74 protein-coding genes, 1 tRNA gene and 1 pseudogene are annotated in these 94831 nt (G+C 36.8%); 28 read left to right on the top strand and 48 right to left on the bottom strand.

Going from position 1 to position 94831, the window contains the following annotated elements:
- Nucleotides 1-329: 329 nt before the first annotated feature.
- The 14 genes and pseudogenes from IW15_RS19820 to IW15_RS19755 form a co-directional block, all read right to left on the bottom strand.
- Nucleotides 330-1943: a Na+/H+ antiporter gene (locus IW15_RS19820; protein ID WP_034714927.1), complete on the bottom strand. Its 1614-nt coding sequence runs from the start codon at nt 1941-1943 to the stop codon at nt 330-332.
- Between the two features lie 80 nt (nt 1944-2023).
- Nucleotides 2024-3028 carry a bestrophin family protein gene (locus IW15_RS19815; protein WP_034714926.1) on the bottom strand — a complete coding sequence of 335 codons (1005 nt, stop codon included), beginning with the start codon at nt 3026-3028 and terminating at the stop codon, nt 2024-2026.
- Between the two features lie 193 nt (nt 3029-3221).
- Nucleotides 3222-3702, bottom strand: a pseudogene (locus tag IW15_RS19810) (DUF2490 domain-containing protein); the annotation flags it as partial.
- Between the two features lie 214 nt (nt 3703-3916).
- Nucleotides 3917-4309, bottom strand: a complete 393-nt coding sequence (locus tag IW15_RS19805; RefSeq protein WP_034714925.1) for a DUF1398 domain-containing protein — start codon at nt 4307-4309, stop codon at nt 3917-3919.
- A 139-nt stretch (nt 4310-4448) separates the two neighbouring features.
- Nucleotides 4449-4898 carry a VOC family protein gene (locus IW15_RS19800; RefSeq protein ID WP_034714924.1) on the bottom strand — a complete coding sequence of 150 codons (450 nt, stop codon included), beginning with the start codon at nt 4896-4898 and terminating at the stop codon, nt 4449-4451.
- A 40-nt stretch (nt 4899-4938) separates the two neighbouring features.
- Nucleotides 4939-5481, bottom strand: coding sequence for an SRPBCC family protein (locus IW15_RS19795; RefSeq protein WP_034714923.1), 543 nt, complete (start codon nt 5479-5481; stop codon nt 4939-4941).
- A 15-nt stretch (nt 5482-5496) separates the two neighbouring features.
- Nucleotides 5497-5868: a VOC family protein gene (locus IW15_RS19790; RefSeq protein ID WP_034714922.1), complete on the bottom strand. Its 372-nt coding sequence runs from the start codon at nt 5866-5868 to the stop codon at nt 5497-5499.
- Nucleotides 5869-6276: 408 nt separating this feature from the next.
- Nucleotides 6277-6747 carry a hypothetical protein gene (locus IW15_RS19785; RefSeq protein WP_034714921.1) on the bottom strand — a complete coding sequence of 157 codons (471 nt, stop codon included), beginning with the start codon at nt 6745-6747 and terminating at the stop codon, nt 6277-6279.
- A gap of 11 nt (nt 6748-6758) precedes the next feature.
- Nucleotides 6759-7214, bottom strand: a complete 456-nt coding sequence (locus IW15_RS19780; protein WP_034714920.1) for a DUF1569 domain-containing protein — start codon at nt 7212-7214, stop codon at nt 6759-6761.
- A 211-nt stretch (nt 7215-7425) separates the two neighbouring features.
- Nucleotides 7426-8628 carry an ABC transporter permease gene (locus IW15_RS19775; RefSeq protein WP_034714919.1) on the bottom strand — a complete coding sequence of 401 codons (1203 nt, stop codon included), beginning with the start codon at nt 8626-8628 and terminating at the stop codon, nt 7426-7428.
- A 74-nt stretch (nt 8629-8702) separates the two neighbouring features.
- Entirely contained in the window at nt 8703-9659 is a 957-nt protein-coding gene (locus tag IW15_RS19770; RefSeq protein WP_034714918.1) for an HlyD family secretion protein, read from the bottom strand.
- 17 nt (nt 9660-9676) lie between these two features.
- Nucleotides 9677-11086, bottom strand: a complete 1410-nt coding sequence (locus tag IW15_RS19765) for a TolC family protein (protein ID WP_034714916.1) — start codon at nt 11084-11086, stop codon at nt 9677-9679.
- A gap of 245 nt (nt 11087-11331) precedes the next feature.
- A complete protein-coding gene (gene eco, locus IW15_RS19760) occupies nt 11332-11820 on the bottom strand; it encodes a serine protease inhibitor ecotin (RefSeq protein WP_034714913.1) in 489 nt (162 codons plus the stop codon).
- A 46-nt stretch (nt 11821-11866) separates the two neighbouring features.
- A complete protein-coding gene (locus IW15_RS19755) occupies nt 11867-17731 on the bottom strand; it encodes an alpha-2-macroglobulin family protein (protein ID WP_034714911.1) in 5865 nt (1954 codons plus the stop codon).
- 18 nt (nt 17732-17749) lie between these two features.
- Between IW15_RS19755 and IW15_RS19750 the strand changes: the two genes are divergently transcribed.
- From IW15_RS19750 to IW15_RS19740, 3 genes are all read left to right on the top strand, one after another.
- Complete coding sequence (locus IW15_RS19750) at nt 17750-18505, top strand: UbiA prenyltransferase family protein (RefSeq protein ID WP_034714908.1); 756 nt, start codon at nt 17750-17752, stop codon at nt 18503-18505.
- A gap of 3 nt (nt 18506-18508) precedes the next feature.
- On the top strand, nt 18509-19612 hold the full coding sequence (gene recF, locus IW15_RS19745) for a DNA replication/repair protein RecF (protein WP_034714905.1): 1104 nt from the start codon (nt 18509-18511) through the stop codon (nt 19610-19612).
- Between the two features lie 87 nt (nt 19613-19699).
- Nucleotides 19700-19996, top strand: a complete 297-nt coding sequence (locus tag IW15_RS19740) for a hypothetical protein (RefSeq protein WP_034714902.1) — start codon at nt 19700-19702, stop codon at nt 19994-19996.
- Here IW15_RS19740 and IW15_RS19735 read toward each other — a convergent pair.
- Genes IW15_RS19735 through IW15_RS19725 form a run of 3 tightly spaced genes read right to left on the bottom strand, consistent with a single transcriptional unit; the run spans nt 19974 to nt 23753 of the window.
- Entirely contained in the window at nt 19974-22004 is a 2031-nt protein-coding gene (locus IW15_RS19735; RefSeq protein ID WP_034714899.1) for a recombinase, read from the bottom strand. The genes IW15_RS19740 and IW15_RS19735 overlap by 23 nt on opposite strands.
- A 13-nt stretch (nt 22005-22017) precedes the next feature.
- On the bottom strand, nt 22018-22662 hold the full coding sequence (gene mtgA / locus IW15_RS19730; protein ID WP_034714897.1) for a monofunctional biosynthetic peptidoglycan transglycosylase: 645 nt from the start codon (nt 22660-22662) through the stop codon (nt 22018-22020).
- A 44-nt stretch (nt 22663-22706) separates the two neighbouring features.
- A complete protein-coding gene (locus IW15_RS19725) occupies nt 22707-23753 on the bottom strand; it encodes an ABC transporter substrate-binding protein (RefSeq protein WP_034714894.1) in 1047 nt (348 codons plus the stop codon).
- Nucleotides 23754-23812: 59 nt separating this feature from the next.
- Here IW15_RS19725 and IW15_RS19720 point away from each other — a divergent pair.
- From IW15_RS19720 to IW15_RS19680, 9 genes are all read left to right on the top strand, one after another.
- Nucleotides 23813-23886: transfer RNA gene (locus IW15_RS19720), tRNA-Arg, on the top strand.
- Nucleotides 23887-24524: 638 nt separating this feature from the next.
- The gene (locus IW15_RS19715; RefSeq protein ID WP_034714892.1) at nt 24525-25064 is read left to right on the top strand and encodes a hypothetical protein; all 540 of its coding nucleotides are present in this window, start codon (nt 24525-24527) and stop codon (nt 25062-25064) included.
- Nucleotides 25065-25265: 201 nt separating this feature from the next.
- Nucleotides 25266-25811, top strand: a complete 546-nt coding sequence (locus tag IW15_RS19710) for a hypothetical protein (RefSeq protein ID WP_034714889.1) — start codon at nt 25266-25268, stop codon at nt 25809-25811.
- A 200-nt stretch (nt 25812-26011) separates the two neighbouring features.
- Nucleotides 26012-26557: a hypothetical protein gene (locus tag IW15_RS19705; RefSeq protein WP_034714887.1), complete on the top strand. Its 546-nt coding sequence runs from the start codon at nt 26012-26014 to the stop codon at nt 26555-26557.
- A gap of 81 nt (nt 26558-26638) precedes the next feature.
- Nucleotides 26639-27439: a fimbrial biogenesis chaperone gene (locus IW15_RS19700; protein ID WP_228384405.1), complete on the top strand. Its 801-nt coding sequence runs from the start codon at nt 26639-26641 to the stop codon at nt 27437-27439.
- Nucleotides 27440-27449: 10 nt separating this feature from the next.
- Nucleotides 27450-30251 carry a hypothetical protein gene (locus IW15_RS19695; protein WP_228384404.1) on the top strand — a complete coding sequence of 934 codons (2802 nt, stop codon included), beginning with the start codon at nt 27450-27452 and terminating at the stop codon, nt 30249-30251.
- Nucleotides 30252-30261: 10 nt separating this feature from the next.
- Nucleotides 30262-31698 carry a hypothetical protein gene (locus IW15_RS19690; RefSeq protein ID WP_034714883.1) on the top strand — a complete coding sequence of 479 codons (1437 nt, stop codon included), beginning with the start codon at nt 30262-30264 and terminating at the stop codon, nt 31696-31698.
- Nucleotides 31699-32470: 772 nt separating this feature from the next.
- Entirely contained in the window at nt 32471-33205 is a 735-nt protein-coding gene (locus IW15_RS19685) for a sensor histidine kinase (RefSeq protein ID WP_034714881.1), read from the top strand.
- Nucleotides 33202-33849, top strand: coding sequence for a response regulator (locus tag IW15_RS19680; RefSeq protein WP_051882239.1), 648 nt, complete (start codon nt 33202-33204; stop codon nt 33847-33849). Before IW15_RS19685 ends, IW15_RS19680 begins: the two co-directional genes overlap by 4 nt.
- A 383-nt stretch (nt 33850-34232) precedes the next feature.
- Here the strand turns inward: IW15_RS19680 and IW15_RS19675 are convergent, their stop codons facing one another.
- The 4 genes from IW15_RS19675 to IW15_RS19660 all read right to left on the bottom strand — a co-directional run bounded on the left by IW15_RS19675 (nt 34233) and on the right by IW15_RS19660 (nt 43449).
- Complete coding sequence (locus IW15_RS19675) at nt 34233-38138, bottom strand: response regulator (protein ID WP_228384403.1); 3906 nt, start codon at nt 38136-38138, stop codon at nt 34233-34235.
- Between the two features lie 461 nt (nt 38139-38599).
- Entirely contained in the window at nt 38600-39118 is a 519-nt protein-coding gene (locus IW15_RS19670) for a DUF2911 domain-containing protein (RefSeq protein WP_034714877.1), read from the bottom strand.
- Between the two features lie 34 nt (nt 39119-39152).
- Entirely contained in the window at nt 39153-40844 is a 1692-nt protein-coding gene (locus IW15_RS19665) for a sodium:solute symporter (protein ID WP_034714875.1), read from the bottom strand.
- A gap of 100 nt (nt 40845-40944) precedes the next feature.
- Nucleotides 40945-43449, bottom strand: coding sequence for a PIG-L family deacetylase (locus IW15_RS19660; RefSeq protein ID WP_034714872.1), 2505 nt, complete (start codon nt 43447-43449; stop codon nt 40945-40947).
- Between the two features lie 557 nt (nt 43450-44006).
- Between IW15_RS19660 and IW15_RS19655 the strand changes: the two genes are divergently transcribed.
- Nucleotides 44007-45224 carry a hypothetical protein gene (locus IW15_RS19655; RefSeq protein WP_034714871.1) on the top strand — a complete coding sequence of 406 codons (1218 nt, stop codon included), beginning with the start codon at nt 44007-44009 and terminating at the stop codon, nt 45222-45224.
- Nucleotides 45225-45418: 194 nt separating this feature from the next.
- On the opposite strand, the gene IW15_RS19650 is transcribed toward IW15_RS19655, so the two are convergent.
- Complete coding sequence (locus IW15_RS19650) at nt 45419-45964, bottom strand: hypothetical protein (protein WP_034714870.1); 546 nt, start codon at nt 45962-45964, stop codon at nt 45419-45421.
- Nucleotides 45965-46055: 91 nt separating this feature from the next.
- On the opposite strand from IW15_RS19650, the gene IW15_RS19645 reads away from it, so the two are divergent.
- The 4 genes from IW15_RS19645 to IW15_RS19630 all read left to right on the top strand — a co-directional run bounded on the left by IW15_RS19645 (nt 46056) and on the right by IW15_RS19630 (nt 48847).
- Entirely contained in the window at nt 46056-46289 is a 234-nt protein-coding gene (locus IW15_RS19645; protein WP_002977873.1) for a helix-turn-helix domain-containing protein, read from the top strand.
- A 203-nt stretch (nt 46290-46492) separates the two neighbouring features.
- Nucleotides 46493-47074 (top strand): hypothetical protein, encoded by a 582-nt coding sequence (locus IW15_RS19640; RefSeq protein ID WP_034714868.1) that lies wholly within the window; start codon nt 46493-46495, stop codon nt 47072-47074.
- Between the two features lie 176 nt (nt 47075-47250).
- Nucleotides 47251-47790, top strand: coding sequence for a hypothetical protein (locus IW15_RS19635; RefSeq protein WP_034714866.1), 540 nt, complete (start codon nt 47251-47253; stop codon nt 47788-47790).
- A 115-nt stretch (nt 47791-47905) separates the two neighbouring features.
- On the top strand, nt 47906-48847 hold the full coding sequence (locus IW15_RS19630) for a DUF2806 domain-containing protein (RefSeq protein WP_034714863.1): 942 nt from the start codon (nt 47906-47908) through the stop codon (nt 48845-48847).
- A 308-nt stretch (nt 48848-49155) separates the two neighbouring features.
- Here IW15_RS19630 and IW15_RS19625 read toward each other — a convergent pair whose 3' ends face one another.
- Nucleotides 49156-50073, bottom strand: coding sequence for a hypothetical protein (locus IW15_RS19625; protein WP_034714861.1), 918 nt, complete (start codon nt 50071-50073; stop codon nt 49156-49158).
- A 66-nt stretch (nt 50074-50139) separates the two neighbouring features.
- On the opposite strand from IW15_RS19625, the gene IW15_RS22890 reads away from it, so the two are divergent.
- Nucleotides 50140-50298 (top strand): hypothetical protein, encoded by a 159-nt coding sequence (locus IW15_RS22890; protein WP_165585232.1) that lies wholly within the window; start codon nt 50140-50142, stop codon nt 50296-50298.
- 63 nt (nt 50299-50361) lie between these two features.
- On the opposite strand, the gene IW15_RS19615 is transcribed toward IW15_RS22890, so the two are convergent.
- Nucleotides 50362-51480 (bottom strand): serine hydrolase domain-containing protein, encoded by a 1119-nt coding sequence (locus tag IW15_RS19615; protein WP_034714857.1) that lies wholly within the window; start codon nt 51478-51480, stop codon nt 50362-50364.
- Nucleotides 51481-51835: 355 nt separating this feature from the next.
- On the opposite strand from IW15_RS19615, the gene IW15_RS19610 reads away from it, so the two are divergent.
- Complete coding sequence (locus IW15_RS19610) at nt 51836-52960, top strand: helix-turn-helix domain-containing protein (protein WP_034714855.1); 1125 nt, start codon at nt 51836-51838, stop codon at nt 52958-52960.
- 155 nt (nt 52961-53115) lie between these two features.
- Nucleotides 53116-54168, top strand: coding sequence for a serine hydrolase domain-containing protein (locus tag IW15_RS19605; RefSeq protein WP_228384402.1), 1053 nt, complete (start codon nt 53116-53118; stop codon nt 54166-54168).
- A 245-nt stretch (nt 54169-54413) separates the two neighbouring features.
- Here IW15_RS19605 and IW15_RS19600 read toward each other — a convergent pair whose 3' ends face one another.
- The 10 genes from IW15_RS19600 to IW15_RS19550 form a co-directional block, all read right to left on the bottom strand.
- A complete protein-coding gene (locus IW15_RS19600) occupies nt 54414-55325 on the bottom strand; it encodes a carbohydrate kinase family protein (protein ID WP_034714853.1) in 912 nt (303 codons plus the stop codon).
- Complete coding sequence (locus IW15_RS19595) at nt 55325-56866, bottom strand: glycoside hydrolase family 32 protein (protein ID WP_034714851.1); 1542 nt, start codon at nt 56864-56866, stop codon at nt 55325-55327. The genes IW15_RS19600 and IW15_RS19595 overlap by 1 nt, the downstream gene beginning before the upstream one ends.
- Before the next feature lie 11 nt (nt 56867-56877).
- On the bottom strand, nt 56878-58272 hold the full coding sequence (locus tag IW15_RS19590; protein WP_051882238.1) for a DUF4960 domain-containing protein: 1395 nt from the start codon (nt 58270-58272) through the stop codon (nt 56878-56880).
- 12 nt (nt 58273-58284) lie between these two features.
- Nucleotides 58285-59982 carry a RagB/SusD family nutrient uptake outer membrane protein gene (locus tag IW15_RS19585; protein ID WP_034714849.1) on the bottom strand — a complete coding sequence of 566 codons (1698 nt, stop codon included), beginning with the start codon at nt 59980-59982 and terminating at the stop codon, nt 58285-58287.
- Nucleotides 59983-59999: 17 nt separating this feature from the next.
- Nucleotides 60000-63101, bottom strand: coding sequence for a SusC/RagA family TonB-linked outer membrane protein (locus IW15_RS19580; RefSeq protein WP_084681501.1), 3102 nt, complete (start codon nt 63099-63101; stop codon nt 60000-60002).
- A 10-nt stretch (nt 63102-63111) separates the two neighbouring features.
- Nucleotides 63112-64674, bottom strand: coding sequence for a glycoside hydrolase family 32 protein (locus tag IW15_RS19575; RefSeq protein ID WP_034714845.1), 1563 nt, complete (start codon nt 64672-64674; stop codon nt 63112-63114).
- Nucleotides 64675-64768: 94 nt separating this feature from the next.
- Nucleotides 64769-66079 (bottom strand): sugar porter family MFS transporter, encoded by a 1311-nt coding sequence (locus tag IW15_RS19570; RefSeq protein WP_034714843.1) that lies wholly within the window; start codon nt 66077-66079, stop codon nt 64769-64771.
- Between the two features lie 548 nt (nt 66080-66627).
- Nucleotides 66628-69387 carry a substrate-binding domain-containing protein gene (locus IW15_RS19560; RefSeq protein WP_034714839.1) on the bottom strand — a complete coding sequence of 920 codons (2760 nt, stop codon included), beginning with the start codon at nt 69385-69387 and terminating at the stop codon, nt 66628-66630.
- Nucleotides 69388-69597: 210 nt separating this feature from the next.
- Nucleotides 69598-70011 (bottom strand): ester cyclase, encoded by a 414-nt coding sequence (locus IW15_RS19555; RefSeq protein WP_034714837.1) that lies wholly within the window; start codon nt 70009-70011, stop codon nt 69598-69600.
- Nucleotides 70012-70129: 118 nt separating this feature from the next.
- Entirely contained in the window at nt 70130-70711 is a 582-nt protein-coding gene (locus IW15_RS19550) for a Crp/Fnr family transcriptional regulator (RefSeq protein WP_034714835.1), read from the bottom strand.
- Between the two features lie 509 nt (nt 70712-71220).
- Between IW15_RS19550 and IW15_RS19545 the strand changes: the two genes are divergently transcribed.
- Nucleotides 71221-72519 (top strand): alpha/beta hydrolase family protein, encoded by a 1299-nt coding sequence (locus IW15_RS19545; protein ID WP_034714833.1) that lies wholly within the window; start codon nt 71221-71223, stop codon nt 72517-72519.
- Nucleotides 72520-72819: 300 nt separating this feature from the next.
- Here the strand turns inward: IW15_RS19545 and IW15_RS19540 are convergent, their stop codons facing one another.
- The 5 genes from IW15_RS19540 to IW15_RS19515 form a co-directional block, all read right to left on the bottom strand.
- Nucleotides 72820-76395, bottom strand: coding sequence for a hypothetical protein (locus tag IW15_RS19540; protein ID WP_034714831.1), 3576 nt, complete (start codon nt 76393-76395; stop codon nt 72820-72822).
- On the bottom strand, nt 76395-77414 hold the full coding sequence (locus IW15_RS19535) for a hypothetical protein (protein ID WP_034714828.1): 1020 nt from the start codon (nt 77412-77414) through the stop codon (nt 76395-76397). Before IW15_RS19535 ends, IW15_RS19540 begins: the two co-directional genes overlap by 1 nt.
- 14 nt (nt 77415-77428) lie before the next feature.
- Entirely contained in the window at nt 77429-78271 is an 843-nt protein-coding gene (locus tag IW15_RS19530; RefSeq protein WP_034714826.1) for a hypothetical protein, read from the bottom strand.
- Between the two features lie 762 nt (nt 78272-79033).
- Entirely contained in the window at nt 79034-79339 is a 306-nt protein-coding gene (locus IW15_RS22635) for a hypothetical protein (RefSeq protein WP_131368600.1), read from the bottom strand.
- 218 nt (nt 79340-79557) lie between these two features.
- Nucleotides 79558-80244 carry a hypothetical protein gene (locus IW15_RS19515; RefSeq protein ID WP_131368599.1) on the bottom strand — a complete coding sequence of 229 codons (687 nt, stop codon included), beginning with the start codon at nt 80242-80244 and terminating at the stop codon, nt 79558-79560.
- A 492-nt stretch (nt 80245-80736) separates the two neighbouring features.
- Between IW15_RS19515 and IW15_RS19505 the strand changes: the two genes are divergently transcribed.
- From IW15_RS19505 to IW15_RS19485, 5 genes are all read left to right on the top strand, one after another.
- Nucleotides 80737-80970: a helix-turn-helix domain-containing protein gene (locus IW15_RS19505; RefSeq protein ID WP_034714818.1), complete on the top strand. Its 234-nt coding sequence runs from the start codon at nt 80737-80739 to the stop codon at nt 80968-80970.
- A gap of 274 nt (nt 80971-81244) precedes the next feature.
- Nucleotides 81245-82075: a hypothetical protein gene (locus IW15_RS19500; protein WP_131368598.1), complete on the top strand. Its 831-nt coding sequence runs from the start codon at nt 81245-81247 to the stop codon at nt 82073-82075.
- 185 nt (nt 82076-82260) lie between these two features.
- Nucleotides 82261-83220: a hypothetical protein gene (locus tag IW15_RS19495; protein ID WP_034714816.1), complete on the top strand. Its 960-nt coding sequence runs from the start codon at nt 82261-82263 to the stop codon at nt 83218-83220.
- 208 nt (nt 83221-83428) lie between these two features.
- Nucleotides 83429-83980 (top strand): hypothetical protein, encoded by a 552-nt coding sequence (locus IW15_RS19490; RefSeq protein WP_034714814.1) that lies wholly within the window; start codon nt 83429-83431, stop codon nt 83978-83980.
- Nucleotides 83981-84132: 152 nt separating this feature from the next.
- Nucleotides 84133-84318 (top strand): DUF5808 domain-containing protein, encoded by a 186-nt coding sequence (locus tag IW15_RS19485; RefSeq protein ID WP_034714812.1) that lies wholly within the window; start codon nt 84133-84135, stop codon nt 84316-84318.
- 80 nt (nt 84319-84398) lie between these two features.
- On the opposite strand, the gene IW15_RS19480 is transcribed toward IW15_RS19485, so the two are convergent.
- The 4 genes from IW15_RS19480 to IW15_RS19465 all read right to left on the bottom strand — a co-directional run bounded on the left by IW15_RS19480 (nt 84399) and on the right by IW15_RS19465 (nt 88207).
- Nucleotides 84399-84863 carry a hypothetical protein gene (locus tag IW15_RS19480; protein WP_034714810.1) on the bottom strand — a complete coding sequence of 155 codons (465 nt, stop codon included), beginning with the start codon at nt 84861-84863 and terminating at the stop codon, nt 84399-84401.
- A gap of 65 nt (nt 84864-84928) precedes the next feature.
- Nucleotides 84929-85516, bottom strand: coding sequence for a hypothetical protein (locus IW15_RS19475; RefSeq protein WP_034714808.1), 588 nt, complete (start codon nt 85514-85516; stop codon nt 84929-84931).
- Nucleotides 85517-85604: 88 nt separating this feature from the next.
- Nucleotides 85605-87140, bottom strand: coding sequence for a hypothetical protein (locus IW15_RS19470; protein WP_051882237.1), 1536 nt, complete (start codon nt 87138-87140; stop codon nt 85605-85607).
- A 260-nt stretch (nt 87141-87400) separates the two neighbouring features.
- Nucleotides 87401-88207 (bottom strand): hypothetical protein, encoded by an 807-nt coding sequence (locus IW15_RS19465; RefSeq protein WP_051882236.1) that lies wholly within the window; start codon nt 88205-88207, stop codon nt 87401-87403.
- An 837-nt stretch (nt 88208-89044) separates the two neighbouring features.
- On the opposite strand from IW15_RS19465, the gene IW15_RS23065 reads away from it, so the two are divergent.
- Nucleotides 89045-89710, top strand: coding sequence for a helix-turn-helix domain-containing protein (locus IW15_RS23065; RefSeq protein ID WP_228384401.1), 666 nt, complete (start codon nt 89045-89047; stop codon nt 89708-89710).
- Nucleotides 89711-89798: 88 nt separating this feature from the next.
- Nucleotides 89799-90344, top strand: a complete 546-nt coding sequence (locus IW15_RS19455) for a DUF3575 domain-containing protein (RefSeq protein WP_034714804.1) — start codon at nt 89799-89801, stop codon at nt 90342-90344.
- A 199-nt stretch (nt 90345-90543) separates the two neighbouring features.
- Here IW15_RS19455 and IW15_RS22200 read toward each other — a convergent pair whose 3' ends face one another.
- The 5 genes from IW15_RS22200 to IW15_RS19430 all read right to left on the bottom strand — a co-directional run bounded on the left by IW15_RS22200 (nt 90544) and on the right by IW15_RS19430 (nt 94479).
- A complete protein-coding gene (locus IW15_RS22200) occupies nt 90544-91485 on the bottom strand; it encodes an alpha/beta fold hydrolase (RefSeq protein ID WP_084681499.1) in 942 nt (313 codons plus the stop codon).
- Nucleotides 91486-92007: 522 nt separating this feature from the next.
- The gene (locus tag IW15_RS19445) at nt 92008-92244 is read right to left on the bottom strand and encodes a hypothetical protein (RefSeq protein ID WP_034714802.1); all 237 of its coding nucleotides are present in this window, start codon (nt 92242-92244) and stop codon (nt 92008-92010) included.
- 85 nt (nt 92245-92329) lie between these two features.
- On the bottom strand, nt 92330-93004 hold the full coding sequence (locus IW15_RS22195) for a hypothetical protein (RefSeq protein WP_131368597.1): 675 nt from the start codon (nt 93002-93004) through the stop codon (nt 92330-92332).
- Nucleotides 93005-93060: 56 nt separating this feature from the next.
- Complete coding sequence (locus IW15_RS19435) at nt 93061-93702, bottom strand: hypothetical protein (protein WP_034714800.1); 642 nt, start codon at nt 93700-93702, stop codon at nt 93061-93063.
- 240 nt (nt 93703-93942) lie between these two features.
- Nucleotides 93943-94479 carry an STM3941 family protein gene (locus IW15_RS19430; RefSeq protein WP_034714798.1) on the bottom strand — a complete coding sequence of 179 codons (537 nt, stop codon included), beginning with the start codon at nt 94477-94479 and terminating at the stop codon, nt 93943-93945.
- Between the last annotated feature and the right edge of the window lie 352 nt (nt 94480-94831).

The raw sequence follows: 94831 nt of genomic DNA, 5'->3' as shown, positions 1-94831 counted from the left end.
CTCATCTATTATGTGTTTTAAAGTTAATAGTCGTTTTTATTATTATAATTCTGCAAATTTAACATTTTTTAGCAATTATTAAATTCACGTTAAAAAGATTTAATATGAATCTTATCACATGGTGTCTTTTCTTTCTTGGCATTTACTTTTATTACAAATCTATTTCTCCACCACGTCAAAACCCGTCGTATTAAAAAAGCTTCCAACACTTTTAATACTAGTATGCCCAAAGTTTTTCACGTTAAAAAAGTTATATCTGATCAAAAAAATACCCCGGACATTTTCATGTCCGGGGTATTTATATAATTATTTCTAGTTCAGTTTAAAAATTAACTATGTGAGAATCCTGTGATTTTGGCTTCATCAAAATCCAGCTGCATTTCAATCGTTCGCATTACATGGTCATCAAATATTTTTTCACGTTTCATACGGTGAAGTTCATTTCTCTGTGCCTGGATAACCTGGCGCAAAACATCTTTATTTTCATTCATTGCTGAAACATAATCTCCCGTTGAAGCCATGCACTGTGCTTTATCAGCCATCATCATCATTTCATTTTCCAGTTTATGTTTTTGATGGCGTACCAGGCTATTTTTTTCTGCAAGTTCGGAAAAATCCGTATCCAGTTTCTGTAAAGCAGTTTCTTTTAATTTACGCATAAGAATCACTTCCTGTTTTTCTTCAGGGAGTTCACTTCCGGCGTCACTGATTTTTAAGAATTTCAATATCGGGCTTAATAATAAACCTTGTCCTACTAATGTAATCAATATGATAACAAATGTGACGAACAAGATGATATTACGGTGCGGAAATGCATTACCATTCGGTAAAAATGCAGGAATTGAAAGAGCTGCAGCCAATGAAACCACTCCCCTCATTGCTGCAAAACTGATGATAAAAGGTTCACGCCAGTCAGGTTTCGGAACTTTTAACCTTAATTCTTTGGAACAGATCCTTGGAAAATACATCAAAGCGTAACTGTATATAATTCTTGTCAGAATAATGGCACCACCGATGACTACACTGTAAAAAATCCCTTCTGAAATCGTATAATCCTTCATGGCAGCGACTACTACCGGCAGTTCGAGTCCGATAAGGATAAAGATGATGGTATTCATGAGGAATATCAGAACACTCCACACATTTCCCGACTGTATTCTTGAGGTATGACTCAAATAACAATGTGAATTGTATGACATCAGCAGTCCTCCTGCTACTACCGACAGCACTCCTGAAAAATGAAAATGTTCTGCTCCCACATACATAATGTAAGGAACGATAAGTGTAATCACCGTATCAATATTAGAATTGGAGGGAATAATTCTTAGCAAAGCGCCAAATAACAAACCTACGCCCACTCCTACTGCTACCCCACCAATAGCCATCGTGACAAAATCCTGAACGGCATCCCGGAAAACAAACTGGCCGGAAATTACCGCTGCCAGGGCAAATTTAAATACAATTAAACTGGAAGCATCATTAATAAGGCTTTCCCCTTCCAAGATACTTGTAATTTTTTTCGGAATCTTCATATGTTTCAACACGGAGGTTGCTGCTACAGCATCCGGCGGAGAATTCACACCACCCAGCAAAAATCCCATGGCAACCGTAAGCCCCGGAATAATCGATGAAGAAAGATACGCCACCACTATTGAAGTTAAAAACACTAGTCCGAAGGCCATCGAAAAGATCTGTTTCCTCCATTTATGAAAATCCTGCCATGAGGTAAACCAGGCAGCCTCAAACAAGATCGGAGGCAGGAAAATAAGGAATACCAGATCGGGCTCTATTTCAATATGCGGCATTCCCGGAATAAAACTGATCAGCAGACCTGCTATCACCAGAAAAATGGGATAAGCAACCTTCAGTTTTTGTCCAATCATCACCAATATCATCACAGACAAAAGCACTGCAATTGATATTATAACATAACTGTGAATCATTTATTTAGTTTTTAATATTAATTGATTGTTTTTGAGTAAATCATTTTTAATTTCCTCTTTCTTTTTTCTACCTCTGCCTGTTAAAGAACAATATTATTCTTCGGGAGCACTGCGGAAGGAAGATCCGGCTCATCCAGCATATCTCTCATATCAATTTCAATGGTACGACTGATCTGAGTAATGGGAACATCATTTGGACTGCCTTCAAAAGGATTCATGGAAGACTCTCCTACCGTATCCAACGTATGGAAACACCAGGTAACCAAAAGTGAAAATGGAATATTAAACCACAATGTATATCCTTCCAGCATCGTTCCATCACCTAATTTATCAAGTTCTTTGATCAGTCCAAAAGGCACCGAAATAATAAATATCAGGAGAAGATAAGTTGCTATGGAAGAGAAATTTCTTGGATAAGGAAAATTCTTAATTCTTTCTGCTTTTCCCTGATTCTCAGTAAATTTCACCAGCTGCTGGTTGATTTGCGTCCATTGAAAATCGTTGATTTCTCCTTTTGCATAGGCTTCAGACAATGCTTTACTTTGAATTGCCGTGAGCTGTGTTGCTCTGTTTTTTTTACTCAGGATGTACTGGAGCTCCGATGCTGACAAATACTTTTTCAGCTCATCTTCCAATTTGGAAAGTCTCTCCGGGATCTCATATTTTTTTGAATACTCATCAAACTGTGCCGTATCCATATTCTCCCAAGCCCTGGATTCGCGGAGCTGAAACCTCAGCGCAGTAAGCCATGCATAATGACGAAGGAACATCTCTTTTACCTTATCTGCATTTTTTTCGGAAAGAGAATCTCTCAGAATGAATCCGAAACTTCTGCTCTCATTAATAATCGCGCCGTAGATTTGTCTCGCTTCCCAAAGTCTGCCATAACTTGCGTTATTTTTAAAGCCTACGATAAAGGCAACAGCAGTTCCCATAATAGCTATCGGCTGCCAGGGAATAGAAATAAATTTCCAGCCAAAAAAATACAATACGGTCGGAATAGCCGATAATACTGTCAAAATATAAATACTGCGCCTTGTCCATATCGCGAACTCAAGCGCTCCAAATTTTTTCCCTGAATGCATACTGTGTTCTATTTTGTTTTTGTGTATCTTTTATAACATCATGACCGTAATTAATATAGAGATGTGAAGCTGCTTCACTTTCTTATATTTAATTTTTGGTAAACGGAATATTATTATAAAAACCAACCTGAATCTGCCCGCGGTTTTTATTTTCCTGAATCTGATTCATATATCCTGCTTCAATTCTCATGTTCTTATTGATTACATATCCAAGTGCCCCATACACTCTGTTTCTGTCGAAGGTTGGACTGTTGAAATAAAAGAAATATCTCATTATACACTGAAGCATACAGCGCTTTTGGGAGCATTTCTTTTTGAGTGATCGGAATATTTACCCCAAGCATATACCGGAATCTCATTCTAAAATCATCCTGGAGAAAACGTTCCTCCAACCGATAGCGATGTTGCAGATTAAAACGTCCGAATTTCTGTTTTGTAATAAACTGCTGGAAAATACGGTGTTCAATATTTTCTTTTTTTTCTCCGTTTACATAAGGCCGGCTCAAAATGAATCCATATCCCAATAAAACATTGTTATTATTTTCCGTAAGATCGTAGCCAATTCCTGTACGGATCAACAGCTGTTCCAGATCTCCGATTGCATCAAAATTCCGGTACTGGATCTCATTATGCCAGTTCAGTTTTTTGTTGATCTTGTTATTTCCAAAATACATATACCAGGCGCCTACATCATTTTTCTGAGCAAATGAAAAGGTTGCTCCTAAACAAAATACAGTGAAAGCCAGCTTCGTAAAAATCTTTTTCATATCTTTTGATTACTATTATCTATCGTATTTAACAAAAATAATACTTTAAATCAATAATAGCAAACCCTATTTTCCGACCAAAAACCAGAAAACGACTGAAAACAAATCTCTTATTCTACTCTTAACCCGGAATCTGTTCTATCAAAATTTCATTTCCTTTTTGATCAAAATAAGTACATTTCATCATATCCAAATCCATTTTCCATCCTTCAACACCACTTTCTGCACAGTCGTTGCAAAAAGTAAGATAATCTGTACCACCTTGCTGATGAAGTTTTAATCTTAATTTGAAATGGCTAAGGTTTACTGTTTCGCTGACTGTCAACCGATCATATTTGCCTCCTGTATCTGCCGATTGGTTTTCGGTGTCTGTATATTCAATATTTCCGTCTGATACATAAGCCGTGTAATGGGAAACTCCTAATTTTTTTATGGCGTGAATGTATGCCGGAAAATCTGCACCGCTTTTTACTTTTTGGTGCTCTGCTTTAATTTCATCAATGGTAAACTTCATTTGTCTTTCTTTTTTTAATGTTTAATGTGTTCCTGTTCCAAATGTAAAAAATTCTGGACTGCAAATGTATTATAAAATAAAAACCGACAGATGATCTGCCGGTTTATTGTAACTATATGCTGTATACAAAATATGAATCTTACGGATGTTGCTGCACTTTTGCAGGATCATCATAGTTTACCATCCATCCGATGCCGAATTGATCGGTAAACATTCCAAAATAGGCGCCCCAGAAAGTATCTGCCAACGGCATAGTTACCTGCCCTCCCTCTGAAAGTCCATTAAACAATTTTTCTGCTTCTTCCTTAGAATCCGCATTGATAGAAATAGAGAAGTTATTTCCTGCCTGATAGCGGGAAGACCATTCTCCACCAGTATCACTTCCCATTAATATGGTTTCTTTGGAGATCGGAAGAGAAACGTGCATAATTTTGTCTTTGTCTTCTTCAGAAGTTTCTTTTCCTTCCATCGGAGGCATTTCTCCAAAAGTTCCGATGTAAGGGTATTCGCCACCGAAAACTGATTTATAAAAATCAAATGCCTGTCTGCAATTTCCATCGAACGTTAAATAAGCGTTTACTGTTGCCATAAAGTGTTTTTTTAAGTGTTTTTAATTATTTTTATCCTGATTAAGGTCTTTCCGCGATTTCTTTTAATTTCGAAAGCCCTTTCTGATAGTCTTTTCCAACAGAGCTTTCCAAGTCCATAAACACCTTCATTAAGGTAAAAGGATAAGGAATTTCTGATGTGAATCCCCATGTCACCTTACTTCCATTTTCTTCTGAAACAACCTTTACATACGCATTGGCAGAACTTTCATAAGGCGGTGCATAGGTAATGGATGTATCGATTCTTTTGTCTGCTGCATCTAATTTGGTGAGTTCCTGACAACCTTTCACGGATGTATTTTTACTGCTTATCCAGCACATTTTTTCACCCGGCTGCCCGGTTGTCCCTGACCAATCTTTTTTCATTTCGGGATCCGTAGAATTCTTAGGATTCCAGCCATCCATTGCTTTTAACGTATTGGTATACTGCCAGACTTTTTCTGCCGGAACATTGATAGTAATGGATTTCTCGTATTGACATTTTCCGGAAACAAAAGCGGCCATAACGAGCCAGAGAATAAGTAGGGAGCCAAGAACAATGATAATTCTTCTTAAAATTTTCATAAATATATATTGAAATTATCGGTGTTGGTCTATTAAAATCATATTTCCATCCGGATCTTTCAGGAAAATGTGTTCCGGACCTGAAGTTGTTTCATCTGCTTCTTTATCAAGTACAATCCCATGCTCTTTTATATGTTTCTGAATATTTCTTACATCATCAAAATCTTCCAGATTCTGAGCATTTTCATCCCATCCAGGATTGAAAGTAAGCATATTTCCATCGAACATGGCCTGAAACAGTCCAATCAGGGTACTTCCGTTTTTCATGATTAAATAATTCTGTGCTGCACTTCCAGCCATCACGCTGAAACCCAGCTTTTCATAAAAATCTTTAGATTTCTGAAGGTCTTTTACACTCAGGCTGAGTGAAAATGCTCCTAATTTCATATGTAATTTTATATATATAAATTAAAATTTAAACTACAAAAGTAGCCTGTTTGATTTAAACCACCCCGTCAAATCTTTGATTTGCCACCCCTCCGAAAGAGGGGAATGTGATCCTACCAATTAAGGTTAAATGAATTGATTTACTTACTATTTCTTAAAAACTTAGAGATTCTTAATGCTCATTATTTTTTAACTCTCGCAGATCATGCAAATTGAGCTGATTTTCTTTTATAATCATGTAAAATCTTTGATTTTTTTAACTCACGTGTACTTTTATACAGTAAATTTTGATTTATAAACTCCCTAAGCATTTAAAACTTTGTGACTTTTGTGGTTCAACATATAACCATAGATTTTTCAGATTGACACAGATGATTCTTTTAAACTCGCGCAGATTACTCAATATGATTATTGATTTTTCAGGCGCGTTGTGAAATCCAGAGTGGCATCATAGCTTTTCCAGTCACCGGTAAATTCAATATTCTGGGCTTCTATTTTTTCGGTTTTCTTATTCCATTTGAAGGTATAGGTGAATTTCCCTTTGAAAATACCGGAATGTTTTCCTTTATTTTCTTCTGCCAGTTCATAGTCTCCGAATACCACGCCTCTTTTCCCTGAATCTTTATATTTTGTGATGGCTAATTTGCCTTCAAACTTGGTGTAGGTTTTATCAACAAGAGAATATCCTGCAATAAAGTATTCCTGATCATTTTTTTTATTCTGTTCAGAAATATTGATTTTAAGTTTGAGTTCCTGCCCTTTATTGCCAATCGCTCCCGTATAAGGTTTGCTGTTATTAAGCCAGACATTGGAAATATCAGGCATTTGTGCACATACAAAGTTGGAGATCAGAATGAGGAATACAATAATTTTTTTCATAAGGTTTACCGTTATACGCCAAATTGCGACAGGTGATGATTCAGGTGTTTAGCAAACATATTACTCCATTCATTTGAGGTTAATTTTCCGAAGGAAAAAGATTCTTTGCCATCAAAAGCAGGGGCTCCCAGCTGCTGGGTTTTTTGGATAAAACCAATCAGTCTTTTCTTTTCTTCATTAAAATCTTTTCTTCCGTTAATGAGAAACTGAGGTGCCGTAGGGGAATTTCTTGGGTATGCTTTTTCGCTAACGACTTTAGGTTTCACGAAATTTTTTAGAATAAACTTGGCAATTGATCCCGGTTTTTTATGTTTTTCAGGCTCATATACCATTTCATAGGAAATACAGCAGTGTGCCAGCATCTGATCAACGGTCATTTTACCCCACAGGCCGTGCGTATCTTCAATAAGTTTATTTATTCTATCTATGTAATTCTGAGCATCTTTTGCTTCAAATACGTTTTCCATAATGTGTTAAATTGTCTACACACAAATATATTAGTTTTTTTCTTTTGATTTTCTAATCTTTTAAAAAAACGAGGTATTAATTGTAAATTTCCAAATGCACTAAGAGTTCCGAAGATTGGAAATAAAAGATAGAGAAAGGATACATAAATTATTTTACTGTTGACGTAAAAATTATGATAACCGTATCATATTAAAAGGAAACAAAAATGTTTTATATTTCCTCGAATTCTTCATCAGCATTTTCTTCTATGGACTTTACATACCTGAATACGAGCCAGAGTTTGATTTTAAGGGCAATCCATCCAATAATTGCATACACGACCAATAAAATACTCAAATGCCTCAGATACGGAAAGGTAAGTTCTACGGAACCTTTTTGAATCAGTAAAATTTTAAAAGCCTGTAAAAATGGGGTCAGAGGAATAATATTCGCAATAAACTGTACAAAAGCGGGCATCGCGCTCAAAGGCCATGTAAATCCGCTGATAATAAATGCAGGAGAAGCGATAACCATCAGTATCTGTGTTGCTTTCAGGGCATCCGAAATTAATATACTGATAAAAACGCCTAAAAAGGATACTGAACCTACAAAAACTGCGGTCAGAAGAATGAAATTAAAAATTCCTTCCGGCATAGGAACTCTGAATATCATGTGCATGAAATAGTAAATACTGACAATAAGAATAGAGAATACCCAAATTGGAATGACTTTGATGAGCATGGTTGGAAACGCCCACTTCTTCATTTTAAAATATTCTTTCACAAAAGATCCACCCTGGAATTCGGCAGCAAAACTTACCGCCATGGCGAGCAAAATTACCTGCTGCAGCACAACAGCGAGCATGGCAGGCCACATAAAGATAAGATAATTTCCTGTGGTATTAAAAAGGGTAATATAATTGGCTTTGAACGGTTCGTATTGGGTAGCGGCTTTTACAGCCGGCATTCCTGCTTTTTGCAGTGCTTTAATGGATACTCCGGCTGAAAACGTTCCTATGGTAAGCTGCAGTGCCTTGGAAGCAAAATTAGCGGTCAATACATTTCCGGTATTCACATATACATTAAGCTCGGGATATTTTTTCTGCAGTATTCCCGCTTCAAATTTTGAAGGAATGATCACTACCGCCGCTGCTTCATGTCTAATTACTTCATCTTTAATGCTGAAAGGCTCTTGGACATACCGGATAACTTTTACGCTTTTATTATCTTCCAGCATTTCTGTCAGCTGGCTGGAAAGAGGCGTATTGTCACGGTCTATGACCAGAATGGGTGTGTTTTCAACTTTTCCGGTTTTGTAGACGAAACCCAATAAGGTGGCATAAAATACCGGAGCCAGAAAGAATACGGTTCTTAAGGTAGAATTGCCGATAAACATCTTGAATTCACGTTTTAAAAGTCGGAAAAATTCTTTCATAAGTAGTTGAAATTAGGTAATGAAACGTCTGGAAAAAGTCTTATATCTGATGTCTGGAATCTGAAATCTCCTGTCTATTTAAGGATAACATTTGCATTGACCAGAATATTCTTAGCCTTATTCATATCGGCAGGTTTTACTTTAATTTCATATACAGCATCCTGCAGCTGATAATCGGGATAGGCAGTGGTAATATCAGCATATCTTGTCAGTTGTTTGATATAGACAATGTTTCCTTCCAGGTTTTCTTTATTATACACTACCTGCATATTCACAGTCTGTCCTTTTTTGTATTTTGAAATCCTGCTTTCGGGAACCGTAAATCTGAAATAGGTGCTGTCAGGGATATACCCATTAAATAAGGCAAAACCTGCTGTAGCCAGTTCACCGGTATTTAAACTGATGGTTTCTATTTCCATATCGTTGGTGGCAATGATATATCTTTCGGAATAGGCTACATTGGCTTCCTGCAAAGCTCCTTTGGCCTGGGACGCCTGCCCCGCTGCCATTTCCACTTTCTCTACACGCGTGCCTCTTTTTACATCATCAAGTTCTGCTACTACGGCATCATACTGTGCTTTTGCGCCCTGCATTTTAGCATATACCTCATCATAGGCCTGTGGAGACATTAAACTGTCGCGGTACATATTATTTGCTCTCCTAAAGGATTTTTGGGCAAATTCATATTGTTCTTTCAACCCTTTATATTTTGCCTGAAGCTGTCTCAACTGGTCTGCAGTAGCTCCGTTTTTAGCCATCTGTTCCTGTGCTGTCGCAGCACTTACTGCACCCTGGGCCTGTGCAATTTTTGCCGAAACTTCCGGTACATCCAGCTGTGCCAGTGTATCACCTTTTTTTACGGTCTGCCCTTCTGAAACATATATTTTCACAATCCTGCCGGTTACTTTCGGAGCAAAAGAGATAACGTCTTTTTTTGTTTTGCCTTCGGAATCATTGAGGTTTTCTTTTTTATCATTACAACTACCCAGCAACAACAGAACAGCAAATACGAAAGATATATTTTTGTGCATCATTTTAAATTTTAAGATTAATACAATTTGGCAATATTCAGTTCCTGAGTGGATCTCATCAGTTCTATTCCCGCTCTTCTCTGGTTGAAAATTGCATTTTGATATTCAAGTTCTACCATCTCCAGATCATTTTCCGCATCAATAAGCTGAGAAGATTTGCTGAGTCCGTATCTGAATTCTTTTTCCGCCTGAACCAGTGCATTTTTGGCGAGTTCTTTTTCTTTCGCCTTCAGTGTGATCTGTGCGCTTGCGATATCATAATTGGTTTGGTTATTAGCCAGATTCAAGGTGAGTTTTTTCAGGGCGTCTTCTTTCTGATTCTGCAGGATTTCCTTTCCGATTTTCGCCGTTTCTTCGGCGTGTTTTCCTTCTTTTCCGTCAAAGATTTCCCATTTAAAGCCTATTCCTGCGGTAAGTAGAGGGAGAATGTTGATATTGGTAGGTCTCCAGTCGAGTTTTGCACCGCCATACCCCAATGCGGGAACGGCCGGTATGATATTATCTGAAGTTTTAATTCTGCTTCCATACAGCCCAATATAATACGCGGATGCCATCAGCTGTACTTTGGGAATCATCCAGGTTCTTTCTGCTTTTATTTTATAATCGGCAGCGGTGATTCCGTGTTCCAATGCCCTGATCTCGGCTCTCTGTTCGATTCCTTTTTCTGCAGAAAGCAGTTCTACAGGGGACAACACCGGATCAATCATCCTGAGGCGCTCTTTATGGATGCCTGTTAAAATATAGAGTTGGGTCAGAAGCAGTTCTTTTTTACCTTCATATTCTACCATCTTGGCATCCAACGTTGCCTGGGCGAGTTCGATTTTTTTATGGTCGTAAGGCGTAATTAAGCCGTAGCCTAATGCTTTATCTGCTGTTTTACGGTTGATATCAAGCCTTTTTTTACTTTCATCCAATACTTTTTTAGACTGATGAACCAATGCAAGCTGATCATAAGCTTTGGAAATACTGGCTACCACCTCATCTCTTGTTTTTTCAAGAAGGATATCTTCAGACATTTTTTTCTCTTCAATGGCCTTTTTCAGATATTTCACTTTCCCGCCTGAATATACCAGCATTTTGGCATCTGCTTTTGCAATACCGGAAAAACCTGATACGTTCAGGTTATTGTTGAAACTTCCTTCGGGAATATTGATGAAAGGTCTGAGATTGATTTCCGGAGAGGTCAGCCGTACGGTACCATTTAGATAACCTGCCTGCCCACTGAGTTCCAGTGTGGGAAGAAAAATGTCTTTCAGTTTGTGTTCATCAAGATCGGTCAGCTTATTTTGGGTAATCTGCATTTTGAGGTCAGAATCCCGAACCATGGCACTGTCTAAAAGTTCTTTGAAGTCCGGCGCAGATTGTGCCCATCCGAAGAGAGGAAGCGCGATAAAACCAAGCGTAAAAATCAATAAATTGTTTTTCATGGTTCTTGTTTATAACAAATATAGTGCAAAAAGGGTTTATTTCATAGAAGAAAAGCCACGAAACAGTGAATTTAAAATACGTTTATCATACGTTTAACGTAAATCCTCTATTCATCGTTGTTTTAAAGGAATCGTTTAAGTTTTATTTAAATTAAAAAAAGTTGATTTTTTTCTTTACTTAAAGCTTTAACAACAAAAAAACTCCCCACAAATGCGGGGAGTTTCGTATATAAAAAAGGTCCTTACTATTTTTGAACGGCTTTCTTCATTGCTGTGTCGGGACGTAAAATTCTGTAACGAACTTCAAGGTCTTTAGGAACATAGAATACCAACGGCAGCTTGCTGTTGTATCTTACGATTTGTGGCTGCAGGGTTACAAACTTTTTGGTCTTTTTCTGATCGAGACAAGCCATAAGGGTACCCCCTGCTTCTCCTTTAGATTCTACTTCGTAATAATTGTATCCCCATCCCTGAAGATCCTGAGTTTTTACGTCTCCTATCAGAAAGTACTTATTACAGTCGAGCATTTTTTCTGCTCCTACAAAAAACTCAACCTTTAAATCGTCTTCATTTTTTGCTACCGGAAGCTGAATATACACCTGCTTGTATCCGTCTTTTGCCTTAGGAAACATTTCAATCTGTAGTTTTTCAAACTTTTCTGCTTTCTTTTGTGCGAAAGCATTTACTCCTACCAACATTACCAATCCAGTAATTAAAGTTTTTGAAAATTTCATTTTGTTTTATTTTTAAAAATTTTTACTACAACCCTATAGCCAAAAATCATTCCACAATCTGAATATTGGTGCCTTTTGTATGAGCATTCATCTGCGGTGCATAGTAGTTTTGTATCGTCGTAATCCCGTTAGAGAATTTTCCGGATGCATTAGCGATGTAATCATATTCAAATACATATTTGCCTTTTGGCATGGATTGAATATAGAAGTTGGTGGAAGCATCTTTGGTTGACTGATAGTAACCTAAATTATTTTTCCACTGGTACCCGGACAATACATCTACCGGTTCAAAACCTGCAGCACGCATATCTTTAATATGGATAAATTCCATCGCTCTGTCGGTATTAAGGATCATTCTTACGGTTACCTTATCTCCTACTTTTAACGGAGTTTCCGGTGAAATTTTCTGAAGTTCTTCCCCGTTTACGGTTTTCACTTTTTTATACAGCTCTTTGGTCACTGAGATGTAGTTTTCAGAAGATTTTATTTTATCCAGATCTTCATAATACTGCCAGAATAATCCACCCTGAACAATCCCAGGACCTGGTTTCGTAACGGTAACGGTTGCTAAGTTTTTATCAACGGTTTCTGTTTTTACCGTTGATTTTACATATCCTGTTGCCTGGGTTTGAGGATTCAGTTCTTTTCCTCCCCAAACGATGGTTGCTTTATCACTTTCGGCACCCGTCCATGATTTTCCTGAATTCAAGATCGTAAAGATCACTTCCGCAGTTCCTCTTGAACTTCCCCATGAGTTGACTTCTTTCTGAGTCACCAGCCAGATTTTCATATCCTCAATCATTTTCTGATCGTTTGGTTTCAGGGTATTGAACGCTTCCAATGCGCCGGCATGGTTTACCACTTTGGAACTGAACCAACCCCAGTCATCCAGGTTCTGCTTCCAGTATACTCCTTGTGTTTTGGTATCTGTGGAAGTTTCTTTCAGGTAGGTCATCAGTTTATCGGAGGTAGTTTTCAATCCATAATCGTTCATCAGTAAGGCTGCACGGTGTAGTCCAAAGAATGTAAAATCGGTAGTCTTAACAGTTTTAGCCTGTTCTTTTACCAAGGCTTTCAGGGTTGCACCTTTTCCTTGTAACGGATATTGCTTTTCCCAGTAATTTCGGGTGTTAAGATAATCCAGTGTCCAGTTGTTCCAGACATTCTTTTTCTTCACATCCCAATATGTATTAATCTCATTATCGACATATTGTATCAGCTTGGCCACCATTTCATTTTGTGCTGAACTCTGATAGTCTTTTGCATTGTCTTTTAACCAAAGGTTGATTTTCCCTAAATTCTTAAGAATATACAGTGAAACTCCATAAGAACTTGGATATCCGGAATACCACGAGAAGCCTCCATCAGGATTTTGCAGCTTTTTGAAATAATCCCAATCCTGGTTGATAGAATTTTTCATGGTATTGGCATCGAATAACAAGGCCAGTTTCTGCATCTGCTCGCCTTCATTTTTACTTTCCAGCACCCATGGTGTTTCTTCCAGTAATAATTGTTTCAGCTCCTGGTTTTTTTCAAGATTTGAATTCAGTAATCCTTTGCTTTGGTATTCTTCGAAAACCGTTTTCATTTTTGGATTGGCCTTAAATATTTCTGAAGCCAGAACATCTGCAAACCATTTATTAAAGATCACATCCGCAGAACTGTTCTGGTCGTTTTTCAGACTTGGAAGGGTAAACATGATTTCCCAGATCGGGTTGGTGGTCAGCTCTAGGGTATTGGAAACATTGGAAACCGTGGCAGAGTTTGTATTCTGAAGGTTATCCAGTACAAATGTTTTAGTTTCGCCTTCTTTTACAAATACCGGAACGGCATCGGTAACCAGCATACGGTTCGGCAGAATAGCAACGGCTTTTTGTTCTCCATCGGAATACGCTCCTGCTTTGGCAACGACTTTTAAAATAATTGATGAAACATTGTTTGGAACTTTCACCTTCCATGTTAGTGCAGAATTTCCGTTTTCATTAAGCTCAAAATTCTGCGTAGCTGCATTAAGCCCAAATTGAGAAGAAATATCTTCATTGGTGAATGCATCCAGAATCTGCAGGTTGGCAGAACCGTTTAATTTTTTACTGGTTAAGTTGGATAGTTTTGACTGTAAATTCAGCTCATCCCCTTCTCTTAAAAATCTTGGATAGTTTGGTGTTACTGAAAACTCTTTCTGGGTAACCACCTGTTTTTCCAAAGTGGCTGCACGAGCATCTTTTGTATGTGCCAGGAACAGTAATTTCCATTTTGTTAAGGCTTCCGGAGAAGTAAATTCAAAGCTTACATTTCCTTCCGCATCTGTTTTTAAATCCGGGTAGAAAAATGCTGTTTCATTGAGATTTTGGCGTATAGGTACATTGCTCAAAACAGTATCAGTTGGTGGCAGGCTTTCTACTTTAGGAGCCTTTAAAGGTTCTGGAACAACATTTTGAATAATTTCATATTTATCTTCGGCATAAACGGCTTCACTATTTCGAGCCATCTTAGCTTTGGCAACAGCCGGTGCTGGTTTTTGTAGGCCCGAAACTCTTCCTCTTATCAGCATTTCCGCACCTCCCAGACCGCCATCAAACCAATTAAACTGAGGTACCTCAACAGAAGTCCCGTCCAGATATTGTAATCTTTTCTGATAATATTTCTGAAGAAGATTCTGTCTGATATCATAAGAAGTCACGATTGCATATGGATAGTACAAGTTCTGCCAGTTGAAGCTGTTTGATGCAAACTGATCCAACGACATGTCATACATATTAGCCAATACTTCGGCGTTGATTTTTTCTTTATCATTACCGGCTACTTTTACGGTCCATTTTTCTTTCACATTCGGTTCAAGCTTATCTCTGAAAGTAACGGTTTCAATGGTCAGCGGCTGTTCTGCTGCTTTAATTTTCAAATTAACGGATTGTGTCTGTACATCATTGAATGCCACCACCTGAAACTGAATATTCAGAGTTGATACACTTTTATCTTTCGGAATATCTGCGGTATATTCCAACACTCCGTTTTTAAACTTCTGTACTGTTGAAACTGTTTTCCCGGATCCATCCTGTAAGAATACATTAACCAATGCATCAGGAATGGCAGAATACACATACACTTTAGCCTTTTCTCCTCTTGAAAATTCATTTTTAGGTTCTATCACTGTAAGGAATGGTTTCTGATAAGACGGTAAAACGTTTTTGTTCCAAACACTGAAATTCTGGGAAGATTTGATGGTGTCTTTTCCTTCGATATTATACAATTCCAACTGATAGTCTCCGGCGCTCAGTTTTCCAAGATCAAGGTTTTCTGACGGCTGCTGCACTTTGTCGAAAAGTACTTTTTCTACTTTCCAGTTTTTCAGTTCTTCATTTTTATCAAATATATCGTGCGGGAATTTACTGATGAACTCTTCTTTTGAATATTTCGGTAGATTCTGTACTTCAGATTTGAAGTTATCTCTGAAAATCCGATTAGGAGTTTTCAGTTTTGACAGTTTCGCCTGGTATGCTTTTTTCAGATCCTGTTCATTGTAATTCTTGGTTTCTACTTTTAATTTTACATTTTCATCAGCAAAAACAGTATTGATGGCATCTGCTTTTATGTAATGGGAAACCGAAGCTACTTTCAGCTGTGTATTTCCTGTTTGCGTTTCGCCATTGATATCAGTAACGGAAGCATTAATTTCGTAATTATCAATCTGAATACCGTCCAATTTTTCATCTTTCTTAAGGTCTAAACGGATAACGAATTCTCCTTTTTCATTGGTTTTAGCTTCTCCCAATATTGAGTTTTCATTATCATTACCTTGCGGATACCACCAGAAATATCTCCAGCGGATGTTGTGTTTCTTAATTTCATACTGTACGGTAGTGTTGCTCAATGCAACTCCGGAGAACATCATGGCTTTCCCTTTCAGTTCTATGGTTTGTCCGTATTTGTACTCGTCTTTTACCGGATCAAAAGTAACTTCGAATTTCGGTCTCTTGTACTCTTCTACCCTGACATCCTTATACCCTTCCCCATTATCGGTATGCAGATAGAAAATTCCGTTTAATTGACCTTTTGGCAGGATAAAACTTCCATGGTAAGATCCAAATTCATTGGTCGTGAAATTCTGAGAAGACACTTCCTGGCCATTGGCATCTATTAACGTTATTTTCTGGCTGATTCCTGATGCTACGGATTCTACCTCTTTATCAATTTTCGTATTGATCGTTTTAAAATAAACTGTCTGTCCCGGTCTGTAGATCGCACGATCTGTAAAGATCTGTGCTTTGGTTCTATTTTCCTTATTGGGATTGTAATCTTCTGCATTTCGGTCATTTCCATACACCTGCATGATCTGGAAATCATTGGATTTCGGCTGCTGAATCAGTAAAGTCCTGTAATAATCGGTGCTTTTGGTTGCCGGAAGTTTGAAAACCCCATTTTCATTGGCTTTTCCATCAACTTTATTTAAGGATTTTCCGGAAACAAATTCATAGAAGGTAATATTTTCGTTAGCAGCAGGCTTTCCGTTTTCGCTGTTCACCAGTTTCAACTCATTGGAAAGCTGGTTTCGGTCTGTTTTAGTTTGATAAATAATGGTATTTCCTGATACCAAAAAGTAAAAATTCTGTCGGGAATCCTGGTCTTTGAGATCTGCACCAGCTACAGAGTATTCTGCAAGATAGATCCCAGACGTAAGAGGCTTAATTTCCAAAGAGGTTTTATGAAGCTGATAATCTTTAGGATCAGAAAGCTGATACGTTTCTTTTCTTACCAGATTCTTTTTTATTTTACTGAAAGTGTCTCCATAAGAATTCTGGATGTATTGCATCGCTGAGGCATAATCTTCCTTTACTTCATAAATATTGATTGAAAATTCTGAAACATTTTTATATTCTGCCACCAAGTGAATCGGCAGATTGTTTTGGGTCTGCGGTTCATATTTAACGGTCAGATAAGGATTTAAGATTTGATTTTCCGTGTTTTTAATATTTCCAATAAAAGGAGATTTTGGATATTGCATTTTTGCCTGAGCAGCAACCGCCAACGCTTCTTTATCTTTCTTTTTTCCGGTAAGTTCATTCATGATTTCTTCCATGATTATTACCTTGTAGTCGCCTTCAACATTTGATTTCACAAGATTCTGAAGCTGTTCGATCTTATCTTTACACTGATTGAAATTACAGTTTTCGTTCAGCTTTTCGTTCATGAAAAACAGCTTGGAATTCCCACTGTTCATAGTGATCAGCTCATCGTATATCGCATTGATTTTACTTCTGTTTTCTGTAAGCTCATTTTTTGTGAAAAGATTATTATCTGATAAAAAGCTTACTTTTTTCAGGGAATACCAGTCAAGCAATGTTGGGAAATAAGCAACGTCTTTGATATTGGTAAAAACATCGCTGTATTTTTTCAGTGCCACATTTTTCATGTCCTGCTTCTGCTGATCAAGTTCCTGAAAGCTTTTGGTAAGATAATTTTTAAAATCAAGCTTACTCCAGGTCTCTAGCTGGGAAACATCCTGTGAATTAAGATTGTTTCTGCCATTGACTTTCCAGGAATTCTGATTGTAATAATCCATGAAAAAACCTTGCAGCAAAACACTGTACACCAATTTTTCTTCTCCTTTCAAATGGCTGTCTGCACTTTGAAGTTTAGTAAAAAACTGGGAAGCGGCATTATTCTGATCATCATCCTGGGTTTGGTTGACGATACTGAATTCTGCTTTCAGGGAACGGATGAGCTGCAGTGCATTATTTTCTTTCATAGCCTGTTTTTGTATGTCTAAAACAATGGGAAGATTAGATTTAAAGGTGCCTTTCTTACTGTTTTCTGCTATTTTTTTCCATTGGTCGTCGTAGTATTTCTGGGCGAAGACCGCTGAAAAGTTGAGCATTAACAGCAAAAGCATAAAAATCTTGGAAAATCTTTTCATATATGTTATTTTTGATAAATGAATTTCTTAAAAATACTCAAAAAATCCGTTATAGACAGTCAAGTTTACGTATCCTTAACGGGAACTCTTTTTGCAGTATTCTTCATGGAAGAGCAAAACACATTCCGTTTCCCTTCTGTAGCTTTGATTTTCATTACTTATTTCAGTGGTTATCTGTACACTAAATACCAGTATACACGGCACTTTTTTAAAATTCTGGTCTTAAATGCAATCGCCGGAATCATCTGTGCTTTTCTGATCATCCATAATCATAATGAGATACGGCTGCTGAAGTGGTTTATTATTGTGGTATTAGGACTCCTGTACAACAGTTTTTTTCTGGATGTGTATATCCGTAAAATACCTTTATTAAAAGTTTTTTACGTAGGATTGGTCTGGGCACTGGTGAACTGCTGGCTGACCTTACCGGAATTTGATCTTCCAATTTTCCTGATCAGTTTCTTTTTTATCACGGCGCTGGTCCTTCCTTTTGATATCCGGGATATGGAAAGTGATACAGTACAGACCTTTCCCAGGTTAATTGGGGTTCAAAATACAAAATACATTGCCTATCTGCTGGTTTTTGTGAGCAATATTCTGGCTGCACTTTATTTAAAACCATCGTATTCTCTGGCATTTTTTTTATCAGGGATTATCACTTATATTCTTATTTATTTCTCTGAAAATAAAAGAGATGACGCCTATTTTTCATTCGGCATTGAAACTTGTTCTGCACTTCCTTTTTTATTTCTACTAATAATGGAGTATTTTTGACGAATGATTATCAAGAAGCTTTCTTTATATAATTTCAAGAACCATTCAGAAAAGAAGTTCGAATTTTCTCCGCAGATCAATTGTTTTGTAGGAAATAACGGTGCCGGAAAAACCAATATCCTGGACGCGATGCATTATCTGTCCGTGGGAAAGAGCTTTTTGGGAAACCGAGATTTTAGCAACATCAAAAAAGATGAGGATTTTTTCACGATTGATGCCGAGATTCAAAATGAAGACAGCGAGGATATCATCAAAATTTCCCAGCCAAAAGAGGGAAAGAAACTTGTGAAGAAGAATGATAAAAGCTATGACCGTCTTTCTGATCACATCGGATATTTACCGAGTGTCATGATCTCGCCTTATGACTCCAATTTAATTTCAGATTCCGGGGAAAGCAGAAGGAAATTTCTGGATTCGATGATTTCACAGACTGATTCTGGTTACCTTTTTGATCTTATTCAGTATCAGAAAACGATTCAGCAGCGAAATGCATTGTTGAAATATTTTGCTAAAAACAGGGTTTGGGACAAAGATTCTCTGGATATTTACAATGATCCTATTACCCGTTTCGGAACGAAGATTTTTGAGAAAAGAAAAGAGTTTGTAGAGCAGCTGAATCCTATTGTTCAGAATTTCTATACCATTATTTCCGGCGGAAAAGAATCGGTTTCGGTTTATTATCAGGCAGATTTGGCGGAAGGTTATGATCCTACCTACCCTGAAACTGCTTTTCAGGAGCTGTTGGCGCAAAGTGTAGAAAGAGACCGGATGCTGACCTATACTTCAAAGGGAATCCATAAGGATGATCTTTTGTTTGAAATGGACCATACGCTCATCAAAAAAATAGGTTCACAAGGACAACAGAAATCGTTTCTGATCTCTTTAAAACTGGCCCAAATGAGCCTCATCAAAGAACTCACGCACAAAACTCCTATTCTTCTATTGGATGATATTTTTGATAAGCTGGATGACAGCCGTGTCTCTCAGCTCATCGAACTCGTTAATCAGGAGAATTTCGGACAGATATTTATTACGGACACGCATAAAGAACGTACTGAAAGTGTAGTAAAAAAAATTAATGAGGAAAGTATTATTTTTGAGGTGTAAGATAGATCCCAGATAGCAGATTCTAGATTTCAGACATCAGATTAGTCTTAAAATGATCATTACATTACTCCTTGTAAACCAAGCCCCATGAAGAAGAAAAAAAACCGTGAATATCAGTCATCAGATCTTGTGAAATCCTTTGCAAGAATCCATGGATTTGAAGATAAGCTTGTTGCTTTTGAAATTAAAGATTTCCTTGAAGACTATCTGGATGAAAGCCTTTTCAATGAGATCCAAAGTGTGAATATTGAACACCATATTGTGATCATCAGAATCAATTCTCCTTTGCTGAAGAATGATTTTAAGATGCGTAAAAGTTTTTATCTGAAAAAATTTCAGGACAAGTTCGGTATAGAAAAATTTAATGATCTTCAGATTTTGTAGAAATCGTACTGTTCATTAAGTCATCTGCTTTTTTATCAAGACCGGAGCGCAGCGGAAAGAAAAATTTAAACGGATGCTTCCTGAAGTATCTGAAAATTTCTTTATAAATCTCACTTACCTGTCCAAAGTTCATCTTTCTGGATCTGAAGGCCAAAAACATAGACAGTGAAAAACTTACCAGGAAGTTGAAAAATCCTATTAAGAACACGGTAAAGAAAGAAATCCAGAATGTATAAGAATCTACGGAAAAGTCTTTTCCATACAATCCTAATGCGAAATTCCCCGCAGCGAAAGTAATATGTCTGATATCCAGATCAAGCCCAAAAAACAGTCCTACAGGCGCCGTAGCTCCCAGGAAAACACCGAACCAGAAGTTGGAAACGATGCCCGGCCAGTTTTTAGCGTAATACTTAGACAAGCCTTTCGCAAATTTCTTTCCTAAGAAGTTTCTGATCGGAAGGTTTTTGGCAATCCTTTCCGGAATCTGATAAAACACAGAATTGTTTCCGATATTCCCTGAGATAATCCCTGATATAAAAAGATAAAATCCAGCAATACTTGCGTGGAGAATAGCTTTTGATTTAAAGGGATCTAAGTCCATCAGTAATTTATCGGATCTTTCTACCGCTAAGTTTTGGGAGAAAAATACATCCAGTCCATAAATAATTGCCAGAGCAATCGGAAAGGAAAGCAGCACATTTCCTACAAAGGCAATAAACTGGCTTCTAAAAAGCTTTGAAACAAGGTGAGCAAATTCTGTATTATTTCTTTTATTATTTCCTTCTTCGGCCAGGACTTTGGTCATAGTAGCCGCTGTCATGGCAGGCTGCTTGGTCGCCAGCGTGAATCCCATCAGGTAGATCATTACAAATCCCATTGCATAATTCATCGAATATAAAAACGCATGGGAAAAATCACTTCCGGGAATATAGCCGTACAACATTTTGAGCACACAGAGCGCTCCAACAATGATTCCGCCGCCACTGGCTTTGTAGAACATCGTCATGTATTCTTTCCGGGTTGAAGTAATGTAGTGGGTACCGGTTTCTGCGGTATGATTGGTGATCAGGTGGGAGATCAGACGTGTACTGTCGTTGATCAGATCTGCAATATTATTTTTATGGGATTTATACCTTACGATATTAAAAATCAACTGTTTAGATTTGACAATAATATCTTCTTCAGTATCAATAACCAGCAGCTGAACGATTTCATAAATCCTTTCGGTCTGTTGGCGGATCTTCAGCAGTGATTGATTAATTTTTCCTGAAATTCCATATTTGGCGGAATTTTTAAACGCTATATTTACAAATTCCTGACAGTGCTCTGCATAAATCTTGATCTGTTTATAGCGGCTGTCTTTGGAATGAAGCTGTAGATAAGGATTTTTCTCCAACTCTTCAGCCAGTGCTTCCAGCTCATTCTGGAGTGCCAGAAACGGATTATCAAAATTACGGTATTCGGGAGCCATTCTGACTACCTCAACTTCCATAGCCATCCCGGTTGCCCGCCAGGAAAGGATATTCATGGAAAAAATAAGTTCTTTCTTTACGGCAGGACTGGTGATAAAATCTGCAATTCCTAAAAGCGTAAGAAATTCATTTACTTCATTTTCCGGAAGATTGTGGAGGTATTTCAGATCTTTGTTAGGTCTTAAACTAACGTTATCGATCATGTACCACACTGTATTTTCATTTTCTACAGGTGGGAGAATTTTATTCAGTATTCTTTTTTTAAGCTCAGGAAAAAAGGCATTTTCCGAGAGAATATTGGCTTCCGTTAATGATAAATTAAAAGGTCTTCCGTCAAAAATATTCTGAAGATAGAGTTTAAAGTTTTCCGTGTACCCTGGATTACTTCTGAAAAAATTCAGAACATCCGTAAAATCGCTCCTTTTAATGCTTTCTATAAACTCTGCAAAGGGTTCCAAAGAGCGTGTTTCATTCTTAAAAGAGAAATATTTTTTAAGAACGGATTCAAAATTTGTACTTGAAGTAAAGAATTTCATTAGTACAAAGATACTATTTCAAACTTACATTCCTCATTTGTCTCATAATCCAGTTATGTTTCTTTCTTAAATAGGGCGATGGATTTTTAGGATCATACTTTTTAGGATTAGGCAGAACGGCCGCAATCCATGCTGCATCTGAAGCACTTAAGTCTTTGGAAGATTTCCCAAAATAATATTGGGAAGCCGCTTCCACTCCAAATACCCCTTTACCCATTTCAATGGAATTCAGGTATCTTTCAAGGATAATATCTTTAGTCCATACTTTTTCTATGATAAAGGTATACATGGCCTCCAGTCCTTTTCTGAGCCAGCTTCTGCCCTGCCAAAGGAAGACATTTTTCGCTGTCTGCTGAGAAATGGTGCTTCCGCCCCGAATTTTCTTTCCTTCTTCATTATGCTTCATGGCTTTTTCTATCGCTGTATAATCGAATCCGTTATGGATAAAAAACTTTTGGTCTTCGGAAGCAATGACGGCTTTTTTCACATTATTCCCCATATCATCATAGGAAATATAATCCCGTTTCAGCTTCCCGAATTCAAAAAGCGCTCCGATCTGCGTAATGGTAACCGGCGGATTGAAAAACCTGCCCCATATGATAAACACTACATTCAGAACAAGAACGATAAAGATGAACTGTTTAATTTTTTTCCACATAACTTTTCTAAAAAAGAAGTACAAAAATAAGCAAATAGTCTGAGTTATTGCAATTCCTTCATATAGGTTAGCTGATAATCCGGCAAAAGTTCCGGGTGAAAAATTTTAATATAATCTTTCAGAATCAGATCTGCCCGTACTACACCGCTCTCAAAAAAGTCATTGGCTTTCTGTTTTTCTTTTCCGGTGATCACATAGATATGTCCTTTATTGAAAACATCCAGCTTTCCATAAAATGGATTCATTCCCAGCATTTCCTTTTTGGAAGTATGGTTTCCTGCGTTTACCCAATATTGTACACCGCTGGATTTGGCATAAACTTCTTCAAAGCTCATCGTTAAAGCTTTTTCTTCGGTATTATCTTTTAGAATATAAGCTGCATTCGCATCGGAAATATAATTAGCCACAGAAGTTTTACCTCCCGGAAGATACCAGACATCGCCATACATTTCGTTTGCCAGTACTGCAGGTCTTTGTTTTGCTTTTGATGCCAGTTGCTTCAGACTGTTATAATTCTTTTCGATTTCCTGATATTTATCGGCTGCTTGTTTCTGCTTTCCTAACAATTCTCCAAAAAGTTTTATATAAGCTGTTTTTTCCAACGGTTTCTGTTCCATGTATTCATCTAGAAAAATCACCTGAATTCCGTTATTCTTCAATAGTTGATATGCATTATCAAAGCTGGCAATATAATTCGTGAAGATCGCATCAGGTTTCAGGGAAATAATTTTCTCAATATCATATTTCTGATCACTTCCTACATTCTGGATTTTTCCTTCTTTAATAAGCGATTGAATTTTTTCTGAATAAATATATTCCGGGCTTGATACTCCGATAATCAGATTTTCCGCACCAAGCTCTGAAATATAGCCCGCCATACTAGCATTTAACAGGATAATTTTCTTAAATGGAGTCTGATTTGATTTAAATTGATAGGTGAAATTCCCCGATTTTAGCTCCAGTACTCCGTTATTCTCTTTGTACTGTGTTCTATTTGATATTGATGACCCATCTGTGGATGAAATTTTTTGTTCTCTTTTACAGGAGATTAGCGCTATAACTGTAAATAAAAGTAAAATTCTCTGTTTCATCTTTCAAAGAAAGGAAAAAAGTGCTATATTTGCAAACCCTTAATCAACAAGGAAACAACGGCCTCGTGGCGCAACTGAATAGCGCATCTGATTACGGCTCAGAAGGTTACAGGTTTGAATCCTGTCGAGGTCACACACAGCCAAATGGCGCCAGCTTGAAAATAGCCGGCGCCATTTTCATTCACTTTCTAAACAAAATTTTCAGCATTAAACTTAGAAATATACAGAAGCAATTGTTGCATGTGGTCAGTTAGCAGCAAGTCCAGATGTATTTTTCTTTCTTAGTCAGATATAAGTCTCTCAATGCTTATTATTTCTTACAGTTCCTATTCTACATTTTGATAATTCCTGCAAACTCCTTGCTATGTAATACTTATATTAATCTCCTAATGGATTGATTCCGATTTCATAATCTGGTGTAATTTATTGTAATCATTATATGAAGCTCCAATTATCTATGTTCGATGAAATATATGCATACATTTTGAATTTGGTAATTGTATAGAAAGCTCTCCATTCAAGATCATTTCTTCTGCAATATCGTCACCAACGATTTCCCACTTTGTAATGCTTAAATGCTTCTGCAAATCTGCTGCTAAAGAGTAGGAAGAAATATCTGTAACGTCATAATAACAATTAGTTAATTAACAAAAAACGATAAAGGCCTTGGTCATATCAGATAATGTTCTTAGATTTAATCTTGATTATGTTTGTTAGTATAGCCATTGTAAATGACAATATTATCTTACGAATCTTCAAATTTACCCAATCATGAAAAAACGAATCTTTATCACTGCCCTATCTCTGGGAGCAATCGCTTCAGGAACAGACCTGGCCCTGGCACAAAATTCGGAACAGGTTAGTTCATCAGTAAATATTATTTTAGCAGATGTTATTGCAATGGATGTAGGAAGTGTTGCTTCAGGAGGCACCATAGATTTTAATTATGTGAATACAACAGATTATAATTCTTCAAAAAATGTGACGGTGCCCAATAGTTTAGTCATCATTTCCTCCAAAAATTTCGATGTAAAAGTAAAATCTGAGGGCGCAAACTTTGTAAGTGGCGCAAACGCAATTCCAGTAGATATATTACAGGTAAAAGCAATACCGGGAAGTTTAACTGGAACCCTGAATGAGGTCACCTTATCTACAACCAATCAAGCCCTGGTAAGTAATGCAAGTCCAGGGGCAAAACAATCTTTAAATATTGCCTATTCTATTTCAGCTGAAAAAGCATCAAACGTACTTCTGGGGAAACCTAAGGGAACCTATACGCAAACGATAACTTATACTGCCACTGCATTGTAAGTAAACACCAATTTAAAAAAAAGCCCTCAACACCTTCTACGTGTTGAGGGCTTTTTTTATTTAAACCAAATGAATAATCCTGTAGTTATTTTACTACATGAACTTCCATTTTCCACTACAAAGAAACTTTTTTTGCCGCTGTAGATTTGTAATGTTCAAAAGAGAACAATTAAACGAGAATAAAAATTAAATAATATTATCATGACAAAACAAATCGCAATCGCAGCCTTAACTATCGGAGCAATCATAGTAGGAACTAACAATGTTCAAGCTCAAAACACTACTGCAACCACAACTGTAAACATTACCCTGAATGATGTAATCTCCATCGACGCGGGAAGTACTGCAATTGGTAATACGGTTGACTTCAACTATGCTACTGCAGCAGACTATAACTCTGATCAAACGATTACCAAAGCCAACTCTTTAAAAGTGACTTCAACGAAGAACTTTAATGTAAAAGTAAAAGCAGGAGGTGCTAATTTCATGAATGGAACTAACCTGATCCCTGTAAATGTTTTGACTATCAAAGCAGCTACAGCTCCCGGAACTATGGGCGGAACAAAAAGCGCTGTCGTTTTATCTGCAACGGATCAAACTCTAGTATCAAACGCACCGCTTGGAAGCGCATTAACACTGAATTTGGACTACACCATTCCAGCGGCTAAATCATCTTCCTCTGATATTTTAGGTAAACCGGCCGGAACTTACACACAAACAGTAACTTATACTGCAACTGCTTTATAAAAAAACACGGAAATTTTATATATGCCCTCAACACTTTCTAAGTATTGAGGGCTTTTCTGTTTACACCAATGAATAATCCTGTAGTTATTTTACTACATGAACTTCCATTTTCCACTACAAAGAAACTTTTTTTGCTGCTGTAGATTTGTAGTGTTCAAAAGAGAACAATTAAACAAGAATAAAAATTAAATATTATTATCATGAAAAAACAAATCGCAATCGCAGCCTTAACTATCGGAGCAATCATAGTAGGAACTAACAATGTTCAAGCTCAAAATACTACTGCAACCACAACTGTAAACATTACCCTGAATGATGTAATCTCCATCGACGCGGGAAGTACTGCAATTGGTAATACAGTTGACTTCAACTATGTTACTGCAGCAGACTATAACTCTGATCAAACGATTACCAAAGCCAACTCTTTAAAAGTGACCTCAACGAAGAACTTTAATGTAAAAGTAAAAGCAGGAGGTGCTAATTTCATGAATGGAACCAACCTGATCCCTGTAAATGTTTTGACCATCAAAGCAGCTACAGCTGCCGGAACTATGGGAGGAACAAAAAGCGCTGTTGTTTTATCTGCAACAGATCAAACTCTGGTATCAAACGCTCCGCTTGGAAGCGCATTAACACTGAATTTGGACTACACCATTCCAGCAGCTAAATCATCTTCTTCTGATATTTTAGGTAAACCGGCCGGAACTTATACGCAAACAGTAACTTATACTGCAACTGCTTTATAAAAAAATTTTTTAGTTTGTAAAGGTTCCTTTTGTTACGTTTTCAGTAGTTTTGGGAATCTTTATTTTTAAATAATTTACACCATGCGCAAGTTTATTTACCTTTTCATTTTCTTTATCCTCACAGGATCTTCTTCAATTCTGGCACAAAGTATCTCTATGTCGCCTACACGCTTGTTTTTTACCGGCAATCCAGGAGAAAAAGTATCAAAGACAGTCACGCTTCAAAACACTTCGGATAAGGATTATGTTTTTAATCTCAACTATAAAGACTGGGTTAGAGAAGAAGATGGAAATAAGGTTTATCTTGATGCAGGCAGTTCAAAAACCTCCAATGCCAATTGGATATCCACCTTAGAAAACTCTGTAACAGTCCCTGCGAAAAGTACAAAGGAGATTGTGGTAACCATGCAGATTCCGGCAAACGCATCAAAGTCTGCCGTTACGAACAGCATGTTGTTTTTCACCCAACTTCCTCAGCAGGCAGATCAGGCACGTATTCAGAATGGTATTGGTATCATTACCCTATTTGAAGTGGGACTTCACATCTTTTATACTCCACCAGGAAATCATGTAAAAAGTTTGGATATTACTAATATTTCAGAGGTAAATAATGACAATGCAAGGAACAGAAAAGTTGCAGTAAACATCCATAATGATGGAAACACCATCAATGATGCCACCGTTGAGTTTGAACTAACCGACACAGACAGTGGTAAGGAAATAAAATTACCCGCAATTTCCATCTCCATGCTTCCCGATACCAATCAGGTTGTGCAATTTTCTTTACCAGAGAATATTTCAGGGAACTTCCTTGGCGTGGCTATTATCAAAATGGCAGAATCCAATGATATACGCGTAGGCGAAAAAAACTTTAAATTTTAAAAATTAAGTCTTGAAATCACAGAATGGAATATCGATATCAATCCTAAGAAGAACCATCTTATTTTTTGCATTGGCTCTTCTGCACTTTTCATTGGCCTTTGCGCAGGAAAAGAAGGATATCCAGATCCATTTTGAAAATGAGATTGTAGCTGTCGAGAAGGGTTCTACTTTTACTGATTTCCTGGTCATTGAGAATACAAGTTCTGAAGAGATTACCATTCAGAATATCATACCTGAGGAAAAATATCCGGGATTGCTTTTCTATCCCAAAAATGACTTTACTTTAGGTGCGGGCCAGTCTAAAAATCTTCCTGTAAAACTGATTGCCAATGTAGATTTTATGAAACTGAGATCCAATGAGATCAAATTCCAGGTTTCATATACAACCCCAACGGTCACCAAAACTGAAAACGCCTCGTTCTTCGTAAACAAAGGCGAAAATAAAAATATTGCAATTTATACAGAAGCATACGAAAATTTCATTAATCCTGCTTCGCCCGACTCCTCCATTCTACTGATTGTAGAAAACCAAGGCTATAGTAAACGAACCGTTAAGATTGATTTGCAATCTATTCCTGATGGTTTGGAAATGATGCCAAAACAACAAATCTTATCTCTTGAAGGTTTAGAAAAACAAACGGTTGAGATCAAAATTGCGGTAAGAAAACAGAATACGCTTTATCCAGAATTTAATATTAATGCAACCGCCACAGACCTGCTTGATAATAAAATCGTAGGAAGCAACACGCTCTATTTAGTTATTTTATCACACAATAGACAAATTACTCGTGGAAATGAAGCGGTAAGCGGAAGTAATTTTGCGGAAATTAGCTATAATGAAAACAGTTCAGGTCTCAATTATTTTCAATTGAGGGGAAATACAGCGTTCCGGGTGGCTGATAATTTGAAATCCCAATTCAATATTGGTGCGGATTATTATCTTGACGGCCGCTATAACCTGTATGATACCTGGCTGGAACTGGAAAGAAAAAATACGGCATTAAGGGTGGGAAATGTTAATAGTAATGATTACGATTATCCGGTTTTCGGGAGAGGTGGGAGACTTTCTACTAAATTTGGTGAAAATAATCAGATTGAAATTCTTGCGCTGGAAAATAATTATAATCTGTACGGTACTTATTTCCAACAAACACAAGGATCTACCATGGTGGGAGCAAAATATGGTTTTGGGAATGCTAAATCTTTCAATGGGAAAGTGTCCTATATATTCGACCATGATCCGCGCTTTAACGTAGATACACAGGTGGCAAACGCGGTATCATCATTTTTAATTAACGACAAACACATCATCCGCACGGAGGTGGGCCTGAGCCACGAAAAAGGGCTCTCAAACAAAGATGAAAACGAAGGAGCTTTAATAGGAGCCAATTACGAGGGAAAAATGGGGAAATGGGATATACAATCTGTTAATTCCTTTGCCTCCAAAAGGTATGCAGGGATCAAAAGGGGATCTTTTATCTCAAATCAGCGGATCGGCCTCCAATTTTCTGATTCTCAGCGCGCTTTCATACAATATCAGAATTCGCAGGTAGACCCCGAATTCCTGAGTTTCCAAAATGCGCCCATCCAACCTGGGAATACCGCTAATCTGCGTTATTATTTCAACAGTACAGAAGTGTTGGGATCAGGTTACCAGTTTTCTTTAAAGAAATGGAATTTTCTACTGGCTCCAAAGGTTGAAAGGCAAAAAACAGCCAATTTTTATACATCGCAGGAACTTTTTTCTTACCGGCTGGAAACCAATGTAAGTGCTACATTCGGTGTTCACGGATTGAATTGGACCGCGGAATATTCTTATTCAAAAGCGAACAATAGAGACGATTGGTTCAACAGTCTGAAAACAACCTTGTCTTACAGGTATAAATCTTTCTCCCTAAACGGAACCGCCCAATGGAATGCAACGAGTGTATTTGATTTAAATTCTTATTACAATGCAGACCGTAATTTCGCCAACTATAATGTATACGCTTCGTATAATTTCCAGATGATGAATAATACTCTGACTGGATCTTTTTCAGCAGGAACTTCCTATTCGGAACTTTATAAAAACTTAAACAGCAATGCAAGCGGTAATCTGGAATATAAGATCTCGCCCTCCTGGTCCACCACAGGTTATTTTAATATTTCTGGATATAAATCTACGGCTGAATATGCAAGCAGTGGCAGTTATTACCAGTTCAGAGTCGGGATTAAAAAATATTTTACCGGAGGTACCGCCCTTGGAAATTATAAAGTGACCTTCCAGCTATTTGAAGATAAAAATTTCAATGGACTTCTGGAGGCCGGTGAAACGGTACTTGCAAATGAAATAGTGAAACTGGACAATTTTGTTGCATTGACAGATAAGAACGGAAAAGTAGTGTTTCAGAATGTGCCTGAAGGTACTTACACACTGAAAGTGAACGAAAGTGCGGGTGCCCGATTGATGATGGATCCTGTCATTATGGTAAATAAAAATATTAACCGTAAAGTGGGCTTGGTAAAAAACATCAGGGTAAGTGGAAAATTAACAGAGATTAAGCAGGCCTACGATGTTTTGGAAACGGATGTAACTGGAATAGTAGTATATGCAAAAAGTGAAGATGGCGTGATCTATACTGCCGTGGTTAACCAAAAAAATGAGTTTGAGTTTTTCCTGAAAGATGGAAAATACAACCTCTATATTGAAAATGACAAATACAGCTATACACAACCGACCCAAACTATTCAGGTGACAAAAGAAGGGTATTCAAAAACCGTGGTTTTTGAATATAAGAAGAAAGACACTACCATTAAGGTGAAAAAGTTTTAAATTTAGATGCATGAAAAAGATAAAGGCTTTTTTTATAGGAATTTTTACCGTATTCTGCGGATCTACAGTCACGAAAGCTCAGGATGTATACCTGTCGATTCCTGAAAATAATATTTTTAACAGAAGTGAATTTACCTCAGTACCTACAAGGGTAATGATGAACCCCAACAGAACAAACTGGGATTATGCCTTTTTGGGATTAATCCCCACAGCTCCTACATTTACCTCTGTTTCCGGACCCACTTTTACGCATTCTTCTTCTTCCTCATTTACTTTACCCAGTTCCACTCTTCTGTGGCAGCTAGAAAGTATGGGCGGGCAGCTGCCTTCTACCGGATTTTCAGGTTCTTTACCCGGTTTTCAGTCGTTCAGTACAAGCGCTACAAAATGGTTTGAACCACCATCGACCAGTCTCGGAGGAGGATTCAACCGGGGAAATATCAATTTTACATTTAAAATTCCTGCCGCACAGTTTGCTGCCAATGCTTACCGAGCCGGAAATTACTCCATGGATATCACTCAAAATTATAATGATTTCACACCACGTAATTTTAAAACAATTTTAGTCATTCCTTCATCCATCAGATGGATCACAACATCTTTAACAAAATACATAGAGATATCTTCTTTAAATGACTACCGAATCACAGGGACGAGGGTGCTGAATTTGGATAATGCGGAAATCGCGCATACGGTTGATTTCAATGTATGGGCGAAAGCTGCTGCCACAAATATTCAGTTCACTTCTTCTAAAGGTGTTCCAGGAACCAGAAACATAGGAGCCATTAAATTGGGTAGTAATGGGTCTACGCTGACTACCAAAGCCTTATCTGCCGATTTTCAGAATTTTTCCGCGGCTAATTTCAGTGTTGTAGCGGGAAACAGAAACAACTTCAGTCCAGAGCTTTATGTGTCTGCGGAAGATTTTAAAACCCTTTTTTTTGAAGCCGGAACCTATACGTTTGAACTGAACTTTAATTCCAAAAGTACAGATAACTCAATTAATAGTTTGCAAAATACAGCTGTTCAGTTAAAGGTGCTTCCTCTGTCGGAGATCACCATCCCCAGTTCCGGGCGGAATGTAAACTTCAATTTTAATACAGCTGCCCAGTACACCAATGGCCAGTCACAAGTGATTCCAAACCAAATTGTATTGTCCAATAATGAGAGTTTTGAACTGTATGTGAAATCGGACGAAAATTATTTCAAGAAAGGCGGCCTGCAGACCGACATCAATTCCAACATATTACAAATTGGCGTGGATGGAAGTTCTGTAAATGCTCCCTTATCCAAAACTCCCCAAAAAATACTTTTTAACGGAACACCGGTTTTGGACCGGGGACTGAACATAAAATACACCATACCCCCTGCGGGTGCCCAAAGTTTGGTCGGTAAGGAAAATACCACCTACTCCATCAATGTTTATTATAGCTTTACGGCAATTTAACAATGCTTCCGCATAAAACTCTTCTTTATTATTCCCTTAATGGCAATAACCAATTGCCGGACCAGCACTATATTGATACATTACATGTATTCGAAAAAAATATGACGATGCTTTTTTGGTTTATTAATTTTCCCAGCTTCTAAGATAACGAACATGAAGCTTTGTACAATGAATATTCCTTCGAAAGGGTAAGTCTATGTTCTCACTTCCAGTGATCCATTCCTGAATGAGATTTATCCTCAGCATGGGCAAGTCTGAATTCGATGTGATCATTCTGTATCAGATGCCCGTTATGGATGGCATTGAAACCATTAGAAAAATGAAAATACAATTCGCGACGCCACTCATGTAGCGCCGTGCATTGTTGTGTACATCTCTTCCGATGACATTAATTGACAGGATGCATGTGACAAATTGGAAATAGAAAATCGGCTTGTAAAGCTTATTCGTATCACTGAAGTGGTTGAAAAATACCCAAAAGAGGGTCATTATCTATTAATATGGATATTTAGATGCCTCATCTAAAAAGCATTGAAACAACCAAAACAATAAGTCTTGGAAAAATGTATCGAAATACCTATTATTGCAGTGAGAGAAGGGATTCTTAGTAGAGAGAGATGTTTCTGCAAGCCGGAATGCCGGACTTTTAATCAATCCTTTATTAAAGTGGTATAATTCTAAAGGGCTTGGCATGGAAATCCAAAAAAATAAATAATAAAATATGCTTTAAAGAATACTGGATCAGATTTTTTAAAATATTAATACAGAATTTATGAATGACCTTATCAACGAACTGCAATTAAAAATCGAAAGACTGGAAAACGAAATCAGTTTTAAGAACGGACTTATCTCGATATTGTCTCATGATTCAAAAGAAATGTTTGGAAATTTTCTGTGGCTTATAGAAGCGCTGGAAGATAAGACCATAAATGAGGAAGATTTTTTTAACTTGTTGCCGCAGGTAAAAAGCGATGCAAAGAAGAATTTGCAAACCATTCAGGACAGCACCGCCTGGTTAAAAACACAATACGGTGACTTTAAGATTAAACCTGTAAAAATGCTGGTGATTGATCTTTTTCACCATTTCGAAGAAAAATATGCTGCTCAACTAAAAGAAAAAAACATTAAATTTTATTTTAAAGGGGATCCCAATGCATTTCTTACAACTGATCGCTTGTTAATCGAATATGTTTTAGACAGAATTCTTAATAATGCGGTGAAATACTCTTTCTCCGGGCAAGATATCTACCTGCAGGAAGCTACAGAAGGTGATCAGATCATACTTTCCGTCATCGATTGTGGAACGGGAATGGCTGAAAAATATGTATCTGCGATCTTCTCTTATGACAATCCGGTATTCCAGGGAACTTCTGGTGAGAAAGGAGTTGGATTAAGTTTGAAAATTGTTAAAAATTTTGTATCCTTGATGCATGGAAACATCGAAATCATTTCCGCTGAAAATAAAGGCACCACGGTTTCCCTTTTTTTACGTAAATTAATAGAATGATGGGTTTAAAAGTAAACGTTCGTATTATTGTAGCAGACGATCATGGGATTGTCCGGATGGGATTAGTACAAACCATCAAACGCCTCCGACCTGATGCTATAATTTCAGAAGTAGAGGATTATAAGTCGCTATACAAAGCAATTTTAAAAGAAGAACTGGATTTAGCGATTATGGACGTTAATATGCCTAATGGCTCGGTTCAGGAAGCGATCGATTACATAAAAATGCACCAACCCGACTTAAAAATTCTCATATTTTCTTCTCAGGATGAAGAGTTGTACGCAATGCGTTATTTAAAGATGGGTGCTGGAGGTTATCTAAGCAAACAAAGCTCTGCTGCAGTCATTGAAACTGCTTTAACGAGGATGCTTAGTACAGGTCGATATGTAAGTGAAGACTTAAAAGAAGCAATGTTTTTAGAATCATTGAATGGCGCAACAAAAAACTCACCCTTTGAAGCCCTATCAGACCGCGAACTGCAAATTGCCAATAAGATTGCAGAAGGTCTTCCCCTCAAAGAAATTTCTAATCAACTTAATCTCCATTCATCGACGGTCAGCACTTACAAAAACAGGCTGTTTGAGAAGCTGAAAATACGATCCGTACCCGAGTTGGTGGAGATTCTTAGGCTGTATCATCAGTAAACATTTTATTATTTCCCAATTTGTCCCCGAGAAATTGTGGGATCTTGTAGATTACAACCAGATTCTTCACTGGCTGCCTTCAGGGTATGTTCCGTGAAACCACTTTGTACTGACAGAAGCCAAGCTCACAAATTCCCTGTGCTGTCAGAAATACTTTTTTTCTGAATCGTCCCACCTTTAAAGAAAAAGTGTTCTAAAAGATCTTTAGCACCAAAATATTAAATTGTGAATCACCGGTGCTTTTCATGCGCATAAATGATAACCTTACATATTTTCTTATCAATAATACCGGACCAGATTATTGATAAGAAAATATGTAAGCTCACTTGTTTTGAAAATCAGATCATTATCTTCGGAGATCAAAATTAATATAGCTTTTGATTTTACTTTATTAAATTTTTTATTAGGTCTAATCCTATTGTTATTTCTTCTTTTATTTCTTTCTCCATCGCTGAAAAATCTATATTTTCATCAGCTTTTTGCTCCCATTTCAATGCACAATCTGAAAGCCTGAAAAGACCGGCAGTTCCGGCAGTACCTTTAAGCTTATGAAGAATCATTTTGACATCGCCCGCATTTTTTACTGCTGCTGTTTCAACAATATTATTCTCTGTCTGTATAAGCTCGTTAATCACAAGGTTTAAAAAAATATCTTTGAATTCTTCATCACCACCAATCTGCTCATTCAGCATATCCATGTTGATATATTTCTTGGTTAATATTTTAGCTTCTGTTTCAACATCTTTATCTTTTTTAATGGCAATATACTTTTTGAGCATTTCCAAAAGATCTGCCTGCCGCAAAGGTTTGGGCAGAAAATCGGTCATCCCAGATTCCATACATTTTTCTTTCTCTCCCAAAACGTTTCCTGCTGTTACACCAATAATGGGTACGTTTTGGTATCCGGGTAAGAGGCGAATCTGTTGTGTAGCTTCAATGCCGTTCATTACCGGCATCTGTACATCCATAAGAATAATAGAGAATTCTTTTTTCCTGCATTCTTCCAAAGCTTCGAGACCGTTTACCGCTTCTGTAAGGTGTGCGCCGGGAATAAGTAATTTCATCATTTTATTATTCAGAACCATATTCACCGGGTTATCGTCTACTAAAAGAACTTCTAGCTCTTTCATAAAAGAAAACTGGTCTTTTTCAAAATGTTTCGGAGCAGCAACTTCCGTCACGGTATTTTGTGCCACACGTCTAAGTGTTTTATAAAGATCATCAGACTTAATGGGCTTTAAGAGAAAATAAGAATTGTCTTCCTTACGGAAAGAATTAATGACATCATGCTCCTCCGAAGAAGTATGAAGAATTACCAATGGCGAGATCTCATTCCGTTCAATAAATAACTTTTTGATCTTATCAATTGTTTCCAAACCAGAAATTACCGGCATATGATAATCCATCAGTATCACATCGAAATGTTCACCTTTAAGCAATATCTGCAAAGCTTCCATTCCGTTGGCAGCCAGTGTAGATTCTATATTTTTATAGGTAAGCATGTGTTGAAGAATGATTCTGTTTGCTTCATTATCATCTACCACCAGCACTTTTTTTATGGTGAGATCATCTTCTTCCCTCAATTCGGATATTTCGTAAGGAATTTCAATATCGAAGTAAAAAACAGAACCTTTCTCAGGTGTACTGATCAGCGATAAATGACTTCCCATATATCCAAGAATATTGTTTGAAATGGTAAGGCCGAGACCAGTTCCTCCGTAACGCTTACTGATAGAGCTGTTTTCCTGTGTGAAAGCATCAAAAATATGTTTCTGCTTTTCCACAGGTATGCCAATCCCTGTATCTCTTACAGAAAACCGTAGAACAATGTTGCTATCATCCATGCGGAGTTTTTCTACTTTCAGCTCAATTTCACCTTGCCCCGTGAATTTTACCGCATTACCCAAGAGGTTAATAAGTATTTGCTTTAATCTGGATTCATCAAGTAATAAAGTTTTTGGAAGTCCCTGCTCAATATTAAGAAGAAGTTCAATATCTTTTTTCTGAGACTGATACAGAATCACATTAATAACCTGACTTACCATGTCATAAACATTACTTTTCTCTATCAGAAGCTCCATTTTACCGGATTCTATTTTAGAAAAATCCAGAATATCATTAATAATGTTCAAGAGGTTTTCCCCGGATTCATTAATGTAATTAAGATATTGAGTCTGAATATCGTTGAGAGGAGTGCGCAAAAGAAGATCAGAGAAACCGATCACTCCATTTAAAGGTGTTCGTATCTCATGACTCATATTAGCAAGAAACTCTGATTTTGCCTTGCTTGCGATATCAGCCATTTTTTTCGCATTTTTAAGTTCTTCATTGGTGTGTACAGAATTAGTTATATTTTGAACAGAAACAATCACCCCTCCAATTTCATTATCTGAAAGATACCATGGACCAACCTTAAGGTCGAAATGCTGAATTTCTTCTTTGCCCTCAATACTCATCGCAAAATCTTCATTTATATAAGTTTTACCTTGTAAAGCAGCGCGATAAATTTCTTTTCGTTCTTCAGGAATGTTTGGTGATATAACAAAAAGATTCTTTCCGATTATATCAGTCTCATTCATTTTGAATTCATCTTTCCATCTACTGCTTACAGAAATATAATTAAGATCTATATCAAACATCGCCACGGCAACCGGAACATAAGTTACGAACGATTGCATCATTGCTTCTTTTTTAGCAACATCAAGGAACATATTTTTGAATACATCAATATCCTGAATTATCCCGTAAACCCTGTTGCAAACGCCATTTTCAAATTCCGGAATTCCTTTTACCCTTACCCAGATCATAATCCCATCATTACGCACTAGCTGAAATTCATCATCATACGGAACTCCTTCTGTTACCGCTCTGTTGAATAAAAATTTAACTCTTTCTCTACTATCTTCTTTGTAAAAACCGATAGCGTTTTCTAAATTAGGCTGAAAATCATCACTTATCTTATGAATTTCTTTAGTACTTTGAGACCAAAATACGGTGTCTTTTTTCAAATTTACTTCCCAACCCCCAACTTGGGCTACAGAACTTGTCTGCTCCAGCATTTTTTTGGTATGAATCAGATCTTTCTCTAAAGTCATCCTTTCGGTGACGTTCAATGCTGTGCTTATTATATAAGGTTTCCCTTCTTTATCTATCTCAACCAGATTGTGGTACATCCAAATCTGCTCTACCCCATTCTTTGCCTTGAGAATCATGGTTCCGAAATCCTCCTTGTTTTTATTAATCCTATCAAGATACTGGTACAGAGAAGACCAATTATGCTCAGGAACAAGGTCTCTAAGGTTTAATTTTTTTACCTCATCTATAGAATAATGAAGTGTTTCTCTACCTTTTTCGTTAACAGCGATAATGTTGCCCTCCATGTCATGCATACTCATCAAACCGATGGCATTTTCAAAGAAACTCCTGAAACGTCTCTCTGAGCTTTCCAACTGACGTTTTTCTTCAGTCTGCGCAGTAATGTTGATTCCGAAGCAAAAAATTTCAGAAAGTTCCTGATTTGGCTTCAAAACCCATTCTACAATCACAGAACTTCCATCTTTAACTATGGTAGAAGTAGTAAAAGATACTTCCTGGTAACTCTTCGCAAGATTTTTAAGCTTTGAAATTTCCTTATTGCCTTCATCGAACACCTGATTGAAATCAAGCCCAATCATTTCTTCTTTCTTTAATGAAAAGACTTTTTCTACGACCGGATTGAAATCTTTAAACTTTAATTCGTCATCTAAAACACAGATCAGATTATTGGATATATTGAAGAGTTGCTGAAAATATTCTGCATAAATTGTCTTTCTCTTTACCATTAGAAGGTTAGAAATAACATCTGAAAGTTTTTTAAGTGCTGCAATCTGTCTGTCTGTTATAGTTCGGGGCTTATAATCAATCACACAGATTGTTCCTAATGCAAAACCTTCGTCGTCAATACATGGTATGCCTACATAAAATCGTATCCCTCCTTCCAAAATTAGTGGGTTGCTCCGGGATCTGTCATCTAAAAGCGTATCATTGATAATCACCACTTCTCCGCTTGCTATCGAATACTGGCAAACCGTATTTTCGCGTTGTACAGAGTCGATCTCAAGACCTATACAGCTTTGGATAGTCTGCGTTTCACTTTCCATGATTGCAATTAAAGAAGCAGGACAATCGGCAATGAGACATGCAGTCTCTGCAAAAACATCGAATTGAGGGTCTTTGCCTAAGTTCAGGAGATCAAAAAATTCTAATTTTTTCAATCTTCCTAACTCATTATCAGGAATGATATTTTTCATAATATTAGTCGCTAAATTATTTAAAAATTAATAAATATCATTATAATATTTACACAAATAACTTTTTATAAAAGTTTGAATTACAAATAGAATAATCCCTACTTATTCAGAAAGTATTATAACAAATTTATTAATCCATATACGTAAATATTATATAAAAATGTATGGAATATCTCTACTACATATACCATATTAAACAAAATGTGATGATAAAAAAACCTATCTTTCAATAAAACTATTCGATAAAAATAAACTTTGTAATTCTTGTTTAATCTGACTCAATCGAACTAAATCATCTATAAAAGTGTTTGAAAATACGCTCTTCCTCATCATTTAAAGAGACAACTATTTGATAGTTGTCTCTTTTTTTATGGCCATAAAAACCTCTTTATCAATAACAATCTTTCATACAATATCAAAAAAATCCCGAATGAACGGGATTTTAATTTTCATATTTACATTTATTTGATCTCTACAGGAACTGAGATCTTATCCCAATCCATTGTAAATCCATTATTGTTTATTTTATACACTAACGTTTCCTGTGTTGCCGGTAAAGCTTTTGTTTTAACATCAACACGTAAAGCATCTTTTGCTTGTTCGTATTTATAAGCACCCCACTGTTTTGGCTCTTTGTTAAAAATTGCAGTCCAGGTTCCGCTTTGTTTAGGAATTAAGAAAAAGCTGTATTTACCTGCAGGAAGTTTTTTGCCCTGAACGGTAATGTCTTTATCTGTTTCAAAAGTAGTTGCTTCATTGGCTCCCGCACGCCAAACTTTATCATAAGCTTCCAGACCGCCCCAGATGGTACGCCCTTTAACAGAAGGACTGCTATAGGCAATTGTAACAGTTGCATCTTTAATTTTTCCCGTAACAGTAGCCGGAGGGCTGGCAGGTTTTTTAGTGTCCTGTGCAAAGGCATTTAAGGAGATTGTCATTGTCGCAACAAGTACGGCAGCAGATTTAATGATGGTTTTCATACTATTTTTATTTGTTTGTTTTTGTTATTATTTGTTACGAATTTACTGCTTTCTGCTTATAAAACAGCAATCCGATTGCCGAAAATATAATGACTGCCGCTGCGCCGATTACATTAAGCCAAAGGAAAGAAACGATATCGAACTTATAAACGGCAATAACCGCAATTTCTGATAAAATGGCGGAAATAAATACATTCGCGCCATTGATTTTTTTATAGTAAAATGCGACCAGAAAAATCCCCAATATCGGGCCGTAGAAAAGAGAACCTAATACGTTAACCGCTTCAATAAGGGAGCCCATTTGAGTGGCAAACATGGCTACGCCGATTGAGAAGATTCCCCAGACTAAAGTGTGCAGACGACTGTACTTCAATTCGGTGGCTTCATCAGGAATTTCTTTTTTAAATATCAAATGAACATCTTTTAATGAGCAAGCGGCAAGGGAATTTAACGCTGCGGAAATGGAACCCCAGCTGGCCAGAAAAATGACAGCAAACAGTAAACCGATCATTCCTACCGGCAGGGTATTTTTTACGAAATACAGGAAAATGTAATTGGTATCCGTTTTCTCAGCATTATAGTTTGAATGATTGATCGCTTCCTCTACCCTGCCGTGAAGTGCTTTTACCTGAGTTTGTGTGTTTTTAAAATCCTGAATTGTTTTGTTAAGCTGAAGAGAATGAGTTTCTTTCAACCTTAGAATTTCTTTCGATTCTGCATTAAATTTTGTTTGCAAATCCTTATGCTCTTTTTCAAAAACCGCAGCCTGTTCAGGTTTTGTTTCCTTTAAATGTTGATAAGAGCGTTCGTTAAAATAAATCGGAGCCGGTTTTAGGGAAAAGAATGCGAAAAGCAAAGCACCGATCAGGAGAATAGCAAATTGCATCGGAATTTTAACCAATCCGTTCAACAGCAAACCCATTTTTGCATTGGTATTGTCTTTCGCTGTAATATACCTCCCGACCTGACTTTGGTCAGTACCGAAGTAAGAAAGTGCCAGAAAAAAACCACCAATCAGGCCGCTCCAAATATTGTATTTATCCTTCCAATCGAATTCTGTGGTGATGACATTGAGCTTTCCGGATTTCCCCGCCAGATAAAGTGCATCGTTAAAACCAATTCCATTCGGCATATTTTGAATAAGCAAATAACCTGCAAAAGCCATTGTTCCCAGAATAATGAGAAACTGTAATTTTTGGGTGTGAGCGATCGCTTTTGCACCGCCAACATAGGTATAAATCAACAGAATGCCACCTGTTAAAACATTCGTTAAATAAATATTCCAGTTTAAAACGCTTGATAAGATGATACTCGGAGCATAAATGCTGATTCCTGTTGATAAGCCTCTGGAAAAAAGAAAAAGCAGCGAAGTGAGTACCCTTGTTTTTTTATCAAAACGGTTTTCTAAATATTCATACGCCGTGTAAACATTTAAGCGCTGAAAAATCGGGATGAAAGTAATACAGATGACAATCATCGCCAAAGGCAGCCCAAAGTAATACTGAACGAAACGCATACCGTCTGTATAAGCCTGCCCCGGTGCTGAAAGAAATGTAATGGCACTTGCTTGGGTAGCCATAATACCTATAAGTACAATGTACCAGGGCATTTTATTATCTGCTTTCAGGTATGATTCGTTGCTTTTTTGGCCACGTCCGATAAATACGCCGTAAACTACCACTGCAACCAATGTAAAAATAAGAACGGTCCAATCTATACTACTCATGCCCAGAATTTAGTAAACAAATAATAAAATGCGATCTGCAATACTAATGCAGCTGCGAGTAATATGTACCAGGTATTCCAATTTTTAAGTTGCTTGTTCATCAGTTTTTCTGTGCAGATAAAAAGTTAAAAAATAAACGTGCTGCCCCCACATTTCCCGCAGGCAGCTGTCTGAAAAATGCCAACGGGGTATAAATAAAATTACCCTTCCCGTATTTAGCATATAAAGTTGATCCCTGAAGAACTTCTTCACCGGTATCGTGCATTTCAAAAAGCGGTTCATACGCTGCATCCCATTGAGCAGGGAAATAGGCACCACGCTCCTGTACCCAGCCTTTAAAATCATCCGCAGTAATTTTGTTCGGAAAATTCAGTAATTTATGATTTGGATTTAAAAACGTAACTGCAGCATTTTCTTCGGTAACCCGCTTATTGGCAATGCTGAAATTGTATATTCCCAATTGGTCAACGGTTGTATCCTGATTGGTGTTATACTGCATCACCAAATTACCTCCGGCTTTTACATAAGACCATAAAAAAGGCATCCAGCGGCCCAGTTTTTTCTCTGTGTTATTGGCGCGAACACCTAATACGATGGCATCATATTGCAATAGCTTATTTTGACTGCCGTTTCCGCCAGATTCATCTAAACTGCCATAAAAATCTTCGTCTTTCAAGACATCTACCTGAATACCTGCAATGCGTAGGAACTCAGGAATGAAATCGCCTGCTCCTTCTATGTACCCCACTTTTTTAACTTTCGCCTGAATATCACCTTTCATTACGGTTACCGTGGCAGACGAAAAATATTGTAAAGAGGGTAAATGCGGATACTGAATTAATACTTGTTTTTTATTATAAGTGACTCCATCTGCAACAAAATTGGCATCCAATTGCAAGCGGGATGAATGTATTGCGGCAAGCTTAGTTTTTGGAATAACGTAATTGATGGTCGTATCTTTTCCATTGAGCGAGCTTACATTAGCACCGCCTAATCGTTCTCCGTTATACATCAGATTTAGAATACCGTTACTGTACTGTTTGTTAGAATTAACCTTAACATTTAAACTCAAATGTAAATCTTCATTTTCTTTGACCACATAAAGGGGTTGTGTAAATTTCAGTTCCAATGCAGGAACGATACGCAGGGCTTCGACCACATCGCCACGCACCGGATCTAATTTCTTGAAAGATAAAGGAAGTTTAACCTGAAAATTTTCCGAACCGATTTTTAAACCAAGCAAAACATTCAGTGGTGATTCTGCCTCAGGCAAACCGATTAAAGTATCACTTGGAACAGAGAAAGTTCCCGCGTTCGAGGCTGGTTTTGCCAGCCAGTAAGGTTCTGTGAGTGCGGCATCTGCAGGAATCTGAATTTCGTGCTGAATTGTAATTAAAGAATCTTTTGATAGTTTTCTGTTGAAGCTTTCTGACTTGCTTAACCATTGTACATTTTCTAAAACGACAGGATTTTCAGCTCTTGAAATCAGATTTAACTTAAAATTGTAGTTATCCCCTGCAACAGCTTCAGCCTGATTAGTAACTACCTCGCCCATAAACCCTGCACAGCTTACAATGATATTGTCAAGAGATTTAATTTTATCATTTTTCAGGTCTGCATCTTTTAGAGCCATGATCTTTTTCCGCAAAACAAGCAAAGCAGGTAAGCTGAGATCAGGATTATTGAAATTGAAAGTGGAAATAATTTTATCTAATGATTCGTCAATATCAGCGTTTCCTTTTGCAGTCCAGGTCTTAGTTACTCCGTCAAAAAGTGTTGCTTTTGCAGGTTCACCAACAACATGGGCAAAATATTCAGTTCTGATGCCGGCTACAGACTGTGTTCCCGCACCCTGGCTTTTATGTAAACTTCTGCTTAATCCAGCTAATTCACCATAGCCCATTCCCAGTTGCGCATCATATTGCCCAACGGTAACTTTCAGTTGATTTTCAGCTGTCGTATTGACTCCACCAAAGCGGAAGGTATTCCACAATACACGTTTTGGCTGCCATACATTAACATATTTGAGTTGATCCTGGAAAGCCGTTTTATCGCCTGCCAGCTTAAAAGCTTTTTCCGCAACCACAGCCGAAGCCGCATGTTGCCCGTGACCAGCCGCAGCAGTAGGAGGAAAACGACAAATAATCACATCCGGACGGAATTTACGGATGACCCAAACTACATCTGCTATAATGCTATCCTCATCCCATTGTTTAAAGGTATCAGTTGTATTTTTAGAAAACCCGAAATCAATTGCCCGGGTAAAAAACTGTTGGGCACCGTCTAACTTTCTTGCCTCTAAAAGCTCATGCGTTCTGATTAGACCCAATGCAGCCCCTTGCTCTGTACCCAATAAATTCTGACCACCATCACCTCTGGTTAAAGACAAATAACCCGTTTCTACATTTTGGTCGTTGATTAACCAGGAGAGTAATCCTGTATTTTCATCATCGGGATGAGCCGCAAGGTATAAAACTTTAGGAAGCTGTTTAAGGGTTTTGATTTCACGGTAAATTTCAGATGATTTAGAGGGCCGAACCTGCTGGGCCGAACAAAAAACCGTATAAAAGCCAAGAATAAATACAGTGCTTACTTTTTTGAACATTTGAATTTGCTTTGCGAGCAAATATAAGTAAATCGTTTCTTTCAACCTTAAAAGAATTATACTCTGAATTTTGTGAAAAAAGCTGTTTAAACTTTTTTATTAAACTACAAAAGGCCGAAAAGCTTTTTAAACACTTAAGCTATTTAAGTTATATACTTTGTGTATAAGAAGTGTACTAAAGTTTTGTTGAAAATCAAAGATTTTAATCTTATATGAACTTAATGATGCGGTATTTCCTTACACTTTCTAAAGTGTTTCAAAGTGTATAAAAATAAAAACTTTTGTGACTTTTCTGGTTACGTTTAAACAGACTTATCTCTTCAGGATATTAGAACCGATTGGAAATAAAATAATGAGTAAAAATATCTATGTATTAAGCAAAAATTATCTTATTCCAGAGAAAAATACTGAAATTAAAAAACATTACAAATCAATTCAAAATTTTCACATTTTAATTGAATGTTAATAATTAATTATTTTTCCTCAAACATAAAGATGTTTTTTTTATTTTTTCATAAAAAAATTTTATATTTGACTTACCAAAAATCAACATTACCATGAAAACAAAATTTACACGATTCAGTGCTATTCTTATCTCTGGATTCTCATTTGCACAAGTAGGAATTAATACAGCTTTACCAAAAACAACGATGGATGTATCTGCTAAAAGAGATAATTCAGGAGTCATTACGGATAACACACAAATATTCGGATTACAGGCTCCGAGGCTTACAAGAGCTGAGCTTACAGTAAATACTGCTACCTATGGCAGCGATCAGAGAGGAGCATTAATTTATATTACGGATGTTACCGGTGGAGATGCTGCAGGACAACGTATCAATGTTACTGCTATCGGCTATTATTATTTTGATGGAACTGTATGGCAAAGAATTACACAGGCAACCAATACCATCGCTCCGGCGATTTCCGCATTGCAATGTACTACAGCTTATTTAAATCCTTCTACTTATACTGCCGGTACTCCTTACAGCGGCAACCTGAGAGTTACCTACAGCCAGGGAAACGGAGGTGCGTATAATTCAGGAGCTCCTTTTACCGTAAACGGATTAACCTTCCAGCTAAGACCCGGAACTCTAGCGTTTGGTGATGGCGAATTGGTGTTCTCAATAACCGGAACTCCTACCACTTCGAATACTATGAATCTTCCTCTGAGCAGCACTACAGTTCCTTTCTTAACAGCAGGACAAAACTGTACCGCTACAGTAGGAAATACCAGCCGTGCAGACATTACATCTGTCGCTGTGATGGGATATTCCACCCTAACAACCGATTCTAACGGGAAACAAGCCTATACTTTCCCTCTTGCTACCCCAGATGGTAATTATTCGATCAGGGTAATATTTGATACCACAAGTGGTACAACCGCTGCAATTCCTAATGTACAATTGTATAATAATACAGGGGCTACTGTTAATCTGTATTGGAATTATAATACAGAATATGGTGGTTATATTGGTGCAGCTGTAACAACAACTGCTATTACTTCAGGAGTATGGGGCGGTATGGCAGATTCATCAGCTACCTGGTATCCTCAAGGTACTGGGGCAGTGGGAAATTCTTACTGGGGGAATGTTGGGATTATAGATGGAGCCAGTGGCGGGCCTGAGCATAGAAGATATACCTGGATAGACAGTAATCCTTCTTTAAAAACCGCTTATACTGCAACCATTATGGCAGGAGCTCCCACTTCAGGCAGTGCCCAGCCCAACCTTACTAAAGTCTTCATAAAGATAGAGCAGGTAAAAGCACAATAATGTAATGCCCCTTTTTTAGGGGCATTTCTTATTCATCTACAAAGTTTACGGTACATGTACCGATGTAAAATTATAAGTGATGTTCTCATCACCTGCTCTCCGAAATCTTTTGATTTTGAAGCAAGTTTAAAGAGAGCTTTTGCGCTGCAGAAGCTGATCCACAACTTCCAACCTTTTATTTACGCTCAACCTTCTTATCTTAAATTGGCGTCAGCCAGCTCCTTTTCTCTCCTTCTTTGAAGAATAAGATGTGCGGCATCCAGCATTTTAACCGTATGGATGTAGGGCATAACGATATTCCTTTCCGGTAGATTTTCATAGACGCCCATTGAGAAATAGACGATTCCGGACATAAAATAATCAAATTCTTTGAGGGTGTATTCCCTGAATGCTTTTTTGAACACCAGCAGCGGATTCCGGTATTCCTTCTCTGAAAGCAGGCCAAGAACCCACGGGGAAATCTTTTCCGGCCGGGTATCGACAATCCATTTTCTTTCCTTCAGCATGATGAGATACCCTGCCCGGATCAACGACCTCATCGAATGGTAAAACTCAAAGATCACCGCCGGATCTTCATGGATCCAGCTATTCCTCTTTACCGCATAATTCATCAAATTGCTGAGCCTTTCTTTGGAAACATCCAGCTCATTGAGCTGAAAGAACGTTTCCATCAGCTGCAACCCGGAGTGCTTCTTGTCTGCCCGAAACCGGGGAGCAAAATCTGTTTTTATCTTTTTCATGAGTTTGTATTTTTTTATAAATGTAAGAAAAGAAATTTAATTACGGTCGATCGACCGTAATTTTTTATTATTTAATTATTTCATTTGTTCTATGACAGATATAAACGAAAAAATTTGTTCATACATTACAAAAAAATGGTTGATACCTTGGCTTCAAGAAGGCAAGTCACAAAATTCTTTTGCCAAAAATCATGGCGTAGAAGAAAGTACCATAAGAAAAATTAAAAGTGAAGAAACTTACAGAATACCTGTTGAAACACTTTTTAAAATATGCGAAGCAAGAAAAATTAGTTTATCTGATTTCTTTAAACTTATAAATGAATAATCCTGACGAAAGTTGGGATTTTTTTTGTGATGAAATTTTCAAAATCTTTAAGAAATTCCGTAAAAATACTGATTGAAAATTTCAAAGTGGTTTTTATTTTTGTTGTTTACGGAAAACCGTAAGATAATATAAGTATTCATTTATAAATTTGACTTAGTTAACAATAAAACTTTAATATTCGTATAATTAATTTATTAAAAACCATGAAACCAAGAACATCCTTACATGTAATCAATTATGATCTTCCTGGACATTTGTCAGACCTTCTTAATCAAGAAGTAAATAATATCAAATACCATGAAATCGATACCACAGAAAACAGAGAAGCTAAGCTAAAACAGATTCAAGAAAAATTGCTATGGCAAGAAGTAGAAATCAGTGATTTCAAAGTTATAAATCATAGATCTGAAAAAATTAAAATTAACCAATCGTGGGAGAATCCTTTTCCTGTGAATACAGAAGAAGAAGTATTTTTTATAACACTTGAAGCAGAAACGACAGGAAGCTCTGAATTATTTAATTATTCTCCGGTATCTTTTCAAATTGATTCTTCTATGGATCCCAATATATATGATCCAACTGATAATAAAATTGTTCTGGAACTGAAGTCAAAAACATTGGATAAAAAAGAAATTATTAACCAAGCAAATAAAACTTTAAAATTAACAAAATCTTTTATAGAAAGCAATAATCACTGGATTAATGATTATAATAGATCATTTATAAACACAATAATAGAACGTTTTAATAAAAAAGCTGACGAAATAGAAAGATTATATTCATAAATAATAAAATTCCCACTATACACAAATTCTTTCTTGCGGTTTCAATATTATTCTGCTCTCCGAAATTTCCTGACTTTCGAGTAAGTTTAAAGGAAATAACCTTATTTACTAGCTCAAAAGTTGGGAGACTTTGCGTAGCAGCTGTTTAATATACCTCTACTCATAATAATATAAAAATGAACAAACATTTAACTGATCTTTTTAAAGCTTCATTTAATCACTTTTTACAAAAAAATGTTAATAATATTCTCAATGATGTAGCAGAAAGAAATCTATGCTCGCGACTTGGATATGAATTTGAATTACTTTTCCCTGATTATGACATAGTAGGTTATTATGCGGATAGTGAATATAATAGAAAGCAAGAAGGTCAGGTTAAAACAATTCTTGATGATAAAATGGAAGTTATTCCAATTCAATGTGACCTAATCATTCACAGTCGTGGAAAAATTGTTTCAAATGATAACTTAATTGCCATAGAAATGAAAAAATCTACAAGACCAGATTCTGAAAAGATCAGTGATAGAAAAAGATTGAGAGCATTAACCAAAGAAAGTTATGATGATATATGGTCAAACGATGGAATAGCTCTTCCTGAGCATGTATGCGGTTATGATTTAGGAATATATTTAATATTAAATATTCAGAAAAGAAATTTTGAAATTGAATACTTCAGCGAAGGAAATTACATCAGGACAGAAAATATAACCTTTTAACTGTTGAATCCTACTTATTGTATTACAGAGTGCAAAATAAAAGATTAAAGTCTCCATATATTACACAACACATAAAGACAGAATTATTTATTTAATTAAAACTAGCACTAATATTATGAATGAACAAAATGATAAAGACACTAAATTTATTACATTTTTTGAAGAATTAAACAAAATCCCTCTTCCGGGATGGATCAAAAATAACATTCTCATCGCATTAGGAAAAGGAATCGGCAAATTAATTATTTCTGGCTTTGATTGGCCGACAGCCTACTTGGAATCTAAATCATTAAACATAAGAACAAAGGCAGAAGGAAATAGAATAATACAAATTGAAGCTGCTAAAAATGCTTCAGAACTATTTAAAGCGGATTCTGAACTTGCCACTAGAGCGTTACATTATTACGCTGAAAAAATTGTTAATTATCAAAATAATAGAGAAGATATAGCTACGAACTTTGTTAAACAAATGCAGACACAAAAAATTAATGAAGAAAATCAAAATATTATTGATGAAGATTGGCTTGACATTTTTTGGAGTATTGCAGAAACGAAAACAAATGAAAATTTGAAATTTATCTTTGGTAAAATCCTTGCTCAAGAAATTACTAACCCAAAAAGTATTAGTCCCATAACTCTCCAATTGATAGCTGCCATAAATAGTAATATAGGGGAAATATTTACAAAACTTTGTAACTTATCAATTGATACTGGAAACCTTACTTTTGTTGTTCACCCAAAAGCCAATACTTTATTTAGTAATTATGGAGAGTTATCCGAATATGGAATTAGTATCAATGAACAAATGGAATTAGAAGGTCTAGGACTTATTAGGTCAATCAATTCAGTAAGTGTTCAAATAAGAACACAGGAAGGACTTGTGGAAGCAAATTATGCAGGGCGTAAAGTTGAATTTAATTTTGACAAAGGTGTAAGTATAATAGATTTAACAAGAGCTGGAAGAGAAATTAGAAATCTACTTGATCTTACCCCTAATCAGAAATACACAGATTTTTTATTTAATATGCCTGACAACTTTATAAAATTCAAAGAGTAATCCCCTTTCTTCAAAATCTTCCGTCTTTCAATGGGGTTTCAAGGAAATAGAAAAAACTGCCTAACTCTCCAAAGCCTACTAAATTCAGAGCAAGTTTAAAGGAAACAATCTTATTTACTAGCTCAAGGTCCGGAGACTTTGCACAGCAGAAATTAAAACAAAAAAATATCTAATCCTGTATTCTTATAAGGTTTATATTATTTTTTCACCAGCTCTAGTCTATGGTTTTGCGCCTTTCCTTCTTCATAACTATCATCTGTATATCCGTTAGTAAATACCTGTAAAACGTACAATCAGCTGTGGCAATTTTATGCCTTCATATGTTTTAATATCCAGTTTAAACATTCTTTAGAATCCATGATACTCCAGGAATGAGGATGTCTTGTACCGTCCGGACGAATTCCACGATCATTGGTGATGACAAGATCAGCATTTTTGTGGCCTTTTAGTCGTAATAGATTAATCATAGCTGTAATATCTGCCACATTAAGGTCGTAAATATCCCTTCCTCTGTTTTCCATCTGCCATATAATCCCCGGTTCTGTATAAATCAGAATAGGGATATTCAGAAGATATTTTGCATTGCCACCATCTTTTTCACGATAAGAAAACATAGATTCTCTTACGTAATTGGCTCTGTTTTTATCCGGTGTACCCATAGCATCAACCATTTCAGCAGTCAAAAATTTAGCTTCATTAGTTCCAATATCAGAATAGTTTCTTTCCATCTCTCTCTGCAATCTGTAATACATATTCTCGTAATCTAACGGTGCGTCAAGAGCGAATACAGAATTGGGTATAAAATAAGTGTTTTTGTCCCTGATTGCCCTTTCAGCATAGGTAAAAGCCAGCATTCCTCCGCCGGAAAGTCCTCCCATTGATATTTTATCTTTGGAAATTTTATGCTTTTCCACTGTATCTTTTACCATTCTGTCTAAAAACTTCTGCTCTATATGAAATCCAAAATCCCCATCTTCCCAGGTTGGGAGTAATACGATAAGATTCTTCTCCAACGCCAGATCATCCAGATTAATCTGATTCATTACTTTTTCGCCATTTTCACCTCCACCCGGTAAAATAACAAGTATTCCTTCAGGTTTATCCTTCGGAAGTAATTTCAAATAATGGTTCTGCGTATCTTTAAATGTGATTTTTTCAGGAGTCTGTCCAAAAAGGTTAGTACAAAATAGGCCCAGGAGAAGGGTAAAGTATCTGATGTTCATCATTAAATAGGTTATTAGTGGTTATAACGCTGATTCCCAAAAAATATTTGATTCATAAAAAGAAAACACTTGCTCTCCAAAACCTCCAGACTTTGGAGCAAGTGTAAAGGAAATAATCTTATTGACTTGCCCCAAAAGGGAGACTTTGCACAGCAGACTGTTGACAGTATCGATGTTGAAGAGACAAGTGGCAATTTCTTTACCTCTCTTTCCACTACTGCTCACTGATGGCTCATCATTAGCTGATATCTTCATGCGTAAGGGACGCGATGCGGCGGCTTAAATTAGTTTTCACTCAAGCAATATCCCTATAATTTCCTCATACAATGCCCGTAACTGTTCCTCTTTTATAGCATCGAAAAGCGTTCCCGCGTTGGTACACAGGACGACGCTGGTATTTTTGGAAGGAAAATAAAAAGCATTGGCACCGGCTCCGATACCACTACCCTGGTGACCGATGGCCTGCAGGCCGCCATTGGTTTTATAAAAATGTAGCCCTAAGCCATATATCGGAGTACCCTGATCACTCACCGTCACCTTCATTTCTTCCAGCGATACGGGTGAAAGTACCGTTTTGTCATGAAGCAGCTTGTAATAAAATCCAGCTATATCCTGAACGGAAGCCACAATACCATCATCGCCAATGAAAGTACGTACTGTACCCAACTGCAACTCGCTCACATCGTTAAAGGTGCCGTCTATTTGCAGATAGTTAGCCGTCGTTCCTTCAGGAGCCGTAGGGCTTGCCGAGCCCGCTATATAATAGGTGTTGGAAAGTCCAATGGCATTAATTATTTTGTCTGTAATATACTTTCGATGTCCGTTTGGAGTCACACGATCAATAATAAGAGCCAGCAAGTGATAATTTATATTGCAGTACCCAAATGAGGTGCCAGGTGCAAATTTTGCAGGTTGATTGTATACATAGCTCAACACCTGTTCGCTCGTCATAGGCAGTGGCCCTGCAACAACATCGTTTAAAAACTGATCACTATCCAAATAATCAGGAAGGCCTGATGTCATCGTAAGCATTTGCCTTACCGTAATGATATTTCCGTTGGGCAGATGATTACAAATGTCAGGAAGATAGGTGTTTACTTTGGCATCGAGATTAATTTTGCCCTCCTCTTTCAGTTTCAGGACAGCCACTGCGGTAAAGGTTTTTGAAATACTCTGCATATAGTGAAGTGCAGAAGCAGCCATCGGCTTTTCATTCATGACCGCGTCTCCTGCAACCAGGGTATAACTCCCGGAAGCTGTTTTTACACTAAGGCTTAAGCCGGGAAAGTTGGACAAAGCTGTAGCAAGTTTTTGCTGCGCCTGCGCTTTTCTATCAGGTGATGGATTTGAATCGTCATGGCTACATGAGGTGATCAAAATAACAACAGCTATTAATAAAAACTTTTTCATAATAGGTAATTTGAATTATTTAAATGCAAAACTCAAATAATTCAAATTAGAACAGGTTTCAAAAGCTTAAAAGTGCATAAATCGGTACTTATTTGCTGGTATTTTTATATTCGTTGGGTGCCTGACCGGCATTACTAATCTGAATATCAATAGATCTATTAAAAACGGTAATTTAACTTAAAAGTCCTTTTCCCGCTCTTCGAAGTCTCCTGACTATGGAGCAAGTCTAAAGGAAATAATCTTACTTACAAGCACAAAGCCAGGAGACTTTCTACACCAGAGCACAATATTTAAAAAATGATGATTGCCAACCATTTCTCTTTATGACTTATATCCTATTTTTGTAAAAAAACTAATGGACAAATTAAGTTTTCTGGAAGTTATTGCTGCGATGGCCGTTTTTGTATCGCTGCTGCTTGCCGTATTTTTGTTGACGGTAAAAACAGAAAGGAAACTGGAAAACAGATTATTTGCAGCGTTCCTGATCATCAATGCCATTGATATCAGCGGAATTTTCATGCACCTTTTTGTGGATAGTTATAATCTGAAAGCTTTCAAAATATCTGCTTATTTATTGGTAATGCCTCTGTTCTATCTATATGTGAATGCCGTTTGTTACTCTGATTTCACTTTAAAAAGAAAGCATTTACTGCATCTTATTCCTTTTATTGTTGCCAACTTAATGTTGGTTCCAAGACTTTATCTGGCAGAAGGTGCTGCTAAAGAAGCTTTCTTTACAACGATGTGGCAATCTCCTGAAATGTTTATATATCAGCTCATCGGGGAACTGCAGTTTTTCTTTTATATCGTTGCCGTATTCATGATCCTCAAAAGATACAAGAAGATTTATCTTGAAAACTACACGAATCCCAACACTTTGCTGTACAAATGGCTGTTTCAGCTTACCCTCATTTTCTTATTCATCCATGTCTGTATTATTTTTAAAAATATCATACGGTATACCGCATACAACGATCTGTTTATCTGGCTGCATATTCTGGCAGGAACCTCCTTTTTATTGGCTGCGTGTTGGTTTATCTTAAAGGCATTACATTATCCTGAGCTTTTTCGCAGAATTGATTCTACCTTACAGCCTACAAAAGATTTTGCTGAAATGCTGGAAACGGAAAATACAACCGATGAAACAAAACGTTTTCAGATCGAACAGCTTAAAAAATTCATGGTTGAAAAAGAACCTTTCCTGGAACCTTCATTAACGATTCAGGAACTGGCAGATCAGGTGAATATTCCTGTTCGTGAGTTGTCTGTATTAATTAACCATCACCTCAATCAGCACTTTTTTGATTTTGTGAATGAATACCGCGTTAAAAAAGCAATGACTATGCTGAAAGATCCCACGAAAAAAGAATATACGGTGTTAGAAATTTTATATGAAGTGGGTTTTAATTCAAAATCTTCGTTTCACACCTCTTTTAAAAAATATACGAATACAACGCCAACCGCATTCATAAACAACTGATAATTAAACCATTGTAAACAATCGAACTTTGAATTGCAGATAATCGGACTTATTTTGTTGATTAAAATGAGTCCGACTTTTTTATACGGACTTTTTTCAGGATTCTCCACAGCATATTTGCATCAGATTATCAATATCAAATTAAAATTCTGACCATGAAATATGTAATCCCTATTTTATTTTTGGCCTTACTTGGGTGTAAAAGTGTTCATCCCATCCATACACAAAATGTTGAAAATGCCATCACTAAAAATGCGCTTCAGTTATTGGAGGACAAAAGATTTCATTCGGTTTCCATTGCCGTCCTTAAAGATAGAACATCCACCATCAAACATTTTGGAGAATTAACGATTGGAAAAAGAAACAAACCCAACGATTCTACCCTTTATGAACTTGCTTCTGTCACGAAAACCTTTACCGGTTACATCGCTGCTAAAACCGTACTTGATCAAAAAATACATTTAGAGGATGATATCAGAATTTATCTTGACGAACCTTATCCCAATTTAGAATATAAAGGTGAACCTATAACAATCAAACACCTGATCACCCATACCAGTGGATTTCCGAATTTCCCTATAAAAAGTGAAAATAAAAAGGCTTTTTTGGAAGGATTAAAGCTCATCAACATTGAGACAAAACCCGGAGAAGTCTATTCCTATTCAAACACGGCTCCGGAACTGACCGCGTATATCCTTGAAAAAGTGTATCAAAAATCTTTTGAGGAATTGGTCATTGAATTTGTCTTGAAACCCAATAGTATGAATCAAACCAAGTTTACACTCAATGAAAATGACAGAACAAGACTGGTAAAAGGTTATAACGATAAAAACGAGCTAATGCCCAACTTCAACAGAACGTTATGGGGCGGCATTTCAGGATTGCACTCTACGACTACGGATTTGGTGAAATATATGAAATTGCAACTTGACCCATCCAATCCTATTGTCAACGAGTCTCATAAAAAATTATATAAAGAAGGTTCTGATTTTTGGGAAGGTTATCATTGGTACATCATAGAAAATGGTAATCAATTACTATACAGACATCACGGAGGGATCTACGGAATGCAAAATTGGTTTGTGATTTATCCTAAACAAAATATAGGAATATCCATATTGACCAACACCAGCTTTAATGAAACAGGAGAAATTTTAGAAAAAGTAGTGGATAACTTGTTTGATGACATTATAAAAACTAAGAAATAAACAGCACATAATAGCAGCTTGTAAAATTTCATCATCTTCTTTTTCCCTTTCACATAAAGAATCTGGTGACATCTACTAGCGGATTACTTCTCTATGTTACGTTTATCTATTAATAATTGGGCTTAAACGAACGAAATCATCAATAAAAGAGTTTGAAGATCAATGCTGTAATAGAATCTAAATAAAAGAAAACTCCATTGTGTATGGAGTTTTCTTTTATTATCGAAATATTTAAAATTATCAAATCAGTAAGCATTCTGTTTTAAAAATTTCACGATTTCAGAACTTTCTATTTTAAGATTTGCACCTGAGTAACTCGCTACCAAAGCACCGACAGCACTTGCAAAATTAAGGGCTTCATCCGGATTTTGATCTGAAAGCAGTTTCGCAATCAGGCTTGCCAAGAAAGAATCTCCTGCCCCTACCGTATCTGCCACTTTCACAGGATAGCCTTCGTGTCTGTATAATTGATTATTCCATAGCAGGATAGACCCGTGTTTTCCTAAAGTTACACAGATTGCCTTAGTATTTGTTTTTTCTGATATAAACTTGATGTTTGACTCCAGATTATCGGACTCAAATCCCATTCCGGCAGCAATTTCCAGTATTTCCTCATCATTAAATTTGATAAAGTCTGCCCTGTTCATAAGCTTCTCCAGAAGCTGAATAGTGTAAAATGGCTTTCTTAAATTCACATCGAAAACTTTAAACATTGTATCATTGGAATCTAATAGAGAGAAAAGCGTCTTTTGAGAAACCTCATTTCTGCAGGCAAGACTTCCATAGAAAAAAACATCAGCCTCTTTTACGATATCCATTATTTTCTCATCAACACTAATAAAATCCCACGCAGAAGGAAATCTGATCTCGTACGTTGCAGAGCCGCGTTCACTTAAGGAGACCTGAACAATTCCTGTCTCGTATTCCGGAGAAACAATGATTCCGGCAGTTTCAAGAGCATTTTCTTTGGTGTAATCCAGGATTACTTTTCCGTCTTCATCATTTCCTACGGCACTGATCATTGCCACGGGAAAGCCATACGAAGCCGTTCTGAGAGCCAAGTTGAGAGGCGCTCCGCCAATTTTTTTCTCTTCTCCAAAAACATCGAAAAGTACTTCTCCAAAACTTATTACCTTAATTTTATTATTGATATACATTAATTGGGATTTTTGATATTGATATTACTGAACGAACTCTCTGCAGAACTAAAAATACTCCATTTTTTATTAACAATACTATAAATTCTGTTGGTGAAAGCGATCTTATCATTGATATAGATCACACAAACATCATTGCTTATGGAAGCCGTTACAGTATAGGATGTCCCTGAAACAGAACTTAATGAATAAGAATTCATAAGATCCTCCGAACCGGAATTCATGACATACGCTGCGATTCTGTTATTTCCAGGTTCAAGTGCAATCTTAACTCCGCTTCCGGCGTCGGTATCCTGTGCCAGAATCATTCCTGATTTTCCGGCAGATGCATTCAGTGTAAAGGTAATCTGATTGGCTTTCTGAAGCTTCGAAAAAGTAACCTGAGAATTGGCGGATAAAGTAAAGCTACTTCCATTTTGAGAGGCATTTCCAGTGATTTTATCAACGGTCAGTACAGCATTCTGACCAAATACAGAGGGTAATCCTGAAACCGGTTTCACAGCCAATGTTCCGTCTGAATTCTGAACCAGTCTGTGCGCAACAATATTTCCTGCCCAGTCTTTTCCACCAGTATTATTTTCAGGAGTTTTTCTTGCCGTCCATCCTACCAGATAACGGTTTATATTATCCGAAACAGTTTTGGCAGCATAGAAATAAGAGCCGTCAAGACGGTCATTCTGAGGTGTTGTCCAGGGCCCATTTGGTGAAGTCGAAATGCGGTAATGCGTTCCGGTATTGCTGCTCCAGTTTTCAGAAAAAACAAGATACCAATAATTGCCCATCTTGAAAAGATCGGGACATTCCAGCATAATATAATTTTCGGAAGAGCTGGTCGTATAAACCGGATTTTCTACAGTCCAGTTTCCGGTTGCCGGATTGGTGGTAGTAAATTTCAGTACGACTGCTTTTTTGTCAGAAGTCTGAGCAGAGACCAGCATCCAGTATTTTCCGTCTTCGGAATTAAAAAAAACGTGCGGGTCGCGGAATTCATAATCATAATATCCTGCCGGAGCAGTGATTTTAAAATTCCTGATCTTCGTCCAGTTTTTCATATCCGTACTTGTTGCCAGCAGAACACTCTCCCGTGGATTACCTGAAAGGAACGAAGCTACTTCATTATGCCCCGTATAATAGTAATAATAAGTATTCCCCACCTTTACAAGGCTTCCTGTTCCCACTCCAAAATCAGCTTCTGATGAAGTTCCGTAAGGAATCTGTCTTCCCTGATACGTAAAATCCGTAAAATTGCTGGTCTCAAAGCTATGAATATCGTGAAATCCTTCTCCTGCGGGTTTTGTTTTTGCATCGTGAAGAAAGAAAAGATGGAACTTCCCGTTTTCATAATAAGGCATTACATCGCCTGCATAGCCTTCTGTATAATAGGGATTGTTCTCTCCCATCCACTGGTTGGGCGGCTGCGGAAAGATATTGGTTTTGCTGTAAATATCTTCCGGATTCACCCCCATATCAGAATCGTGATTCTGACAGGAGAATGTTGCCAGCGCAAGTACAGTTGCTGCATATATTTTTTTAATTGACATGGGTTCTGATATTAATGGGTTACAAGATAATTGAGACTGTTCTCCGTCATCTTTTTGATGTTATCCTGAAACGAATTGGGCTGGCTAGCATTCCCGTTTACGGTTTCATTGTACCAGTCGTAAGCACCCGTACAGATAACCATACATTTTTTGTTGGCCGTCCCGCCAGGAAATTCTGCAATGGCTACACGTCCATCCAAAGTATTGTCCCAGGCTTCACTGGCAATGTTATTACCCCCTGTCTGGTTTCTCCACCCCGCACCATTTACGTAACCACCCCAATCCGGAAGGAACCACCAGGATGTATGATTCAGACGGAATGTACCTTTCTCAAGCAGATTGGCTTTCCCGGATTCGTACGTCTGAAGACCATCGAAAACAGGATGATTCTCATATCCTTTGAAAGAGATTCCCCAATCACTTCCTGTATCTATAAATCCGTTGGGAAGAAAATCTCCGAAAACATTATTCGGTCCTTTTCCTGCAGGAACTATTCCCAATGCGTCAACATATTGCGCCGCAAAGCTTGTAAGCAAAATATTTCCTCCGCCATTCAGATATGTCTTGATTTTAGAAATCATATTCTGGCTCATCGCATCTGCCGGTAAAGTGGTCGCAGAATCGAAATGCCACCAGATCACATCAATATTATTGAGGTTTGCCGCGCCGCTTACAACATCAGTAACCGAAACATACACTGCCCCTGAAAATTTCCCGAAAAGCCAGTCAGAAGCTGCAATCTCATCGGGATTTGTCAATCCTGTTCTTGTAGCAGCCGTTCCAAGGAATGCAACGGAAGGTCCGGAAACAGGCGTTGTTACCTTAGCCGTATACACTTCTGTAAGACTGCCATTAGAAACAGTAAACGAAACCGGGCTGGTAAAGTTAAGAGTTGTTCCCGATGGAGGATTGATGCTGACGCCATTTCCGGTTTCTATTACGGGCTGCAATGCGGTAAGATTGGTTCCTTCCGGCATTGTAAGAGAAATGGTTTTGCCCGAATTATTGATGGTAGCCGATAATCCGTTGATCTTAAAGCTGAGAATTGGATCCTGAGCTTTTACAGTTACCTGATAATCTTTGTAGATATTTCCATTTTTCACTTTGAATTTAACCGGCTGTGAAAAATCAATCATTGCTCCTGATGCCGGCGAAACTACGGCACCCTGAGGAATTTCAATAACCGGAGCTAAGGTCTTAACACTTGTTCCATAAGGAAGCGTAACTGTGATTTTATCATTTTTATGATCAATTTCCCCAGAAACACCGTTCACCCTGAAAGAAGAAATATTGACGGAAACATTCGTAACAAGGCCATCTTCCATCTGACTGTCGCAAGACCAGATAAAGGCCACAGACATCAGCAGAATGATGATAATATGAGTTTTTTTGAATATCGTTTTCATTCGTATCTTTTTTTAGTATCCGTTGTTTTGTTTGTACAGTCCCTGGCTGAAATTGATCTGTGCCAAAGGAATCGGACAGTATTCTTCAATTCCGTGGTCAAATCCCGCCTGCGAGTAGTAAGACCTTTTAGTTTTCTCAACAGAATAATAACTGTTCATCGTTCCTGCGGTAACGCCCCATCTCACGAGGTCAAAGAAACGGCTTCCTTCCATGGCAAACTCCATTCTTCTCTCCCATCGCAACGCTTTTCTTGCAAAATCCTGGTTCCAGGTACAGTTCACGCCCGGCTCATATTTGCTGATCAGATTGTTGGAGGTATAACTTCCTGTCAAAACCGTACTGTTCGCTGCTCGCTGTCTTACCTGATTAATTAATGGCAATGCTTCGTTGATTTGTCCGAGTTCAATTAAGGCTTCGGCTTTCATCAGCAAAACATCGGAATATCTTATGATGATTCTGTTTTTGGAATTACCGTAGAAAGGATCTACATTTACGGTACAGCCACATCCTACAGGTACATTTTCCTTTAATGAAGAATAATACCCATAAGTTCCCGGACTTCTGCTCCAGCTTTCCTGAAAAATTTTGTTTTCTTCATATTTCCAGGGCAGGCCGGGCAATGCAACAGTATGATACAATCTGGGATCTACTTTGTAACTGTTCAGTTGGTTGTAATTCAGATCCACATCGTTAAAAGTATCGAACATCGGTAATCCCTGCGCTGTCGTTTTGAATGCGTTCACCAGATTCTGGCTTGGCTTATGAAAATCACAGCATCCCAGACCTTGCGGCAGAGAAAGCATATCACCGTAATTGAGTCTTCCGAAAAGCGTTCCGTCATTGGCAGAATATTGAATGGAAAAAACTGCCTCCGGGCCGTTCTCATGTGCTCCCGGCAGGAAATTATATCCAAAATCCGGCTCCAACGTGTAATTTCCGATCACCTGATTGGCAGCGTCAATAGATTTCTGAAGCGTAACCGGATTTACCTGCGTTACCGTATAGTTGTCATCCTGCTCATACGCCTGATACAGCCTTACTTTAGCAAGATAGGCATAAGCAGCGCTTTTCTTTGGTCTTCCGACTTCCGACTGTGTTGCAGGCAGATTAGCGGCTGCGAATTCAAAATTAGAAGCAATAGCCTCCCATAACTGCTGGTCTGTCTTTGCCCTGTTAGAAATTTTCGGATAATCATCAATGGATGTATTTTCATCCACATAAGGCACGTATTTAAATAATGTTTTCAGTAAAAAGTAGTAATGTCCTCTTACGAAACTCATTTCAGCGATCCGCTTTTGCTTGTTCGGATATTCGGAATCTGAAAGCTGCTTAAGTGCGGCAATCGCTTTGTTACATCTGGAAATCCCTACATAATTGAGATACCATAATCTGTCTAATTCACCAAAATCCGAACGGATATTGTTTGAAATCTCAAAAAAGTGAAAGGTCTGAATATCATTGGTTCCGCTTCCTCCTTTGTACGCATCATCAGAACGCACGTTTCCGTAAGGCCAGAGACTGAAAGGAGTATCATAATGGTCGTTTCCGAGAGATGCGTAGGCTGCAACCACAAAACCATCCACATTCTGAGGGGTTACCACATCAGCTTCCGACAGGACACCTCTCGGCTCATTGTCCAGAAAATCATTGCAGGAAGTAGTTCCCAGCAAAAAAGCAAAAGCTATTGTTAAAAGTATATTCTTTTTCATTTTTTATTATTTAAAAATTATAGGGAAAAATTAACTCCAAAATTAAACGTCAGCGGTAGCGGGTAGCCGAATGCCGGCGTTTCAGGATCTATTCCTGTAAAGCTTTTCGATTTTATCGTCCAAAGATTCTGAACACTTGCATACATCCTGAAATTAGCAATGTTATAATGCTCCGTTAAAGATTTCGGAAAGGTATAGCCCAACTGTAAAACCCTCAGTTTCAAATAACTTCCGCTTTCTACATAATACGATGAGAATCTGGATTCTGCATTGCTGTCCACTGTCGTAAGCGCAGGAATATCCGAATTGGGATTCTGCGGAGACCACGCATTCAGAAGTCTTGTTCCTTTATTGGAACCTACATCATCCACGCTCCAGAAATCAGTCTGGTATTTTTTTGAATTGATGACATCTACATCACTGATCCCCTGCCAGAATGTTGAAAGATCAAAGTTTTTATAGGAAAAGTTGAGGTTGACACCATACATAAATCCCGGATTAGGATTGCCAATCCACGTTCTGTCTTTATCGTCAATTATTCCATCACCGTTTAAATCTGCATAGCGGATTCTTCCCAAGCCTTTACCTGACTGGCTTGCAGAATTATCCACCTCTGCCTGAGTCCTGAAAAGTCCGTCGGCAACATACCCGTACATTGAGTTCACCGGGCGTCCCAGGATATTATCTGTTGTTCCGTTTCCACCGTAATTGTTGATAACGGATTGAGGAAGTGCAGTAATTTTGTTGCGGTTCATCGAGATGTTCCCTGAAACTTCGTAGCGGAAACCACCTGCAGTTTCATTCTGATAGGACAATGCAACTTCAATCCCTTTATTCTCCATAGATGCACCATTGATCCATCGATTTCCTCCTTCTCCGATCACCCCCAGATAAGGCGGTAATACCAGGATGTCTTTTGTTGCTTTTTTATAAACATCAACACTACCCGTCAGTTTTTGATTAAAGAATCCGAAATCCAGACCAAGATTGGTTTGTGTGGTGGTTTCCCATCTCAGGTCGTCATTTTTTGTCTGAGTTGCAATAAATCCTGATGGCAGTAAGCCGCTTCCGACACCGGAAATATCGTAAGCCGTACCGTAAGATGTTGCCCACGTTGGGTTTCCTCCTGCATAGTTTGCTATATACAGCGAATAAACCGCCGAATTGCTGATTTCCTGGTTCCCGGTCTGTCCCCAACCTGCTCTTAATCGCAAATCTGAGAAGAATGGAATCAGATGTTCTGCAAAATGTTCTTTATTGATTCTCCATCCTGCCGAAAATGCTGGAAAGGTTCCGAAACGGTTATTCTTACCGAATCTTGAAGAACCGTCATAACGCATTGTTGCAGAGAAAAGATAACGGTTGTCATAGTCGTAAGAGAATTTTCCGAAGTAGGACAACAGGCTGTAATAGGTGGAACTTCCGCCGTTGAAAGCATCTCCTGTTCCCGCATCGGGATACATATAATCCGGTGTCTCTATCAGGAATCCTTCTTTTCTCAGCCAGGTATTTTTAAACGTATCCTTGTACATTTCCATTCCGCCCAACACATCAAAATGGTGTTTTCCTGCTTTTGCGGTGTATTGTGCGGTATTGGACCAGGTCCATTTCTCGGTGTCCGACTGGTCGATGTTCACTGCATTGGTTTTGTTTTGCAGATAACCCGAAACATAACTTCTTTGCAGCATTCTTTTGTAATAATTGGAAAGATCTATTCCGAAGCTGGATTTTAAGGTCAGATTTTTCACAGGCTGTAATTCTGCATAAACATTTCCAAAGAATCTTTGGTATTCGTAGCCGTTGTCTTTATTGTATTCCAAAAGCCGGACAGGGTTTTGCCTGTCATTCATTCCGCCAACTGGTCCGCCCCACCCGATTCCGTCTACAGTATGAACCGGAATGATGGGCAAAGCGCGTAAAGCAGGGTCTAGAACACCCGGATCCATCAGTTCGTTGGTTTTGTTGAAGGTGAAATTTTCCCCGATTTTCAGTTTTCCGTCGAAAAAGTTATACGAAGTATTGACCCGGGCAGAAAGTCTTTTGAAATTGGTAAGTTTTACAATTCCATCATTGTCGTAATATCCCAGAGAGAAGTAGTAAGAACCCTTTTCTGAAGCACTCGAAGCAGAAACATCCAGCGAATTGGCAACCCCGGTCTGCGAAACCTCATCGTACCAGTTGGTATTGGCTGACTTAATCGTTTTTCCCGCATCCAGATATTCCGGAACATAGCTGTTGTATAAAGTTGGAATGCCATTCTGCACCCCCCAGTCAAAACTGTAGCTCAGATTGTTACTATTCGGGTTCAGCCCGTCATTGATATTGGCCTGCCAAAGCACCTGTCCGAATTGTTTTGCATTCAGAACTTCTGTTTTCTTTGCATATTGTGAATATGCCGTATAATAATTGAGGTCGATTCTCATCTTCCCTTTTTTTCCTTTTTTGGTCGTAATAATGATCACACCATTGGCAGCCCTGGAACCGTAGATACTTGCTGAAGAAGCATCTTTCAGTACCTGCATCGTTTCGATGTCACTTGGGTTAAGCTCGTGCATTCCGGCTTTTGTAGGAACACCGTCTATTACATACAGTGGATCTGTATTGTTCAGCGTTCCAACCCCGCGAATCAGCACTTTTGTATTACTGCCGGAAGGAGATCCGTCGGCTGTAATATTAACTCCCGCTACCCTTCCCTGCAAAGATTTGATCGGATTGGGTTCGGCCTGCTTGTTCAGATCTTTCATATCTACCACAGAAACCGCACCGGTAATGTCTGCTTTTTTCTGCTTGGTATACCCGGTTACGATCACTTCATCTATGCTTTTTATTTTCTCTGCAGCTAAAACGATGTTAAGAACCGTCTTTTCATCCACCACCACTTCACGGGTGGAATAATCCGGATACGTGAAAACTAAAGTGTTTCCTTTTTGCAGGTCATTGATCTGAAATGCACCGCTGCTGTCTGTGGTGGTATTGGCTCCGGTTTCCGAAACGGTTACGATAACTCCGCTTAACGGTTTCTGATTTGAGGAAACTACTTTACCTTTAATGATTTCCTGCGCAAATACATACGAAAAAGGCAGAAGGCAAAAGGCGATGGCTATTTTGTATTTCTTCATACTATAGTTTTTATTTGATATTAATCTGATGAGCATTAATGTTCATAGTACTTCCTTTGGTATCTGTGGATAAGCTCAACTCCGAAAAGCTTTCATTAGGGAAGAAGATTTCGGTCATTACCTTTTCGCCGTCATTGAAGAAAATTTCGATGGAAGTTTTATCCAATACAATTTTGAATGTTGCGTTTTGGTAATTTTTTGCTAGTGGTGCTTTAGAAATCCTGTCTGCAAAATTGTTCTTAAAATCGGTTTTCCCGGATTGGGTACGATCAATAAAAAGTTCTTTCTTGTTATTATCAATTCCGAAAATCACACGTTCTCCCAATGAATTTTTCAAAGCAAAAGTGTAAATGCCTTTGGTCATTTTTTTGAGATCAACATCTAAAACTGCTTTGGAAAGATCTATTTCTTCTTTGCTGATGAGCTTTTTATTCGAAACAAGGTTAATTTCTTTTGTAACTGCCTTTCCTTCGTAATTTTTAAGTTGGGAAACAGGAATATTTTTCAGTATGTAACCTTCTTTGGTCCTTTTCAAAGTCACTTCACGAGGAATAGTAGAACTTCCTCTCCATTTTTCCGTAGGCACATCCGGTGAATAGTCCCAGTTTGACATCCAGCCTATTATTACTCTTTTGTTATCCGGAACGTTATCAAAAGAGACACTCGCATAATTATCGCGCCCCCAATCCAGCCAGACCACTTTTTCTTTTTCGAGCTGTTTTGTAAAAAGATCATCCATTTTAAAGGTTTTTCCGTCAAAATCACCAACAAAATACTGGGCAGCAGAACCTCCGTTCGGACCACCCGGATTGATGTTAACGATAAGCACCCATTTTTCTTCGTTGGTTCCTTCTACCTTTATCGGGAAGAGATCCGGACATTCCCAAACCCCACCGTGTCCGCCGAAATCTTTACCAAATTCTGAAAGGAAGGTCCAGTCTTTCAGGTTTTTTGAGGCATAAAAATGCTGCCTGTCCTGTACCGCCAATCCCATTACCCACTGTTTTCTTTTGGCATCCCAAAACACTTTCGGATCCCTAAAATCTTTTATTCCTGGATTTTTCAATACCGGATTGCTACTGTATTTGGTCCAGGTTTTTCCATTATCCAAAGAATAAGCGATTGCCTGAGACTGTGCGTCAATTTCTCCGGCTTTCTCTTTCTTCATATCGTGGTAGGTAAAAATTGCTACCAACGGAATATTTTTCCCATCGCCAAAACCTGATGTATTATCCTTATCCACAACTGCACTTCCTGAGAATATTGCTCCCTTCTCATCATAGGCAATAGCAGGATCCAGTTGTTCCCATTTTATAAGATCTTTACTGATGGCATGCCCCCAATGCATCTTACCAAAATCCGGCACGCTCTGAAACGGCGTATACTGGAAAAATAAATGATAAGTTCCGTTGAGATAAAACAGACCGTTCGGATCATTCATCCAGCCTTTTTGAGGCGTAAAGTGATAGTTGGGCCTGTAAAGCTGCTCTTCAGACGTTTTCGAATCCGACTGTGCGTTGAGCCCGGAATAAAACGTGGAAGCAATGATTAAAGTTGATATGATTTTCTTCATTATGATTATTTAATAGGAAATTTTTGAATTATTTAAAAACACATTATTCAATTTATTACGTTGTTCTCCGCCATGATTATATTGATTTGTACCTCTATTTCGTCAGTGTTTTGCTTAATTTTTCCAATGATATACCCTTTGTTTCCGGCATCATAAACATCACGAATAATAATTGGAATACCATTGCAACGGTAAAGACCAAAAAGACGGTCCCGGCTCCGATGGTGGAAAATAATGTAGGAATCAGTGATGGAATGATCGCTGCCAGAAGCCAGTGTGTAGAACTTCCAAAAGCCTGCCCCGATGCCCGCAGATGATTCGGAAAAATCTCCGAAATAAATACCCAAATCACGGTTCCCTGACCAATTGCGTGAGAAGCAATGAAGAGGAACAGGAAAATTGGAATCGCCAATCCCGACCAGTGGAAGTAAAACGCCATAGAAACCAGTCCTAAAGAAATGATATACCCTACGGAACCCAAATACATCAGTGTTCTTCTCCCCACTTTATCAATCAGATTGACTCCAACCAAAGTGAAAACCATATTCACAACACCAATCCCAATACTGCTGAGCAGTGCTGTTTTCTCGCCCAGACCTGCCTCACCAAAAATCCTTGGTGCGTAATACAAAAATGCGTTAATCCCCGACATCTGATTGAAGAAGGCTACGAGAAAAGCCAACATCAAAGGAAAACGGTATTTTCTCATAAAGATATTTTCCTTTGGCGATTCGGCGTGGTCATCTTCCATCTGAGTGATCAAGGTGTCAGAATCCTGATCCGGACTCAGGATTTTCATTACTTTTTTCGCTTCTTCTATTCTGGAATGGGAAACCAGCCATCTCGGACTTTCCGGAATGGTAAGCACACATAATGTATAAATAGCTGCGGGAATTGCCTGTACACCAAGCATCCATCTCCAGTCGTTGTCGCCAATACCGCTTAATAAATAATTTGATAAAAATGCAATCAGAATCCCCAGAACAATATTGAATTGATACAGGGAAACCATTCTGCCACGGTCTTTTGCAGGCGCAATCTCTGAAATATAGGCCGGTGCAGCAATCGTAGAAGCACCAACTCCTAAGCCTCCCATAAACCTGAAAAATGCAAACAGATAAGGATCATTGGAAAGTGCCGTTCCTATGGCAGAAAACGCATATAAGACACCAATGATCAAGAGTGTTTTTTTTCGTCCTAATGTATTGGTCGGGATTCCGCCGAAAATAGCCCCTATTACGGTACCCCATAATGCCATCCCCATCACGACCGCTCCGTGAAACGCATCTGAGCTGTTCCAGAGTGTCTGCAATTTTTTGTCTGCGCCTGAAATCACAACTACATCAAATCCGAAAAGAAATCCTGCCAAAGCTGCCGTGATAGACCACATAAGAATTTTATTCATCTGTTAAAATATTTATTTGTTTGTGGCTAATATATCCCGGGGCAGCAATCCGAAGGTTTAATTATGTAACTAAATATTTCAGCAAGGTTAATTATTTGTTAAATAAATTTAATTAACTGAAAATCAATAATTTATTGAAAATTAATTTTATTACTATTTTATCAGGTTACAAACATGTAACATGGTTTTATAAAAATGTTACGTGCATTTTGGAGTATTCAAAATTCAGGAACAAGTAGTGTTATGAAAATGTTAACCGAAAAACGGGTCAAGGTGTATGGTATTTGGCTCAGAAACTTTTAGGAATTTCATATAGGGTTAATACGTACTATGTACAAGTACGATCATCAATCATGCGGAAGCTCTTTACTCGTCCGAATGAAGGTGCATTGTTGAAAAAGTGCAATAAAAAAGCAGCAGCTTGATGTGCTGCTGCTGAATATGATACATAGCAGATGTGAAAATTAATCTTACCTATAGAATATGCTTCATATTTTTTTATTACATTATTACATTCAAATAGGTGATCATTTGATTGTATGTTTTTATTACTCTTTCCCTGCAGATTTTCTAAACACATTCGGGGATATGCCAAACTTATTTTTAAAAACAGTGGAGAAATAATTCGGGGAAGAAAACCCGGTTTTGTATGCAATCTCTGAAATCGTCAGCTCAGGATTTTGCAGCATTGATTTGGCCTGTTCCAGACGGAAATTGTTGATATAATCGCTCACGTTTACATCAAACATTGCTTTTATCTTTCTATAAAGCTGAATTCTGGAAATATTGAGCAGGTCTGCAAGATTTTCTACTGAAAAATCGGGATTGTCGATATTGGTTTTGATCAATTGATTCAGATTGTTCACAAAGGTTTGTTCTATGCTTCCAAACGACTTGCTGTCAGCAATTCTGCCGATATTGTTTGTATAGTAATAACGCAGTTTTTCGCGGTTGTAAAGCAGAGCACGCAGCGACTGTATCAGAATCGGGTAACTGAAAGGTTTTGTGAGATAGAGGTCAACGCCGGATTTCAGTCCCTGGAGATACGATTCTTTATTGTCCAAGGCAGTCAGAAGAATAACCGGAATATGTGATGTCCGAAGGTCGTTTTTTAGGATTTCACAGATTTCAAAACCATTTTTGTCCGGAAGATTGACGTCACAGACGATAATATCCGGAATTTCACTCAAAGCCTTATCGATTGCATCCGTACCGTCAGAAACCATCACCTCAAACTCATTTTTAAGCTTTTTGCTTAAAAAGAAGGACAAATCTGAATTATCTTCGACCAAAAGCAGCGAATAACGTTCCCTATCAGATTCATGCATTTGGGTAATAGTCTCATCTTCAAATCCAGTAAAAACAGCATCGTTTACAAAGCTTTCTGCATCTGCGAGACTGGGTTCTTTTACCATCTGGTCTTCGTTAAAGTGCTTATTTCCCTTGTAAAGACTGAGGATAAATTCCGTTCCCTGAAAAGAGCTCACTTCTATCTTCCCAAGATGAAGCTGAATGAACTGCTTGCTAAGATGAAGCCCGATTCCTGAACTGTTTTTTCGGTTGTTGGAACCTTTGAAATATGCTTCGAAGACATTGATAATCTCTTTTTCAGGGATTCCAATTCCATTATCTTTGAATCTGATGACCGCCTGATTGCCATTTTCCTGAATCGTAATTTCAATTTTTCCGTTATCCGGTGTAAATTTGAAAGCATTGGACAAAAGGTTGAAATAGACTTTATCCATAAGGTTTCGGTCGATATAAAGCTCAAGATTTTTATTCTGTGAATGAATTTCGAATTTGACATTTCTTTTCTTAGCTTCATTTTCAAAATCACGAAAAACGGCATAAGTAAAATCGTAAATATTCGTCCTGGAAACTCTTAGGTTAAAAGTCTGATTTTCTATTTTTCTAAAATCCAGCAAGTTATCCACCAGTCGTAATAATCGGTTGGAGTTTTTATTAATCAGCTCCAGTTCATAGGATGGTTTTGTACCTTTAGTTTTACCTGAATCCATCAAAGATTCCAATGAACTGAGAATAAGCGTAATGGGTGTTTTAAATTCGTGGGACAATCCCGTAAAAAAATTAACCCTAGCTTCATTGCTGTCTTTCAACTCATTAGCAATGGTTTCAATCTGATTTCTTTGGATTGTAATTCTCTCGTTGGTAAGTGTAAGCTGCTTATTTTTTATCTTAATCGCATAAATAAGGTAAATCGAATAGGCAACCAGACAAAACATCAATACCAACAATATGATAGACCATCGGAACAATTCTTTTTGTGAAGAGTAAAGCTCGATCTGCTTTTTAACCGCCTGTACCTGATTTTCTATAACACCCTGCTGTTCGATGATTTTATCAAACTGATTGCGCATAATTTCCGCATTCATCCGGTCAATGATCGTTGTGCTGAGCTTAATTCGTTTCGGCACAGCAACGCCGTTATGAATCTTAATCGCAGTCTCTATGGCTTCTGCTCCACCAGTCGGATACAATAAAGTGGCGCTCAGTTTTCCGTCCAGAACCATTTGTATTCCGCCGTCTTTTGTATTCAGTCCATCAACGCCAATAAATTTGATTTGTTTTTCCAAACCTATATTCCGTGCAACTTGCCACGCGTTGGTGGCAAGCTCGTCATTAAAAGCAAAAACGTACAGACTTTGATTTCCCAAGGAATCCAGCGTTCTCCTGAAAGCGTCTGCCGGAAGACCTTTAAATGTTTTTATCAGATCTGTGTTGGGATTGTTTTTGATAATTTCCTGAAAGCCCAGACTTCTTTCTATGGTTGGGGAAGATTGGTCATCACCTTTTATTTCGATTATTTTTTTATAATTTTTGGAATCTGAAAGAATATAATTGGCCGCTTCTTTACCAATCTCCAAGTTATCGGCACCTATGTAGGTCGTATATTTTTCTGAATTGATCTTCCTGTCGAGCAAAATAACCGGAATATGTTTGGCTGCCGCTTTTTCCACCACAGGAACCAAGGATTCGGGATCAATGGGTGAGATGATAATCACATCCACCTTACGATCGATCATTTTTTGTATATCTTTAACCTGTTTTTTAACAGAACTTTCTGCTTTCTGTATATTGAGATCTACTTCGGAATGAAGCGATGCCTGTATCTCCATAGAATGATTCATTGCCAGTCTCCATGGATGATTTCCCAGACCTTGTGAAAATCCGATACTAATTTTGTCAGAAGTTTTCTGAGATTCTTTACAAGAAAAAAAAACTAGGAAAAAAAGAAGAAATAACATTCTATAAGCCTTAGGAAAACCGAAAACTTTCAAAAATTTCATTGTTAACATATTAACACAATATTAATAAAGATGTTGCAGACAAGCAATTTTTAATGGTAATATTTTGCATTAAATCTGCTCTATTGATTATGTGCATATATTGTTAATAATTTACAGTTTATACCTGCTGGAACAATAAAAGCTGAAGTGGGTAACTTCAGCTCCTGTAATAAAAATTGTATTTAGTTATTACTCATTCTTTACCTATAATTATATTGCCGGTACAGCTCCGATTTGAGTCAGTAAACCAAGCAAATCAGGTTGTCCTACTTCTTCTATGATCTGGTTTTCATACAAACGGTAAAAATTCATTGCACTAACTGCGATCGGTTTTCCGGTTGCGGGTACGCCAAAAAAAGTTCCTTTATGAGTTCCTTTCATGGTAAACCTAACTGCTACTTTATCATTCTCAGCGATCATTTCTTCAATACTCCACTGAATATCCGGAAAGCCGCTACGCATCATTCCGATAATCGTCAGATAACCTTTAGGCCCCTGCAATGGGTCAGCCTGAAAAGGCACGTGGAACTTCGCTGCCGGGCTTATTAACTGTTGTGCCAGATCTTCGTCAGCAGTATTGATGAACTGTAAAAATTGATTAAAGAATTGTTTTGTTGCTTCCATTTCTATTTTTTTAGTTGATAATATCGATTGGTTTTACCATGCAAAGATGGTTCACAATTGTCTTTCCAGCCAATAAACAAGCTTAAGAAATAGTCTTAATATAGTTTAAGAATATCTATTATTTTAATGTCCTGTTTTTTCTGATCTTGCTGAGAAATTCAGGTGTGATGCCTAGATAGGAAGCTATCTGGGTGTTGGGTAATCTCGAAGCTAGCTCGGTATATTGTTCTAGGAAATCCAAATACCGCTGCTCTGCATTTGAACTGAAATTTTGTAACAAACGGCTTTGAAGCTCAATGAATTTTTCCTCCACGATCACCCGAAAGTTTCTGTCAAACTTTGGTGAATTCATAAAAAGATAGAGCAGGTCCTGCTTCTCAATTTGCAGAATGGTAGAAGGTTCAATTGCTTCTATGAAAAGTTTGCTTGGTTTTTCCGAATAGAAACTTCCCAAGTCAGCAACCCAATCATTTTCTGCTGCGAACATCAGATTATGTTCCGTCCCTTTTTCATCGATACCGTACATTTTAAAGCAGCCTTTTTCAACAAATGTATAATGTTTACAAACGAAGCCTTCCTGCAAGATCATTTGTCTTCGTTTTATGTTTCTAGGTTTTATTCTTTCGGCAAGCAAAACTATCTCCTCAGAGTTTAGAGGAAGGTACTTTTTAAAATATTCGATTAATGATTGTATCGTCAACTTTTGATATTGATTATGATGAGTATTTAAATAAATTACTGCTTTACAAATATGATAAAATTGAATTATAAAAGTTACATCAAATTATTAGAACTTTCATACAAATAATATATAGGAGAAGTAAATATCAGCAGATAAAATGCCCCAATAGATAAAGCGTTCTTTTAACTGTTTGGTGATAACAGTGTAAAAGTGTTGAGCATAAGCTCGTCCTGTTCATAAAAAGCCAAATGGTGTTATTTTTATATACTATACTATTATATTTACAAGCACTAAAAAAAGATCAGCTTCAAAAGTTGGGATAGTCTGAGGAGAAATAAAGTTTTCAATTAAAATTCTGGAAATAATGATCTAGAAATAAATGAGAGTTAGGGTTGTATAAAAAACTTGGTGATCAATATTTTTTTAAGGACAATGTAACTAATTAATCATCATCTTTGTCTTTCATATAATAGACTTTATCTAAGTGACACAATCAGTAACCTATACCAATATAAAACTATATAAATATGAAACCCTTATATATAATTCTTTTGCTTTTAATAGCACACATTGCGCACAGTCAAATACCACAAGGTCATTATGAAGGCGCTTTAACACGGAATGGATCTGTTCAGTTAATTTCATTTGATTTTAATAATGATAAAACAACTTACGACATCCCGGAAATTGGGTATATGGATGTGGCTACAGAAAAAATATCGCAGAATAAGGATACTTTGAATGTGAAAATATTCTATGGCGATTTCCATTGTTTTTCAGATCCTAAAACAGGAGATCTAACTGGGGTAAGCAAGAATATCAATCCTGAAATGAGGATCCATTTGAAAAAGACAGAGGCCAAAGACAAAAACTTTACCGAAGAAGAAATCAAATTTTCAAATGCAAACATCTCGCTTGCAGGCGTTTTGTACAAGCCCAAAAAATCTGATAGGCCTGTTCCATGTGTGATTTTGGTACATCGCTCCGGATGGGAAGACAGGGATACACCGTGGTATCATTCCCTGGCTTATATTCTGGCAAGCAAAGGAATAGGCGTTTTACTTTATGATAAACGGGGCACCGGTAAATCAGCAGGTAATTTTTCATTGGCTGATTTCAATGACTTTGCAGAAGATGCTGCTTCCGCCTTTAATTATCTGAAGGCCCGAAATGATCTGAATTATACAAAAATAGGCTTCATGGGCGCAAGCCAGGGCGGATGGGTCGTACCATTGGCGGCTAATAAAGTCTCTGATTGCGGCTTTGCCGTTTTGATTGTAGGTCCCGCAGTTTCTCTCTACGAACAGGATATTAACCGGGTTCAGTATACCCTGACCGAGCAAGGATACTCAAAGGAATCCATTAATTCTGCCCTTCATTATTCCGGACTTTTTTTTAAATATATTCAGAGTAATACTGCAAAAGACTGGGAAGCCCTTAATAAATATGCCTCTGAAATAAAAGGCGAGAAATGGATAGATCAGCTAGATATCCCGCAATCGCAAACCGGAGACGATGTCTTATGGTGGAGAAAAAACAAGTATGATCCTAAAGAAGCTTTAAGTACAATAAAATGCCCTGTATTAAGTATTTTGGGGGAGAAAGATGTATTGGTGCCACCTGCAGAGAACAAAAACAAAATGGATGCTTACCTCACAAAGGCAGGCGTGAAACACAAAATCATTACCATAAAAGATTGCGGGCACGACATGATCACACAAGGTAAAACGAATGGTGCAGAAGAAAACTGGCCCCATACCTATTGGCAATGGCAGAAACAGCCAGAGGAATTTGTCAATTCAATTTTTGAATTTATAAAAAAATAAAACCAATAAAAATACAGCAGGAAAACAGTTGTATCGGATCAGAAATTCCGGATCATTTTGGTGCATCAGAATAAAATAGTATATCATCTTTAAGCAAAATAATATTATAAGTAATTGTTTGATATAAGAAATTTGTTATTTTCTATTAATCTGACTTAAAGCGGAACAAATCATCTATAAAAGTGTTTGAAGAAATGCTTGTCTTGGTCGCACAAAGCAAAATGGCGCCACTTTAAATAAGTGGCGCCATTTTTATTAAATGATTTTTTAATGCATTAATATTCAGTAAAATATTTTTTACTATATAATCTTACCCGGTTGCTCTCTTTCTACAATCACTCTTAGAGAATTAGTCACATATAATCTAAGAATACAGCCCGGCTCAATATAGTATATGGCATTGCCATATACTTTAACTTCCATGACATTATTTTTCAGGTCAAAATTATAGATAACGATCTGTTGTTTTGGATAGATTTCCCTGAAATTAACCACCATTTTAACCTGCTCCCCAATAATATGAATGAGTCTGTTTCTATCGTTTACTTCAAGCTCACCAGAAGAATCGATCTCATATTCATGTGGATCCAATCTAATTGCATAATCAGATTTGTCATTGATAATCTCATCTCTGAGAGTCGCTAACTGTCCATCTGGAATGAACATTGTGTCAGCTTCTTCGTCTTTTGATTTAAAGTTCCCTATTGCTTTAACGCAACCTTCTACCCTCACTTTGTTATCAGAGTCGGCATCTCCGCCAATTCCCACATTCTTTATCTCACGATGATAATTGATTCCTTCTAATCCGTAAATACTGCTTCCATATTTATAATATCCATCAATCTTACCAGCTATCATTGCTTTTTGCTGATTATCGATCATTCCGGATTCTCCACCGAAATGATTATCATATATTCCTAAACCATATCCTGTATTATAACTAAATTCTTGGTTCAATATGATACCATTAGTCAAATTATTCCAAGCGTTAATATGAGATTGGCTGAAATCTTTTGAAGTCCATATTTTTCTTTCGGCCATCCACTCACCACTGTCTGATCTTGTCTGACTTAAATAAAAATCCTGTTCAGTATTATTATTGTCAGCGGGTCCCATTATTTTCCAGGCTTTGTAGGAATCAGTCCATCCTTTAAAAATTAAAGAAGAACTCCAGCCTAACTGAGACGTGGTATGAAATAATGGTAATGCTTTATGATTAAGTGCTGATATTCCTGAGTTTGGTAAATTAGCTGAACCATTTCCACCTAATCCGTTGCCCTGCACCCTGGAATCAATAATACCAGTACCCATTCTCAATTTATCAAATGAACTTCCATCATTTCGGTAATACCTCGTCCAATCTCCATTAATATCATTATAGTTTAGAACGTCTGATATCGTATGATTATAAGTAAGGTTCCATAGATTTATATTTCCCTGAGATAAGTTTGCTTTATCCCATACTTCTATCCAACCTGATTCTTTGCCATCCTCCATTTTTCTGTATTGAAGAGAATTACCTCCTGTCATCTGAACAGCAATCTCACCATTATAACCGGCTGAATTTTGGTGGAGCATTTTAAGCCTGTAATACCATTGAGAATCGGGGGCACCATTACCTGCCGTATTTATATACCCCAACATATTACCATAAGTGGCATCCATTAATGATGTGGCACCATTAGAATTAAAAGAACGCCCAAAATAACCTGGATTTGATCCTAAACCTAATGAGGAATTTAACCATGTATCTTTCGCATTTGAACCATCTCTTAAAGCAAAGCTAGTCATCATATTATTAATCCAATTTCTTGTAGCTACTACATCAGAAGGTAAAATAATGATATTAGTATTATACGAGTCAAAATTAGATTCTATAGCATGAGACCACCCTACATTCCAATCTAAATTATAGTTCCCATACTTAGCTTCCACCTTAGCGACTTCAAATGAAAAATATCCATTCCAGAATGTATCTGGTTCTCCTAATAGAATACTAACATATCCATCAGATCCAATTCCAACCCTTGCCATAGTTGTAGGAAAGTTATCTGTTATTTCCCATATAGCTTTTGAACCATTAGAAATCATAGCACCCGATACATATTTATAAAAAGCTACATTAATTTTTCCTAAGTATTGACTTTCATATCCATAAATATTAATATCAATACTAAACATAGCTTGATCTGGGGAGGCTTGTGGCATTTTAATAGCTAAAATACCTGTATGTCCTCCATAATCATAGTAGCCTTGATAAACTTTATTAAATATTCTTACACTATTTTGGTGTTTGCTTATAGCTCCTCCTCCCTCAAATTCTAGATCCTTTGCCCCAAGATTAACATCTTGTGTTGCACCATAATACGGAATATAATTATTTAAAGTTGATTGCTTAACAAAAGTTGACGGATCTAAATTATGAGAATCCCAAACCACTCCATTTACTCCATTTTTATAGTGTATTATATCATAGCTATTAGATTCTATTATAACATTAATAGTAGGATTTCCTATATATAATGTAGATGCACTAGTATAATTTAAAACCTGGCTATTTCCTGTAGTAAATGAAGTAGAATAAATACCTTGTTTAGAATAAATTTGACCTGATCGTCCCAGAAAATGGGTAGGATGATCTGTATCTCCAAAATGAAAACCTACCCCTTCATTCAAGCTATTAGCTTTTCCTTGATAATAAGAAAGTCCATACGCATCTGCGTTGGCAAATGACCAGATTCTATTTCTTTCATCTGCTTTGTAGAATCTGTTTTGAAAACCTTCATCTGTTTGCACGAAACCTTTTGCATGAAGACCGTTAACCGGGATATAATCCTTATCCATATAAGAATCTGATGCTAATAAGCCTCCGGACAACATTACTTGCGCGCCATTTCCATTGAGCCCAGCTATAGGTTTATCAGAATCTAATGCCCAATAACCGCCAACATCTTTCTTTTCCCAAAATAGATTTTCAGAAACAAGTTCTTCTTTAGTAAGTAAATGTTTTAGATTAATCTGTACTCTTTTTGTACCTACCGGATCTGGATTATCCGAAACTGAAGTAACTCGATTTTTACCTTGGTCTAGACCTCCATATCCTACAGTTACTTTTACATCAAACCCCTGCCAATAGGACAATTGAGTAAACCAAAAACAAAGCTTTCCGTTTAAGTTTAAAGCAGTAATTGAATTCCAATAATATAATGTAGAATAACCACTATGAGAAATAATAGTCCCATTATAGATATAACCTTGAATCTTACAATCTAGAGGTTGATCACCTCCGTACATATTACCTTTAATCTCTAAAAGAAATTGATCACCATAATCTACAGAATAGTCTACATCAGTTTCAATCAATGTCCCTTGTGGAAAATTTCTGCCAGAATGAAACCAAGAGTCTTCTTTTTTTCTTGAATCATAGTCACTACCTCCCCCTGTTAAGAAAAAGTTATCCGAAGAATTATTCTTTCTAAATCCCTCAGCCTTTACGGAGTCATAATGATTATTTGCTCCCACTCCAAAGTGAAAACCATCATTTCTTAAAGTAAGTGCAGATGAAATGTAACCCGTTTTCCAAAATGTTATTCCCGGTTCTGAACCATCTTCACTTCTTACCCATAGATTATTAGCATATTCATCAGGTGAACCTAAACTCATAAAAGACTTTTGACCATATACAAATTGATTTGTATGTAAAGTCATTACATCTAAATCGGAAATTATTTCCGCATGTGTTCTCGTTGATAATTTCTTTGTTGTTGGATTCCAAACGACTACAGAACCTGTGTCGTTTGGAACTCTTTTCACAATAATTTCGCCTTCTACGGCGATATGATTGTTAAAATATTCAGGAGCTATTAGTGATGCCATTAATCAAGTCTTACAGTTAAAGTAATTCTATATTCATTCGGAGTAAGAGGTGCCAAAACATCTATTTGTACATCATTTGCAGAGGTAGGCACGCAGCTTACATTTATTTTTCTATTATCAGCATTACGATAGCAGATAAAATCAACATTCAAGGTATTCCAGCCATGGGTGATTGGAAAAGTAACAGAAGAGCCATCTCCAATTTGCCATGTTTTAGATTTAATTTTTGCATCCAAAACAGCTTTTGTTGATTTTGGAGTCATTGCTTTAGTAGAATTGGTTCCCGTAATAGCTTCAACGTCTGTAGCTATTTGGATAAGTCCTTTCACTGTATCTGTAGCATCTACAATATCAGGAATTCCCTTTTCAATAATTTGATAATTGGCAGGAACATTGGAAGCATTATCGGTATTGGCAATAAGATGATCACCAACCGAAACGGGTTCATTACCCACCCAGCCGTTCGCTGTAATAACCCATACCATCCCTGTTTTAATGGTAGCAGATGTAACTGGGGCCGGAGCGGTCATTGAACCTTCAGCCGTAGACGGAATATAGCCTCCCGGCTGATAAATTAATGCTCCTGTAAGGCTTTGTCCTACTAAATTTTCAATATACGTTTTAATCTTATTCGATGACCATGTAAATGTACCTGACTGAGTGGTATCATTCAGGAAAATAGAGACAATATCTGCATTGGTAAGATTTCGGCCTGCTATTTTAATAACATGCCCAGAACTGTTAGTCAGAATCTGACTTAGCAAGAGAAGTCCACTTGTCTGATCTGTTTGAAATGGATTATTGGTCAGCGGATAATCCGGATGTACATAGTTTTGAGCCAAATTAACCCATTCAGTTCCGTTCCATTGATGCAACTGACTGTTATAATCAATTATCCAACCCGCAGGAACTCCATCCGTACTGGGAAGTGAAGTAAACTGTTGAAAGCGGGTACGTTTCAGCTCTCCAAAAAAATTATCCTGATGTGCGTTGTTACTTATTACTGCGTTATTATTCATAGTTTTATATTTTTTTATGGTTTAACTTTTAAAATGAGAATATTAATGGGATTAACGGTGTCGCCCAACATGTTAACCTCTATGGTTTGGTTGGTAGCATAATCGTCAATATTTATTTTTTTACCGGTAACACTATCCCGGGCCTGAATGATTACATTTTCCGTTTCAAGGGTATTGGGAAATACTGTACTTCCTGTGACCTGTACCACTGCACTGGTAGGAGTCTGTGAAATCAACAAAACCCTATCATAGATTTGCTTATTAAATTCCTGTTGATTTTTCGGACTGCTTAGCCCATCGTAGTCAAATATTAGCTTTACTTTATCTTCCCTTGATTCCCCTACCGGAATAGCCTTTAAAGCTTCAATATCCGCACGGCTTTTTTTAATGAAATCAACTATTTCCTGTAGTTCATCTAAAGACAGATCATTGGATAACAGTATTTTTTTAATATTTCCGATCTCCGATGCTAAGTTTTTATCTGCATCTTTCAATTCATCAACAAAACCATTTACCTGTATTTTAGTGTATACATTACCCGACTGATCAGAACTGTCAACCGTAGCCACATTGCTGATTCCAAGTTTACTTTTCCAGTCATTAACATGAGTTGTGGTTAGGTTACTGGCATTAAGTAAAGCCAAATATCCCGAGTGAGCCCTTGGGTCCGTTAAATGCGCTTGAAATGCTTCTGCACTGGCAAATAATTGAAAAATTTCTTCAAATCCTTCAATACTTTCCATAGGGATTAAGGAATCTTTATGATGAAAAGATGAAAATGTTTCTTTAAACTGCGTTTCTGTGGGAAAATCTCCAGTTTCAAACCAGCTGAAAATTATATGTAATGGTGTACTCATTGGATTATTGAAAATTAGTTTTGATAAAATTGATAATTGGGGAAAGGTCTATACTGTTCATAGGCTGACCGCCCTAAATGAAATTCTATATTTTGAGTGATTTTTGATTTATCCCTCTTTTATCATCCTATTTATTAGTGAATAGGGTATGCTCATCATCAGGAACAGCATGTATTGTGTATAAATGTTTTGTGATTTCATATCAACAACAAGACTTATATTATCCTGGTAGTATTTTTTGAATTCAATGACGATTCACATTCTTTAGAGCTCAAATTTCAGTTTTATTTGTCTTTTATAAAAGTTTTTTGGCCTCTCTGTTCTGTAGTTGCAGTAACCTTTATTTTTCTGAAATGGGATGATATTGCTTTGTAATTTCAATGTTCAAAATTCATTTTTTTTTTATTCCTGTGAAAGTTTTTTGGCCTCTCCATTCTGTAGTTGCAGTGGATGCAGAGTATTTCAAAAAAAATATAAATAAAATTCTCAGGCCTCATTTTAACACATTCAGGACCAGATTTTTTTCTGAAAAGTCCCTGCCAGCGGATGAAAAACCAATTTTTGTAAAGGCATTATTCTCCCCTATTTTCTGGATGAAATTTCAAAGATTCTGTCTTGGTTACTAAACACCAAACGGCGCCAATGAAATCATTTGGCGCCGTTTTTTATGCGTGATTAAAATATTTTATAGAATTTCCAACGATCAAACCCAGATTCATCAATTTAATAATTCACTGAATTTCAATGCGGAATTTTAGTCTTCTACAAGATTCCTCCTTCGTCGGAATGACAAGCTGGCATTTTGAAGCCGGAAGCTGGAAGAAGGAAGTTATGAAAGTCATACAGATTACTTATCCTGCTGTCATTCTGAATGCAACGAAGTGAAGTGAAATGAAGAATCTGATCTACAAACGAGATTCCTCCTTCGTCGGAATGACACAAGCTGGTGTTTTGAAAATTGCCTTGTTGGAAAATCGCAAAGGCGCAAGGGTTATGAGCTCTACGGATAGTGTAAGGCGCGAGAAAATCAAAGATTTTCAGACAGGCATTCATTATGAAATAAACCATATTTGATGGTATCAGAGATCATATTACGTTTTTTTAACGCAAAGGTTTTTATAAATCCTGATGATTGTTAGGAAAGCAAAGATGCCGGATTCTCCGCTGGTGAAGCAGACGGATAAACACTCGCTTCATCGAATCAATCAAAGATTGATTACTTCTTTGCCTCCTGCTACTCTATGCAAAATTATAGTAAATCTTTGCGTTAATGAAATTTCTATTCGTTAATGGTATTTCTTCCCTCTCCTTTCCAAAATAAGCTGCGCTGCATCCAGCATTTTAATCAGATGGATGTAGGGATTTACGATATTCCTTTCCGGGAGGTGATCGTAGATTCCCAGTGAGAAATAGACCATCCCGGACATGAAATAATCAAACTCCTTGATGCTGTATTCTCTGAATGCTTTTTTAAAGACCAACATCGGATTTTGGTATTCCTTCTCCGAAAGCAAGCCGAGAACCAACGGAGAAACTTCTTCCAACTGAGTATTGACAGCCCATTTCCTTTCCTTCAGCGTGATGAGATAACCTGCCCGGACAAACGACTGCATCGACTGCCGAAAGTGAAAAAGAACGGGCGGATCTTCTTTGATCCAGCTATTCTTTTTGACCGCATAATTCATAATGTTATGTAATGTCTTTTTAGTGGTGGCCAGGTCGTTGAGCTGAAAGAAGGTTTCCATTAGCTGGAGCCCGGAACGTTTTCTGCTGTCTGCCCAAAGACGGGTTTCAAAGTCTGTTTTAATTTTTTTCATGTGTGTGTATGTTTTTACAGCCTGTAAAGGAGGAAGTCCGGGCAATGCTGAACTTCCTGCCCATACAAGACAAAAAATAAAGGGTATTGTATACAATTTTACATCACCTGTCATTCCGACGAAGGAGGAATCTCGTTTATAGATTAGATTCTTCATTTCACTTCGTTACATTCTGAATGACAGTAAGTAGACCATACAGTCTGGTGCAGCATTGTATATTCTTACCAAAAAAATATGATAGAATTTGTGTTTTTATAAAAGCCCGAAAGCCGCAATGGATTGTACACCCCATTGTAACATCTCATGATACTGTATGTGGTAAAGCAGGCTTAGAAAAAGATAATTGTAGAAAAGCAGAACAGCATAAAATAAAAACGGCATGGGACTCTACAATATCCGCCCTGAGGTACTGGTATACCTTACACACAGATAAGAGAGCCCACGCCTAGGTCGTGAGCTTCCTGCTTATCGTCTCGTGTGTTAAAAATTACCAGTTTTCGGGCGAGATTCTAAGCAATAGCTTCTAATATTCTTTGAAGTATCGCAAAGTTATTTTTATTGTAACTTATTTTACAAATGTAATAAAAATATTTTAATTACGGTCGATCGACCGTGTTTTTTTATTTATTAATTATTTCATTTGTTTATATGACAGATATAAACGAAAAAATTTGTTCATACATTACAAAAAACTGGTTAATACCTTGGCTTAAAGAAGACAAGTCACAAACTTCTTTTGCTAAAAATCATGGTGTGGAAGAAAGTACCATTAGAAAGATTAAAAGTGGAGAACCTTACAGAATACCTGTTGAAACACTTTTTAAAATGTGTGAAACTAGAAAGATTAGTTTATCTGATTTTTTTAAACTTATAAATGAATAAATCCTGACGAGAGTTGGGATTTTTTTGTGGCCAAATTTTCGAGACTTTGAAGAATATCTTTTTAAATTTCCGTGAAAATACGGATTGAAAATTTTGAAAGACTTTTTATTTTTGTTGTTTATGGGAAACCATAAATGAGCTGGAAAAGTAATTTGTACTTTGGCGTTGTAAAACAATCGGATTCGTTTGATTGAATTTTGAGCCAAAGTTCGTCGAAAGTCTAACCTTAACAGTACTTTTTCGTATTGCAATTTCAAAAAATAATACTCTTAAAATGATTGACAAAATACACATTGGACAAAGAGCAAATATTAATGTCAAACACACACCAAATAGTGAAGTAATTATTTACGAAGATCATAGAACAATTCTAAATGTTTTATTTGCTAAGAAATTGAATAAAGAAATTGAGTTTCCTGTAAACATTATTTTATTTGATAATCATGATGATTTTTGCAAACCCAACGAATCTGCATTAGCAATTATTAATAGGTTCAATGAAAACGAGCCATCGATAAGAGACTTCTGGATATTTACAGAATTTGACCTTAGAGTTTTAGATGATGATTGGATAAAAGCAGGCATGGAATTAGACTTAATCAAAAATGTTTTTTTATTTAATGCAACCGAAACTTCTTTAGGATTTCTCAGCAGGTATGAAACCACTAAATTTGGAACAAAAAAATTATATAACTTAGGTTATATTTGGGATGCAATATCAAATAAAGGTTGTCTTAATGATATAATAAAAGATGACGAATTTGGAGAGTTTTGGGAAGATTTTGGTTGGGTTAACGAAAATGGTGAATTCTATTTCGACCCAAGTTCTAAATTTATAGTTGATTTCGACTTAGATTGTTTTTCAACCGAAATATTAGACAAAAGACTTGCAATTCCTGACGAAATTCTGGATGAAAAGTTGACATCCTCATATCCTCGAGATTCTCACTCATTTTATAGTAGTCAGGAGTTGATTAAAGAAATGATTGAAAAGTCTGAAATAACTACTATTTGCTTTGAAAATCAATTTTGTGGAGGTTTTACCGAAGTGTTTAAAATATTTAATTATATTAATAAGACTTTTTTTGAAAATAAAATTAAATAGAAAAAAGCAAATAACAAACATTGTATTGGTAAATATAGTGTTAAACGAAAATTAAAATTACGTGATTTCAGAATTATTACAGACAATTTTAAAATCTCAGTCCTACTGGGATTTCTTTACTTTTAAGGAAAACCATAAGACTTATAATAACTTGTTTAATATATTTGAGTTTTAACAATAGTTTTATGATAATCTATCTTGATTTAAATATTTTTGACAGAATAGAAAAAATTGATTTTCTAGAGGGAAGTGACAAAGATGAATATCTGCAATTATTAGACTTAATTTCCAACGATAATATTGATTTGCCTTATTCAAATGCACACTTAAATGACCTTTTAAGAGGCTGGAAGAAAAACCCTAATTACATTAATGGACATCTTACAAACATACAGAAATTAACAAAAGATTTATGCATTTGTCAATATTGGGGACAAAAGAATGTATGGTGGCATAAAAGAGATATTTTTGATTTTTTTAATTCAAAAAAGGATGATTTAGACATTTTTGATGAAACTTTGGATGAAATGTTTGATTTTGGCTTAGGTAACAACAGCCCCATCCATCTCACTAAAAAAGTTCCTCTTCCGTATGAATGGGTATCAAAAATTAAAAAGGATAAATTTGCACAACTAATGTTTCCAGCAACAATTCAACAAAGCTCATTATATAGCTTATTTGCAGACTTATACAGTTTTCAAATTAGGCTAAAATCAGACTATAGTTTTTATAAAGTTTTTAAAGCTCAATTATCAAAATATATTTCCTCTCTAAAAAATAATAAAGATGCTATAAACTATATAAGAAAAAATGATCAAGCTCCTAATCACTTAAAATTGGATTTTTTTTCAATCATTGATGCTTACAAACCTAAATCTGAAATTAAAGAAAACGACAATGAATTGTATTATATGGTAATTGAAACATTTTACAAGTTTGATTTACAAGGATATAAAACCGATGCCAATTTTAACAATATGTTTGATGATGGATTACATACTTTTTATGCTTCGCATTGTGATGTCTTTATAACAAATGATGAAAGGTGTAAGTATAAGGCGGAAAAAACATTCGAAAAATTAAACATTAATACCTTAGTAATAAAATCAAATGAAATTGACAAAATAAGTGACTTAATAACCTAACACTGATTGAAAATACAATGTGAATTTTATGCCAATAATAAATTTAACTCTCGACCTATTTTATTACCAAAGAAGAAACAAAAGGATCAGAAGCTTTTGTATAGTTTACAAAGTCTTTTATACTGGTTTAATATCTCGAACAATCCTATAAAAAAATTCATGTAATTTTTTTTCAACCATAATTTTCTTTAACATTGCAAAAAAAACCATGAAAAACTTAAAATTAGTATTGGCAGTTGTTGTTATGCTATTCTCGGCGGTGAAGGTAACGGCTCAAAAAAAGAAACCGGCGGCTCCGTCACAACGCGGGCCGATGGAAATGCCTAAAGATGCTGAAGTTCAGGTCATGGCCGGAGGCGAAAAAGGTATAAGCTACTATTATAAAACCAATGATCGGGTTACCTTTACCTATGATGCCAGCTCTAAAAATGCCGATGTATACATTACGGAAGACGGTACCAAAAAATTAATGTACAAAGCCACACTGGATGGTACAGGCGTAGATACCAAGCTAAAAGCACGAATCTATCATTATAAAATATACAGTTTAGATCGTAAAACCCTTTTATTCACCTACGAATCTGAAACAGCAGTAACCAGCTTAGTAAAAATGATCGCGGTATCTCCGGCAAAAACCTCTACCATTCTTGATTTCTCCGAGGCATTCGGGCCTGCCGAATATACGCTTGGTAAAACAGAAACGTTTGAGAAATTCCCTGTTTTCTTATATTATTCCATATTTGATGCACCCAAAAAGTAATTGCAGTATTGTACAGCATGCTTTTCTTTTTTCCAGGAATTTTATTTCATTTTAGTATATTTATACTCCCCTTTTATGTTTCCAATATAGGAGCATTACTACTATATTTAGATAACAATAACGATGTATTTAATTATTTAAAAGATTAGATCATGAATGAAGATAACTGGAAATTTGGCATTTTTTACTATAATAAAGATGACAAAAGGCTCTTTCCTCCTAAAAGAAATAAGTTTTTAGGGTGGACTGTTAATTTTGCTAATCCTTATTCTATTTTAGCAATGATTCTAGTAATTATATTGTTGGTATTAGTAGGAGAATCTTTAAAAAAAATGTAATCTTTTTTATACACATATTTTTCATGGTACGAAAGATGTTGATAATACATTTTGATCAAAAGATTATACAGACCATTTCTTTATTTCACCGCATTATTTGATCTTTTGCCCCAACATCTCCCCACCAGAAAACCAACCGACGGAAACAGAAAAGAACAGCACATCCCGATAAACAGAAAAGTAAAATCACTGCTGAACAAGGAGAGATCTAAATGACTTAAATAAGTCCATTGCATATTAAGCCCGGCAGACGCCAGGAAAAAACCTAATGCCTGGTTGTCACCGAAAAATGAAGCATCTCCGGTGCCTCCATTTGAAATAATATATCCCAATATCAACAGGATATTGACGAAGAATATCCAAAGAACAGACCGGTATTTCATGTGATGTTTTGCATTAAGAAATCCTCCGCAGATGGTAATTAATAAGGCCATAATGAAACATACGGTCCGTAAAACGGAAAGATCTCCGTCAGCAGACCAAAATGCATCATATCCCAAAGGAATGCACACAAGATACAGCAGTAGTGAATAATTGATTTTCAAGGTTGGTTGGTTTGTGAGTAAGAGTGGTTAAAAACCTGCTGGCCAGGCTGTACATCGAGGGAATTTTATTCCTGTTGTATCCATTCCGGTTTTCCATTTTTCCAATAGATGACACCGCCGCCGCAGGCTTCCTCCTGATGAATAAAAATCCCGTCATTGGGCAGTTTGATTTTATCGGATTCCGGTACATTTTCTTCGCCTATGATTTCGCCTTCATCATTCACGTTATTCCAGTAGATTTCGCCTTTGGGAGCTTTTTCAAAAACTCCTACCCAGTCTAAATCATCAAATCCCTGACCTAAAATATCTTTCCCCATCCCCAGATATTCCACTTTTTTATTGCCAAAAAGAATTTCCAGCCCGTATTTTTTATTTTCCGTATTCTGAACCAGGTTCACGGTATCCGGTACATGGTCTCCATCCAAATCGCAGGAAATAGAATTAACATGATGTTTTTTCGATAAAACTATGATGTCCTTTGTATTTTTTTTATTTGAATGCGTCAAATTACTTTCCTGCGGTTGGCTGGCTTTTGTATGGTGGGTTTGTTTTCTGGTTATTTCGTTTTTGGGTGGTTCTTTCTTTTCATTCTGACAGCTTAATTGGGTCAAAGCAGCAAAAAGAGATATGATTAAAAATCGGTTATTGATCATGGTGATAAGGATTTCAGGCTGGTTTTAAAAAATACAGAATCGTTGTGGCTAATGCTGCATTTTTAACGGTCGGTTATCAATATATATTTTATACAGATTCATAAAATTCATACTGAAGATCAGCTTCCGTGATCTGTGTATCTAATGAATTGTAAGCATCCGGCTCCTGTGTTTCTGCGAGTACTTTAGAATCCTGAATCAGCTTTCCTTCCGTATCATACATTTTTACGATAACCCATTTTCCACTGCGTTCCAGTTCTTTTACCCCGGATTCGGATTTGTATTTAAGTTTTCCGCTTTCAATAAAGCCATCTTTTACAACCGCTTTATTGGCAGGTTTTCCTTTGGTATACTGTACAATCTGTGCGGTGAAACCATCACCCCGCTCTACCGGATGGGTGTACGTGTACGCAACAGCTCCCTTCTCATCATAGATAGTAGAATTATATCCCGTTTGATCTGCATTAATTTTTGTTTCGGTTTTTAATGTTCCGTCCAGTCTTAATGACTTCGAGTACACTAAAACACTGTCTTTATAATGCTGTTCGACCAATCCCTCGTACAGCGTACCATTATAAGGCATATCATCTTTATACGTTACAGTTCCTTTGGGTTTTCCGTCCGGATAATAATATCTGATTTCCTGGGTTACCTCATCTTTTAACACCTGCTCGGAAGATAATTGCCCATTTTCATCGAAATATTTATTCAGAACCGCCAACCCGTTTTTATAAACATTAACAGCCGTGAATCCGGAAAACTCATAATTAAACTGATACTCTTCCCCGTCCTGCGGCATGTAATAGTCTGCTTCTTTATCATAGACGTAGGTAAGACTGCCTATCTGCTTACCCGTTTTGTCATATGTTTTCTGATAGCCGCCTTTTTTATTTTTCTTTTCTTCCTGCAAAATGCTTCCTTCCGGAGAATAGATGGTACTTTCTGTGACCTTTCCGTCTTTATTTTGCTTTTCGATTTTGGAAACCTTCATCGGATCCTGATAATACTCTACCGTCACCTTATCGCTGGAATCGCCGGAACGATTCGTACCGATATATTTTCCTTTTTCACCATAATATTTAGTTTCATACAGCTCTTTACCATCACTTACAATTTCATAGCGAATTCCTTTGATGTCTTCATCATACACCACCGATTTGAAACTCTCAGGAGTTTCATACGTTGTAATACTGTTATGATAAGACATTTCGTCCGGATTTTTATAGGTGTATATTTTACCTGTAAAAGTACCGTCCGCTCTATAAATTACATCTTCCAGAGGTCTTCCCTGCTCATCAAAAGTTTTAGCAGGCCCAATTTGCTGCCCTGCAGAATATGTTCCTGAGCCCACTACTTTACCATCAGCGTTGTACCAGGTAATTTTACCTTCATACACCTCACTGCCCGGCGTGGTATCCGAAACAAGACCTTCCATCTGAAGGGTTCCGTTTTTATAAAAGTCTCTGATTAAAGTAAGCTTGCCTTTGTTTTCCGTTTCACGGTAAAACTCCATTTTGTCCTGAGTGGTTTTCTCCCAGTTCTCATCAAAATAGATTTTTTCCTGCGCATTTACGTGGATGCTTATGATCAGGGCGAAAACCGCTGACGTAAATAATTTCTTCATGTTTTTAAAGATTTAGATAGATGCAAAAGCCACACAGAACAGCTTCTGTCATAATTTCATCATTGTGTTTTTTGGTGTTCTGAAATGACAGAAACAAAGATCTGTAAAATCATCATCGCATAAAATCCCTGCTTTCAGCTAATTTGTGTCATTATAGTTTCGAAATAATAATAGAACAGGAATGTATGCATTCGTTTTACAGATCATATTTTAAAAAATGAGTGTATCCAATCGTGTGGAATTGAAATATAACAGTGGTTTTAGCAATCAAACTGAATGGCAACTTCAGCTGATTTTTTAATGAGTTTTCCTTTTTTTGCCTGGGAAGAAAGGTATAAGATCACCCGTTCTTCTTCATAATCTCTGTTGGCGCCAAAAATAAAGTCAGGTTTTCCATCCCGGTCAATATCTCCTATGAAAAGCAGTTCGACAAAAGTATCATTAAACGATTCTTCCTCTAAAAATAAGGTTTCCGGAGCATTATTAGCTGACAGGTAGAGCTTATAATTTTTTACATTCTGATAAAGTTCTTCTCCATTATCGGTCTGTACTTTTTCGGATGAAAGGACTTTTCCTTCCGCACGCAATGTGTATTCTTCATTTCCAAAATGAAATTTTAATTTTTCCTTTGGCCAGATTTTATTTTTCTCAATCTTAACAGTCTTTACTTCACCCATTGACAATCGTGAATTCCCAATCAGTAAAATGGTGTTGTTTTTAGAATTAATAATCCTGGTAGAATCTCCTGAACATTCAGAATATCCTCTTGCAACGGTATAATCAGCTTTACCCACATAATATTTTCCGTTTTTCTGATACAAATCCAGCCAATTATTGGTGAGCTCATTTACTTCATTTTCCTTACCCGCGTCACGGTATTCTTTAGCTAAAAGAATTTTAACATGTTCAATAGTCTCTTTATCCGGATTCAGTCCCAGATCTGCTGTTTTTTTATTGGATTGAACTTCCTCCTGATGCTGTCCTGATTTTTTGGGTGTTTGTTGTACCTTATCTTTACAGGAAATGATCACCACGAAGGATAGAAAAATTAAAATTGTTTTCTTCATTGTTTTGCTCTTTTGGATTCCATCCATACAAAAGACAAATATGTGAAAAAATATCATTGTAAAACATCCCTGTTTTCAGCCAGTTTATTAAATCCTGTATTCAAAAGAAATTCACAGAAAGGTTTTCCTGTGAATACTGACTTAGCGGAATTCCACCGTATAAATCGGTTTTCTGTCAACTTATTTTAGGCCGAGACCATTTTTTGGACAAATGAATAAATCATTTTAGCAGTCATTTTCAATCCCTTAAAAAAGTCATCAGTATTAATATACATTCGTTTTATCAATCCGTATGAAAGAGCTATATTTAAAAAATAATTACCATGACTTGCCAAAGCAATTCTTTACAACAACTTTTATAAAAAATTGATTTATACAACACTTTTAAATATTGCAATTTTCCAGGGAATAATCTTAGGCTTAGTTATTTTAAAGTCTTCCCTATTCAATAGTAATTCAAATAAATATTTAGCATATTTACTATTTGCACTTTCCTTTGTTTTACTAAATTATGTTTTTGAACTTGAAGGTACATTTACGTCGTATCCTTTTCTACGTTTTATAGACGATATCGAGTGGATATTTTTATTGCCCGTCTTCATATTTCTGTTCATTATCAACCGGATTGACGATACTGTAAAGAACAGGCAGAAGCATTATTTGTATTATATCCCATTTGCGTATTCCTCTATTGTTAGTATTACATACGATCTTAGTAATGTTGCAGGACTTTATAAAATTCCAGATTCAAGCATTTTTCTAGTCAATATACTTAGACTAATTCAGGTTTTATTTGCCTTTATCATCATCCCGTTTCTACCTCTTTACTCTTATTTTATGATAAAGCATTTAAAAGACCCACAAGAGAAAAAATGGGTCATTACTTTATTAACCATTATCTATTTGTTGCTATTTATCTGGCTTACTACCTATATGACTGGTCTTTTTTTTGGATCAGACATTTCCTCTATCATGAGCGTCCTGGCTTTATGTGCAACATTTGTAATGCACTGGACAGCTTATATAGGTATTTACAAATACAAACTTGCCAAAAACAAAGACGCCATCTCCCATTTTCTAAATAATAATTCAGCTGCTTCCTATGCTCATCTGCAAGTTGCACAAAATAGTATACCACAAGATTATAAGGAATCTATCACGGCAGACAATCTTTATTTTCAAAAACTGGAACTTCTTTGCAAAGATGAGCACATTTATACCGACAGCACATTAAACAGAGAAAAAGTGGCTGAAAAACTGGGCATCAGCCCGGGATACGTTTCGCAAATTGTAAACACAATAACGGGTGACAACTTTGCCCATTATATCAATCAGTATCGGGTGGAAGCTGTGAAGGAAATGATATCAGATCCGGAATATGAAAACTACACTTTGCTGACGATGGGATTAGAATCCGGGTTTACTTCAAAAACCACTTTTTATAAAGCCTTTAAAAAAGTGACCGGCCAGACGCCCAATGAATACAAAAACACCAGCAAATAGGTGCCATTTTCTCCATTTTTAAGCTTTTGAAACCCGTTCTAATTTGATTTATTTGAGTTTTGCACTTAAATAATTCAAATTAATTTTTATGAAAAAAACCTTCTTATTATTCATCATGTTGTTTGCTTTTTATGCTGTAAAAGCTCAAAATGAAAATGGAACTGATGCAAATCCTTATCAGAAAAACAATGAAATTAAACTGAATCTTATCTCACCGTTACTCGGTGCTGTGGAAGCAGGTTTTGAACGGCACCTCAACAAAAATTCATCAGTGGGGATCTCTGCATTTATTGTGTACGATGACAAAAAAAATGAGGATATGAATTACTATATCTCCCCTTATTACAGATATTATTTTGGTAAAAAATATGCTTCCGGTTTTTTTGTCGAAGGATTTGGAGCGTTCACTTCCATTGATGGGAAAAAAATATATTCAGCAGACCGCCTGACATTCACTGAAAATAAAGATGTGTATGATGTTGCATTGGGTGCAGGTCTTGGATGGAAGCTAGTCACAAAAAAAGGATTAGTTTTTGAAGCCAACGCAGGCTATGGAAGACTTCTATTCAATGCAGATAAAACAGATCATGACGTGGTTGCAAAGTTTGGATTGAGCATTGGCTACAGATTTTAATAGCAGCCCGGTCTAAAAACTAAAGAATGAATACAATCCTGACGAGAGTTGGGATTGGTTTCTGTAATGCTACAAATACATAGAAAAAGTTAGCCAAACCTTAAGTCAAAAGTTCAATAGAAATAATATTAATTGGGATAGCTGTTTGTACTGTCAATAGCGTTTCTGATTTAAAAACTCTTGCAGGCAGTAGTTTTTTCTACTTGTTTTTTAAGGAAATCAGACAGTTTTTGTAGGTATCAATCAAAGCTTCTGCTACCATTTTGGGGTCTTGCTGATGTATTCCGTGGCTGTAACGCGGCAACAGGATAAGCCGGCTATTACTGTTATTTTTTATCATCTCTGCGTAATGGTTTATTCTTAATTGATCCAATTCTTTCCACCACGGGACTAAGTTGATCCCTAATTTCAGCTTTTCGTTCATTTCTGTTTCATAATGTTCAATATGCTTGTTGTATGAAATCATTACGGTTATGGGAACGTCTTTAAGAGGCTGTAGAGATTTATATTTTTTAAAGAAGTCTGGTGTGCTTTCATTCAGTTCTCTTTGTGCTTCATTTCGAAAACCGTTTGATGTGGAAGTGTCCTTAATAATGTTTTTAAGGTTTATCGCAAATAATTCCCTATACCCTGTAGCGCTTGATGTATTTATTTTCACTCTGTTGTCTTCCTCTTTTGTAAGCATAAAATCTGTCGGGTCTATGAAAAATAGGCCACAAACTTCATTGGGATACATTGAGGCATACAACCGTATAAACGGTCCGCCTATCGAGTGTCCTACTAACAGATAAGGCGGGCTTATTTTTAAAGCTGCCAACAAATCGTGAAGTCTTTTTATAATATCTTCATCTGTTTTTATCGAAGTGTCGATTTCTGATTCTCCAATTCCATTCCGATCATACACTATCCCTGCAAAGCTTTTTTGAACGAAAGGGAACAAACTTCCATAGCCTCCTCCCCCCGAACCAAGACCACTTTCAAAGACTACAATGGGCTCATCAGCTTTTCTTTCATCAAGTCCAAAAGTTTTATAGGCCATTTGCTTATCGTTAATGGATATAAATTTTCTTTCAGAAGTCTGCGAAAAAACTAATGTTATTGAAATAAAAGTAATACATACAGCTATTATGATAGATTTCATCTCTTTTTTTTGGTATAAATTTCAGGTCTTAACACCCAATGTGCATTCTGAACGTTTTAAACAATATTAATGAATTATCAAATTCAGATTTCATTAATTTAATAATTGGTTGAATTTCAATGCGGAATTTTAGTCTTCTACAAGATTCCTCCTTCATCGGAATGACAATAGATGTAAAATTGCACATAACAATCTTTGATTCATTAAACTTTATCGCTTAATATTCTGCTGTCATTCAGAATGCAACGAAGTGAAATGAAGAATCTGATCTATCAATGAGATTGCTACTTCGTGGGAATGACAAGAGAGGTAAAAGGGCATGTACTACCCCTTTTATTTTATAGTGACTGCCAGTAATTATAACTAAGAGTAACTTCCCGCTTCCTTCTTCCAACTCCCAGCCTTTTAAAACTGAATCCTCCCATTATTAAAAAAACATCAATACATCACAAAATATTATTGGGAAAAGGCATTATCATTCAGCTCAGCTATTTCCGCTTAAAAATGTATCCCTGTTTTTTATTACCTCCAGGAGTTCATTTCATAGTTTGAAAAATTCACGTTCATATCTTCTATCCTGTCTTTAAGGGCTTTAATTCCTGTATGTCCATATTTTTCCTTTTCAGATTCGTTCAAAATATAAATGACATCGAATCCTGGGGCTGGCCTGGAAATGGGAACTGATACTATAATATGGCGGTCCTCCTCAAAAATATAATATTCCCATTCTTTTTTTTCGAGTAATTTCTTTTCGTTCATCGTTTCAATTGATTTTTAGGATCCCTTCTTTTTATTTCTTCTGAGTAAATATGTACTTCCTTATTTCGGCAAAACCAGTATTTTATTACGTCGTGTAATGACAGATCCCTTCTAAAAACAACAGATACCTCCCCGACTGATATTCTCCGTAGGAAAACAGGTAGACTGCCTCAGCATTTTTATGATAATAAATTTCTAATCCATTTTCAGAGAGATACTTTTCAACAAAATTATTAACCAGATTGAATTTACTTTCTTTCATTAGGGTGTCAAAACTTTTATCCCTTATTTCTTTTTTTAATTCTCGTAATGGATTGTTGTAAAAATCACTGAGTTTGATTTTTTGATTTTCAATTTCAAAAACTTCTTTCAGACCTGCTTCTTCATCTCCATCAAATATTTTCCGCTTAACAATTTCAATGTTTTCAAACATAGCAGGATATAATGATATACCCCAAACGATATCTTGCAGCATCATTGCATACTCCGTATTGGCCTCTTCACCAAGAAAATTCCTTACGACCATTACAGCCATTGGATATTTTTGATATGCTTCATCTTCCGTATATACTTCATGATCATCAATGACTGTTTTTTTTATGTCCAGTAACTGATGATAAAAAGAAATGTTCATGCCATCATTGGGAAATTGCTCATATTCTTCTTTTGCCTGAGCTAAAGCTTTTCCCACTATTTCACGGTAATATTTTTTCGTAAACCGGTCTTCTAAATCGGTATACATCTTTCTGTTCTGATTCATTGAAATTTTGTTTGGGTAGATTAATTGGGTTGGCAACCATGCCAAGGTTTTGAACCTTAACATGGTCTACTTTTTTCTGCTTCTTCTATATTATACGTAATCCTGTTATCCTGATTGATCAACGTTTTAAAAATACCGATGTAGGTATTAAACAAATTTTGGTCATAATGAACAAGTACCGGAAATAACTGACTGGCTTGGTAATATCTTTTGTTTTGTAAAGCATTTTGCATGGCCTGTTCTATTTCCTTCAAAAGAGGCCGGCAATCTTTCTTTAAGAGAAAGTCCTTCAGGTTAGATTCAAAAGACCGTTCACCATATCGATGCAAAAACTGTTTGATATAAGGATATAATTCCTGTTCGGTTTTTCCATTGAATGTTGCAATGTACAATGCATTGGTGATGACATCATATACATTATCTTCACCATGGAATCTATGGGGTTCAAATTTTTCTTTTTCGTCCCATTTTTCAGCGATGAACCGATCAAGGAGTTTAAACCCTTCGGGTATAGACCATGCGAGTAAAATAAGCATTGCCTGATAAGCAACATACCGGTCTTCATTATGAAGAAGCTGTTTTAATTTTTCAACCCTGTCAAAATCTCTTTTTTCAAGGAGTTGTACTTCGTTTAAATCGCATCCTTCGTATCCTTCCTCATTATAGTAATAAAGAAGTTCATGGAGTTGGTTGTTCATTTCATTAGCTTTTATGAGTGGCTTGAATAGTGCATGAAATATTCAATTCAATATTTTAAAAATACTCCCGTTACCGGACGAATTCTTTCGTGTGGTTTTAGTATTATAAATTAAACATTTTAATAATATAATCTAAAAGCCAAAGCCACACGAAAGGCGGCAGCGAGGAATTGCGTTCGGGTTGGTTTCGAAGCACAAAGCTCCAAGTTTGCACGTCAGCCCGCCTGGCGCAAACCCATGTTACGCCTCGTTTTTATGGCTGTCATAATAGTTATTCAAAGTGTCGATTAGTTTGTGCGAAGTAATGTCAAGTCCAGAAGCCGCAATATTGAAAGGGGAGTTATAATTATTAATATTAAATTGCATTAATTTTCGTCTAAATCCGCTTGTCTCTTTGTCAAGCCAGTACTCAGGATTTTTCACTCCTACAATTACAATTTGTGTGTTCTGTATTTTGATTTCTTCAAAACCATTTATGTCACTCCATTTTATGAATTCGTTCAATGATTTCTTCGGATTCATATTTAGCCCTTTGGTGTCAATAATTAAAGCAATTTCTGATTTAATCAGTCTTTTTAGTCCTATAAAAACGCCGAGTCCGAAAAAAAGAATTGAAGCAATTCCAATTCCTCGAGTAAAAATTGGGCTTCTAGCTTTCCAACCAGTCAAGTTGTTCGCTTCTAAAAGTAACCAAAAACCTAAAACAACAAATACAATTGACACAATCAATAGCATCAATGATTTCTTTTTACTTGAATATATTTCAATTCTATCCATTTTGGTCTGTCTTTTTAAAATGAGGCATAACATCCAAATTTATGTATTGCACCAATATCCAATATATACAATTGCGCTAAAGTTGTTTTGATTTTAGCTATCTGTTTGTCAATCATTAAAAATATAAATATACTATTTCCTTATGGAAAAACAAAAAACCGCCCTATAAAACAGAGCTCCCCGCTACCGCATTCTATGATAAAAACCAATAAAAATTTGTTAAAATTATGTTGCAAATTTATAAGTATTTACAAAAGCTTCGTTTCTTCCTATAACGGCAAATGCACGACTTATAATTTTACACTTTACATTGTTTATAACCAGAAGGGAATGTTTTCCTTCCTGTTTTTTT

This window comes from Chryseobacterium soli (assembly GCF_000737705.1).
Classification (GTDB): domain Bacteria; phylum Bacteroidota; class Bacteroidia; order Flavobacteriales; family Weeksellaceae; genus Chryseobacterium; species Chryseobacterium soli.
The sequence above is the reverse complement of the archived record's forward strand: the minus strand, read 5'-3'. Positions and strand labels throughout refer to the sequence as shown.

Excerpts from the sequence above, each read along its gene's own strand:
- IW15_RS19795 (WP_034714923.1), bottom strand. The coding sequence starts at position 5,481 with ATGAAAATTTTAAGAAGAATTATCATTGTTCTTGGCTCCCTACTTATT.
- IW15_RS19595 (WP_034714851.1), bottom strand. The coding sequence starts at position 56,866 with ATGTCAATTAAAAAAATATATGCAGCAACTGTACTTGCGCTGGCAACA.
- eco (WP_034714913.1), bottom strand. The coding sequence starts at position 11,820 with ATGAAATTTTCAAAAACTTTAATTACTGGATTGGTAATGTTGGTAGGA.
- IW15_RS19820 (WP_034714927.1), bottom strand. The coding sequence starts at position 1,943 with ATGATTCACAGTTATGTTATAATATCAATTGCAGTGCTTTTGTCTGTG.
- mtgA (WP_034714897.1), bottom strand. The coding sequence starts at position 22,662 with ATGTGGAAAAAAATTAAACAGTTCATCTTTATCGTTCTTGTTCTGAAT.
- IW15_RS19655 (WP_034714871.1), top strand. The coding sequence starts at position 44,007 with ATGAAAACAAAATTTACACGATTCAGTGCTATTCTTATCTCTGGATTC.
- IW15_RS19670 (WP_034714877.1), bottom strand. The coding sequence starts at position 39,118 with ATGAAAACCATCATTAAATCTGCTGCCGTACTTGTTGCGACAATGACA.
- IW15_RS19555 (WP_034714837.1), bottom strand. The coding sequence starts at position 70,011 with ATGGAAGCAACAAAACAATTCTTTAATCAATTTTTACAGTTCATCAAT.
- IW15_RS19455 (WP_034714804.1), top strand. The coding sequence starts at position 89,799 with ATGAAAAAAACCTTCTTATTATTCATCATGTTGTTTGCTTTTTATGCT.
- IW15_RS19725 (WP_034714894.1), bottom strand. The coding sequence starts at position 23,753 with ATGAAACAGAGAATTTTACTTTTATTTACAGTTATAGCGCTAATCTCC.
- IW15_RS19675 (WP_228384403.1), bottom strand. The coding sequence starts at position 38,138 with ATGAAAAATATCATTCCTGATAATGAGTTAGGAAGATTGAAAAAATTA.
- IW15_RS19690 (WP_034714883.1), top strand. The coding sequence starts at position 30,262 with ATGAAAAAGATAAAGGCTTTTTTTATAGGAATTTTTACCGTATTCTGC.
- IW15_RS19575 (WP_034714845.1), bottom strand. The coding sequence starts at position 64,674 with ATGAAGAAAATCATATCAACTTTAATCATTGCTTCCACGTTTTATTCC.
- IW15_RS19500 (WP_131368598.1), top strand. The coding sequence starts at position 81,245 with ATGATTGACAAAATACACATTGGACAAAGAGCAAATATTAATGTCAAA.
- IW15_RS19630 (WP_034714863.1), top strand. The coding sequence starts at position 47,906 with ATGAATGAACAAAATGATAAAGACACTAAATTTATTACATTTTTTGAA.
- IW15_RS19560 (WP_034714839.1), bottom strand. The coding sequence starts at position 69,387 with ATGAAATTTTTGAAAGTTTTCGGTTTTCCTAAGGCTTATAGAATGTTA.
- IW15_RS19590 (WP_051882238.1), bottom strand. The coding sequence starts at position 58,272 with ATGAAAACGATATTCAAAAAAACTCATATTATCATCATTCTGCTGATG.
- IW15_RS19605 (WP_228384402.1), top strand. The coding sequence starts at position 53,116 with ATGAAATATGTAATCCCTATTTTATTTTTGGCCTTACTTGGGTGTAAA.
- IW15_RS19660 (WP_034714872.1), bottom strand. The coding sequence starts at position 43,449 with ATGTTCAAAAAAGTAAGCACTGTATTTATTCTTGGCTTTTATACGGTT.
- IW15_RS19705 (WP_034714887.1), top strand. The coding sequence starts at position 26,012 with ATGAAAAAACAAATCGCAATCGCAGCCTTAACTATCGGAGCAATCATA.
- IW15_RS19505 (WP_034714818.1), top strand. The coding sequence starts at position 80,737 with ATGACAGATATAAACGAAAAAATTTGTTCATACATTACAAAAAACTGG.
- IW15_RS19570 (WP_034714843.1), bottom strand. The coding sequence starts at position 66,079 with ATGAATAAAATTCTTATGTGGTCTATCACGGCAGCTTTGGCAGGATTT.
- IW15_RS19600 (WP_034714853.1), bottom strand. The coding sequence starts at position 55,325 with ATGTATATCAATAATAAAATTAAGGTAATAAGTTTTGGAGAAGTACTT.
- IW15_RS19495 (WP_034714816.1), top strand. The coding sequence starts at position 82,261 with ATGATAATCTATCTTGATTTAAATATTTTTGACAGAATAGAAAAAATT.
- IW15_RS23065 (WP_228384401.1), top strand. The coding sequence starts at position 89,045 with ATGATAAAGCATTTAAAAGACCCACAAGAGAAAAAATGGGTCATTACT.
- IW15_RS19800 (WP_034714924.1), bottom strand. The coding sequence starts at position 4,898 with ATGGCAACAGTAAACGCTTATTTAACGTTCGATGGAAATTGCAGACAG.
- IW15_RS19680 (WP_051882239.1), top strand. The coding sequence starts at position 33,202 with ATGATGGGTTTAAAAGTAAACGTTCGTATTATTGTAGCAGACGATCAT.
- IW15_RS19755 (WP_034714911.1), bottom strand. The coding sequence starts at position 17,731 with ATGAAAAGATTTTCCAAGATTTTTATGCTTTTGCTGTTAATGCTCAAC.
- IW15_RS22635 (WP_131368600.1), bottom strand. The coding sequence starts at position 79,339 with ATGGTTTATTTCATAATGAATGCCTGTCTGAAAATCTTTGATTTTCTC.
- IW15_RS19625 (WP_034714861.1), bottom strand. The coding sequence starts at position 50,073 with ATGATGAACATCAGATACTTTACCCTTCTCCTGGGCCTATTTTGTACT.
- IW15_RS22195 (WP_131368597.1), bottom strand. The coding sequence starts at position 93,004 with ATGAATCAGAACAGAAAGATGTATACCGATTTAGAAGACCGGTTTACG.
- IW15_RS19585 (WP_034714849.1), bottom strand. The coding sequence starts at position 59,982 with ATGAAAAAGAATATACTTTTAACAATAGCTTTTGCTTTTTTGCTGGGA.
- IW15_RS19780 (WP_034714920.1), bottom strand. The coding sequence starts at position 7,214 with ATGGAAAACGTATTTGAAGCAAAAGATGCTCAGAATTACATAGATAGA.
- IW15_RS19490 (WP_034714814.1), top strand. The coding sequence starts at position 83,429 with ATGAAAAACTTAAAATTAGTATTGGCAGTTGTTGTTATGCTATTCTCG.
- IW15_RS19685 (WP_034714881.1), top strand. The coding sequence starts at position 32,471 with ATGAATGACCTTATCAACGAACTGCAATTAAAAATCGAAAGACTGGAA.
- IW15_RS19785 (WP_034714921.1), bottom strand. The coding sequence starts at position 6,747 with ATGAAAAAAATTATTGTATTCCTCATTCTGATCTCCAACTTTGTATGT.
- IW15_RS19805 (WP_034714925.1), bottom strand. The coding sequence starts at position 4,309 with ATGAAGTTTACCATTGATGAAATTAAAGCAGAGCACCAAAAAGTAAAA.
- IW15_RS19465 (WP_051882236.1), bottom strand. The coding sequence starts at position 88,207 with ATGAAGAAAACAATTTTAATTTTTCTATCCTTCGTGGTGATCATTTCC.
- IW15_RS19740 (WP_034714902.1), top strand. The coding sequence starts at position 19,700 with ATGAAGAAGAAAAAAAACCGTGAATATCAGTCATCAGATCTTGTGAAA.
- IW15_RS19545 (WP_034714833.1), top strand. The coding sequence starts at position 71,221 with ATGAAACCCTTATATATAATTCTTTTGCTTTTAATAGCACACATTGCG.
- IW15_RS19485 (WP_034714812.1), top strand. The coding sequence starts at position 84,133 with ATGAATGAAGATAACTGGAAATTTGGCATTTTTTACTATAATAAAGAT.
- IW15_RS19765 (WP_034714916.1), bottom strand. The coding sequence starts at position 11,086 with ATGAAAAACAATTTATTGATTTTTACGCTTGGTTTTATCGCGCTTCCT.
- IW15_RS19445 (WP_034714802.1), bottom strand. The coding sequence starts at position 92,244 with ATGAACGAAAAGAAATTACTCGAAAAAAAAGAATGGGAATATTATATT.
- IW15_RS19735 (WP_034714899.1), bottom strand. The coding sequence starts at position 22,004 with ATGAAATTCTTTACTTCAAGTACAAATTTTGAATCCGTTCTTAAAAAA.
- IW15_RS19775 (WP_034714919.1), bottom strand. The coding sequence starts at position 8,628 with ATGAAAGAATTTTTCCGACTTTTAAAACGTGAATTCAAGATGTTTATC.
- IW15_RS22200 (WP_084681499.1), bottom strand. The coding sequence starts at position 91,485 with ATGAAATCTATCATAATAGCTGTATGTATTACTTTTATTTCAATAACA.
- IW15_RS19640 (WP_034714868.1), top strand. The coding sequence starts at position 46,493 with ATGAAACCAAGAACATCCTTACATGTAATCAATTATGATCTTCCTGGA.
- IW15_RS19815 (WP_034714926.1), bottom strand. The coding sequence starts at position 3,028 with ATGCATTCAGGGAAAAAATTTGGAGCGCTTGAGTTCGCGATATGGACA.
- IW15_RS19710 (WP_034714889.1), top strand. The coding sequence starts at position 25,266 with ATGACAAAACAAATCGCAATCGCAGCCTTAACTATCGGAGCAATCATA.
- IW15_RS19515 (WP_131368599.1), bottom strand. The coding sequence starts at position 80,244 with ATGAAGAATCTAATCTATAAACGAGATTCCTCCTTCGTCGGAATGACA.
- IW15_RS19475 (WP_034714808.1), bottom strand. The coding sequence starts at position 85,516 with ATGATCAATAACCGATTTTTAATCATATCTCTTTTTGCTGCTTTGACC.
- IW15_RS19715 (WP_034714892.1), top strand. The coding sequence starts at position 24,525 with ATGAAAAAACGAATCTTTATCACTGCCCTATCTCTGGGAGCAATCGCT.
- IW15_RS19650 (WP_034714870.1), bottom strand. The coding sequence starts at position 45,964 with ATGAAAAAGATAAAAACAGATTTTGCTCCCCGGTTTCGGGCAGACAAG.
- IW15_RS19435 (WP_034714800.1), bottom strand. The coding sequence starts at position 93,702 with ATGAACAACCAACTCCATGAACTTCTTTATTACTATAATGAGGAAGGA.
- IW15_RS19470 (WP_051882237.1), bottom strand. The coding sequence starts at position 87,140 with ATGAAGAAATTATTTACGTCAGCGGTTTTCGCCCTGATCATAAGCATC.
- IW15_RS19770 (WP_034714918.1), bottom strand. The coding sequence starts at position 9,659 with ATGCACAAAAATATATCTTTCGTATTTGCTGTTCTGTTGTTGCTGGGT.
- recF (WP_034714905.1), top strand. The coding sequence starts at position 18,509 with ATGATTATCAAGAAGCTTTCTTTATATAATTTCAAGAACCATTCAGAA.
- IW15_RS19540 (WP_034714831.1), bottom strand. The coding sequence starts at position 76,395 with ATGGCATCACTAATAGCTCCTGAATATTTTAACAATCATATCGCCGTA.
- IW15_RS19530 (WP_034714826.1), bottom strand. The coding sequence starts at position 78,271 with ATGAGTACACCATTACATATAATTTTCAGCTGGTTTGAAACTGGAGAT.
- IW15_RS19645 (WP_002977873.1), top strand. The coding sequence starts at position 46,056 with ATGACAGATATAAACGAAAAAATTTGTTCATACATTACAAAAAAATGG.
- IW15_RS19635 (WP_034714866.1), top strand. The coding sequence starts at position 47,251 with ATGAACAAACATTTAACTGATCTTTTTAAAGCTTCATTTAATCACTTT.
- IW15_RS19700 (WP_228384405.1), top strand. The coding sequence starts at position 26,639 with ATGCGCAAGTTTATTTACCTTTTCATTTTCTTTATCCTCACAGGATCT.
- IW15_RS19790 (WP_034714922.1), bottom strand. The coding sequence starts at position 5,868 with ATGAAATTAGGAGCATTTTCACTCAGCCTGAGTGTAAAAGACCTTCAG.
- IW15_RS19610 (WP_034714855.1), top strand. The coding sequence starts at position 51,836 with ATGGACAAATTAAGTTTTCTGGAAGTTATTGCTGCGATGGCCGTTTTT.
- IW15_RS19535 (WP_034714828.1), bottom strand. The coding sequence starts at position 77,414 with ATGAATAATAACGCAGTAATAAGTAACAACGCACATCAGGATAATTTT.
- IW15_RS19615 (WP_034714857.1), bottom strand. The coding sequence starts at position 51,480 with ATGAAAAAGTTTTTATTAATAGCTGTTGTTATTTTGATCACCTCATGT.
- IW15_RS19750 (WP_034714908.1), top strand. The coding sequence starts at position 17,750 with ATGAATTTCTTAAAAATACTCAAAAAATCCGTTATAGACAGTCAAGTT.
- IW15_RS19430 (WP_034714798.1), bottom strand. The coding sequence starts at position 94,479 with ATGGATAGAATTGAAATATATTCAAGTAAAAAGAAATCATTGATGCTA.
- IW15_RS19665 (WP_034714875.1), bottom strand. The coding sequence starts at position 40,844 with ATGAGTAGTATAGATTGGACCGTTCTTATTTTTACATTGGTTGCAGTG.
- IW15_RS19580 (WP_084681501.1), bottom strand. The coding sequence starts at position 63,101 with ATGAAGAAATACAAAATAGCCATCGCCTTTTGCCTTCTGCCTTTTTCG.